This window comes from Saccharothrix stipae (genome assembly GCF_054781895.1).
The window spans coordinates 57,672-168,827 of record NZ_BAAGTN010000017.1 but is presented as its reverse complement, the minus strand read 5'-3'; the positions used below and the strand labels follow the sequence as shown (position 1 = coordinate 168,827).

119 protein-coding genes and 4 tRNA genes (1 of these 123 cut by a window edge) are annotated in these 111,156 nt (G+C 69.8%); 97 read left to right on the top strand and 26 right to left on the bottom strand.

The annotated features are described in order from the left end of the window. Positions 1-195 precede the first annotated feature (195 nt). The 15 genes from ACYVLT_RS28705 (at position 196) to ACYVLT_RS28635 (ending at position 17,077) form a co-directional block, all read left to right on the top strand. Positions 196-561, top strand: coding sequence for an NADH-quinone oxidoreductase subunit A (locus tag ACYVLT_RS28705; RefSeq protein ID WP_053715312.1), 366 nt, complete (start codon positions 196-198; stop codon positions 559-561). 14 nt (positions 562-575) lie between these two features. Further along, positions 576-1,124: a NuoB/complex I 20 kDa subunit family protein gene (locus ACYVLT_RS28700; protein WP_461123295.1), complete on the top strand. Its 549-nt coding sequence runs from the start codon at positions 576-578 to the stop codon at positions 1,122-1,124. A gap of 132 nt (positions 1,125-1,256) precedes the next feature. Next, the gene (locus ACYVLT_RS28695) at positions 1,257-1,955 is read left to right on the top strand and encodes an NADH-quinone oxidoreductase subunit C (protein ID WP_461124143.1); all 699 of its coding nucleotides are present in this window, start codon (positions 1,257-1,259) and stop codon (positions 1,953-1,955) included. Then, positions 1,952-3,355, top strand: coding sequence for an NADH-quinone oxidoreductase subunit D (locus tag ACYVLT_RS28690; RefSeq protein WP_461123294.1), 1,404 nt, complete (start codon positions 1,952-1,954; stop codon positions 3,353-3,355). The genes ACYVLT_RS28695 and ACYVLT_RS28690 overlap by 4 nt, the downstream gene beginning before the upstream one ends. Next, entirely contained in the window at positions 3,352-4,137 is a 786-nt protein-coding gene (gene nuoE / locus ACYVLT_RS28685) for an NADH-quinone oxidoreductase subunit NuoE (protein WP_461123293.1), read from the top strand. Before ACYVLT_RS28690 ends, nuoE begins: the two co-directional genes overlap by 4 nt. Before the next feature lie 15 nt (positions 4,138-4,152). Further along, the gene (gene nuoF / locus ACYVLT_RS28680) at positions 4,153-5,472 is read left to right on the top strand and encodes an NADH-quinone oxidoreductase subunit NuoF (protein WP_461123292.1); all 1,320 of its coding nucleotides are present in this window, start codon (positions 4,153-4,155) and stop codon (positions 5,470-5,472) included. After that, positions 5,469-7,964 (top strand): NADH-quinone oxidoreductase subunit G, encoded by a 2,496-nt coding sequence (locus tag ACYVLT_RS28675; protein ID WP_461123291.1) that lies wholly within the window; start codon positions 5,469-5,471, stop codon positions 7,962-7,964. The genes nuoF and ACYVLT_RS28675 overlap by 4 nt, the downstream gene beginning before the upstream one ends. Then, positions 7,961-9,292 carry an NADH-quinone oxidoreductase subunit NuoH gene (gene nuoH / locus ACYVLT_RS28670; protein WP_461123290.1) on the top strand — a complete coding sequence of 444 codons (1,332 nt, stop codon included), beginning with the start codon at positions 7,961-7,963 and terminating at the stop codon, positions 9,290-9,292. Before ACYVLT_RS28675 ends, nuoH begins: the two co-directional genes overlap by 4 nt. Then, positions 9,279-9,845 (top strand): NADH-quinone oxidoreductase subunit NuoI, encoded by a 567-nt coding sequence (gene nuoI / locus ACYVLT_RS28665; protein WP_461123289.1) that lies wholly within the window; start codon positions 9,279-9,281, stop codon positions 9,843-9,845. The genes nuoH and nuoI overlap by 14 nt, the downstream gene beginning before the upstream one ends. A gap of 5 nt (positions 9,846-9,850) precedes the next feature. Next, positions 9,851-10,684, top strand: a complete 834-nt coding sequence (locus ACYVLT_RS28660) for an NADH-quinone oxidoreductase subunit J (protein ID WP_461124142.1) — start codon at positions 9,851-9,853, stop codon at positions 10,682-10,684. Beyond that, positions 10,681-10,980 (top strand): NADH-quinone oxidoreductase subunit NuoK, encoded by a 300-nt coding sequence (gene nuoK / locus ACYVLT_RS28655; protein WP_015105349.1) that lies wholly within the window; start codon positions 10,681-10,683, stop codon positions 10,978-10,980. Before ACYVLT_RS28660 ends, nuoK begins: the two co-directional genes overlap by 4 nt. Positions 10,981-10,990: 10 nt before the next feature. Next, on the top strand, positions 10,991-12,925 hold the full coding sequence (gene nuoL / locus ACYVLT_RS28650; RefSeq protein WP_461123288.1) for an NADH-quinone oxidoreductase subunit L: 1,935 nt from the start codon (positions 10,991-10,993) through the stop codon (positions 12,923-12,925). Then, positions 12,922-14,484 carry an NADH-quinone oxidoreductase subunit M gene (locus ACYVLT_RS28645; RefSeq protein WP_360452769.1) on the top strand — a complete coding sequence of 521 codons (1,563 nt, stop codon included), beginning with the start codon at positions 12,922-12,924 and terminating at the stop codon, positions 14,482-14,484. Before nuoL ends, ACYVLT_RS28645 begins: the two co-directional genes overlap by 4 nt. A 1-nt stretch (position 14,485) precedes the next feature. Further along, positions 14,486-16,054: an NADH-quinone oxidoreductase subunit NuoN gene (gene nuoN, locus ACYVLT_RS28640; RefSeq protein ID WP_461123287.1), complete on the top strand. Its 1,569-nt coding sequence runs from the start codon at positions 14,486-14,488 to the stop codon at positions 16,052-16,054. 21 nt (positions 16,055-16,075) lie between these two features. Further along, a complete protein-coding gene (locus ACYVLT_RS28635; RefSeq protein ID WP_461123286.1) occupies positions 16,076-17,077 on the top strand; it encodes a polyprenyl synthetase family protein in 1,002 nt (333 codons plus the stop codon). 298 nt (positions 17,078-17,375) lie between these two features. Here ACYVLT_RS28635 and rarD read toward each other — a convergent pair whose 3' ends face one another. Further along, on the bottom strand, positions 17,376-18,239 hold the full coding sequence (rarD, locus tag ACYVLT_RS28630; protein ID WP_461123285.1) for an EamA family transporter RarD: 864 nt from the start codon (positions 18,237-18,239) through the stop codon (positions 17,376-17,378). Positions 18,240-18,497: 258 nt separating this feature from the next. Here rarD and ACYVLT_RS28625 point away from each other — a divergent pair, with 258 nt between their 5' ends. After that, the gene (locus ACYVLT_RS28625; protein WP_461123284.1) at positions 18,498-20,522 is read left to right on the top strand and encodes a sunset domain-containing protein; all 2,025 of its coding nucleotides are present in this window, start codon (positions 18,498-18,500) and stop codon (positions 20,520-20,522) included. A gap of 90 nt (positions 20,523-20,612) precedes the next feature. On the opposite strand, the gene ACYVLT_RS28620 is transcribed toward ACYVLT_RS28625, so the two are convergent. The 4 genes from ACYVLT_RS28620 to ACYVLT_RS28605 form a co-directional block, all read right to left on the bottom strand. Further along, positions 20,613-21,668: a 2-oxoacid:ferredoxin oxidoreductase subunit beta gene (locus ACYVLT_RS28620; RefSeq protein WP_461123283.1), complete on the bottom strand. Its 1,056-nt coding sequence runs from the start codon at positions 21,666-21,668 to the stop codon at positions 20,613-20,615. After that, positions 21,665-23,611, bottom strand: a complete 1,947-nt coding sequence (locus tag ACYVLT_RS28615) for a 2-oxoacid:acceptor oxidoreductase subunit alpha (RefSeq protein WP_461123282.1) — start codon at positions 23,609-23,611, stop codon at positions 21,665-21,667. Before ACYVLT_RS28615 ends, ACYVLT_RS28620 begins: the two co-directional genes overlap by 4 nt. Positions 23,612-23,831: 220 nt before the next feature. Beyond that, positions 23,832-24,593, bottom strand: a complete 762-nt coding sequence (locus ACYVLT_RS28610) for an enoyl-CoA hydratase (protein WP_461123281.1) — start codon at positions 24,591-24,593, stop codon at positions 23,832-23,834. Between the two features lie 10 nt (positions 24,594-24,603). Further along, positions 24,604-25,044: an Lrp/AsnC family transcriptional regulator gene (locus tag ACYVLT_RS28605; protein WP_360452783.1), complete on the bottom strand. Its 441-nt coding sequence runs from the start codon at positions 25,042-25,044 to the stop codon at positions 24,604-24,606. A gap of 75 nt (positions 25,045-25,119) precedes the next feature. Here ACYVLT_RS28605 and ddaH point away from each other — a divergent pair, with 75 nt between their 5' ends. Further along, entirely contained in the window at positions 25,120-25,998 is an 879-nt protein-coding gene (gene ddaH / locus ACYVLT_RS28600) for a dimethylargininase (protein ID WP_461123280.1), read from the top strand. An 18-nt stretch (positions 25,999-26,016) separates the two neighbouring features. Here ddaH and ACYVLT_RS28595 read toward each other — a convergent pair whose 3' ends face one another. After that, positions 26,017-26,586 (bottom strand): TIGR03086 family metal-binding protein, encoded by a 570-nt coding sequence (locus ACYVLT_RS28595; RefSeq protein ID WP_461123279.1) that lies wholly within the window; start codon positions 26,584-26,586, stop codon positions 26,017-26,019. Between the two features lie 63 nt (positions 26,587-26,649). Between ACYVLT_RS28595 and ACYVLT_RS28590 the strand changes: the two genes are divergently transcribed. Beyond that, the gene (locus ACYVLT_RS28590) at positions 26,650-27,444 is read left to right on the top strand and encodes a DUF6597 domain-containing transcriptional factor (protein WP_461123278.1); all 795 of its coding nucleotides are present in this window, start codon (positions 26,650-26,652) and stop codon (positions 27,442-27,444) included. A gap of 351 nt (positions 27,445-27,795) precedes the next feature. Here the strand turns inward: ACYVLT_RS28590 and ACYVLT_RS28585 are convergent, their stop codons facing one another. Next, positions 27,796-28,833: a LysR family transcriptional regulator gene (locus tag ACYVLT_RS28585; RefSeq protein ID WP_461123277.1), complete on the bottom strand. Its 1,038-nt coding sequence runs from the start codon at positions 28,831-28,833 to the stop codon at positions 27,796-27,798. Between the two features lie 239 nt (positions 28,834-29,072). Here ACYVLT_RS28585 and ACYVLT_RS28580 point away from each other — a divergent pair, with 239 nt between their 5' ends. The 4 genes from ACYVLT_RS28580 to htpX are packed head-to-tail and all read left to right on the top strand — an operon-like array spanning position 29,073 to position 31,459. Continuing rightward, entirely contained in the window at positions 29,073-29,492 is a 420-nt protein-coding gene (locus ACYVLT_RS28580; protein ID WP_360452793.1) for an NADH-quinone oxidoreductase subunit B, read from the top strand. Further along, the gene (locus ACYVLT_RS28575; RefSeq protein WP_461123276.1) at positions 29,489-30,085 is read left to right on the top strand and encodes an NADH-quinone oxidoreductase subunit C; all 597 of its coding nucleotides are present in this window, start codon (positions 29,489-29,491) and stop codon (positions 30,083-30,085) included. Before ACYVLT_RS28580 ends, ACYVLT_RS28575 begins: the two co-directional genes overlap by 4 nt. After that, positions 30,078-30,578 (top strand): 4Fe-4S binding protein, encoded by a 501-nt coding sequence (locus tag ACYVLT_RS28570; protein WP_461123275.1) that lies wholly within the window; start codon positions 30,078-30,080, stop codon positions 30,576-30,578. The genes ACYVLT_RS28575 and ACYVLT_RS28570 overlap by 8 nt, the downstream gene beginning before the upstream one ends. Before the next feature lie 20 nt (positions 30,579-30,598). Then, the gene (gene htpX, locus ACYVLT_RS28565; RefSeq protein ID WP_461123274.1) at positions 30,599-31,459 is read left to right on the top strand and encodes a zinc metalloprotease HtpX; all 861 of its coding nucleotides are present in this window, start codon (positions 30,599-30,601) and stop codon (positions 31,457-31,459) included. Here the strand turns inward: htpX and rfbA are convergent. Next, complete coding sequence (rfbA, locus tag ACYVLT_RS28560) at positions 31,456-32,328, bottom strand: glucose-1-phosphate thymidylyltransferase RfbA (protein ID WP_461123273.1); 873 nt, start codon at positions 32,326-32,328, stop codon at positions 31,456-31,458. The genes htpX and rfbA overlap by 4 nt on opposite strands. Then, on the bottom strand, positions 32,325-32,816 hold the full coding sequence (locus ACYVLT_RS28555) for a YajQ family cyclic di-GMP-binding protein (RefSeq protein WP_461123272.1): 492 nt from the start codon (positions 32,814-32,816) through the stop codon (positions 32,325-32,327). Before ACYVLT_RS28555 ends, rfbA begins: the two co-directional genes overlap by 4 nt. Positions 32,817-32,939: 123 nt before the next feature. Between ACYVLT_RS28555 and ACYVLT_RS28550 the strand changes: the two genes are divergently transcribed. Together ACYVLT_RS28550 and ACYVLT_RS28545 are read left to right on the top strand one after the other, a co-directional pair. Continuing rightward, positions 32,940-33,020: transfer RNA gene (locus ACYVLT_RS28550), tRNA-Tyr, on the top strand. Between the two features lie 942 nt (positions 33,021-33,962). Further along, the gene (locus ACYVLT_RS28545; protein ID WP_461123271.1) at positions 33,963-34,373 is read left to right on the top strand and encodes a nuclear transport factor 2 family protein; all 411 of its coding nucleotides are present in this window, start codon (positions 33,963-33,965) and stop codon (positions 34,371-34,373) included. Positions 34,374-34,770: 397 nt separating this feature from the next. Here ACYVLT_RS28545 and ACYVLT_RS28540 read toward each other — a convergent pair whose 3' ends face one another. Next, positions 34,771-35,013 (bottom strand): hypothetical protein, encoded by a 243-nt coding sequence (locus ACYVLT_RS28540; RefSeq protein WP_461123270.1) that lies wholly within the window; start codon positions 35,011-35,013, stop codon positions 34,771-34,773. Between the two features lie 269 nt (positions 35,014-35,282). On the opposite strand from ACYVLT_RS28540, the gene ACYVLT_RS28535 reads away from it, so the two are divergent. Continuing rightward, entirely contained in the window at positions 35,283-35,780 is a 498-nt protein-coding gene (locus ACYVLT_RS28535) for a hypothetical protein (RefSeq protein WP_461123269.1), read from the top strand. Here ACYVLT_RS28535 and ACYVLT_RS28530 read toward each other — a convergent pair. Then, a complete protein-coding gene (locus tag ACYVLT_RS28530; protein WP_461123268.1) occupies positions 35,777-36,568 on the bottom strand; it encodes a GNAT family N-acetyltransferase in 792 nt (263 codons plus the stop codon). The genes ACYVLT_RS28535 and ACYVLT_RS28530 overlap by 4 nt on opposite strands. A gap of 39 nt (positions 36,569-36,607) precedes the next feature. Here ACYVLT_RS28530 and ACYVLT_RS28525 point away from each other — a divergent pair, with 39 nt between their 5' ends. From ACYVLT_RS28525 to ACYVLT_RS28495, 7 genes are all read left to right on the top strand, one after another. Next, positions 36,608-37,375, top strand: a complete 768-nt coding sequence (locus ACYVLT_RS28525; protein WP_461123267.1) for a PhzF family phenazine biosynthesis protein — start codon at positions 36,608-36,610, stop codon at positions 37,373-37,375. Between the two features lie 175 nt (positions 37,376-37,550). Then, entirely contained in the window at positions 37,551-40,154 is a 2,604-nt protein-coding gene (locus ACYVLT_RS28520; RefSeq protein WP_461123266.1) for a putative bifunctional diguanylate cyclase/phosphodiesterase, read from the top strand. A 66-nt stretch (positions 40,155-40,220) separates the two neighbouring features. Next, positions 40,221-40,296, top strand: a tRNA-Thr gene (locus ACYVLT_RS28515). Between the two features lie 42 nt (positions 40,297-40,338). Beyond that, positions 40,339-40,411 (top strand) — tRNA-Met (locus ACYVLT_RS28510). Positions 40,412-40,485: 74 nt separating this feature from the next. Then, positions 40,486-40,650 (top strand): 50S ribosomal protein L33, encoded by a 165-nt coding sequence (gene rpmG / locus ACYVLT_RS28505; protein WP_015105301.1) that lies wholly within the window; start codon positions 40,486-40,488, stop codon positions 40,648-40,650. A gap of 86 nt (positions 40,651-40,736) precedes the next feature. Next, complete coding sequence (locus tag ACYVLT_RS28500; RefSeq protein ID WP_461123265.1) at positions 40,737-41,186, top strand: FAS1-like dehydratase domain-containing protein; 450 nt, start codon at positions 40,737-40,739, stop codon at positions 41,184-41,186. Next, the gene (locus tag ACYVLT_RS28495) at positions 41,183-41,605 is read left to right on the top strand and encodes a MaoC family dehydratase (RefSeq protein WP_461123264.1); all 423 of its coding nucleotides are present in this window, start codon (positions 41,183-41,185) and stop codon (positions 41,603-41,605) included. Before ACYVLT_RS28500 ends, ACYVLT_RS28495 begins: the two co-directional genes overlap by 4 nt. Positions 41,606-41,629: 24 nt before the next feature. Here ACYVLT_RS28495 and ACYVLT_RS28490 read toward each other — a convergent pair whose 3' ends face one another. The 3 genes from ACYVLT_RS28490 to ACYVLT_RS28480 all read right to left on the bottom strand — a co-directional run bounded on the left by ACYVLT_RS28490 (position 41,630) and on the right by ACYVLT_RS28480 (position 44,077). Further along, a complete protein-coding gene (locus ACYVLT_RS28490) occupies positions 41,630-42,019 on the bottom strand; it encodes a hypothetical protein (RefSeq protein ID WP_461123263.1) in 390 nt (129 codons plus the stop codon). A 97-nt stretch (positions 42,020-42,116) separates the two neighbouring features. After that, on the bottom strand, positions 42,117-42,689 hold the full coding sequence (locus ACYVLT_RS28485) for an MmpS family transport accessory protein (RefSeq protein WP_461123262.1): 573 nt from the start codon (positions 42,687-42,689) through the stop codon (positions 42,117-42,119). 146 nt (positions 42,690-42,835) lie between these two features. Further along, the gene (locus tag ACYVLT_RS28480) at positions 42,836-44,077 is read right to left on the bottom strand and encodes a pyridoxal phosphate-dependent aminotransferase (protein ID WP_461123261.1); all 1,242 of its coding nucleotides are present in this window, start codon (positions 44,075-44,077) and stop codon (positions 42,836-42,838) included. Positions 44,078-44,264: 187 nt separating this feature from the next. On the opposite strand from ACYVLT_RS28480, the gene ACYVLT_RS28475 reads away from it, so the two are divergent. From ACYVLT_RS28475 to rplA, 5 genes are all read left to right on the top strand, one after another. Beyond that, positions 44,265-44,337, top strand: a tRNA-Trp gene (locus tag ACYVLT_RS28475). 31 nt (positions 44,338-44,368) lie between these two features. Beyond that, positions 44,369-44,764, top strand: a complete 396-nt coding sequence (gene secE, locus ACYVLT_RS28470) for a preprotein translocase subunit SecE (RefSeq protein ID WP_461123260.1) — start codon at positions 44,369-44,371, stop codon at positions 44,762-44,764. A gap of 64 nt (positions 44,765-44,828) precedes the next feature. Beyond that, a complete protein-coding gene (gene nusG, locus ACYVLT_RS28465; protein ID WP_461123259.1) occupies positions 44,829-45,689 on the top strand; it encodes a transcription termination/antitermination protein NusG in 861 nt (286 codons plus the stop codon). Between the two features lie 103 nt (positions 45,690-45,792). Next, positions 45,793-46,227, top strand: coding sequence for a 50S ribosomal protein L11 (rplK, locus tag ACYVLT_RS28460; protein WP_053715259.1), 435 nt, complete (start codon positions 45,793-45,795; stop codon positions 46,225-46,227). A 76-nt stretch (positions 46,228-46,303) separates the two neighbouring features. Next, entirely contained in the window at positions 46,304-47,020 is a 717-nt protein-coding gene (gene rplA, locus ACYVLT_RS28455) for a 50S ribosomal protein L1 (RefSeq protein ID WP_461123258.1), read from the top strand. 80 nt (positions 47,021-47,100) lie between these two features. On the opposite strand, the gene ACYVLT_RS28450 is transcribed toward rplA, so the two are convergent. Continuing rightward, positions 47,101-47,841 carry a hypothetical protein gene (locus tag ACYVLT_RS28450; protein WP_461123257.1) on the bottom strand — a complete coding sequence of 247 codons (741 nt, stop codon included), beginning with the start codon at positions 47,839-47,841 and terminating at the stop codon, positions 47,101-47,103. Between the two features lie 255 nt (positions 47,842-48,096). Here ACYVLT_RS28450 and rplJ point away from each other — a divergent pair, with 255 nt between their 5' ends. The 16 genes from rplJ (at position 48,097) to ACYVLT_RS28370 (ending at position 69,497) form a co-directional block, all read left to right on the top strand. Then, positions 48,097-48,654 (top strand): 50S ribosomal protein L10, encoded by a 558-nt coding sequence (rplJ, locus tag ACYVLT_RS28445; protein ID WP_360452836.1) that lies wholly within the window; start codon positions 48,097-48,099, stop codon positions 48,652-48,654. Positions 48,655-48,733: 79 nt separating this feature from the next. After that, the gene (rplL, locus tag ACYVLT_RS28440) at positions 48,734-49,120 is read left to right on the top strand and encodes a 50S ribosomal protein L7/L12 (protein WP_033428556.1); all 387 of its coding nucleotides are present in this window, start codon (positions 48,734-48,736) and stop codon (positions 49,118-49,120) included. A gap of 302 nt (positions 49,121-49,422) precedes the next feature. After that, positions 49,423-50,526, top strand: a complete 1,104-nt coding sequence (locus ACYVLT_RS28435) for an ABC transporter ATP-binding protein (protein ID WP_461123256.1) — start codon at positions 49,423-49,425, stop codon at positions 50,524-50,526. 50 nt (positions 50,527-50,576) lie between these two features. After that, positions 50,577-51,308 (top strand): MlaE family ABC transporter permease, encoded by a 732-nt coding sequence (locus tag ACYVLT_RS28430; RefSeq protein WP_360452870.1) that lies wholly within the window; start codon positions 50,577-50,579, stop codon positions 51,306-51,308. Position 51,309: 1 nt separating this feature from the next. Next, positions 51,310-52,149: an MlaE family ABC transporter permease gene (locus ACYVLT_RS28425; protein WP_360452841.1), complete on the top strand. Its 840-nt coding sequence runs from the start codon at positions 51,310-51,312 to the stop codon at positions 52,147-52,149. Beyond that, positions 52,146-53,474 (top strand): MCE family protein, encoded by a 1,329-nt coding sequence (locus ACYVLT_RS28420; RefSeq protein WP_461123255.1) that lies wholly within the window; start codon positions 52,146-52,148, stop codon positions 53,472-53,474. Before ACYVLT_RS28425 ends, ACYVLT_RS28420 begins: the two co-directional genes overlap by 4 nt. Then, on the top strand, positions 53,471-54,499 hold the full coding sequence (locus tag ACYVLT_RS28415; protein WP_461123254.1) for an MCE family protein: 1,029 nt from the start codon (positions 53,471-53,473) through the stop codon (positions 54,497-54,499). Before ACYVLT_RS28420 ends, ACYVLT_RS28415 begins: the two co-directional genes overlap by 4 nt. Beyond that, positions 54,496-55,536 carry an MCE family protein gene (locus ACYVLT_RS28410; protein WP_461123253.1) on the top strand — a complete coding sequence of 347 codons (1,041 nt, stop codon included), beginning with the start codon at positions 54,496-54,498 and terminating at the stop codon, positions 55,534-55,536. The genes ACYVLT_RS28415 and ACYVLT_RS28410 overlap by 4 nt, the downstream gene beginning before the upstream one ends. A 1-nt stretch (position 55,537) precedes the next feature. Next, positions 55,538-56,707 carry an MCE family protein gene (locus ACYVLT_RS28405; RefSeq protein WP_461123252.1) on the top strand — a complete coding sequence of 390 codons (1,170 nt, stop codon included), beginning with the start codon at positions 55,538-55,540 and terminating at the stop codon, positions 56,705-56,707. Continuing rightward, entirely contained in the window at positions 56,704-57,861 is a 1,158-nt protein-coding gene (locus tag ACYVLT_RS28400) for an MCE family protein (protein WP_461123251.1), read from the top strand. The genes ACYVLT_RS28405 and ACYVLT_RS28400 overlap by 4 nt, the downstream gene beginning before the upstream one ends. Continuing rightward, positions 57,858-59,093, top strand: a complete 1,236-nt coding sequence (locus ACYVLT_RS28395; RefSeq protein ID WP_461123250.1) for an MCE family protein — start codon at positions 57,858-57,860, stop codon at positions 59,091-59,093. The genes ACYVLT_RS28400 and ACYVLT_RS28395 overlap by 4 nt, the downstream gene beginning before the upstream one ends. Positions 59,094-59,105: 12 nt before the next feature. Next, a complete protein-coding gene (locus ACYVLT_RS28390; RefSeq protein ID WP_461123249.1) occupies positions 59,106-59,603 on the top strand; it encodes a nuclear transport factor 2 family protein in 498 nt (165 codons plus the stop codon). 33 nt (positions 59,604-59,636) lie between these two features. After that, a complete protein-coding gene (locus ACYVLT_RS28385) occupies positions 59,637-60,710 on the top strand; it encodes a hypothetical protein (RefSeq protein WP_461123248.1) in 1,074 nt (357 codons plus the stop codon). Positions 60,711-61,179: 469 nt separating this feature from the next. After that, positions 61,180-64,662 carry a DNA-directed RNA polymerase subunit beta gene (rpoB, locus tag ACYVLT_RS28380; RefSeq protein ID WP_364338378.1) on the top strand — a complete coding sequence of 1,161 codons (3,483 nt, stop codon included), beginning with the start codon at positions 61,180-61,182 and terminating at the stop codon, positions 64,660-64,662. A gap of 97 nt (positions 64,663-64,759) precedes the next feature. Beyond that, complete coding sequence (locus ACYVLT_RS28375) at positions 64,760-68,656, top strand: DNA-directed RNA polymerase subunit beta' (RefSeq protein WP_461123247.1); 3,897 nt, start codon at positions 64,760-64,762, stop codon at positions 68,654-68,656. Positions 68,657-68,846: 190 nt separating this feature from the next. Beyond that, the gene (locus ACYVLT_RS28370) at positions 68,847-69,497 is read left to right on the top strand and encodes a DUF4352 domain-containing protein (protein WP_461123246.1); all 651 of its coding nucleotides are present in this window, start codon (positions 68,847-68,849) and stop codon (positions 69,495-69,497) included. 45 nt (positions 69,498-69,542) lie between these two features. Here ACYVLT_RS28370 and ACYVLT_RS28365 read toward each other — a convergent pair whose 3' ends face one another. The 4 genes from ACYVLT_RS28365 to ACYVLT_RS28350 all read right to left on the bottom strand — a co-directional run bounded on the left by ACYVLT_RS28365 (position 69,543) and on the right by ACYVLT_RS28350 (position 71,714). Beyond that, entirely contained in the window at positions 69,543-69,851 is a 309-nt protein-coding gene (locus tag ACYVLT_RS28365) for a hypothetical protein (RefSeq protein ID WP_461123245.1), read from the bottom strand. A 125-nt stretch (positions 69,852-69,976) separates the two neighbouring features. Continuing rightward, positions 69,977-70,417, bottom strand: coding sequence for a hypothetical protein (locus ACYVLT_RS28360; RefSeq protein ID WP_461123244.1), 441 nt, complete (start codon positions 70,415-70,417; stop codon positions 69,977-69,979). Positions 70,418-70,512: 95 nt separating this feature from the next. Next, entirely contained in the window at positions 70,513-70,806 is a 294-nt protein-coding gene (locus ACYVLT_RS28355) for a TFIIB-type zinc ribbon-containing protein (RefSeq protein WP_461123243.1), read from the bottom strand. Between the two features lie 38 nt (positions 70,807-70,844). Beyond that, positions 70,845-71,714 carry a phosphotransferase gene (locus ACYVLT_RS28350; protein WP_461123242.1) on the bottom strand — a complete coding sequence of 290 codons (870 nt, stop codon included), beginning with the start codon at positions 71,712-71,714 and terminating at the stop codon, positions 70,845-70,847. A gap of 500 nt (positions 71,715-72,214) precedes the next feature. On the opposite strand from ACYVLT_RS28350, the gene rpsL reads away from it, so the two are divergent. The 39 genes from rpsL to truA all read left to right on the top strand — a co-directional run bounded on the left by rpsL (position 72,215) and on the right by truA (position 96,986). After that, positions 72,215-72,589, top strand: a complete 375-nt coding sequence (gene rpsL, locus ACYVLT_RS28345; protein ID WP_030473471.1) for a 30S ribosomal protein S12 — start codon at positions 72,215-72,217, stop codon at positions 72,587-72,589. Continuing rightward, positions 72,589-73,059 (top strand): 30S ribosomal protein S7, encoded by a 471-nt coding sequence (gene rpsG / locus ACYVLT_RS28340; protein WP_053715239.1) that lies wholly within the window; start codon positions 72,589-72,591, stop codon positions 73,057-73,059. Before rpsL ends, rpsG begins: the two co-directional genes overlap by 1 nt. 109 nt (positions 73,060-73,168) lie before the next feature. Continuing rightward, the gene (fusA, locus tag ACYVLT_RS28335) at positions 73,169-75,271 is read left to right on the top strand and encodes an elongation factor G (protein WP_461123241.1); all 2,103 of its coding nucleotides are present in this window, start codon (positions 73,169-73,171) and stop codon (positions 75,269-75,271) included. Between the two features lie 139 nt (positions 75,272-75,410). Continuing rightward, a complete protein-coding gene (tuf, locus tag ACYVLT_RS28330) occupies positions 75,411-76,604 on the top strand; it encodes an elongation factor Tu (protein WP_461123240.1) in 1,194 nt (397 codons plus the stop codon). Positions 76,605-76,929: 325 nt separating this feature from the next. Continuing rightward, positions 76,930-77,235, top strand: a complete 306-nt coding sequence (gene rpsJ / locus ACYVLT_RS28325; protein ID WP_003938093.1) for a 30S ribosomal protein S10 — start codon at positions 76,930-76,932, stop codon at positions 77,233-77,235. A gap of 52 nt (positions 77,236-77,287) precedes the next feature. Next, on the top strand, positions 77,288-77,938 hold the full coding sequence (rplC, locus tag ACYVLT_RS28320; RefSeq protein ID WP_360464705.1) for a 50S ribosomal protein L3: 651 nt from the start codon (positions 77,288-77,290) through the stop codon (positions 77,936-77,938). A gap of 2 nt (positions 77,939-77,940) precedes the next feature. Then, positions 77,941-78,633: a 50S ribosomal protein L4 gene (rplD, locus tag ACYVLT_RS28315; protein ID WP_461123239.1), complete on the top strand. Its 693-nt coding sequence runs from the start codon at positions 77,941-77,943 to the stop codon at positions 78,631-78,633. Next, positions 78,630-78,929 (top strand): 50S ribosomal protein L23, encoded by a 300-nt coding sequence (gene rplW / locus ACYVLT_RS28310; RefSeq protein ID WP_360464711.1) that lies wholly within the window; start codon positions 78,630-78,632, stop codon positions 78,927-78,929. The genes rplD and rplW overlap by 4 nt, the downstream gene beginning before the upstream one ends. 22 nt (positions 78,930-78,951) lie before the next feature. Beyond that, entirely contained in the window at positions 78,952-79,788 is an 837-nt protein-coding gene (rplB, locus tag ACYVLT_RS28305) for a 50S ribosomal protein L2 (RefSeq protein ID WP_360464714.1), read from the top strand. A gap of 18 nt (positions 79,789-79,806) precedes the next feature. Continuing rightward, on the top strand, positions 79,807-80,088 hold the full coding sequence (gene rpsS, locus ACYVLT_RS28300) for a 30S ribosomal protein S19 (RefSeq protein WP_015105260.1): 282 nt from the start codon (positions 79,807-79,809) through the stop codon (positions 80,086-80,088). 35 nt (positions 80,089-80,123) lie between these two features. Then, entirely contained in the window at positions 80,124-80,540 is a 417-nt protein-coding gene (gene rplV / locus ACYVLT_RS28295; protein WP_053715232.1) for a 50S ribosomal protein L22, read from the top strand. After that, positions 80,540-81,364, top strand: coding sequence for a 30S ribosomal protein S3 (gene rpsC, locus ACYVLT_RS28290; RefSeq protein ID WP_077011037.1), 825 nt, complete (start codon positions 80,540-80,542; stop codon positions 81,362-81,364). Before rplV ends, rpsC begins: the two co-directional genes overlap by 1 nt. A gap of 3 nt (positions 81,365-81,367) precedes the next feature. Continuing rightward, complete coding sequence (gene rplP / locus ACYVLT_RS28285; protein ID WP_053715230.1) at positions 81,368-81,787, top strand: 50S ribosomal protein L16; 420 nt, start codon at positions 81,368-81,370, stop codon at positions 81,785-81,787. Continuing rightward, positions 81,787-82,035 (top strand): 50S ribosomal protein L29, encoded by a 249-nt coding sequence (rpmC, locus tag ACYVLT_RS28280; RefSeq protein WP_033428581.1) that lies wholly within the window; start codon positions 81,787-81,789, stop codon positions 82,033-82,035. Before rplP ends, rpmC begins: the two co-directional genes overlap by 1 nt. Beyond that, complete coding sequence (rpsQ, locus tag ACYVLT_RS28275) at positions 82,032-82,313, top strand: 30S ribosomal protein S17 (protein ID WP_123745276.1); 282 nt, start codon at positions 82,032-82,034, stop codon at positions 82,311-82,313. The genes rpmC and rpsQ overlap by 4 nt, the downstream gene beginning before the upstream one ends. Positions 82,314-82,396: 83 nt before the next feature. Then, positions 82,397-82,765, top strand: a complete 369-nt coding sequence (rplN, locus tag ACYVLT_RS28270; protein WP_033436721.1) for a 50S ribosomal protein L14 — start codon at positions 82,397-82,399, stop codon at positions 82,763-82,765. 2 nt (positions 82,766-82,767) lie between these two features. Further along, positions 82,768-83,082, top strand: coding sequence for a 50S ribosomal protein L24 (gene rplX / locus ACYVLT_RS28265; RefSeq protein ID WP_360789828.1), 315 nt, complete (start codon positions 82,768-82,770; stop codon positions 83,080-83,082). Continuing rightward, positions 83,082-83,645, top strand: coding sequence for a 50S ribosomal protein L5 (gene rplE, locus ACYVLT_RS28260; RefSeq protein ID WP_461123238.1), 564 nt, complete (start codon positions 83,082-83,084; stop codon positions 83,643-83,645). Before rplX ends, rplE begins: the two co-directional genes overlap by 1 nt. 43 nt (positions 83,646-83,688) lie before the next feature. Beyond that, complete coding sequence (locus ACYVLT_RS28255; RefSeq protein WP_053715226.1) at positions 83,689-83,874, top strand: type Z 30S ribosomal protein S14; 186 nt, start codon at positions 83,689-83,691, stop codon at positions 83,872-83,874. 126 nt (positions 83,875-84,000) lie between these two features. Further along, positions 84,001-84,399, top strand: coding sequence for a 30S ribosomal protein S8 (gene rpsH / locus ACYVLT_RS28250; RefSeq protein WP_033428586.1), 399 nt, complete (start codon positions 84,001-84,003; stop codon positions 84,397-84,399). Between the two features lie 17 nt (positions 84,400-84,416). Then, complete coding sequence (gene rplF / locus ACYVLT_RS28245) at positions 84,417-84,956, top strand: 50S ribosomal protein L6 (protein WP_461123237.1); 540 nt, start codon at positions 84,417-84,419, stop codon at positions 84,954-84,956. Between the two features lies 1 nt (position 84,957). Continuing rightward, positions 84,958-85,371: a 50S ribosomal protein L18 gene (gene rplR, locus ACYVLT_RS28240; RefSeq protein WP_461123236.1), complete on the top strand. Its 414-nt coding sequence runs from the start codon at positions 84,958-84,960 to the stop codon at positions 85,369-85,371. A 49-nt stretch (positions 85,372-85,420) separates the two neighbouring features. Continuing rightward, positions 85,421-86,026, top strand: a complete 606-nt coding sequence (rpsE, locus tag ACYVLT_RS28235; protein WP_015105247.1) for a 30S ribosomal protein S5 — start codon at positions 85,421-85,423, stop codon at positions 86,024-86,026. 2 nt (positions 86,027-86,028) lie between these two features. Beyond that, positions 86,029-86,214 carry a 50S ribosomal protein L30 gene (rpmD, locus tag ACYVLT_RS28230; protein ID WP_053715223.1) on the top strand — a complete coding sequence of 62 codons (186 nt, stop codon included), beginning with the start codon at positions 86,029-86,031 and terminating at the stop codon, positions 86,212-86,214. Continuing rightward, positions 86,211-86,654 carry a 50S ribosomal protein L15 gene (gene rplO / locus ACYVLT_RS28225; RefSeq protein WP_360464736.1) on the top strand — a complete coding sequence of 148 codons (444 nt, stop codon included), beginning with the start codon at positions 86,211-86,213 and terminating at the stop codon, positions 86,652-86,654. Before rpmD ends, rplO begins: the two co-directional genes overlap by 4 nt. Positions 86,655-86,911: 257 nt before the next feature. Further along, the gene (locus tag ACYVLT_RS28220; protein ID WP_461123235.1) at positions 86,912-87,502 is read left to right on the top strand and encodes a LysE family translocator; all 591 of its coding nucleotides are present in this window, start codon (positions 86,912-86,914) and stop codon (positions 87,500-87,502) included. A gap of 260 nt (positions 87,503-87,762) precedes the next feature. After that, positions 87,763-89,073, top strand: a complete 1,311-nt coding sequence (secY, locus tag ACYVLT_RS28215) for a preprotein translocase subunit SecY (RefSeq protein ID WP_360464741.1) — start codon at positions 87,763-87,765, stop codon at positions 89,071-89,073. Further along, a complete protein-coding gene (locus ACYVLT_RS28210) occupies positions 89,073-89,624 on the top strand; it encodes an adenylate kinase (protein WP_461123234.1) in 552 nt (183 codons plus the stop codon). Before secY ends, ACYVLT_RS28210 begins: the two co-directional genes overlap by 1 nt. A 50-nt stretch (positions 89,625-89,674) precedes the next feature. Continuing rightward, positions 89,675-90,448: a type I methionyl aminopeptidase gene (gene map, locus ACYVLT_RS28205; RefSeq protein ID WP_461123233.1), complete on the top strand. Its 774-nt coding sequence runs from the start codon at positions 89,675-89,677 to the stop codon at positions 90,446-90,448. Positions 90,449-91,146: 698 nt separating this feature from the next. Then, positions 91,147-91,653, top strand: coding sequence for a DUF1707 SHOCT-like domain-containing protein (locus ACYVLT_RS28200; protein WP_461123232.1), 507 nt, complete (start codon positions 91,147-91,149; stop codon positions 91,651-91,653). A gap of 34 nt (positions 91,654-91,687) precedes the next feature. Continuing rightward, complete coding sequence (locus tag ACYVLT_RS28195) at positions 91,688-92,077, top strand: DUF1707 SHOCT-like domain-containing protein (protein WP_461123231.1); 390 nt, start codon at positions 91,688-91,690, stop codon at positions 92,075-92,077. A gap of 160 nt (positions 92,078-92,237) precedes the next feature. Continuing rightward, positions 92,238-92,459, top strand: a complete 222-nt coding sequence (infA, locus tag ACYVLT_RS28190; RefSeq protein ID WP_005166804.1) for a translation initiation factor IF-1 — start codon at positions 92,238-92,240, stop codon at positions 92,457-92,459. Positions 92,460-92,512: 53 nt separating this feature from the next. Beyond that, positions 92,513-92,626 (top strand): 50S ribosomal protein L36, encoded by a 114-nt coding sequence (gene rpmJ, locus ACYVLT_RS28185; protein ID WP_010148647.1) that lies wholly within the window; start codon positions 92,513-92,515, stop codon positions 92,624-92,626. 219 nt (positions 92,627-92,845) lie between these two features. Beyond that, the gene (gene rpsM / locus ACYVLT_RS28180) at positions 92,846-93,226 is read left to right on the top strand and encodes a 30S ribosomal protein S13 (protein ID WP_230566497.1); all 381 of its coding nucleotides are present in this window, start codon (positions 92,846-92,848) and stop codon (positions 93,224-93,226) included. Positions 93,227-93,263: 37 nt separating this feature from the next. Beyond that, positions 93,264-93,671, top strand: a complete 408-nt coding sequence (gene rpsK / locus ACYVLT_RS28175; protein WP_033436732.1) for a 30S ribosomal protein S11 — start codon at positions 93,264-93,266, stop codon at positions 93,669-93,671. A 23-nt stretch (positions 93,672-93,694) separates the two neighbouring features. Further along, positions 93,695-94,300 (top strand): 30S ribosomal protein S4, encoded by a 606-nt coding sequence (gene rpsD, locus ACYVLT_RS28170; protein WP_053718426.1) that lies wholly within the window; start codon positions 93,695-93,697, stop codon positions 94,298-94,300. Positions 94,301-94,445: 145 nt separating this feature from the next. After that, the gene (locus ACYVLT_RS28165) at positions 94,446-95,498 is read left to right on the top strand and encodes a DNA-directed RNA polymerase subunit alpha (protein ID WP_123745287.1); all 1,053 of its coding nucleotides are present in this window, start codon (positions 94,446-94,448) and stop codon (positions 95,496-95,498) included. Positions 95,499-95,556: 58 nt separating this feature from the next. Next, positions 95,557-96,135, top strand: coding sequence for a 50S ribosomal protein L17 (gene rplQ, locus ACYVLT_RS28160; protein WP_461123230.1), 579 nt, complete (start codon positions 95,557-95,559; stop codon positions 96,133-96,135). A 59-nt stretch (positions 96,136-96,194) separates the two neighbouring features. Next, positions 96,195-96,986: a tRNA pseudouridine(38-40) synthase TruA gene (gene truA, locus ACYVLT_RS28155; protein WP_461123229.1), complete on the top strand. Its 792-nt coding sequence runs from the start codon at positions 96,195-96,197 to the stop codon at positions 96,984-96,986. Here the strand turns inward: truA and ACYVLT_RS28150 are convergent. Continuing rightward, entirely contained in the window at positions 96,952-97,899 is a 948-nt protein-coding gene (locus ACYVLT_RS28150) for a lysylphosphatidylglycerol synthase transmembrane domain-containing protein (RefSeq protein ID WP_461123228.1), read from the bottom strand. The two genes, truA and ACYVLT_RS28150, sit on opposite strands and share 35 nt — an antisense overlap. After that, positions 97,896-98,633: a PIG-L deacetylase family protein gene (locus ACYVLT_RS28145; protein WP_461123227.1), complete on the bottom strand. Its 738-nt coding sequence runs from the start codon at positions 98,631-98,633 to the stop codon at positions 97,896-97,898. Before ACYVLT_RS28145 ends, ACYVLT_RS28150 begins: the two co-directional genes overlap by 4 nt. A 49-nt stretch (positions 98,634-98,682) precedes the next feature. Here ACYVLT_RS28145 and ACYVLT_RS28140 point away from each other — a divergent pair, with 49 nt between their 5' ends. Continuing rightward, positions 98,683-99,750, top strand: coding sequence for a glycosyltransferase family 4 protein (locus tag ACYVLT_RS28140; protein WP_461123226.1), 1,068 nt, complete (start codon positions 98,683-98,685; stop codon positions 99,748-99,750). A gap of 192 nt (positions 99,751-99,942) precedes the next feature. Here the strand turns inward: ACYVLT_RS28140 and ACYVLT_RS28135 are convergent, their stop codons facing one another. The 3 genes from ACYVLT_RS28135 to eccE all read right to left on the bottom strand — a co-directional run bounded on the left by ACYVLT_RS28135 (position 99,943) and on the right by eccE (position 103,770). Next, positions 99,943-101,505 carry a S8 family peptidase gene (locus ACYVLT_RS28135; protein ID WP_461123225.1) on the bottom strand — a complete coding sequence of 521 codons (1,563 nt, stop codon included), beginning with the start codon at positions 101,503-101,505 and terminating at the stop codon, positions 99,943-99,945. 250 nt (positions 101,506-101,755) lie between these two features. After that, positions 101,756-102,460 carry a hypothetical protein gene (locus ACYVLT_RS28130; RefSeq protein ID WP_461124141.1) on the bottom strand — a complete coding sequence of 235 codons (705 nt, stop codon included), beginning with the start codon at positions 102,458-102,460 and terminating at the stop codon, positions 101,756-101,758. Between the two features lie 14 nt (positions 102,461-102,474). After that, positions 102,475-103,770 carry a type VII secretion protein EccE gene (eccE, locus tag ACYVLT_RS28125; RefSeq protein WP_461123224.1) on the bottom strand — a complete coding sequence of 432 codons (1,296 nt, stop codon included), beginning with the start codon at positions 103,768-103,770 and terminating at the stop codon, positions 102,475-102,477. Positions 103,771-103,941: 171 nt separating this feature from the next. Between eccE and eccB the strand changes: the two genes are divergently transcribed. From eccB to ACYVLT_RS28110, 3 genes are all read left to right on the top strand, one after another. Next, complete coding sequence (gene eccB, locus ACYVLT_RS28120; protein ID WP_461123223.1) at positions 103,942-105,582, top strand: type VII secretion protein EccB; 1,641 nt, start codon at positions 103,942-103,944, stop codon at positions 105,580-105,582. 70 nt (positions 105,583-105,652) lie between these two features. Then, complete coding sequence (locus tag ACYVLT_RS28115; protein ID WP_461123222.1) at positions 105,653-106,021, top strand: hypothetical protein; 369 nt, start codon at positions 105,653-105,655, stop codon at positions 106,019-106,021. Further along, complete coding sequence (locus ACYVLT_RS28110) at positions 106,021-107,097, top strand: WXG100 family type VII secretion target (RefSeq protein WP_461123221.1); 1,077 nt, start codon at positions 106,021-106,023, stop codon at positions 107,095-107,097. The genes ACYVLT_RS28115 and ACYVLT_RS28110 overlap by 1 nt, the downstream gene beginning before the upstream one ends. A 166-nt stretch (positions 107,098-107,263) precedes the next feature. Here the strand turns inward: ACYVLT_RS28110 and mycP are convergent, their stop codons facing one another. Both mycP and eccD read right to left on the bottom strand, forming a co-directional pair. Beyond that, on the bottom strand, positions 107,264-108,685 hold the full coding sequence (gene mycP / locus ACYVLT_RS28105; protein WP_461123220.1) for a type VII secretion-associated serine protease mycosin: 1,422 nt from the start codon (positions 108,683-108,685) through the stop codon (positions 107,264-107,266). A gap of 7 nt (positions 108,686-108,692) precedes the next feature. Beyond that, positions 108,693-110,087 carry a type VII secretion integral membrane protein EccD gene (gene eccD, locus ACYVLT_RS28100; protein WP_461123219.1) on the bottom strand — a complete coding sequence of 465 codons (1,395 nt, stop codon included), beginning with the start codon at positions 110,085-110,087 and terminating at the stop codon, positions 108,693-108,695. Between the two features lie 310 nt (positions 110,088-110,397). On the opposite strand from eccD, the gene eccCa reads away from it, so the two are divergent. Further along, on the top strand, positions 110,398-111,156 hold the start of the coding sequence (gene eccCa, locus ACYVLT_RS28095) for a type VII secretion protein EccCa (protein ID WP_461123218.1). The gene runs 3,246 nt beyond the window's last position; only the first 759 of its 4,005 coding nucleotides appear in the window; it begins with the start codon at positions 110,398-110,400; its stop codon lies beyond the right edge, outside the window.

The window sequence follows — 111,156 nt, the reverse complement described above, 5'->3', positions numbered from 1 at the left end:
GTGTGACGTTCTACACTGAGCCGCAGGTCTTGTGAATCAGTTCACAACCGGCTGAGATGCCTTGTGAAGTGTTTCACAAGCGACCTGCGGATTGTTAGGCACGCCTAACCTCCGGAGGCCGCAAGAACACCCTTTAGGGTGCGCAACGGTCGGCGGTGCACCACCACCGCGACAGCGAGGAAAGGACGACGGAGAGTGCTGGACCCTTACCTCCCCCTCGTATTGATGTTCGTCCTCGCCGGGGCCTTCGCGCTGTTCTCGGTGACGGCCGCGCCGTACATCGGTCCCCGCCGCTACAACCGCGCGAAGCTCGACGCCTACGAGTGCGGCATCGAGCCGTCGCCGCAGCCCGTGGTGGGCGGTGGCCGGATGCCGGTCGCCTACTACCTCACGGCGATGCTGTTCATCCTGTTCGACATCGAAATGGTGTTCCTCTACCCCTTCGCGGTCTCCGCGGACCGGCTCGGCCTGTTCGGCCTGGTGGAGATCGCCCTGTTCGTCGCGACGGTCGGCTTCGCGTACGCCTACGTGTGGCGTCGCGGCGGCCTCGACTGGAACTGAGGGGGAAGATCGAAGTGGGTCTCGAAGAGAAGCTCCCGAACGGCATCCTGCTCGCCAGCGTGGAGAAGCTGGTCAACTGGACCCGCAAGTCCTCGCTGTGGCCCGCCACCTTCGGCCTGGCCTGCTGCGCGATCGAGATGATGACCACCGGCGGCCCGCGCTACGACCTCGCGCGGTTCGGCATGGAGGTCTTCCGCGCCTCGCCGCGCCAGGCCGACCTGATGATCGTCGCGGGCCGGGTGACCAACAAGATGGCGCCGGTGCTGCGGCAGATCTACGACCAGATGCCCGAGCCGCGCTGGGTGCTGGCGATGGGCGTGTGCGCCTCCAGCGGCGGCATGTTCAACAACTACGCGGTCGTGCAGGGCGTGGACCACGTCGTGCCGGTCGACATGTACCTGCCGGGCTGTCCGCCGCGGCCGGAGATGCTGATCGACGCGATCCTCAAGATCCACGCGAAGATCATGGACGAGCCGCTCGGAGCGAACCGGGCCGCCCTGCTGGCCGAGCAGGGCCACCAGACGGACCTGATCCCGTCCTCCGAGCGCTTTGCGAAGAAGTGAGCGGCAATGCCAAATGAGACCAGCCCGAATGAGACCGGCCCGGGCGCAACCGGCTCGGGCGGGAACAAAGAGGTCGACAAGACCCCTGGCGCCGGCACTCCGGGCAACGACGAGGCGCTCAGCTCGGCGAGCATGAACGAGGCCCAGCACGAGGAGTACCTCGCGCGCGGCGGCATGGTCGCGGGCAAGGCGCGCGCGGGCATGTTCGGCATCTCCGGCTCCGGCGACACCTCCGGCTTCGGCGGCCTGCGGCTGCCCGCCCACGTCGCCGCGCCGTCCGAGCGGCCCTACGGCGGCTGGTTCGACGAGGTCGCCGACGAGCTGCTGGCCGCGATCCGGGAGCAGGGCCTGCCCGCCGACACGGTGCAGCAGATCACCGTCGACCGCGGCGAGATCACCTTCTACCTGCGCCGGGACAACCTGGTCGCGGTGGCGCGGATCCTGCGCGACGACCCGGCGCTGCGCTTCGAGCTGTGCAGCTCGGTGTCCGGTGTGGACTACGGCGTGGACGCGGCGCAGCGGCTGCACTCGGTCTACCACCTGACGTCGATGACCTACCGCCGGCGCATCCGGCTGGAGGTCGCGGTCGACGTGGACGACGCGCACATCCCCAGCGTGGTCTCGGTCTACCCGACAGCGGACTGGCAGGAGCGCGAGACCTGGGACATGTTCGGCATCGTCTACGACGGCCACCCGGGGCTCACCCGGATCCTCATGCCGGACGACTGGGACGGCCACCCGCAGCGCAAGGACTACCCGCTCGGCGGCATCCCGGTGGAGTACAAGGGCGCGGAGATCCCCCCGCCAGACCAGAGGCGGTCCTACTCATGACCGAGCGACTTTCCGACGTGACCACCGGCACCGCCACCGACGGCGCCGGCCGCGACAGCGACTCCCACGACGCGAACCGCACGACGTCGAACCCCGACGCGTACGCGGGTTCCCGCGAGACGACCGAGGGCACCGTCTACACGGTGACCGGCGGCGACTGGGACGAGGTGCTGGCCGAGGCCGCGGGTGACGAGCGCATCGTCATGAACCTGGGTCCGCAGCACCCCTCCACGCACGGCGTGCTGCGCCTGGTGCTGGAGCTGGAGGGCGAAACGGTCACCCAGGCCCGCAGCGTCATCGGCTACCTGCACACCGGCATCGAGAAGAACGTCGAGTACCGCAACTGGACCCAGGGCGTCACGTTCGTGACGCGCATGGACTACCTGGCCCCGCTGCACAACGAGGCCGCGTACTGCATGGCGGTCGAGAAGCTGCTCGGCGTGACCGTCCCGCAACGGGCGCAGACGATCCGCGTGCTGCTCATGGAGCTCAACCGGATCAGCTCGCACCTGGTGGCGCTGGCCACCGGCGGCATGGAGCTGGGCGCGCTGACCGGCATGACCGCGGGCTTCCGCGAGCGCGAGGAGGTCCTGCACCTGCTGGAGTTCCTGACCGGTCTGCGGATGAACCACGCGTTCATCCGGCCCGGCGGCCTGGCGCAGGACCTGCCCGAGGGCGCCGAGCAGAAGATCAAGGACTTCATCAAGGTGATGGACTCCCGGCTGCCCGACTACGAGAAGCTGCTGTCCGGCCAGCCGATCTGGCGCAACCGGCTCGCGGGCGTCGGCTACCTGCCGGTGGACGCGTGCCTCGCGCTGGGCATCACCGGCCCGATCCTGCGCTCCGCGGGCCTGCCGTGGGACCTGCGCAAGGTCGAGCCCTACTGCGGCTACGAGAACTACGAGTTCGACGTGCCCACGTCGAACGCCGCCGACTCCTACGCCCGCTACCTGCTGCGGCTGGAGGAGATGCACCAGTCGCTGCGGATCGTGCGGCAGGCCGTGGACAACCTGACGCCCGGCCCGGTCATGGTCGCCGACGCCAAGATCGCCTGGCCCGCGCAGCTGACCATCGGCGCGGACGGCATGGGCAACTCGTTGGAGCACGTGCGCAAGATCATGGGCCAGTCCATGGAGTCCCTGATCCACCACTTCAAGCTGGTCACCGAGGGCTTCGCGGTCCCGGCGGGCCAGGTGTACGTGCCGATCGAGTCCCCGCGCGGCGAGCTGGGCTACCACATCGTCTCCGACGGCGGCACCCGGCCGATGCGCGTGCACGTGCGCGAACCCAGCTTCGTGAACCTCCAGTCGATGCCCGCGATGTGCGAGGGCGGCATGGTCGCCGACGTCATCGCGTCGGTGGCCTCTATCGACCCGGTGATGGGTGGTTGTGACCGATGAGCACTTCCGAAGAGGTCTACGCGGCCTCGCCGCTGGACCCCGTCGAGACCCACCGGCTGGTGACCGAGAACGCGGTCGACACCAGCGTGTTCGACGAGTCGATCGCGGCGCGGGCGCGGGCGATCGTCGCCCGCTACCCGCAGGCGCGGTCGGCGCTGCTGCCGATGCTGCACCTGGTGCAGTCGGTCGAGGGCTACGTCAGCCAGGCCGGCATCACGTTCTGCGCCGACCAGCTCGACCTGACCAACGCCGAGGTCAGCGCGGTCGCGACGTTCTACACCATGTACAAGCGCCGGCCGTGCGGCGAGCACCTGGTCAGCGTCTGCACGAACACGCTGTGCGCGGCGCTCGGCGGTGACGCGATCTACGCCAGGCTCAAGGACCACCTCGACGTCGGCCACGAGGAGACCGCGGGGGAGCCGGGCACGCCGGGCTCGATCACGCTGGAGCACGCCGAGTGCCTGGCGGCCTGCGACCTCGGCCCGGTGCTCCAGGTCAACTACGAGTACTTCGACAACCAGACGCCGGACGGCGCGCTGGAGCTGGTGAAGTCGTTGCAGGCGGGGGACAGGCCGCACCCGACGCGCGGCGCGCCGCTGACCGACTTCCGCCAGGCCGAGCTCCAGCTGGCCGGGTTCTTCGAGGGCCGCGACGCGGACCTGGACGGCCCGTCGGCCGCGCCGGAGACCGTGCGCGGGGCCAAGATCGCCGCGGAACGCGGGTGGACCGCGCCGGCCATGCCGGACAACGCGGAGTTCCCGCCACTGCCGGAGAAGAAGTAGGGAAGGCGAGCGGACATGGTCGGCGTATCTAATGGTGCCTCCGCTGGGACAAGCACGTCGGCACCCCTGACTCCCGTCCTGACGAAGCGCTGGCTGTCGCCGCGCTCGTGGACGCTGAAGACCTACGAACAGCTGGAGGGGTACACGGCGCTGCGCAAGGCGCTCAAGGCGCACCCGGACCAGCTGATCCAGCAGTGCAAGGACTCCGGGCTGCGCGGTCGCGGCGGCGCGGGCTTCCCCACCGGCATGAAGTGGGGCTTCATCCCGCAGAACGACGGCAAGCCGCACTACCTCGTCATCAACGCCGACGAGGGCGAGCCGGGCACCTGCAAGGACATCCCGCTGATGATGGCGGACCCGCACTCGCTGATCGAGGGCATCGTCATCACCTCGTACGCGATCCGGGCGAACTTCGCCGCGATCTACGTGCGCGGCGAGGTGCTGCACGTGATCCGCCGGCTGCACGCGGCCGTGCGCGAGGCGTACGAGGCGGGCTACCTGGGCAAGGACATCCTCGGCTCGGGCTTCGACCTCGACGTGGTGGTGCACGCCGGCGCGGGCGCCTACATCTGCGGCGAGGAGACGGCGCTGCTGGACTCGCTGGAGGGCAAGCGCGGCCAGCCCCGGCTCAAGCCGCCGTTCCCGGCGACCGCGGGCCTGTACGCCTCGCCGACCGTGGTGAACAACGTCGAGACGATCGCCAGCGTGCCCTACATCGTCAACGGCGGCGCGGACTGGTTCCGCACCATGGGCCGCGAGCGCTCGCCGGGCCCGAAGATCTTCTCGCTGTCCGGCCACGTGGAGCGCCCCGGCCAGTACGAGGCGCCGATGGGCGTCACGCTGCGGGAGCTGCTCGACCTGGCGGGCGGCATGAAGGACGGCATCCCGCTGAAGTTCTGGACGCCGGGCGGCTCGTCCACCCCGCTGTTCACCGCCGACCACCTGGACGTGCCGCTGGACTTCGAGGGCGCGGCCGAGGCGGGCTCGATGCTGGGCACCACCGCGTTGCAGATCTTCAACGAGACGGTGTCCGTGCCGTGGGCGGTCATGAAGTGGACCGAGTTCTACAAGCACGAGTCCTGCGGCAAGTGCACGCCTTGCCGCGAGGGCACCTACTGGCTCGTGCAGATCCTCCAGCGGATGGTGGCGGGCAACGGCACGGCCGCCGACATCGACACGCTGCTGGACGTCTGTGACAACATCCTGGGTCGCTCGTTCTGCGCCCTCGGTGACGGCGCGGTCAGCCCGATCACCAGCGGCATCAAGTACTTCAAGCACGAGTTCCTGGCCTTGTGCGACCAGAACTCACAGGTCCTGGCTGGAGCTAGCGCATGACGATCGCGCCCGAACAGAAAGCCGAGCTCGTGGTCCCCGAGGGCCACGTGAAGCTCGTCATCGACGGCGTGGAGGTCGTCGCGCCCAAGGGCGAGCTGCTGATCCGCACCGCGGAACGGCTCGGCACCGTCATCCCGCGCTTCTGCGACCACCCGTTGCTGGAGCCCGCGGGCGCCTGCCGGCAGTGCCTGGTCGAGGTGGAGATGGGCGGCCGGCCGATGCCGAAGCCGCAGGCCTCCTGCACCATGACGGTCGCCGACGGCATGGTGGTCAAGACCCAGCTGACCTCGCCGGTGGCGGACAAGGCGCAGCAGGGCGTGATGGAGCTGCTGCTCATCAACCACCCGCTGGACTGCCCGATCTGCGACAAGGGCGGCGAGTGCCCGTTGCAGAACCAGGCGTTGGCGCACGGCCGCGCGGACTCCCGGTTCCACGAGCACAAGCGGACGTTCCCCAAGCCGATCCCGATCTCCACGCAGGTCCTGCTCGACCGCGAGCGGTGCGTGCTGTGCCAGCGCTGCACGCGGTTCTCCGCGCAGATCGCGGGCGACCCGTTCATCGAGTTGCTGGAGCGCGGCTCGCAGCAGCAGATCGGCGTGGCGCAGGAGAAGCCGTTCCAGTCCTACTTCTCCGGCAACACCATCCAGATCTGTCCGGTGGGCGCGCTGACCAGCGCCGCGTACCGGTTCCGCGCCCGGCCGTTCGACCTGGTGTCCACGCCCGGTGTGTGCGAGCACTGCTCGTCGGGCTGCTCGACGCGCACCGACTGGCGGCGCGGCAAGGTGCAGCGCCGGCTGGCGGGCGACGCGCCCGAGGTCAACGAGGAGTGGACCTGCGACAAGGGCCGCTTCGCCTTCGCCTACGCGGGTGCGAGCGACCGGATCCGCCGCCCGCTGGTGCGCGACAAGGCCAGCGGCGAGCTGCGCGAGTCGTCGTGGACCGAGGCGCTGCAGTACGCGGCCGAGGGCCTGGCGAAGGCGCGTGACGGCAAGGGCGTCGGCGTGCTGGCCGGCGGCAGGCTCACCGTCGAGGACGCCTACGCGTACTCGAAGTTCGCCCGGATCGCGCTGCGCACCAACGACGTCGACTTCCGGGCCCGCGCCCACTCCGCCGAGGAGCTGGAGTTCCTGACCGGCGCCATCGTCGGCACGAACCCGGACAACGGCGGCGTCACCTACGCCGGCATCGAGTCCGCGCCCGCCGCGCTGCTGGTCGCGTTCGAGCCGGAAGAGGAGTCGCCGATCGTGTTCCTGCGGCTGCGCAAGGCGGCCCGCACGAACCGGACGAAGGTCTACCACCTGGGCCAGTACACGACGCCCGCGGTGGAGAAGACGAACGGCGTGCTGCTCGCGTGCGTGCCCGGCGGCGAGCCGTCGGCGATCAACGCGCTGCCCGAGCACGCCGCCGACGTGGTCGAGGAGCTGGCCAAGCCGGGTGCGGTGATCCTGGTCGGCGAACGCGCCGCCGAGGTGCCCGGCCTGTTCTCCGCGGTCGCCGCGCTGGCCGAGCGGACCGGCGCGAAGGTCGCGTGGGTTCCGCGCCGCGCCGGCGAGCGCGGTGCGCTGGAGACCGGCCTGCTGCCGACGTTGCTGCCGGGCGGTCGCCTGGTCAGCGACGAGGCGGCGCGCGCCGAGGTCGAGCGGGCGTGGGGCCTGGCGGAGGGCGCGCTGCCCGCGCAGGCGGGCCGCGACACCACCGGCATCCTGACCGCCGCCGCGAGCGGTGCGCTGGACGCGCTGGTGGTCGGCGGTGTCGACCCGTTCGACCTGCCGGACCCGGCGCTGGCCGAGCGCGCGTTGGACTTCACCGGCTTCGTGGTGAGCCTGGAGCTTCGGCACAGCGCGGTCACCGCGCACGCCGACGTGGTGCTCCCGGTCGCGCCCGCGGTGGAGAAGGCGGGCAGCTACCTGAACTGGGAGGGCCGCCCGCGCCCCTTCGGCACCACGATCGAGGGCACCGGCGCGCTGCCGGACGGCCGGGTGCTCGACACCCTGGCCGTGGAGATGGACGCCGACCTGTTCACCCAGACCCCGGCCGCCGCGGCGGCCGACCTGGCCAGACTGGGCGTCGCGCCGGTCGGTGCCCGGGCGACCGCGCCCACGGTGCCGACGCCGCTGCTCACCCAGCCCAAGGCCGGGCAGGCCGTGCTGGCGACCTGGCGCAGGCTGCTGGACAACGGCTCGTTGCAGGACGACGAGCCGAACCTGGCGGGCACCGCGCGCCCGGTGGTGGCCAAGCTGTCCGCGGCCACCGCCGCGCACCTGGGTGTCGAGCTCGGTGGCGTGATCACCGTCTCCACCGACCGGGGCGAGGTGGTGCTGCCGGTCGAGGCGGCCGACCTGCCCGACGGCGTCGTGTGGCTGCCCGGCAACTCGGGCGCGGTCACCGTGCGGCGCAACCTCGTCGCCGGCCACGGCTCCCTGGTGGCCGTCGCTCCGCTCGTCGCGGGCTCCGCTGAGAAGAACACCTCGCCCGTCGGAGGCACGGCATGAGCACGGCTGAACTCCTCGCCGACGATCCGCTCTGGCTGATCATCGTGAAGGTCGTCGGGATCTTCGCGTTCCTCGTGGTCATGACGCTGTTCATGATCAACTGGGAGCGCAAGGTCGTGGCCCGGATGCAGCAGCGCCCCGGGCCCAACCGGGTCGGCCCGAACGGCTGGCTCCAGTCGCTCGCCGACGGCCTGAAGCTCGCGTTCAAGGAGGACATCCGGCCCGTCCTGGCGGACAAGTGGGTGTTCTTCCTGGCCCCGGTGATCTCCTGCATCCCCGCGTTCGTCGCCTTCTCGGTGATCCCGCTCGGCGGCGAGGTCTCGATCTTCGGCGAGACCACCGCGCTGCAGCTGGTCGACCTGCCGGTCGGCGTGCTGGTCGTGCTGGCCTGCTCCTCGCTGGGCGTCTACGGCATCGTGCTGTCGGGCTGGGCGTCCGGCTCGCCGTACCCGCTGCTGGGCGCGCTGCGCTCGGCCGCGCAGGTGATCTCCTACGAGATCGCGATGGGCCTGTCGATCGTCGCGGTGGTGATGCACTCGCACTCGCTGTCCACCGCGGACATCGTCGACTCGCAGAGCGGCGGCTGGTACTTCTACCTGCTGCCGGTCAGCTTCATCATCTACGTCATCTCGATGGTCGGCGAGACCAACCGCGCGCCGTTCGACCTCCCCGAGGCCGAGTCGGAGCTGGTCGGCGGTTTCCACACCGAGTACAGCTCGCTGAAGTTCGCGCTGTTCTTCCTCGCCGAGTACGTCAACATGGTGACCGTCTCGGCGCTGGCCACCACCCTGTTCCTGGGCGGCTGGCGGTTCCCGTTCGTCGGCGACGACCACCTGCTCAACAGCGGCTGGTTCGGCCTGCTCTGGTTCGTGGTCAAGACGCTGGCGTTCCTGTTCCTGTTCATCTGGCTGCGCGGCACGCTGCCCCGCCTGCGCTACGACCAGTTCATGCGGCTGGGCTGGAAGTTCCTGGTCCCGATCGCGCTGGTCTGGTTCGTCGCGGTGGCGTTCGCCCGCTACCTGCGCCAGGAGTGGGAGTCCGGCAGCGGTCTGGACACCAGCACCGCGCTGATCGTGATCGGCGCGTTCCTCGTGGCCGTCCTGCTGATCGCGTTCCTGCTGCCGGACAAGCGCGAGCCGCACGACCCCGACGCCGTGCCGGTCACCGGTGGCGGCTACCCGGTGCCACCGCTGGACCTCAAGGTGCCCAAGTCACCGCCGCGCAGGCAGGTGCGGGTCGCCGAGCTACCCGGCGCCGACAACCAGACGCAGGAACCGGCAGCGGTACCCGCAGCTTCACACAAGGAGGCCAGCGATGGGCGTGTTTGATCCCGTCAAGGGCTTCGGCGTCACCTTCGGCACGATGTTCAAGAAGGTCGTCACCGAGGAGTACCCCGAGGTCAAGAAGGTCACCGCGCCGCGGTTCCACGGCCGCCACCAGCTCAACCGGCACCCGGACGGGCTGGAGAAGTGCGTGGGCTGCGAGCTGTGCGCGTGGGCCTGCCCGGCGGACGCGATCTTCGTCGAGGGCGGTGACAACACCGAGGAGGAGCGCTACTCCCCGGGTGAGCGCTACGGCGCCGACTACCAGATCAACTACCTGCGGTGCATCGGCTGCGGCCTGTGCATCGAGGCGTGCCCGACCCGCTCGCTCACCATGACCAACGAGTACGAGCTGGCCGACGACAACCGCCAGAAGCTGATCTTCACCAAGGAAGACCTGCTCGCGCCCCTGCTGTCCGGCATGGAGCAGCCGCCGCACCCGATGCGGCTGGGCGAGAACGAGCAGGACTACTACGTGAACGGGCCGACGCTCGCGCGCAAGGCGGGCGTGCCGGAAGGCTCGCTGGTCGAGACGGGCCCCGAGGAGGCGTTGAAGTGAGCCTCATGCTCCTGGCCCAGCAGCCCGACGAGGTCCAGCGCGTGGTCGACACCGTCACCACCGGCGAGGCGGTCGCGTTCTGGATCCTCGGCCCGCTCGCCCTGGCCGGCGCGCTGGGCATGCTCTTCGCGCGCAACGCCGTGCACTCGGCGCTGTGGCTGGTGCTCACCATGCTCAGCCTCGGCGTGCTCTACATGGTGCAGCAGGCGCCGTTCCTCGGCTTCGTGCAGATCATCGTCTACACCGGCGCGATCATGATGCTGTTCCTGTTCGTGCTGATGCTGGTCGGCCGGGACAGCTCCGACTCGGTGGTCGAGGTGCTGCGGGGCCAACGGCTCGCCGCGGCGGTCATCGGCGTCGGCTTCGCCGGCATCGTGGTCGCCTCGGTCGCCCGCGCGCTGACCGACGTGGAGCCGGTCGGCCTGGCCGCGCAGAACACGCAGAACGGCGGCAACGTCGCCAACATCGGCGAGGCGCTGTTCACCGACTACCTGTTCCCGTTCGAGCTGACCTCGGCGCTGCTGATCACCGCGGCGGTCGGCGCCATGGTGCTCGCGTTCACCTCGCGCACCGGCAAGGACGCCAAGAAGACCCAGAAGCAGCTGGTCGAGGAGCGCTTCCGGGGCAACCGCCCCGGCTCGCTGCCCGGCCCCGGCGTGTTCGCCACCGCCAACTCGGTGGCCACGCCCGCCCTGCTGCCGGACGGCTCGGTCGCCGCCGAGTCCCTGTCCGAGCTGATCGAGACGACCGCCAAGGAAACTCTCGACGACGACGTCGCGGAGGTGTCCGGCACCGGGCACCAGGCCGACGCGCACGCGCTCAAGGGAGAGTCGTCGTGACCCCTACGTACTACCTGCTGCTGTCCGCGCTGCTGTTCAGCCTCGGCGCGGTCGGCGTTCTGGTGCGGCGCAACGCCATCGTGGTGTTCATGTGCGTGGAGCTGATGCTCAACGCGGTGAACCTCAGCCTGGTCACGTTCGCCCGGATCAACGGCGCGCTGGACGGCCAGGTGATGGCGTTCTTCGTGATGGTCGTCGCCGCGGCCGAGGTCGTGGTCGGTCTGACGATCATCATGGCGATCTTCAAGACGCGTCGCTCGGCCTCGGTCGACGATTCCAACCTGCTGAAGTACTGAGGGGTCACCGGTGACGGAACCTATTGCCGCCGGCGGGATCGGCGGTCTCGCGTGGTTGTTGCTCGCCCTGCCGGCGTTCGGCGCGCTCGTGCTGCTCGTGGGTGGCAAGCGCACCGACAAGTGGGGTCACCTGCTGGGCTGCGCCACCGTGATCGCCGCGTTCGCTTACGGGGTCGCGCTGTTCTTCGACACGCTGGCGCGCTCCCCGGAGCAGCGCAGCAGCGAGCTGCACCTGTTCGACTGGATCCCGGTCGGCGCGCTCGACGTGGAGTTCGGGCTGCGCCTGGACCCGCTGTCGCTGACGTTCGTGCTGCTGATCACCGGTGTCGGGTCGCTGATCCACATCTACTCGATCGGCTACATGGCGCACGAGGCCGGGCGGCGGAAGTTCTTCGCCTACCTGAACCTCTTCGTCGCCGCGATGCTGCTGCTGGTGCTCGGCAACGGCTTCGTGACCCTGTACTTCGGCTGGGAGGGCGTGGGTCTGGCGTCCTACCTGCTCATCGGCTGGTACCAGCACAAGCCGGAAGCGGCGTCGGCCGCGAAGAAGGCGTTCCTGATGAACCGGGTCGGCGACCTGGGTCTGGCGATCGCCATCTTCCTGATGTTCAAGACGCTGGGCACCACCCAGTTCACCGAGGTGTTCGCCCGCGTCGACGAGTTCTCGTCGGCCGAGGTGCTGGCCATCACGTTGCTGCTGCTGCTCGGCGCGTGCGGCAAGTCCGGCCAGTTCCCGCTCCAGGCGTGGTTGCCCGACGCGATGGCGGGCCCGACGCCGGTCTCCGCGCTGATCCACGCGGCGACCATGGTCACCGCGGGCGTGTACCTGATCGCCCGCTCGAACCCGATCTACAACCTCAGCGCCGACGGTCGCCTGGTCGTGATGATCATCGGTGGGCTGACGCTGCTGATCGGGTGCGTCATCGGCTGCGCCTACGACGACTTCAAGAAGGTGCTGGCCTACTCGACGGTCAGCCAGATCGGCTACATGATCCTGGCCGTCGGCCTCGGACCGGTCGGCTACGCGCTGGGCATCATGCACCTGCTCACGCACGGCTTCTTCAAGGCGGGCCTGTTCCTCGGCGCCGGTTCGGTCATGCACGGCATGAACGACGAGGGCGACATCCGGCGCATGGGCGGCCTGGCCAGGAAGATGCCGATCACCTTCGTCACCTGGACGTTGGGCTACCTGGCGCTGATCGGCTTCCCGTTCCTGTCCGGCTACTTCTCCAAGGACGCCATCATCGCGGCGGCGTTCAGCGAGCCGGGCTGGCGCGGCTGGGTGTTCGGCGGCGTGGCCGCGCTGGGCGCGGGCATCACCGCGTTCTACATGACCCGCCTGCTGTTCCTGGTGTTCCTGGGCAAGCCCCGCTACACCGAGCTGAAGTCGGCCGACGGCCGCGAGTACCACCCGCACGAGTCCGGCCTGTCGATGACGGTGCCGATGATCGTGCTGGCGGTCGGCTCGGTCGGCGCGGGCTGGTTCTTCGAGTCGAACCACAACCTGTCCGGCTGGCTCACGCCGTCGCTGGGCGAGTTGCAGGAGCAGCACGGCGTGCTCTCGCACAGCGTGGTGAACTTCCTGGTGCTCGGCCTGTCGGCGTTGGGCGTGCTGATCGCGTTCCTGCTGTTCGGCCGGCGGCCGCAGCCGGTGGAACGCCCGGTGCGGGTGTCGTTCCCGGTCCGCGCCGCGCGCGCCGACCTGTACGGCAACGCGCTGAACGAGGCGCTGTTTGCGCGGCCGGGCACCTGGCTCACCCGCGCGCTGGTGTTCGTGGACAACAAGGGCGTCGACGGCCTGGTGAACGGGTCGGCGGCGCTGCTGGGCGGTAGCTCGGGCCGGCTGCGCAGGTTGCAGACCGGGTTCGTGCGCTCGTACGCGCTCTCCATGCTCCTGGGTGCGGTCTTCGTCCTGGGCGCGCTGCTGATGGTGAGGTTCTCGTGAGCTGGACGCTGATCGCGCTGCTCCTGCTGCCGCTCGTCGGCAGCCTGGTGGTGGCGTTCCTGCGGGGCAACGACCGGTTGGCCAAGACGGTCGCGCTGGCGTTCTCGCTGGTGGAGCTGGGGCTCGCCGTACTGGCGTGGACGGCGTTCGACCCGGGCGGCGAGCGGTTGCAGCTCACCAGCTCGGCCGACTGGATCCCCGCCTTCGGCGTGCACCTGTCGTTCGGCGTGGACGGCATCGCGCTGGTGATGATCGCGCTGATCGCGTTCCTGGTGCCGGTCGTCATCGGCGGCTCGTGGGCCGACAAGCTGCCCGAGGGCCGCAGCGCGGGCGGGTTCTTCGCGCTGCTGCTGGCCATGCAGACCGGCATGGTCGGTGTCTTCGCGGCCACCGACGTGTTCGTCTTCTACGTGTTCTTCGAGGCCGTGCTGGTCCCGATGTACTTCCTGATCGGCCGCTTCGGCGGGCCGAACCGGCAGTACGCGGCGATGAAGTTCTTCCTGTACTCGCTGCTCGGCGGCCTGATCATGCTGGCCTCGGTGATCGGCCTGTACGTGGTCAGCGCGGACAAGCTCGGCTCGGGCACGTTCGACTGGGCGACGCTGGTCACGGTGACGCGGGAGCTGCCGCTGTCCACCCAGATCTGGCTGTTCCTCGGCTTCTTCGTGGCGTTCGCCATCAAGGCGCCGCTGGTGCCGCTGCACACCTGGCTGCCCGACGCCGGTGCGGAGGCGCCCGTCGGCGCCGGCGTGCTGCTGGTCGGCATCCTGGACAAGATCGGCACGTTCGGCTTCCTGCGCTACTGCCTGCCGCTGTTCCCGGCGGCCAGCAAGGAGCTCGCGCCGCTGGTGCTGATCCTGGCCGTGGTCGGCATCCTGTACGGCTCGCTGCTCGCCGTCGGCCAGTCCGACATGAAGCGGTTCGTGGCCTACACCTCGATCGCGCACTTCGGCTTCATCGCGCTGGGCATCTTCGCGTTCAGCTCGCAGGCCGGCACGGGCGCGGTGCTCTACATGGTCAACCACGGCATCTCGACCGGCATGTTGTTCCTGGTCGTCGGCATGGTGATGGCCCGGGGCGGTTCGCGCCTGATCGAGGACTACGGCGGCATGGCCAAGCTCACCCCGGTGCTGGGCGGGCTGTTCTTCGTGGCCGGCCTGTCGTCGCTGGCGCTGCCGGGCACCAACTCGTTCGTGAGCGAGTTCCTGGTGCTCGTCGGCTCCTACCCGAACGAGCCGGTCTACACGGTCCTGGCCGCCGTCGGCATGGTCCTGGCCGCGCTGTACGTCCTGTGGCTGTACCAGCGGGTGTTCCAGGGCCCGGTGCGCGGCACCGCGATGGTCAACCTGGTCGGCGGCCCCGGTGCGGCGGTCGACCCGGAGAAGGCCTCGGTGCCCGACCTGAACAAGCGCGAACTGGCCGTGCTCGCGCCGCTGGTGGCACTGATCCTGGTGCTCGGCTTCTACCCGAAGCCGGTGTTGGACGTGATCACCCCGTCCGTCGGGGCGACGCTCAGCGAGGTCGGTGTGGCCGACCCGGTCGCGCAGGAAGGCAAGTGACGTGACGACGTTCCTCTCGCAAGTGGAGCGGCTGCAAGCCCCGGAGATCGACTACGGGGCCGTCGCACCGTTGCTGATCGTCCTCGGCGCAGCCTGCCTCAGCGTGCTGTTCGAGGCGTTCCTGCCGAAGACCTCGCGGTGGGCGGCGCAGGTCGTGCTGACCGTCCTGACGCTGGTCGGCGCCGGTCTGGTGCTGCTGGCGTACGCGGTTGCCGACGAGACGCTGGAGCAGGGCAAGCTCACCCTGGCGGGCACCATCGCGGTGGACCAGCCGGTGATCTTCCTGTGGGCCACGCTGCTGCTGCTCGGCCTCGGCTCGGTGCTGCTCATCGCGGACCGGTCCGTCGAACCGGGCGGCGCGTTCGTGGCGGACGCCTCGATCCTGCCCGGCTCGGTCGGCGCCCGCGACCAGCTGCGCCTGCGGGAGATGCAGACCGAGGTCTTCCCGCTGACGCTGTTCGCGCTCGGCGGCATGATGACCTTCGTCGCGGCGAACGACCTGCTCACCATGTTCATCGCGCTGGAAGTGCTGTCGCTGCCGCTGTACCTGATGGCGGGTCTGGCCCGCCGTCGCCGCCTGCTGTCGCAGGAGGCCGCGGTGAAGTACTTCCTGCTCGGCGCGTTCGCGTCGGCGTTCTTCCTGTACGGCGTGGCCCTGCTGTACGGCTTCGCGGGCTCGGTGAAGCTGTCCGACATCGCCAGTGCCACCACCGCCACGGACCGCTCCGACACGCTGCTCTACGCGGGCTTCGGCCTGCTGATCGTGGGTCTGCTGTTCAAGGCCTCGGTCGGCCCGTTCCACGCGTGGACGCCCGACGTCTACCAGGGCTCGCCCACGCCCGTGACGGCGTTCATGGCGGCGTGCACGAAGGTCGCCGCGTTCGGCGGCATCCTGCGCGTGCTGTACGGCGCGTTCGAGCGGTCGAGCTGGGAGTGGTCCGGCGTGCTGTGGGGCGTGGCCATCGCGTCCATGGTGATCGGCGCGGTCCTCGGCCTCACCCAGACCGACGTGAAGCGGATGATCGCGTACTCGTCGGTGGCGCACGCGGGGTTCCTGCTGATCGGCGCGATCTCGCTGAACGACGCGGGCCTGTCCGGGACGATGTTCTACCTGATGGCCTACGGCTTCACCACGATCGCCGCGTTCGGCATCGTCAGCCTGGTGCGCAACGCCGACGGCGAGGCCACCCACCTGTCCCAGTGGGCCGGTCTGGCGAAGCGGTCGCCGTTGGCGGCGGCCGTGTTCACCTTCCTGCTGCTCGCCCTCGCCGGTCTGCCGCTGACCAGCGGTTTCGTCGGCAAGTTCGCGGTGTTCGCGGCGGCCATCGAGGCCGGCATGACGCCGCTGGTGGTCATCGCGCTGGTGGCGTCGGCGGTGGCGGCGTTCTTCTACCTGCGGGTGATCGTGCTGATGTACTTCAGCGAGCCCGCGGCCGACGGCCCGACGGTGAGCGTGCCCGGCGCGTTCACCACGATCGCGATCACCCTGGGTGCGGCGGTCACGCTCGTGCTCGGCGTTTACCCGCCCGATGTCCTCGATTGGGCGGGTGCCGGAACGTTCATCTTCTAGTGGTACGTAGGCTCTGTAGCCGTGACCAGTAGCGAGCGGGCGGGGACGGGGTTCCGGTTTGCGGACCCCGTGCTCGCGGAGGTGGTTCAGGACGGCCTGGCCGAGGTGGAGGAGCTGCTGCACAAGGTCGTGCAGAGCGAGTTCCACCCGGTGATGGAGACGTCCCTGCACCTGGTGAGCGCGGGCGGCAAGCGCATCCGCCCGCTGTTCACCATCCTGTCCGCCCAGTTCGGCGGCACGTGGGACCGGGAGAGCGTGATCAAGGCGGCGGCCGTCGTCGAGCTGACCCACCTCGCCACGCTCTACCACGACGACGTCATGGACGAGGCCACCATGCGCCGCGGCGCGGAGTCGGCCAACGCGAAGTGGGACAACAGCATCGCGATCCTGACCGGCGACTACCTGTTCGCGCACGCGTCCGCGCTGGTCGCCGACCTGGGCACGGGTGCGGCGCGGATCATCGCGGAGACGTTCTCCGAGCTGGTGACCGGTCAGATGCGGGAGACGATGGGCCCGCGGCCCGGTGAGGACCCGGTCGCGCACTACCTGACCACGATCGAGGAGAAGACCGGTTCGCTGATCGCCACCGCCGCCCGGTTCGGCGCGATGTTCTCCGACGTCAGCGCGGCGCAGGTGGAGGCGCTGCGGGCGTACGGCGACGTGATCGGTGCGGCGTTCCAGATCTCCGACGACGTCATCGACATCGCCTCGCCGTCGGAGGAGTCGGGCAAGACCCCGGGCACCGACCTGCGCGAGGGCGTGAAGACGCTGCCGATGCTCTACGCCCTGCAGGACGAGCCGGACTCACGCCTGGCCAAACTGCTGGCCGGCCCCATCACCGACGACGCCGAGGTGGCCGAGGCCCTGACCCTCCTGCGTGCCTCCTCCGGCCTCCAACGGGCCCGCCAAACCCTGGACGACTACGCCGCCCGTGCCCGCGCCACCCTGAGCGCCCTCCCGGCCGGCACCGCCCGCAACGCCCTCGAATCCGTCAGCGACTACGTCGTCACCCGCACCCACTAACCACGAGAGTCCAACCCTCAGCACGCGCGTGTCCTACGTTCAGCACGCGCGTGTCCTACGTTCAGCACGCGCGTGTCCTACGTTCAGCACGCGCGTGTCCTACGTTCAGCACGCGCGTGTCCTACGTTCAGCACGCGCGTGTCCTACGTTCAGAACGCGCGTGTCCTACGTTCAGGTACCCCGAGTTCAACACTCAGGACGGCCGGTCGTGTTCTGAGCGTTGAACTCGGGTGTTCTGAACGTAGGACACGCGCGACGCGAACGTAGGACACGCGGGACTTGAAGGTTCGACTCGCGGTTAGGGGAGGGTGGGGAGGGGGAGGCGGCGGCGGGTGCGGAGGGCGTCGACGGTGAAGACCAGCAGGGCCAGCCAGACCAGCGCGAAGCCGAACCAGCGGGACGCGGGCATCGGCTCGTGCATCACGAACACGCCCCACGCGAACTGGAGCACCGGCGCCAGGTACTGCAACATGCCCATGGTCACCAGCGGCACGAGCCGGGCGCCCGCCCCGAACAGGATCAACGGGATCGCGGTGACGAGCCCCGCCGAGACCAGCCACAACGCGTGCCCCCACCCACCGGAGTGGAACGTCCCGGCGGGCCCGAGCCAGAGCAGGTAGCCCACCGCCACCGGGGCGAGCACCAGGCTCTCCGCGGTCAGGCTGGCCGTCGCGTCCAGCGGCACCGTCTTCTTCAGCAACCCGTAGAACCCGAACGAGCAGGCCAGCGCCAACGAGATCCACGGCAACCTGCCGTAGTCCACGGCCAGCACCACGACCGCCGTCACCGCGATCGCGAGCGCCGCGTACTGCGGCAGGCGCAAACGTTCGCGCAGGACGAACACCCCGAGCAGCACGCTGACCAGCGGGTTGATGAAGTACCCGAGCGCGGCCTCCACGACGTGCCCGGTGTTCACCGCGTGGATGTAGACGCCCCAGTTGACCGCGATGAGCACGGACGCGGCGGTCACCATCAGCCAGCCGCGACCCGACAGCCTGCGGATACCCGCCCAGCGGCCGAGCGCGGCGGTGATCACCGCCATCACCACCAGCGACCACGCGATCCGGTGAGCCAGGATCTCCACCGATCCGGCGGGCTGCAGCAACGGCCAGTAAGCGGGCACGATGCCCCAGAGCAGGTAGGCGCCGACGCCGAAAGCCATCCCCCGGTTGGTGCGGTCAACATCCTTCGCAACACTGGAGGCGTTGGTCAACGGCGGCACACGGGCTACTGTACGCCAGCCGTTTTGGCTGGTCAGTTGCTCCGAGTGGCCTACTATCTAACCCTGGTCACAGGTCCGGCCGGCCCCACGCGCCGGACCCGGCGGTCAGGGTAGTTTTGCACCGCTTCCCCTACCGGGTGAAGGCTCGGAAGCGGAGCGTGTCGGGGTGTGTGACAAGCAGCAGTGGGAGGGTCTCCCGTGAGTTCGCTCTTCGGGCAGGTGTGGCTGTGGAGCCTGCTGTCCTTCGTGGCAGGCGTCGCGCTCACCTGGCTGGTCCTGGTGCGCCCGGCCAAGCGAGAGCTGGAGGACCTGGAGGAACGCCTCCTCACGTCGCCACGCCCCGCCGCCGCCACCTCCGCGGCCGGCTCGGTCGCACCGAGGTCCGAGCCCGGTGACGAGTTCGACAACTGGCACGTCGAGGCGTCCCGCTCGCTGGCGGACGACGTGCTGACGCCGGAGCCCGCGCGCTACGAGGTCGCCGCGCCCGAGCGCGCCCGCTTCGAGGGTGCGGCCGAACCCGTCCGCTACGACGTGTCGAACATGAAGCTCGACCAGCGCGACTCGCTGCTGGAGGAGTTGGACGACGAGCACCGGCCGTTGTCCGACTTCGAGGAGCAGCACGACTTCCCCGAGTTCGACGAGCCGCCGCGCAGCCTGTTCGAGCGGCTCGCGCCGGGCCAGGACAGCCGGGAGACGCTGGAGCCGAAGCCGCGGCCGCACCGGCCCGAGGACGAGCCTGAGCTGCCCGCCGAGGAGACGACGCTGATGCCGGCCGTGCCGGCCGCCGCGGTGGCCGAGGTCGCACCCCGGCAGGACGAGCCGACCGCGCCGCCGGAGGTCCAGGTCTTCCAGCCGCGCGAGGTGTGGCGCGAGGAGCCCGTCCGCGAGGTCTACGACGAGGACGTGGACACCGCCGGCCACGAGGAGGAGGACGAGCCGGAGCGCAGGCCCTCCCCGGCCGAGGAGACGGCGCTCATCCCGGCCACCGAGCTGGCGCGGGCCATCGCCGAGGTGGACGGCGAGCAGCGGCGGGCCGAGGAGCCCGAGCCGCAGGTGTGGCCCGAGCACGACCTGACCGGCCACTTCGCACCCGTGGACGTCGAGTCGGCCCGGGGCGAGCTGTCCGAGCCCACCGTCAGCGCCACGCCCAGTGACGAGGCGTTCCTGAACGAGCTGTCGCGCAACGAGGCCCGCCAGAAGGAGACCCGCCGGCACGAGGCGCGCCAGGACGACGCACGGCACGACGACGCACGGCACGACGAGGCAGGCCGCGACGAGGCGCGTCGAGAAGAAGCGCGCCGGGACGATGTGTTCCGCAACGAAGGGCCGCGGACCGACATCATCCGCGCCGTGGTCGACGCCGGGCCGGTGGAGCCGAGGTCCGAGGCAGCCGAGCCGTCCCGGTTGCCCGAGCCGTCGCGAGCGCCGGAGCCGGTCGCGGAGCCCGAGCCGGTCGCCGAGCGCGAGCCGGTCGTCGAGACCGAGGTCGTGGCCGAACCCGAGGTGACGGCGCCCGAGGTGACGGCGCCCGAGGTGACGGCGCCGGAGCACGTCGAGCCGCCGGCGTTCGAGCCCACGTTCGTCCCGGCCGACCCGTCCCTGCCCACCCGGTCCGCCGAGCCCCGGCCCGAACCCAAGGCCGCGGAGCCGAAGAAGGACGAGCCGGCCCGCCCGCGCAGCCTGTTCGAGCCGCTGCCGGACTCCGACGAGGAGCAGGAGCCGGAACCCGAGCAGACCCGCCCGGCGCCGTCGTCCGGCAACGACCAGCCGTTCGTGCCCACGCTCTCGCCCGAACTGCTCGCCGGCAACCCGCTGCCGATGAACCCGACCGGCCTGCCCCAGCGCCCCACCCGGCCCACGGGCGCCCAGCGCACGCCTCCCGCACCGCTCTCACCGCAGCCCATCAAGCCGCCGCCACCGCGCCCGGTCCGCCCCCGCCCGGTCGGGTTCAGCCCGAGCACCGGCGGCCGGCAGCCCGCGCCCGGCAGCACCCGCTTCCAGGGCCAGCAGGAGGGGTTCAACCCGCGTTCGCCGTTCGGCCCCGGTTCGGTGCTGCCGAAGTCCGACGGCCTGGCGCCCGCGCCGGAGTTCCAGGTCAAGGCGACCCTCACCGGTCGCCGCTACTTCACCGACGAGTCGGCGAACTTCCGCGAGACCCGCGCCGACGTCTGGTTCCGCACCACGGCCGACGCCGAGAAGGCAGGCTTCCGCCAGGCGCCGTGACCCGAGCTCTTCCCTGGGGAGGGAAGTGCGAGAACCCCCTGTTCCGGGAGGCGGAACAGGGGGTTCTCCATTTGCACGGGTGCCGGCGCCCTAGCCTGCGACGGTCCAGGTGTCCTTGCCGTGCAGCAGCGCGCGCAGGTCGGCGGGCTTGGCGGCCTTGGCGTGCTCCACCTGGGCCCGTGCCGCGTCGTCGTACGTGGTGCGGGCGACGTTGCGGAACACACCGGTCACCGTGTGCTGCAAGTCCTGCGTCGACAGCCGCGACAGCGCGAACGACAGGTTCAGGTCCGACGCGTCGTGCACCACGACGTCCTCCGGCGCGACGTCCGCCGACTTGGCCACGGCCAAGCCGAAGCCCTCGCGCACCACGGCGTACTCGCCGTTGCCGAAGGTGATGGGCTGCCCGTCGACCACGTTGATGATCCGGCGGGCGGCCTCGTCGGAGTCCTTGAGCACGTCGAACGCGCCGTCGTTGAAGATCGGGCAGTTCTGGTAGATCTCCACCAGCGCCGACCCGCGGTGCTCGGCGGCCTGCCGCAGCACCTCGGTCAGGCCCGCCCGGTCCGAGTCGACCGCGCGGCCGACGAACGTGGCCTCCGCGCCCAGCGCCAGCGACACCGGGTTGAACGGGTGGTCGAGCGACCCGAGCGGCGTGGACTTGGTGACCTTGCCCTCCTCGGAGGTGGGCGAGTACTGGCCCTTGGTCAGGCCGTAGATCCGGTTGTTGAACAGCAGGATCTTGAGGTTCACGTTGCGGCGCAGCGTGTGGATCAGGTGGTTGCCGCCGATGGACAGCGCGTCGCCGTCACCGGTGACGACCCACACCGACAGGTCCGGCCGGGCCACGGCCAGCCCGGTCGCGATGGCCGGCGCACGGCCGTGGATCGAGTGCATGCCGTAGGTGTTCATGTAGTACGGGAACCGCGACGAGCAGCCGATCCCCGAGACGAACACGATGTTCTCGCGCTTGAGGCCCAGCGTGGGCAGGAAGGACTGCACGGCGTTGAGCACGACGTAGTCGCCGCAGCCGGGGCACCAGCGGACCTCCTGGTCCGACTTGTAGTCCTTGGCCTTCTGCGGCTCGTCCGTCGTGGGCACGCCGACCAGGCCCCCCACGCCGGGCAGCCCCAGTTCCGTCGCCGTCATTCGGACACTCCCTTGATCACATCGGCGAGCACGTCCTGCAGCTCCTCGGCCTTGAACGGCAGGCCCTGCACCTTCGTGTAGCTGATGGCGTCGACCAGGTACCTGGCGCGCAGCAGCAGCGCCAGCTGACCCAGGTTCATCTCCGGCACGACGACCCGGTCGTACCGGGCGAGCACGTCGCCCAGGTTCTTGGGGAACGGGTTGAGGTGCCGCAGGTGCGCGTGCGCCACCGGCATCCCCAGCTTGCGCACCCGGCGCGCGGCCGCGCCGATCGGGCCGTAGGACGAGCCCCAGCCGACGACCAGCACGCGCGCCTCGCCGGACGGGTCGTCGACCTCGACGTCGGGCACCTCGATGCCGTCGATCTTGCGCTGGCGCAGCCGCACCATGTGGTCGTGGTTGACCGGGTCGTAGGAGATGTTGCCGGTGCCGTCGGCCTTCTCCAGACCGCCGATGCGGTGCTGCAAGCTGGCCGTGCCGGGCACCGCCCACGGCCGGGCCAGGGTCTCCGGGTCGCGCAGGTACGGCCAGAACGTGCCGTCGGCCGCGTTCGGCTCCGTGGCGAACTCCACCGTGAGGTCGGGCAGCTCGGACAGGTCCGGGATGAGCCACGGCTCGGAGCCGTTGGCGATCGCGCCGTCGGACAGCAGCAGCACCGGCGTGCGGTAGACCAGCGCGATGCGCGCGGCCTCCAGCGCGGCGTCGAAGCAGTCCGCGGGCGACTGCGGCGCGACGATCGCCACCGGCGACTCGCCGTTGCGGCCGAACATCGCCTGGAGCAGGTCGGCCTGCTCGGTCTTGGTCGGCAGACCGGTGGACGGGCCGCCGCGCTGCACGTCGATGACGATCAGCGGCAGCTCGGTCATCACGGCCAGGCCGATGGTCTCCGACTTCAGCGCCACGCCGGGGCCGGACGTCGACGTCACGCCCAGCGCGCCGCCGTAGGACGCGCCCAGCGCCGCGCCGATGCCCGCGATCTCGTCCTCGGCCTGCAGCGTGGTGATGCCGAAGTTCTTGTGCTTGGACAGCTCGTGCAGGATGTCCGACGCCGGGGTGATCGGGTACGTGCCCAGCACCACCGGCAGCCCGGACTGCTGACCGGCCGCGACGATGCCGTAGGCGAGCGCGGTGTTGCCGGTGATCTGGCGGTAGGTGCCCTGGTTGAGCTTGGCGGGCGCGACCTCGTAGGTGACCGCGAACGACTCGGTGGTCTCGCCGTAGTTCCAGCCGGCCCGGAACGCCAGCACGTTGGCCTCGGCGATGTCGGGCTTCTTGGCGAACTTCTCCCGCAGGAACCGCTCGGTGCCCTCCGTCGGCCGGTGGTACATCCAGGACAGCAGGCCGAGGGCGAACATGTTCTTCGCCCGTTCCGCGTCCTTCTTGCCCAGGCCGGTGTTCTCCAGGGCGCCGATGGTCAGCGTGGCCATCGCGACCTTGTGCACCTGGTAGGCCTCGGTGAGGGAGTCGTCCTCCAGGGGGTCGGCCGCGTAGCCGACCTTGACCAGGTTGCGCTTGGTGAACTCGTCGGTGTTGACGATGAGGATCCCGCCCTTGGGCAGGTCGTCGATGTTCGCCTTGAGCGCGGCCGGGTTCATCGCCACGAGCACGTCGGGGCGGTCGCCGGGGGTGAGGATGTCGTAGTCGGCGAAGTGCAGCTGGAAGCTGGACACGCCGGGCAGGGTGCCCTGGGGCGCCCGGATCTCGGCCGGGAAGTTCGGCTGGGTGGCGAGGTCGTTGCCGAACGCGGCGGCTTCCGAGGTGAACCGGTCACCCGTGAGCTGCATGCCGTCGCCGGAGTCGCCGGCGAACCGGATCACCACGCGGTCGAGCTTGCGGACCGTGCCGGAGCGCCCGGACCCGGACGTCCCGGGTGCCGACTTCCCGGGCTCGGTCTGCTCAGGCGAGCCACCTGGCGCGGCGCCGTTACCAACGTCGGTAGTCATGTCCTACGCCGATCCCTTTCCTCACAACCGCTGTGGGGCCTGCTGCCCCGTCCCCCTCCGCGAGGGTAGTCGTGCCCGAGTGCGGGCCGGTTTCTCCTGTACCACTCTGCGGGACACTTCGTCCCAGCAGGTGCGCGGGGGCCGAACTGGGCAGCACGCGAGTAATACCGGCCGGTAACTGTTACTTGAAGTTACAGGTAGTCCAGGGCGCCTGTCCAGGTCACTCCCGGCCGCTGATCCGGGCCTTCATGGCCGCCAACCTGGCCTGGAACGCCGGCGTGGCGATCGAGGCCACCTGGGGCGCCAGTTCGGTGTCCACGGCCTGGGCGTGGTCGGCCAGGTTGGCGGTCGTGCGCATGGACGCCTTGATCGTGCGGACCAGGTCGCGCGGCGCCTCGGCCGACGGGCGGGCGAACCCGACCGCGGCGCCGACCAGGTCGTCGTGCCCGCCGTCGACCCGTGCCCAGGCCAACCCGTGGGATACCGCCGCGTCGGCGCCCAAAACCTGGCCGAACAGGGTCATGGCGGTCGCCGTCTGCGGCCCGACGAGCCGTTGCAGCATCCACGTCATCCCGCCGCCGGGGTGGATGCCGAGCTGGAGGAACCGAGCGTCGAACCGCGCGTCGGCGTTGACCAGGCGCACGTCGCACGCCAGCGCCAGGTTGAGGCCGGCGCCGACGGCCGCACCGCCGACCGCGGCGATCGTCGGCAACGTGCAGCGCGCCACCGCGAGGAACCCGGCGTAGATGTGCCGCAGGCCCTCCTCGCGGGCCTCGCCCAGGGCCGTGAGGTCCGCGCCCGCGCAGAACGCCGGCGGTGCTCCCGTGATCACGACGGCGTGCACGTCGGCGTCGTCCTCGCAGCTCCGCACGGCGGCGACGAGCTGGTCGGAGAGGTCGAGCGTGAGCGCGTTGCGGCGCTCCGGGTCGTGCACGGTGATGACCGCCACGCGGTCGGAGCGGTGGAGGAGCACTTCGGCCATGCGCGCGACTCTAAGGGGCCGGTGGTCGGTCCAGGAGGCGGGACAGCACGACCGTGGAGACGGTGCGGTCGATGATCTCGACGGCGCGCAGGCGTTCCAGCGCGGTCTCCAGGTGGTGGATGTTCGCGGCACGCAGGTGCACGATCGCGTCCGCCGCGCCGGAGACGGTGTAGGCGGCCCGGACCTCGGCCATCGTCTCCAGCCGCTGCTGGATGTCGTGCGGTGCGACGTTGCCGCGGCAGTGCACCTCCACGAACGCCTCCGTGCCCCAGCCGAGCTGCTCCGGGTCGACCACCGCGGTGAAGCCGCGCAGCACGCCCGTGTCGAGCAACTTGTCCACCCGCCGCTTCACCGCGGGCGCGGACAGGCCCACCTCCTTGCCGATGTCGGCGTAGCTGGAGCGGGCGTTGGCCATCAGGCGCGAAATGATTCGCTGGTCGATCGTGTCCACACGCAACATTGTGCCCTAGAAGACGCAATATCGCGGCGTTGTTCGATGGTCGGACGGCCATCTACATTTCGATCCATGACCTCGGTTTCCTTCGCGGGCCCCGGCGACGAGCCGATCGTGCTGGACGTCACCACGCCCGCCGCGCAGGTGCGCGTGCCGACCACCCGTCGGTACCTCATGTGCCCGCCCGCGTACTTCACGGTGGAATACGCGATCAACCCGTGGATGGACCCCACGCAGCCGATCAGCACGTCGCTCGCCCTGGAGCAGTGGACGGCCCTGAAGGAGACCTACGAGCGCCTCGGCCACGCCGTCGAGGTCATCGACCCGCAACCCGGCCTGCCGGACATGGTGTTCTCGGCCAACTCCGGCACCGTGATCGACGGCCAGGTCCTCGGCGCCCGCTTCCGGGCGCCGCAGCGGGCGGCGGAGGCCGACCACTTCCGGCGCTGGTTCCTCGCCAACGGCTACCGGACCGTCGTGATGCCGGAGCGCACCAACGAGGCCGAGGGCGACTTCACCTGGACCGGCAGGTACCTCCTGGCCGGCACGGGCTTCCGGACCGACCCCCTGGCACACTCCGAGGCGCAGGAGGTCCTGGGCGTCCCGGTCGTCTCCCTGCAACTCACCGACCCGCGCTACTACCACCTCGACGTGGCCCTGTTCGTGCTGGCCGACGACCTGATCGCCTACTACCCGGACGCCTTCTCCCCGGGCAGCCGCCGAGTCCTCCGCCGCCTGTTCCCGGACGCCGTCATCGCCACCGCCGAGGACGCCGCGTGCCTGGGCCTGAACGCGGTCTCCGACGGCCGCCACGTGGTCCTGCCGGTGGAGGCGACGGCGCTGGCCGACCAGGTGGCCCGCCACGGCTTCGACCCGGTCTTCGTGGACATCTCGGAACTGCGCAAGTCCGGCGGCGGCCCCAAGTGCTGCACGATGGAACTCCGGGACTGAACACGCGGCCGGTCGGGGTTATGGAGTTCGGCCGGTGAGGGCGAGGACGCGGTCGAGCAACGGCGCGTCCGCGGGCACGTGCACCTCGGGGCCGTAGAGACCCATCTCACGGCCCAAGGGCGCGGTCTGGACGAGGTCGGCGTGGATGAACTCCAGCAGGTCGTCGTCCCACGACGGCGCCTGGCCGGTGGCCTGCGCCAGGTCCCACGCGTGCACGACCGTCTCCGCCAGCACCATCGCGCCGATCATCTCGGCCGGCAGCGGCTGCGGGCTGCCGACCGACGTCGTGCCGGTCCACGCCGACGGTTCGCCCCACGCCGCCGCACGCTCCCGCAGCACGGCGGCCAGGTCGGCGGCCCAGTCGCCGGCGGTCAGGTCGACGTCGGTCTCCACGGCGGCCGGGGGCGGCACGGGCGTCTTGCGCGCGGCGGCGTTCAGGGACGGGCCCCAGAACAGCAGGTGGTTGACGAGCCCGCGGACGTCGAACGCCGGGCACGGCGTCGGCGCGTCCACCTGGTCGGGCTTGATGTGCTCGACGACCTCCAACGCGGTCGCCACGGCCTGGTCGATCAACTGCTCACGAGACATGCCGCCCAACGTAGGAACACTCGTCCCGGGTGTATTGAACAAAGGCGACATACGCTCGCGGACGTGACGCGACAGGACCGGGACGAGCTGGCGTCGGCGTGGCGGCGCCACCAGCGGCACGAGTTCCACCCGCCGTCGCCGGACCTGGCCGCGCACGTGGCCCGGTACTGGGTCGTGGAGTGGCGGTACGACCGGCCCTACCGCCAGCTGATCGTGCCCTACCCGAACGTCCAGCTGAGCTTCACCGGCGGCGCCGCGGTGGTGAGCGGCGTGTCCAGCGGGCACGTGTTCAAGGAGCTCGACGGCGAGGGCCGGGTCTTCGGCGTCGCCTTCCGCCCCGGCGCGTTCCGGCCGTTCCTGCGCGCGCCGGTCCAGTCGATCACCGACCGGTCCGTGCCCGCCGCGGCCGTCTTCGCCCACCTGCCCGGCCACCTGCTCGCCCACCTGTCCGACCACGCCGACCTCGACCGCGTGGAGGACGCGCTCCGCCGCACCCTGCCCGACCCCGACCCGAAGGCGCACCAGGCCGCCGAGATCGTCGACCGGATCATCGAGGACCCCCTGCTGACCAGGGTCGACGTGCTAGCCCGTGAGGTCGGCGGCAGCGTGCGCGGGTTGCAGCGCCTGTTCGCCGAGCACGTCGGCGTCGGCCCGAAGTGGGTGATCCGCCGCTACCGGCTGCGCGAGGTCACCCAGCGCATGGAGGCCGGCGGCCGGATCGACTGGGCCGCGCTGGCCGCCGACCTCGGCTACGCCGACCAACCCCACTTCGTCCGCGACTTCACCGCCATGTTCGGCGAGACACCGACCCGGTACGCCGAGCGCTACCACGACGCCGTCCCCGCCGGGCGCGGCTGAGACCCGATCCGGAACCCGCTCCGGACCCGACCCGGAAATCCGATCCGAAACCTCGATGCGAGACCCTGATCGTCACCCATAGGGCTGATCGCTCTAGCGCACCGACCCCCGTCGGTGCTCCGATCGACGGCACTCGCTGTCGACCAAGGTAGGGAGCGCGCCATGAACGACCTCGACGCCCAGCGTCCGTCGCCCCAACCGCAACAGGAGCAGGAGGAGCCCGTGGAACGGCAGAAGCCCGAGGCCCAGAAGCCTCTCACCGGACTGGAGTGGCTGGTGCGCCAAGCCCAACGGCGTCGCGAGGAACGCCCCTCGGGTCCGGCGCGTTAACCCGCGACCTCCGCCGGCGCGCTAGTCCGACACCTCGCGCTGGAACGCCGCCCACAGCAGGTTCAACGGGTGGTCGGCCGGGAACTTCGCCCGCTCCTCCTTGCGGGCGAAGACCCCGACCAAGCGCTCCAACTGCGGCTTCCGGTCGTTGGTCAGCTCGACCACGCGCAGGCCGGAGCCCTCGCGCAGCTCGTTGTTCGCGGCCACCACGCCCAGGCCCGACGTGACGATCATGCAGCCCTCGACGAGCCCGGACCGCAGCAGCGACATGCCGTACTGGATCTCGTCGATCTCCGCCGCGATGTCCAACTCGTTGCGGTAGTCCGGGCCGAACCAGCCGCGCAGGAACTCCGCGATCAGCCCGTCACCGGGCACCACCAGCGGCAGCTTCGGCAACTCCCCGGTGCCGACGCTGCCACCCAGCCTGCTCTCCGGCAGGTTCGTCAGCAGCGCCAGCCCGCCGCGCCGCCACTCGATCACGTCGAAGTCCTCGAACCCGCTGTTGCGACCCGCGTGCGTGACCACGCTCCCGCACACGATGTCGACCTCCTTGGACTCCAGGCTCGTCCAGATGTCCTTGGTGCGGATGTGCACGACCTTCAGCTCCACGTCCCGCCGGCGGAAGTCGTCCGCCACGTGGTGCCACGCCTTGGCCAGGGCGTCGAGCATGAACCGCGTCGTGCCGACGGTGAGCGTGGTGCCGAGCTTGCGCCGGCACTCGTGAATCGAATCGAGCCACTCCGTCAACGTGGTCCTCGCCAATTCGACCAACGCCTCGCCGGTCGGTGTGATCAGCACGTCTCTGCCCCGGCCCTGCTTGACGACCAGCGGTTCGCCGCACAACGACTTGAAGTTGCGGTTGAGCGTGTCGATCTGCTTCTGCACGCTGGACTGCTCCCGGCCGAGCACCCGTGCCGCGCGCAGCGCCGATCGCGTCTCGTACACCGCGATCAGCGTTCTGAGCTGGTCCAACGTGGTGTCCATCAGCAGCGGTGAGGTGTGCAGGAGCCTGCTGAGCTGGTTGCCCGCGGGCAGCAGCAGTTGGGCCGAGGTCGACATGCAGGGCCTCTCGGGTCGGGGCGTGATGTTCTACCGATTAGTTGTACTGAACTTGACCACAGTTCGTGCTGAAATTATCCGAAGATCTTGATGCATTCCTCTGGACAGGTATACGCGATCCGTAAGAGACTTCTGCCGCAACCAGGTGCTTGTTCGCGTGGGAGCAATCAGGGGGTATTGGGGGGTTGGGGGCCCGCCGGGCAGCAGCCCGGCGGGCCCCCACGTATTAACCTCACCCGGTGACGGTTTCCACCTTGGACTGGGGCACGACGTACCGGATCACCGTGCTCGACCTCGGTCTGGCCTGCTGCGGCGTCGAGGTGATGGCCGCGCTGGAGGGCCACCGGCCCGAGCACCTCGAAGCCCTCGGCGTCGACCCGGTGCACTCGGCGGGCGAGGCCCACGTGCTCGTCGTCTCCGGCACGGTCACCGACGCCATGCTGCCCGCGGTGATCGCGACCTACGAGGAGATGCCGGAACCGCGTTACGTGCTGTCCGTCGGCGCGTGCAGCAACACCGGCGGCCCGTACTGGGACTCCTACAGCGTCACCAAGGGCATCGACCAGGCGCTGCCGGTGCACGTCGCGGTGCCCGGCTGCCCGCCACGCCCCGAGGCCCTGCTCGACGGCCTCGCCGCGCTGCACCGGTTGCTGTCGTGAGCGCCGCGTCCGAGGCCCTGGCCGCCCGGCTCGCCGACCTCGTCCCCGAGGTACTGGCCAAGACGGCGTTCGGCCAGACGACCGCGCACGTGCCGCTGCACGCGTGGCGCGAAGCCGCCCGGCAGGCCCGCGACGAGCTCGGCTGCACGCAGTTCGACTGGCTCGGCGTGGAGGACGCCGGACGTCCCGGCGCGGTCGGGCAGCGGCACGCCGTGCTGCTGCACGTGCTCGACCCGGGCACCAAGGACGGCGTGCTGCTGCGCACCGAACTCGGGCCCGGCGACGTGCTGCCGAGCGTCGCCGAGTGGTGGGCGGGCGCGGCGTGGCACGAGCGCGAGGCCGTGGAGATGTTCGGCATCGCCCTCGCCGGCGGCGAACCGGCCCACCTGCTGCTCCCGGACAGCTTCAGCGGCCACCCGCTGCGCAAGGACTTCGTGCTCGCCTCCCGCGTGGTGCGCCCGTGGCCCGGCAGGCTCGAACCGGGCGAGGACGGCACGTCCGCGCCCAGCCGCAGGCGGGCCGCGCCACCCGGCGTCCCCGACCCGTCGTGGGGACCGCGCTACGAGCGCTCTGAGGAGGACGACCGTGGCTGACCTGTCCCCGCGCACCCGAGGCGTCATCGCGCTGCTGGAGGCCAACTGCACGGTGTGCATGATCTGCGCCCGCGAGTGCCCCGACTGGTGCATCCACATCGACTCGCACACCGAGGTTGAGCAGCAACCGCCCGCGGGGTCGGGCCAGGGTCGCAGCTCGGCCCGCCCCCGTGCGCGCAACGTGCTCGACCGGTTCGCCATCGACTACGGCCAGTGCCTGTACTGCGGCATCTGCGTCGAGGCGTGCCCGTTCGACGCCCTGCACTGGGCGCCGGACTTCTCCTACCCCGGCACGGGCGGCCTCGACGGTCACGGCGCGGTTGCCGAACTCGTCCACGAACGCGACGTGCTGGCCACGTGGGTCACGCACGTGCCGCCGCCCCCGCCGCTGGACGCGGGCGCCGAACCCGCGCCGGAGACCACCGCCACACGCCCGGCACGACCCGGTACCGGAACCCCGCGCCGACCGGGCGCGTTGAGGGAGGGGACGTAGACCAGCCGGAGGCGAGCGACGTGCACAAGCACTACAACGCGTTGAAGACCGCGTTGCTGCTCGGCGCCATGAGCGGCCTGATCGTGGCGATCAGCTCGCTGTTCGGGCGCACCGCCCTGGTCGTCGGTCTGCTGCTGGCGCTCGCCGTGAACGCCTACGCGTACTTCAACTCGGACAAGCTCGCGCTGCGCGCCATGCGCGCCCGGCCGGTGTCCGAGGTGGAGCAGCCCGCGATGTACCGGATCGTCCGGGAGCTGGCCATGGCCGCGCGGCAGCCCATGCCGCGCCTCTACCTCAGCCCCACCGTCGCGCCGAACGCGTTCGCGACCGGCCGCAACCCCCGCAACGCCGCCGTCTGCTGCACCACCGGCATCCTCGACCTGCTCGACGAGCGCGAGCTGCGCGCGGTGCTGGGGCACGAGCTGTCGCACGTCTACAACCGCGACATCCTCATCTCGTGCGTGGCGGGCGCGCTGGCCGGCGCGGTCAGCACGCTGGCGAACCTGGCGATCTTCGCGAGCGTGTTCGGCGACGACGACGAGGACCGGCCCAACCCGTTCGCGCTGCTGCTCATCGCCGTGCTCGGCCCGGTCGCGGCGGTCATCGTGCGGATGGCCGTCAGCCGGTCGCGGGAGTACCAGGCCGACCAGTCCGGCGCGGAGCTGACCGGCGACCCGCTGGCGCTGGCCTCGGCGCTGCACAAGATCGACCTGGGCACGCGGGCCGCGCCGCTGGCGCCCGAGCCGGCCGTGGTCGCGCAGTCGCACCTGATGATCGCCAGCCCGTTCCGGGCGGGGGAGAACCTGGCCAGGCTGTTCTCCACCCACCCACCGATCGCCGACCGCGTGCGGCGGCTGGAGGAGCTGGCCCGCCGGTCCTAGCGGGCTTCGAGTGCGACGTTCATCACGTACTGGCCGTAGCCGGACTTCGCCAGCCGCTCGCCGAGCGCGTAGCACTGCTCGGCGTCGATGAAGCCCATCCGGAGCGCGATCTCCTCCAGGCACGCGATGCGCACGCCCTGCCGGTGCTCCAGCACCTGCACGAACTGGCCCGCCTCCAGCATGGAGTCGTGCGTGCCGGTGTCCAGCCACGCGAAACCACGACCGAGGTCGACCAGCTGGGCCCGACCCTCCCGCAGGTAGTTCAGGTTGACGTCGGTGATCTCCAGCTCGCCGCGCGAGGACGGCTTGAGCGACTTGGCGATGTCCACGACCCCGTTGTCGTAGAAGTACAGGCCGGTGATGGCCTTGTTCGACTTCGGCTGCGCGGGCTTCTCCTCGATCGAGACGAGCCTGCCGCTCGCGTCGACCTCGCCGACGCCGTACCGCTCCGGGTCCTTCACCGGGTAGCCGAACAGCACGCAGCCGTCCAGCGCGGCGACGTTGTGCTGGAGGAGCTTGGAGAAGCCCTGGCCGTAGAAGATGTTGTCGCCCAGCACCAGCGACACGTCGTCGTCGCCGATGAAGTCCGCGCCGATGACGAACGCCTCGGCGAGCCCGTTCGGGTGTGCCTGCTCGGCGTAGGAGATGTCCAGGCCGAACTGCGAGCCGTCACCGAGCAGCCGGCGGAACAGCGGCAGGTCGATCGGCGTGGAGATGAGCAGCACCTCGCGCACGCCCGCCAGCATCAGCACCGAGAGCGGGTAGTACACCATCGGCTTGTCGTACACCGGCAGCAGCTGCTTGGACACCGCCTGGGTGATGGGGTGCAGCCGCGTGCCGCTGCCACCCGCCAGGACGATGCCCTTCATCGGTAGTTGGTGAACTGGAGGGCGATGCCGAAGTCGGAGTTCTTGAGCAGGGCGATCACGTCCTGCAGGTGGTCCTTCTTCTTGCCGGTGATGCGCAGCTGGTCGCCCTGGATCTGCGCCTGGACGCCCTTGGGGCCCTCGTCGCGGACCTTCTTCGCGATCTCCTTGGCCTTGTCGCTCGCGATGCCCTGGACCACGTTGCCGGTCACCTTGAACACCTTGCCCGACAGGGCCGGGTCGCCGATCTCGAACGCCTTCATCGAGATGCCGCGCTTGACCAGCTTCTCCTGGAAGACGTCGATCGCGGCCCGGCAGCGCTCCTCGGTCTCGGACTCGAAGGTGATCGCCTCCTCGCCCGCCCACGCCACCGAAGTCCCCGTGCCGCGGAAGTCGAACCGCGTGCTCAGCTCCTTGGCGGCCTGGTTGAGCGCGTTGTCGACTTCCTGGCGGTCGACCTTGCTCACCACGTCGAACGACGGGTCTGCCACGTGCTCGGTACCTCCGCGTAGGTGGATCTGGAACCGCCCGGAAGCCTACCGGGGTTACCCGGTTGCGCAGGCCCCCACGGGCTTATGTATTGTCTCCACCGCACCCGGCACCACCGGGGGCGGGGCGGGTTGCCCGAGCGGCCAATGGGAGCGGACTGTAAATCCGTCGCGAAAGCTACAGAGGTTCGAATCCTCTACCCGCCACATCAGCGAGTAAGCCCCTGTGACCAGGTACGACAGGTCACAGGGGCTTTCTCGTGCCCCCCGGCCGGACGTTGAGGCCGTGCATGACCGCTCGACGGTCCGTGGTGCGTTCTCCGCGCGGGGACGTGAAGCAGGTCGAGGGTGTGCGTGACGCAGGTCATGACGGCGCCTGGCGAGCGTTGAGCCGATAGCGGGCAGGCCGTTCGGCGCACTCCGAACATGCGGGATGCTCGTAGAACGGTGACAGTGGTTCGGAACCGGGGTGGCTGCGGTGTGGGCATTCGTCGGGCATCGCGGTGTTCGAGTGCGTTCCGTTGGGGAAGAGTGCGGTGGGCTTGTGACCGGTTCGGGCGATAGCCGACCGGGGTTGGGGAGTGGTTGCCCGCACTGGGTGGGGAACCGGCAGTCGGCCGCTTGGTGTACGACGCTCTTCCGCTTCACCGTCGGCGACCCTCGGAGGGCGTTCGCAGCGGACGGCCCATTGCTTTTCTATTGAAGCATTCGGTGCGCTACCGAGCGTGATGCGTCGAATTCACATAGTGTTCGGCAGGCGTGTAGGTGGTCCACTCCAGTCGATATCGAGTCGGGTTGGCTGGGCCTCCGGTTTCCCGGAACGGTCGTCGGTCGCACGTTCCGTGCCGGGCGCACCGTGCGCGGGGCCAGCAGGCTTGTCGCAGGTCACCGACAGTGAGGGCGACGTGATGAGGGTTGCTCTCCTTGTCCATCGGCTGATTCCACGTCAGGTGGGTAGATGCAAACGACTTGCAGTTCGGGCTTACCGGACAACGGACTTGCTTCGAAGACCGATGGGCAATGAACGAACGATGGTCGGGTTCAGGTCAAGCACGATGGGAGAAGGAGTGGCGGCTCCGTCGACCTATGCTCGACAAACCAGGAGAGCTACCTGGGTTATATCGACCAGAAGATAAGGGGGGCCCTGACATGGCGGAAGATCAGTCCGCAGGTGAACTGCTGACTATTGCGCGCAAGCTCTTCGACGGCATGACAGGCCAAGACTGGGCGTCGGTGCGCTCGATTACAACCGACGACATAGTGTGGACGATGCCCGGCACCAGTCGGATTTCGGGAACGGTGGTGGGCAAGGAGGAGCTCATCGAGCGGGTCCGGCGAGTCGCCGCGGCCGGTGTGACCATGAAGAAAATCGAGCTCGTGCACATGCTCGTCGGCCGCGCCGGCGTGACGATGTTCATGCACAACAGCGCACAGGCCGACGACGGTCGCGAGCTTGAGGAATACCTCGCCAGCGTTTACGCCATCGAGAACGGCAAGGTCACCGGCATCGACACGTTCGTAACGGACCTGAAGGGCGTGAACGACTTCTTCATCAAGTGACGTCGACCGCGGTCACCGGCCAGTGCGCGGCTCCGCCTCGGGGAGGGGGCGAGCGATGCACCGGCACGACGGTCGCACGGCCGTCGAACGGTGGCGGTAGCCTGCGTGGCTGCCTTCGGCACGGGTGTGCTCGAAGCCGGGTGATTCCCGGACTCGGGTGACGCCGTCGCCAGTGGCGCACCAGGTGGGCCGTGTCGCCCGGCTCAGGCCGGGTGGTGCCTGCCGCGGTCAATTCGCCACGCACGACGAGGGCCCCTGCTCGCACCTGTGCGAGCAGGGGCCCTCGCGCGTCACGGAGTGGCCGGCACGTAAGCGAGGCCGACGCGCAAGCGCTTCCTCTCGCTTGCGTGCCGGCCTCGTAGTGCAGCATAACCCATATCGAACGTCTGTTCGAGGGTTACGCGATGGCGGCTCTCCCGGCTTCGGTCAGCTCGGCGTCCGCGCGCTCGTCCAGACCCACCGCCCGACGCGCCCGCAGCAGCCCGGCGTGCACGAGGTCGTGCGTGACCATCTGGTCGCAGCACGGCAACCCGTCCACGTAGAGGTCCGGCTCGCATCCCCCCGACAGCTGAGCCCGACCAGCGGCAACGGCGCGGAGCATGGCTTTGGCCCGGCCGGACAGCTCCTTCGCAACGTTCATGGCGACCCCCTCGCCCGTCCTTCCCGTACGTGCTTCCCTCGCCTTGTAGGAGGTCTGGACCTGTACGGCGAGTACCCCGCCCGGACAAGTTCACTCAGGTGGACGAGGCTTGCCCACTGTCCCCTCCGCCGCCGTTCGGACCACGCCGCCACGCCGACCGGTTGCCCTGTTCAGCCCAACCGAACTACCCCCGACCGGTCGGCGCTCCGATCGACCCGCTGCCGCCCGCTGGTCCGGAAGCGACCGGCGGGGCGCCGAGACTTGAACACATGAGCGAACTCCTCATTGCCGTCACCGCCCTCGCGACCGGCGTCGCACTCGGCCTGGTCGTCCGGTCCTCGGCACGGCGTCGTTCACCCGGCCGCGCCCGGCTCGCGGACGCCCGCGAGCTGCGCCACGCCGCCGACGACCTGGAGTACGGCCTCAACACCGTGCTCGACTTCGGCCCGCTGTCGCTGTCCGAGCTCGCCTCGGTCGACCTGCCCGCGAAACTCGACCGCGTCGCCTCGACCGGCGAGGTGCCCCGCGCGACCCTGGCCACGCTGAGGGCGCACACCGAGAGGATCGCCCTGCACCCCTACCCCGCGCAGAGCGACCTGCTCACCGCGGTCCGGGAGGACGAGGCCGCGGTCTGGCTGGCCCTGCGCGACGCGATCGGCAGCGGCGCCGCCCAGCAGCTGGCCGCCACGCAGGCCCGCCGGGTGCTGGACGAGATCCGCGCCGGCCTGCCGCACGAGGACGGGGCGAGGCAGCTCGCGCGGGTCTAGCGCGCCGGTCGCCGTTGCCAGGTCGTCCACAGCGGCCGGTAGCCGTGGGAGTACCAGAACGGCGTGGACAGCGGGTTGGGCAAGGCGTGGTGCAGCAGCGTCACGCCGACACCCGCCTCGTCCAGCAGCCCGTGCGCGTGGTCCGCCAGCGCCGCGCCGATGCCACCGCCACGCGCGTCCTCCCGCACGCCCAGCAGCCCGATGTACGCCACCGGCCGCACGGACGTCCGCCCGGCGATCCAGTCCGAGTGCCCGGGCGGGTCGTAGTAGAGGAAGCCGACGACCTCGCCCTCGCTCTCCGCCAACCACCCGCACGGCTCCGGGCGCTCCAGCAGCGCCGCGATGTGCTCGCGCAGCCGCTCGGCGCTGGACGGGCGGGCGTTGACCATGCCGAACCGGCCGTCGAACCGCACCGTCTCCAGGTTCAGCTCCACCGCGACGTCCAGGTCGTCCGCCGTCAACGGCCGGATCAGCGCCGTCGAGCCACCGTCGTACCCGTGCCCCGGCAGCCGGGCGGCGGTCACCAGCAGCGGCGCGAAACCGTGCCGCAGCAACGCGGCCGCGGTCTCCACGGCACGGCTGGGCACGGTCACCAACGCGGCCGTGTCGTGATCGCCCGCGCCGCTCGACGGCCAGTCGTGCAGCAACTCGTCCAGGTCCGCGCCGGGGTACCAGTGCAACGCGTGCGTGCGCAGTGCGCCCCACGTGGCGTTCAGCGCGTCCTCGGGCAGCTCGGAGAACGAGTACGGGTCGTCGACGGGCGCGATGTCGGGCAGCAACGGGTCCACACCTGTCAGCTAACCCGCCCGCGACGTAGATTGCCCGCCGTGGAGATCTACGTGGTCGACGCCTTCACCGATCGCGCGTTCGCGGGGAACCCGGCGGGTGTGGTGCTGCTGGACGGCCCGGTGGACGAGCGGTGGATGCAGTCGGTCGCCGCCGAGATGAAGCACGCGGAGACGGCGTTCGTGCGGGTCGACCACGACGGCCCGCTGCCGCTGCGCTGGTTCACGCCGGTCGCCGAGGTCGACCTGTGCGGCCACGCCACCCTGGCCACCGCGCACGTGCTGGGCGGCGGCCGCGCCTTCAGCACCCGCAGCGGCGTGCTCACGTGCACGGCCGACGGCGGCTGGGTCGAGATGGACTTCCCGGCCGACCCCGCCGCGCCGATCGAGATGACCACCCCGCTGCGCGCGGGCCTGCCGGGCGTGACGGTGCGTGCCGTCGCGCAGGCCGTGTCCGACGTCCTGGTGGAAGCCGCCGACGCCGACGAGGTCCGCGACCTCCGCCCGGACTTCGCCGCGCTCGCCGAGGTGCCCGGCCGCGGGGTGATCGTGACCGCGCCGGGCGACCGCGCCGACCTCGACGTGGTGAGCCGGTGCTTCTACCCGTCCTACGGAGTCCCGGAGGATTCCGTAACCGGTTCCGCGCACTGCACGCTGGCGTCCTGGTGGGCGCCGCGGCTGGGTCGCGCGAACCTGCTGGCCGAGCAGGCCTCGGCCCGCGGCGGGCTGGTCCGGGCCACCCTGGACCAAGATCGCGTGCGGCTCGCCGGGCAGGCCGTGACGGTGATCAGGGGGCGACTGATCGTGTGAGCCGATCTGTTACTTGTGGTGGCATTCCGCTACACGACCTGCCATTTCGTCCCCCGACCGGGGTACATTGGCAGCCTTGGAGGGGTCCTGGTCGGTGTTCGGGACCCCTCAGTCACGCCCGGAGCCGGTAGGCCGCGACCCGGTCCACGGCGACGAAGGCCGACGAGGAGGCTGGATGTCCGACCACGCGTCGGCCACGGCGTCGAGCACGCCGACCCGGTCCACGAACCGCGCGTTCAGCGTGTTCGCGGTCGCGCTCCTCATCGCGGGCGCCCTGTCCGCGTTCCTCGTCGGGAAGTGGCTGCCCGACACCGAGCCCGACGTCCGACTGCTGTGGACCGGACCGCTGCTCGTGATCGGGTTCCTGCTCGCCGAGCAGTTGGCCATCAACGTCGACGTGCGCAGCGGAGTGGCCTGGACCATCTCCTTCACCGAGATCCCGCTCGTGCTCGGCCTGTTGGTGGCGCCGTTCGAGATCGTGCTCGCCGCGCACGTGGTCGCGGGCGTCGGCACGCTGCTCGGCCGCCGGGTGCTCGACCGCGCCGTCTACAACGCGGGCCTGATGTTCATGGAGATCTCGGTGGCCTTCGCGGTCGCCGAGCTGGTCAAGCGGTTCCTGGGCGCGCAAGGCCCGTTCTGGGCGGGCGCGTTCATCGGCACCATCGCGGTACCGCTGCTGGCCAGCGTCCTCGGCCTGACCGCGCTGCGGATCATGGGCAAGGGCATGCGGGTCGCACCGAGCCTGCGCCTGGTCCTGCAAACCCTCGTGGTGGCCCTGCTGAACACCTCCGCGGGCCTGGCCGGCTACGAGATCGCCGACAAGGCGCCGTGGGGCGGCCTGCTGATCGGCCTGGTGTTCCTCGGCATCACCGCGATCTACCTGGCCTACTCCGGGCTGCTGCGCGAGCAGCGCGACCTGGAGGCCCTCAGCGAGGTCTCGCTGCGCGTGGCCCGCTCGGGCCGCCACGCCACCGGACCGCGCGGCGCCACACCGGAAGAAGAGGACGGGTGCGGCGAGGACGACGACTGGCAGCTCATCGCCGAACGCATCCGGGAGCAGCTCAACGCCAACCGCGTGGTGCTGCGGCTGCGCACCGACCCGCAGGCGCCGATGCGCACGCTGGTCGCGGGTGAGCCGCTGCCGCCGGGCATGCGCCGCGACGACCCGCGCGTGCTGCGCGAGGACGCCATGCTCCAACTGCCCGGCGCCCAGGTGCGGTACTTCCGCATCGTGGACGCGGGCGAGGAGGTCTCCGAGGCGCTGACCCGCCGTGACGCGCAGGAAGCGCTGGTGGTGCCGCTGCGCGGGGCGACCCAGCTGCTCGGCGCGGTCGAGGTGCACGACCGGCTCAGCCGGTGGCGCGGCTTCGGCAAGGCCGACATCCAGCTCCTGCGCACGCTGGCGAGCCACCTGTCCACCGCGGTGGACAACCGGCGGCTGCTGGCCAGGCTGCGCCACGACGCCTACCACGACCCGTTGACCGGCCTGCTCAACCGGCCCGGCTTCCGCGAGGCCGCCGACGAGCCGATGCGCGAGGCGAACACGGCCGTCGTGGTCCGGATCGACCTCGACGTGCTGTCCACCGTGTCCGACGCGCTCGGCCAGGCGTGGGGCAACCGGATGGTCGTCGCCGCCGGCCGCCGGCTGCGCGACGAGCTCGGCCCCGAGGTGCCGCTGGCCCGGCTGGAGGGCGGCGCGTTCGCCGCGCTGCTGCTGGACCGGCAGGCCGAGCAGATCCAGGAGATCGCCGAACGGCTGCGGGCCGCGCTGTCGGTGCCCTACCCCGTCGACCGGCTCACCGTCGAGGCGGGCGCGGTCGTCGGCTGGGCCACCACGGCGGACGCCGAGCTGGAGGAGTACGACCCGGACGCCCTGCTGCAACGCGCCGACGTGGCGGTCCGCGCGACCAGCGACAACGAGCCGCTGCGCCAGTACGCGCCGAGCATGGGCCAGATCTTCCTGCGCCGTTTCCAGCTGGTGACCCAGTTCCGGTCGGCGCTGGAGAACGGCCAGATCTCCGTGCACTACCAGCCGAAGGTCGCGCTGCCGAGCCGCCAGGTGGTGGGCGCGGAGGCGTTGGTGCGGTGGAAGCACCCCGAGTTCGGTCGGGTCGACCCGGACGAGTTCGTGCCCGCCGTCGAGGCCACCGGCCTGGTCGACGTGCTCACCGACTTCGTCATGGACACGGCGCTGGCGCGGGTGCGCCGCTGGATCGACCGCGGGCTGCGGATGTCGATCGCGGTGAACCTGTCCGTGCGGACGCTGGCCGACGAGGAGTTCCCGGACCGGGTGGCGGCGGCGTTGAAGCGCCACGAGGTGCCGCCGGAGCTGCTGACGTTCGAGCTGACCGAGTCCGGCGTGATGGCCGACCCGGAGCGCGCCCTGCCCGTGCTGCGTCGGCTGCACCAGATGGGCGTGGTGCTGGCCGTGGACGACTTCGGCACGGGCTACTCGTCGCTGGCGTACCTGCGGCAGCTGCCCGTGGACGAGGTGAAGATCGACAAGAGCTTCGTGCTCGGCATGGGCACCGACCTCGGTGACATGGCGGTGGTCCGCTCGATCGTGGAACTCGGCCACTCGCTGGGGCTCACGGTGGTCGCCGAGGGCGTCGAGGACGACGCGGCGCGCGACCAGCTCGTCGGCATGGGCTGCGACGTGGCGCAGGGCTACCTGATCTCCCGGCCGCTGTCCGAGGACCGCTTCGAGGCCTGGCTGCGCGCCCGGACGGTGCAGGTCAGGGGTGCCCGGGATGAGACGGTGCTCACCTTGGTCCACTGAGGGGCACCCCCGATTTCCGTCCGGCGGCACGGCTGTTGTAGAGTTCTCCTTGCTCCGCAAGAGCAAGCCCCTTTAGCTCAGTCGGCAGAGCGTCTCCATGGTAAGGAGAAGGTCTACGGTTCGATTCCGTAAAGGGGCTCCACAACTGGCCGCGGTGCACGAGCATCGCGGCCGTGTTGTGTAAAGCGGTGTAGCTCAGTTGGTAGAGCAAGCGGCTCATAATCGCTGTGTCGCCGGTTCAAGTCCGGCCACCGCTACTCGCTAGATCCCCGCCAGGCGGTAAGCCCGCACTGGGGAATCGGGGCACACGAGCTCTGGGAAGGCAAGGACCGTGGCTGCAACCGACGTACGCCCCAAGATCACCCTCGCGTGCGAGGAGTGCAAGCACCGGAACTACATCACCAGGAAGAACCGGCGCAACGACCCGGACCGCCTGGAGATCAAGAAGTTCTGCCCGAACTGCAAGACGCACCGCGCTCACAAGGAAACCCGCTGAGCCGGTCGTAAGACCACCTCGACGAGGCCCGTCCCGGAACCCGGGGCGGGCCTCGTCGCGTCGACCAGGCCACGTAACCTCCTCGGGTGCCTCTCGACCAGTCGTTCGTCGGACGTTCCTACCCGCCGTCGCCGCCCTACGAGGTCGGCCGCGAGAAGATCCGCGAGTTCGCCGAAGCGCTCGGCGAGACGAGCCCGTTGCACCGCGACGCCGAGGCCGCCCGCGCGGCCGGGTACCGCGACGTCATCGCGCCGCCCACGTTCGCGATCATCATGTCGCTGAAGGCGAACGACGTGCTGGTGCACGACCCGGACCTGGGCTTGGACTACACCCGCGTGGTGCACGGCGACCAGACGTTCGTCCACCACCGGCCGATCGTCGCCGGCGACCGCCTGCGCACCGCGCTGCACGTGGACGGCATCACGTCGCGGATGGGCAACGACATGCTGGCGATCCGGGCCGAGGTGAGCACCGAGGACGGCGAGCCGGTCACCACGGGCCGCTGCACGCTCGTGGTGCGGGGGGAGGACGCGTGATCCGCGCATCGGAGGTCTCCGTCGGCGACGAGCTGCCGCCGCTGTCGCTGCACGTCACCCGGGCCGACCTGGTCCGGTACGCGGGCGCGTCGGGCGACTTCAACGCGATCCACTGGAACGAGCGGTTCGCCCGCGAGGTCGGCCTGCCCGGCGTGATCGCGCACGGGATGCTCACCATGGGCCTGGCCTGCCGGATCGTCACCGACTGGGCGGGCGACCCGGGCGCCGTGGTGGAGTACGGCGTGCGGTTCGGTCGGCCCGTTCCGGTGCCCGACGACGACAAGGGCGCGTTGGTGGAGGTCACCGGGAAGGTGACCAAGCTCTTGGACGACGGCACGTTCAAGGTCAACGTGACGGCCTCGTTCGAGGGCAAGTCCGTGCTCGGCGGCGCGTCGGCCCGTGTCCGCCTGCGCCCCTAGCGACCACCCCGGCGACGGGAACCTTCAGAAGTCGCACAACGCGCTGGTGCGGGCGCCCGTGGCGGTGGCCGAACGCCGCTCGACCTCGGCCACCCGCACCTCGCACGCCACGTCGCCGCCGTCGGGCCCGACCGTGACGGTCAGCACGCCGTGCTCGGGCTCGTCGATGGCGATGAACTCCATCCGCCAGGGGAGCGAGGTCAGCTCCTCCTGGCGGATCTCGCCGCCGCGGAAGGTCGAGTAGGAGACGGTGGCCCGCGCCGCGGTGCCGCTGACCTCGTAGACGACCCGGGTCGGCGGCTCGGGCGCCGCGGTCACCAGCACGAGCGCGAGCGCGCCCACCACGAGTGCCGCCGAGGCCCCGATCACGAGCCACTTGCGGCCCGGTCGCTCAGGTGGGTCGGACTCCGTCATGCGTTGCACCCCTCGGATGAAGATCGGTTGGACTGAATAGTCCATCGGTGTATTTCTGGCGGTGGTTACACCGACCACCCGAAGGAGTTACACAGGGTTAGCCCGAGCAGCTCGCCACGGCGTTCGGGCCGGACGCGGTCGCGGTCTTGCGCTCCACCCCGTCCACGGTGACCCGGCACGTCACCGTGCCGCCGTCCGCGCCGGTCGTGACGTCCAGCGTCCCGCCGCGGAACGGTCCCTTGACGGTGAACTCCTTGGTCCACGGCAAGGTGGCGACCTCCTCCTCGACGGTGGTGGACGTGGCGTGGTCGACGGTCGCCCGCGGCACGTCGCCGGTCACCTCGTAGACCAGCACGGCGCCCTGCTCGGCCTGGACCCGCAGGTCGTCGAGGGCGTTCTCGGCGTCGGAGGAGGCACCGCCCAGCAGCGCCACCCACGCGACGCAGACCGCGAGGCCGAGCGCGGACAGCGCGATCCCGGCGACGGCGAGGCCCCTGTTGTCGGCCTGACCGCGGTTGACCCGGACCAGGCCGAGCAGCCCGAGGCCCAGCCCGACGACCACCAGCGGCCACGCCACCACGCCGACGACCGGGACGAAGCCGAACGCCAGACCCAGCAGCCCGAGCACGAAACCGGCGGTGCCCGGGGCGTTGCGCTTCGGGTCGGACATGACTCCTCCACTCCGTCGGGTGGTACACATCACAGTTACACCGTGTGATGCGAATGAGTCTCAATACGCCGAAAGGCACCCCATCAGGGGTGCCTTTCGCGACGGAGCGTCGAAACTGTGTGCTACTCGACGTGCTGCTGGACCTGCTACTCGACCTCGGCGAGCAGCTCGGCCATCCGCGTCACGCCGGTCTTCAGGTCGTCGTCACCCAGCGCGTACGACAGCCGCAGGTAGCCGGGCGTGCCGAAGGCCTCACCGGGCACCACGGCCACCTCGGCGTGCTCCAGGATCAGCGCCGCGAGCACCACCGTGTCGGTGATCGTCGTGCCGCGCAGCTGCTTGCCGACCAACGCCTTCACCGACGGGTACACGTAGAACGCGCCCTTCGGCGTCGGGCACTCCACGCCCGGGATCGCCGACAGCAGGTCGACGATCGTGCGCCGCCGCCGGTCGAACGCCTCGCGCATCTCGTGCGCCGCGTCCAGCGGCCCGGACACGGCCTCCAGCGCGGCCCGTTGCGACACGTTCGCCACGTTCGAGGTCAGGTGCGACTGGAGGTTCGCGGCGGCCTTCACCACGTCGGTCGGGCCGATCAGCCAGCCGACCCGCCAGCCCGTCATCGCGTAGGTCTTGGCCACGCCGTTGAGCACGATCGTGCGGTCCGCCATGGCGGGCACGGCCACCGGCAGCGACACCGACTCGGCGCCGTCGTAGACCAGGTGCTCGTAGATCTCGTCGGTGATCACCCACAGCCCGTGCTCCAGCGCCCACTCGCCGATCGCGGTGAGCTGCTCGCGGGTGTAGACCGAGCCGGTCGGGTTGGACGGCGAGCACAGCAGCAGCACCTTGGTCTTCGGGGTGCGCGCCGCCTCCAGCTGCGCCACCGTCACCAGGTAGTCGGTCGACTCGTCCGCGGTGACCTGCACCGGGACGCCGCCCGCCAGCGTGATGGCCTCGGGGTAGGTGGTCCAGTACGGCGCGGGGAGCAGCACCTCGTCGCCCGGGTCCACGACCGTGGCGAACGCCTGGTAGACGGCCTGCTTGCCGCCGTTGGTGATCAGCACCTGCGCGGCGGTGACCTCGTAGCCGGAGTCGCGCTTGGTCTTCGCGGCTACGGCTTCCCGCAGCTCGGGCAGGCCCGCGGCGGGCGTGTACCGGTGGTTCTTCGGGTCCGCGCACGCGGCCTGAGCAGCGGCCACGATGGCGTCGGGGGTCGGGAAGTCCGGCTCGCCCGCGCCGAAGCCGATCACCGGTCGGCCCGCGGCCTTGAGCGCCTTCGCCTTCGCGTCGACCGCGAGGGTCGCGGACTCGGCGATGCCGCCGATCCGCTTCGAGATCCGCGGGTGCTCGGAGGTAGTGGTCCCGGTGGTCGTCTCAGGCGTGCCCATGCCGCCAATCGTGGCAGATCGCACAAGCGGGTAAGCGCCCGGCACCCCCTCTGACCGGGCCAGTTGGAAGGACGGGCACCTGGTGCCGTATGCTTCCGGTCTTGGAACGTCCAGTCGCTGCCTCACGGGCCACGTGAGGAGGGTGCGGGACGTCTCCAGCCAGGGGGTTCTGGTTCAAGAACCCCAAAGGGGCGTAGCTCAACTGGCAGAGCAGCGGTCTCCAAAACCGCAGGTTGCAGGTTCAAGTCCTGTCGCCCCTGCGTCGAAGCGCGATGGTGAGCGGAGGACGGCATGAGCGAGGGCCGCGAGCAGGACCAGCCGGACGAGAGCGCGTCCCGGCCGGTTACCGCCGCCGCGCGGCGCGAGCGTCGTGGCTCCGCGCGACCGGCGGGCCGCAAGGACGCCGAGGCGAAGAAGTCGGCCGAGGCCGACTCCGACGTCGAGGAGACCACGAAGGGTCGTGCCACGCGTTCGCGGGCGGATTCGGAGAAGCGGGTCGGGTTCTTCGCCCGGATCGTCCGGTACGTCCGCGAGGTGGTCAGCGAGCTGCGGAAGGTCATCTGGCCGACCCGCAAGCAGATGATCACCTACACCGGAGTCGTGTTGGTCTTCGTGGCCTTCATGGTGGCGTTCGTGTTCGGCCTGGATTCGGCCTTCGCCTGGGGCATGTTCAGGGTGTTCGGCTGAGCCGGACACCTGCCGCCCCCGGTGGCGGCGGACATGTGATGCATGAGAGGAAGCGAGACCCACAGTGACCTCCGATAACGGCGGCGTTGACGCCAAGGAGCTGAACGACCTGACCGACGAGCAGGACTTCGACGGTGACGTCGAGGTCGTCGAGCAGGCGGAGGCGTCGGAGGACACCGAGGAGTCCGCCCCCGTCGAGCCCGGGTCCGACGGTGACGTCGAGTCCGTCGACGACGAGTCCGCCGACGACGTCGAGCCGGGCGGTGACGTCGAAGCCGACGGCGCCGTCGAGGCCGCCGCGGTGGACATCGACGCCGAGCCCGCCGACCCCGCCGAGGAGATGCGCGAAGCACTGCGGCGCGCGCCCGGCGACTGGTACGTCGTGCACTCGTACGCGGGCTATGAGAACAAGGTGAAGACCAACCTCGAGACGCGCATCCAGACCCTCGACATGGAGGACTACATCTTCCAGGTCGAGGTGCCGACCGAGGAAGTCACCGAGATCAAGAACGGCCAGCGCAAGCAGGTGCAGCGCAAGGTGCTGCCCGGCTACATCCTGGTCCGGATGGAGCTCAACGACGCGTCGTGGAGCGCGGTGCGCAACACGCCTGGCGTGACGGGTTTCGTCGGCGCGACGTCCAAGCCGTCGCCGCTGACCATCGACGAGGTGCTGAAGTTCCTGCTGCCGCAGGTCGAGCAGAAGCCCGCCGCCGGCAAGAAGAGCACCGCGACGCCCACGAAGTCGACCGTCGAGGTGGACTTCGAGGTCGGCGAGTCGGTCACCGTCATGGACGGCCCGTTCGCCACGCTGCCCGCGACGATCAGCGAGGTCAACGCCGACGGTCAGAAGCTGAAGGTGCTGGTGTCGATCTTCGGTCGCGAGACCCCGGTCGAGCTGTCGTTCAGCCAGGTCTCCAAGATCTAGCCAGGACAACACAATCTCCGGTTCCCCTCCGGTACGGACGGGCGCCGGCAGCCACGCTGCGGCTGGCAGGGCCGCGCGCGGACACCGCAATAAAGGAACCGAGATGCCTCCCAAGAAGAAGAAGCTCGCAGCGATCATCAAGCTGCAGATCAAGGCCGGGGCCGCGAACCCCGCGCCGCCCGTTGGTCCCGCGCTGGGTCAGCACGGCGTCAACATCATGGAGTTCTGCAAGCAGTACAACGCCGCGACCGAGTCGCAGCGCGGCACCGTGGTGCCGGTCGAGATCTCCGTGTACGAAGACCGCTCGTTCGACTTCAAGCTCAAGACCCCGCCGGCCGCGAAGCTGCTGCTCAAGGCCGCCGGTGTGGAGAAGGGCTCGGGCGAGCCGCACCGCCTCAAGGTCGCCAAGGTGACCATGGACCAGGTGCGGGAGATCGCGCAGTCCAAGATGGTCGACCTCAACGCCAACGACGTGGACCAGGCGGCGAAGATCATCGCCGGCACCGCCCGCTCCATGGGCATCACCGTCGAAGGCTGACCCTTCCTCTTTCGTAGTCGTGGGAGAGCCGCGCGCTGGCTCGTCACCACAACTGATCCACTTTAAGGACAGAAGCATGAAGCGCAGCAAGGCGTACAAGAACGCTGCTGAGCTGGTTGACCGGGAGCGGCTCTACTCGCCGCTGGAGGCAGCCAAGCTCGCCAAGGAAACGTCCAAGGTGAAGCTGGACGCGACCGTCGAGGTCGCCATCCGGCTCGGCGTCGACCCCCGCAAGGCCGACCAGATGGTCCGCGGCACCGTGAACCTGCCGCACGGTACGGGCAAGACCGCCCGCGTGATCGTCTTCGCCACCGGTGACAAGGCCGCCGAGGCCGAGGCCGCCGGTGCCGACGCGGTCGGCTCCGAGGACCTGATCGAGCGCATCCAGGGTGGCTGGCTCGACTTCGACGCCGCGATCGCCACGCCCGACCAGATGGCCAAGGTCGGTCGCATCGCCCGCATCCTCGGCCCGCGTGGCCTGATGCCGAACCCGAAGACCGGCACCGTGACGCCCGACGTCACCAAGGCCGTGAACGAGATCAAGGGCGGCAAGATCAACTTCCGGGTCGACAAGCAGGCCAACCTGCACCTCGTGATCGGCAAGGTGTCGTTCGACCCGGAGAAGCTGGTCGAGAACTACGCCGCCGCGCTGGACGAGATCCTGCGCGCCAAGCCGTCCGCGGCCAAGGGCCGGTACCTGAAGAAGGTCACCGTCTCGACCACGATGGGCCCCGGCATCCCGGTCGACCCGAACCGGACGCGCAACCTGCTGTCCGACGAGGCCACCGTCTGAGCACGGCTCGTCCGAACCACGCGAAGCGCCCCTCGGCACACCGCCGAGGGGCGCTTCGCGTCGTCACGGGCGGGTAGTGGTCACGGGCAGGTCGGCTCGGCCTGGTAGCCGGTGATCGCCCACGCCCCGCCGGGCTGCTTGGTCAGCACGAACTTGCCCAGCTTCGGGCCGTTGCGCACGACCAGCGCGCAGGAGCTGACCTCGACCGAGCCGGACGCGGGCGGGGTGATCATCGTGTCGGGGAAGCCGAGCTGCCGGTAGGTGCTCACGTCGGTCACCCGCCCCTTCAACGTCGCCACCGCGGCCGGGCAGTCGGACGCGCCGAAGGCCTCCGCGAACGCCTTGCGCGGCCCGTCGCCCTTGAAGTACAGGCACGCCTGGTTCCCGTCACCGGTGCCGACGTGCTTGTAGAACTGACCGATCGTGCCGGTGGTGCCGTAGGGGGTGGGCGGCGCGATGACGTTGTTCTCGACGCCGCCGCTGTCGACCGCGACGCCGCCGGGGTCGTCGCCGCCGAAGTACTGCTCGTAGAAGTACGAGGCGACCAACAGGACGACCACGAGGTAGACGAGGCGGCGGACGAGCTTGCTGCGCAGCAGCACCTTCCACAGCGGCGTGCGCGGTGGCGCCGCGGGAGGCGGTGGCGCGGCCGGCGGGATGCCGGGCGGTGGTGCGGCGCCCGGCGGCAGGGCGGGTGGCAGGCCGGTGCCCTGGCCCTGCTGGAAGCGCTGGAACTCCTGGAACCGCTGGAACTCCTGGAACTGCCGGAGCTGTTCCGGGTCGACGTCCGGCGGCGGGTTCCTCGGGGGCTCTTCGGTCACGCGTCACATCATGCCGATTTGGAACCCGTAGTACACAGCAGGTACTGTGGGCGACGGTTCACCAAAGACCGCTGGTCATCCCTGTCCCCGTGACGGGGAACGAAGGTCCCGCGAAGCGGGCGGCCCGCGCAGGAGAACGAGGAAGACACCAGGCGTGCTTGCACGCCCGTCACGCCCCGTGCTGCTGCGCAGGGGCGTTTTTGCTTTGCGCGGCCTCTCTCACCGGCGTGTCACCAGCCCAGAGAGGAGGCGATCATGGCGAAGCCCACCAAGGTTTCGGCCGTCGCCGAGCTCACGGACAAGTTCCGTGGAAGCTCGGCCGCTGTCGTGACCGAATACCGTGGCCTCTCCATGGCGCAGCTCACCACGCTGCGTCGCGCTCTCGGCGCGGGCACCACGTACACCGTTGCGAAGAACACGCTGGTCAAGCGTGCCGCCGAGGACGCGGGCGTGCAGGGCCTCGAAGCCCTGCTCGTCGGCCCGACCGCGATCGCCTTCGTCGAAGGCGAACCGGTCGACGCGGCCAAGGCCCTGCGTGACTTCGCGAAGGACAACAAGGCCCTGGTCATCAAGGGCGGCTACATGGACGGCCGCCCCCTCTCGGTCGACGAGGTCACCGCCATCGCGGACCTCGAAACCCGTGAGGTGCTGCTCGCCAAGCTGGCGGGCGCGATGAAGGGCAACCTGGCCAAGGCCGCGGGTCTGTTCCAGGCCCCCGCCTCCCAGGTCGCTCGCCTTGCTGCTGCCCTCCAGGAGAAGAAGGCCGCGGAGGCGCCTGCCGCCGCCGAGGCCGAGGCTCCCGCCGAAAGCTGATCACGCCCGAAAGCTGATCACACCCAGACACTCCGCGTCCCGGCCGCAGTTCGGGCGTTGAATAGAAAGGACCGCCATCATGGCGAAGCTCAGCACCGACGAGCTGCTCGACGCGTTCAAGGAGATGACCCTCCTGGAGCTGTCGGCCTTCGTGAAGCAGTTCGAGGAGACCTTCGAGGTCACCGCCGCCGCTCCGGTCGCCGTCGCCGCCGCGGGCCCGGCCGCCGCTGCCGCCCCCGCCGAGGAGGAGAAGGACGAGTTCACCGTCGTCCTCGAGGGCGCCGGCGACAAGAAGATCCAGGTCATCAAGGTCGTCCGCGAGGTCGTCTCGGGCCTGGGCCTGAAGGAGGCCAAGGAGCTGGTCGAGTCCGCTCCGAAGCCGCTGCTGGAGAACGTGGCGAAGGACGTCGCCGACGCCGCCAAGGAGAAGCTCGAGGCCGCGGGCGCCAAGATCTCGCTCAAGTGATCTTGTCGCACTGATCTGCTCCGGCAGGTCGCGCGCTACCGCGAAGGCGGGCACCCGCACCGGGTGCCCGCCTTCGTGCTGTCTCCGGCCGGTGATCTTGACCGCCTCGCCGCGCGTGTCCCACCATCGGTGGCCGTACGGTGCCGGCGGAGGGGTGGCGGGGATGAGCCTGCTCACACCGTTACCCATCCGAAACCGCGCTAACCCAACTGGTGAGTAACCACGACGGGGCGGCCTCGTTGCACCGGTATGACGCCGGCCTGCCCGGCGTCCGGCGTTGCAGCCGCTGACCAGGAGGTGCGATGGGCGTCGAGGTGGTCGTCGAGGGTCTGACCAAGTCCTTCGGCAAGCAGACCATCTGGCGGGACGTCACGCTCACCCTCCCGCCGGGCGAGGTCAGCGTGATGCTCGGACCGTCGGGCACGGGCAAGTCGGTGTTCCTGAAGTCCCTGGTCGGGCTGCTCAAACCGGAGCAGGGCCGGATCGTCATCAACGGCGTGGACCTGGTCCGCTGCTCCGAGCACAAGCTCTACGAGATCCGGAAGCTGTTCGGCGTGCTGTTCCAGGACGGCGCGCTGTTCGGCTCGATGAACCTGTTCGACAACGTCGCCTTCCCGCTGCGCGAGCACACCCGCAAGACCGAGGCCGAGGTCCGGCGGATCGTGCTGGAGAAGATGGAGATGGTCGGCCTCGTCGGCGCGGAGCGCAAGCTCCCCGGCGAGATCTCCGGCGGCATGCGCAAGCGCGCCGGGCTGGCCCGCGCCCTGGTGCTGGACCCCGAGATCATCCTGTGCGACGAGCCCGACTCCGGCCTGGACCCGGTCCGCACGGCCTACCTGAGCCAGCTGCTGATCGACCTGAACGCGCAGATCGACGCCACGATCCTGATCGTCACGCACAACATCACCGTGGCCCGCACGGTGCCGGACAACCTCGGCATGCTGTTCCGCCGCGAGCTGGTCATGTTCGGTCCCCGCGAAGTGCTGCTGACCAGCGACGAGCCGGTGGTCGAGCAGTTCCTCAACGGCCGCCGGATCGGGCCGATCGGCATGTCGGAGGAGAAGGACCAGGCGACGATGGCCGCCGAGCTGGCGCACCGCGACGCCGGCCACGCGGACGGCTCGCCGGACGAGGACATGCGCGGCGTGGTGCCGCAGCTGGAACCGACGCCGGGCCTGCCGCCGCGTGGCGCGGTGCGCCGGCGCAAGGACCGGGTGATGAGCATCCTGCACACGCTGCCGGTCGAGGCGCAGCAGGGCATCATCGCCAGCCTCACCCCCGACGAGCAGCGCCACTACCGGGTCATGGCGGGCGCGGCCGACCGGACGGGCCCGCTCGCGACCCGACCGGCGACACCCGGTCCCGTGACACCCAGCCCGTGGCCGCGGCAAGGGGGCGTGCTGTGAGCGCACCGGCGTCGTTCCCCGGCGTCGGCGCGCTGCGCGAGACCGGCCGGATGTTCGCGCTGGGCATCGACGTCGTGCGCAACACGTTCCGCCGCCCGTTCCAGCTGCGGGAGTTCATCCAGCAGTGCTGGTTCGTGGTGAGCGTGACGGTGCTGCCGACGGCGCTGGTGTCGATCCCGTTCGGCGCGGTCATCGCGTTGCAGATCGGCTCGTTGACCCGGCAGATCGGCGCGCAGTCGTTCACCGGAGCGGCGAGCGTGCTGGCGATCATCCAGCAGGCCAGTCCGATCGTGACGGCCCTGCTCATCGCGGGCGCGGGCGGCTCGGCGATCTGCGCGGACCTCGGCTCGCGCAAGATCCGCGAGGAGATCGACGCGATGGAGGTGCTCGGCGTCTCCCCGATCCAGCGCCTGGTCGTGCCGCGGGTGCTGGCCGCGATGCTGGTCAGCGTGCTGCTCAACGGCATGGTCAGCGTCGTCGGCGTGATGGGCGGCTACTTCTTCAACGTGATCCTCCAGGACGGCACGCCCGGCGCGTACCTGGCGAGCTTCAGCGCCCTGGCGCAGCTGCCGGACCTGTGGATCTCCGAGATCAAGGCGCTGATCTTCGGGTTCCTCGCGGGCATCGTGGCCGCCTACCGCGGCCTGAACCCGGCGGGCGGCCCGAAGGGCGTCGGCGATGCGGTCAACCAGGCCGTCGTCATCACGTTCCTGCTGCTGTTCTTCGTGAACTTCGTGCTCACCACGATCTACCTCCAGGTCGTCCCGGCGAAGGGGAGCTGAGATGGCCACGATCAACGACCGGTTCCGCAAGGCGGCGAACGCGCCGCTGACCGTGCTGGACACCTTCGGCGACCAGCTGTGGTTCTACCTCCGCGCGCTGGCCTGGACGCCCCGCACGCTGACCCGGTACATGCGCGAGACGCTGCGGCTGCTGGCCGAGGTGAGCTTCGGGTCGGGCGCGCTGGCCGTCATCGGCGGCACGATCGGCGTGATGGTCGGCCTGTCGGTGTTCACCGGCACGGTCGTCGGCCTCCAGGGCTTCACCGCGCTCAACCAGATCGGCACGTCGGCGTTCGCGGGCTTCGTGTCGGCGTACTTCAACACCCGCGAGATCGCGCCCCTGGTGGCCGGGCTGGCGCTGAGCGCCACCGTCGGCTCCGGCTTCACCGCGCAGCTGGGCGCGATGCGGATCTCCGAGGAGATCGACGCGCTGGAGGTCATGGGCATCCCCAGCCTGCCGTACCTCGTGACCACGCGGATCATCGCGGGCTTCATCGCGATCATCCCGCTGTACGTGATCGGCCTGCTCACCTCGTACCTGGCGGCCAGGTTCATCACGGTCGAGTTCTACGGGCAGTCGGCGGGCACCTACGACCACTACTTCAACCTGTTCCTACCACCGGTGGACGTGCTCTGGTCGTTCGGCAAGGTGCTCGTCTTCGCCGTGGTGATCATCCTGACGCACTGCTACTACGGCTACCGCGCCAGCGGCGGCCCGGCGGGCGTCGGCGTCGCGGTGGGGCGCGCGGTGCGCACGGCGATCGTCACGACGAGCTTGCTGGACTTCTTCCTCAGCATGGCCATCTGGGGTACGACCACGACGGTGAGGATCGCGGGATGATCAAGCGGCGACTCCTGGGCGTCGCGTTCATCGCGGTCATCGCCCTGTTCCTCTCGGTGACCGTGGCGATGTACAACGACGCGTTCACCGAGGTCGTGAAGGTGACGCTGAAGACCGACCGGGTCGGCAACCAGCTGCTCATCGACTCCGACGTCAAGGTCCGCGGCATGATCGTCGGCCAGGTGAAGGGCATCCGGACCTCGGGTGACGGCGCCGAGCTCGAACTGGCGCTCGACCCGGAGCAGGTCGAGCACATCCCCGCCAACGTCTCCGCGCGGCTGCTGCCGAAGACGCTGTTCGGCGAGCGGTACGTGAACCTGCTGCTGCCCGAGCAGCGCCAGGCCCCGCTGTCGGAGGGCGACGTCATCGAGCAGGACCGGTCCAGCACCTCCATCGAGCTGGAACGCGTGCTCAACGACCTGATGCCGGTGTTGCAGGCGGTGCAGCCGGAGAAGCTGGCCACCACGCTGACCGCGATGTCGCAGGCGTTGGAGAACCGGGGCAAGCCGCTCGGCGAAACGCTGGTGCAGCTGGACACCTACCTGGGCGAGTTCAACCCGCAGCTGCCCAAGCTCAAGGAGGGCATCAGCCGCCTCGCGGACGTCTCCGACGTCTACGCGGACTCGGCGCCCGACCTGGTGCAGGCGCTGTCCGACGCCACCGTCACCAGCCGCACGCTGGTCGAGCAGCGGGACAACCTGCTGGCCATGTACGGCACGCTGACCACCACGTCGCTGGACCTGCACGGCTTCCTCGCGGTGAACAAGAACAACCTCATCCAGCTCGCCGACGTGAGCCGGCCGACGTTGGAGCTGCTGGCGAAGTACGCGCCCGAGTACCCGTGCCTGCTCAAGGGCCTCACCGAGTTCAGGCCGATCATGGACGAGGTGTTCGGCAAGGGCACGGACGAGCCGGGCCTGCACGTCACGCTGGAGGTCACCGCCAACCGCGGCAAGTACGAGCCGGGCAAGGACGACCCGGAGTACGCCGACAAGCGCGGGCCGCGCTGCTACGACATCGTGCCCAGGCCGGACCCGTTCCCCCAGTACCCGCCGGAGGGCCCGGTGAAGGACGGCTCGACGTCACCGCCGCCCGCGCGCGTGGCCGCCGACGGCGTGCTGCCGCCCGACGCCGGGGTGATCAAGGACGGCACCACGTCACCGTCGGCGTTCGGCGGGGTGCCGTCGCTGGCGAACTCGCCGGAGGAGCAGGACTTCCTGGCCGCGCTGCTCGCGCCCCAGTTCGGCCTGCGCAAGAGCGAGATGCCGAGCTTCACCTCGCTGCTGCTCGGCCCCCTGTACCGGGGCGCGGAGGTGACGGCATGAGGTCCCTGGCCGCGCCGCTGATCAAGCTCGCCGTGTTCGCCGCGGTCACCATCCTGGCGACCACGCTGCTCGCGGTGACCATCTCGAACGTCAACTTCAACGGCGCCACCGGCTACACGGCGCGGTTCACCGACGTGACGGCGCTCAACGAGGGCGACGACATCCGCATCGCGGGTGTCCGGGTCGGCCAGGTCGAACAGATCCGCCTGGTGGACCGGCGGCTGGCCGAGGTGGAGTTCTCGCTGGAGGGCGAGCGCTCGCTGCCCGCGTCCGTCACCGCGACGATCAAGTACCGCAACCTCGTCGGCCAGCGGTACATCGCGCTGGAGCACGGCGTCGGCGACGCGTCCGCGCTCGAACCGGGCGGTGTGATCCCGCTGGAGCGCACGAAGCCGGCGCTCGACCTGACCGTGCTGTTCAACGGCTTCAAGCCGCTGTTCCAGGCGCTCGACCCGGACGACGTGAACCAGCTGTCCGGCGAGATCATCAAGGTGCTCCAGGGCGAGGGCGGCACGATCGACAGCCTGTTGCGCCACACCGCGTCGCTGACGTCCACGCTGGCCAGCCGCGACCGGGTGATCGGCGAGGTCATCACCAACCTCAACGCCGTGCTGGACACGGTCAACTCGCGCAGCGAGCAGGTGTCCACGCTGGTCACCACGCTCCAGGAGCTGACCACGGGCCTCGCGGGCGACCGGCAGCCGATCGGCGACGCGATCAGCGCCATGGGCGAGCTGACCACCACGACGGCCGACCTGCTCAACCGGTCCCGGCAGCCGTTGAAGGACGACATCGCCAACCTGGGCCTGGTGTCGCGGACGCTGGCGGACAACGAGGCGATCGTGGAGGGCGTCATCCAGCGCCTGCCGACCAAGATCGAGGCGATGTCGCGGACCGCGTCCTACGGGTCCTGGTTCAACTTCTTCCTGTGCGAGGGCACCGGGCAGATCGCCGTGCCACCGATCATCAACGACCCCATCCCGATCACCGCCCTGCCCGTCACGCAGCCGAGGTGCCGCCGATGAACGCCCCGAAGACCGCGGCCCCGAAGACTCCGGCACAGCGCAACCCGGTGACGGTCGGCGCGGTGAGCCTCACCGTGATCGCGCTGCTGCTGCTCTCCGCGTTCTACTCCGACGACCTGCCGATCATCGGCGGCGGCACCACGTACTCGGCCGAGTTCACCGAGGCCGCGGGCCTGATCCCGAGCAACGAGGTGCGGGTGGCCGGGGTGAAGGTCGGCAAGGTGACCAAGGTCGAGCTGGACGGCGACAAGGTGAAGGTGTCGTTCCGGATCAAGGACGCCTGGGTCGGCGACCGCACGACCGCGGTGATCCGGATCAAGACGCTGCTCGGGCAGAAGTTCCTGGCGCTGGACCCGCAGGGGTCGCAGCCGCTGGACCCGGGCGAGCCGATCCCGCGCGAACGCACCCTGTCGCCGTACGACGTGCAGGAGGCGTTCAACGGCCTGGCCTCCACGGTCGGCCAGATCGACACCAAGCAGCTCGCGGACAGCTTCCAGGTGCTGTCGGAGACGTTCCAGGGCTCGGCGGAGAGCGTGCGCGGCGCGTTGGACGGCCTGTCGGCGCTGTCGAAGACGATCTCGTCGCGCGACGACCAGCTGGCGCAGCTGCTGGCGAACACCAACCAGATCAGCAAGACCCTGGCCGACCGCAACGAGCAGTTCGAGAAGCTGCTCGCGGACGGCAACCTGCTGCTCGGCGAGCTGCGCAAGCGGCGGGACGCGATCAGCGCGCTGCTCAACGGCACGCGTGCGCTGTCCAAGGAGCTGTCGGGCCTGGTCGCCGACAACTCCGCGCAGCTGCGGCCCGCGCTGGAGCAGCTGGACCGGGTCACCACGATGTTGCAGCGCAACCAGGACGCGCTCGACCGCAGCCTGGCGCTGATGGGGCCGTTCTTCCGGGTGTTCGCCAACACCCTGGGCAACGGCCGCTGGTTCGACGTCTACATCTGCGGCCTGCTGCCGCCGTCGGTGAACCTCGGCGTGGTCGGCTTCAACGAAGAGGGCTGCCTCCCTCCCGGCGTGCAGAGGGGGAACTGACGTGGCGACCACGAAGGCAGGCCGCGACCTGGCCCGTGCCGTGGCGATCGCGTGCGTGCTCGCGCTCGTGGCCGCGGCCGCGATGTGGTGGGTGTTCGAGGGGGCCAACAGCCGCAGGCTGACCGCCGTGTTCGGCGCGGCCGTCGGCGTCTACCCGGGCTCGGACGTGCGGGTGCTCGGCGTGCGGGTCGGCACGATCGAGGAGGTCGAGCCGCAGGGCACGACGGTGAAAGTCGTGATGTCGGTCGACCGCACGCTGAAGGTGCCCGTGAACGCGCAGGCGGTCGTGGTCGCGCCCAGCGTGGTCAGCGACCGGTACGTGCAGCTCGCCCCCGTCTACGCGGGCGGCGCGGTGATGGACGACAACGCGACCATCCCGCGTGAGCGCACCGCCACCCCGGTCGAGCTGGACGAGCTGTACGCGAGCCTGGACAAGCTGACCACCGCGCTCGGCCCGAACGGGGCGAACAAGGACGGCGCCCTGTCGGAGCTGCTCGACTCGGCCGCGAACAACCTCCAGGGCAACGGGCAGGCGCTGGGCGACACCATCAAGCAGCTCGGTGACGCCACCCGCACGTTGTCCGGCTCGAAGGACGACCTGTTCGGCACCGTGGACAACCTGCAGAAGTTCACCGGGATGCTGGCCGCGAACGACAGCCAGGTGCGCGACTTCAACCGGCAGCTGGCCGAGGTCGCCGGGTTCCTCGCCGACGAGCGGGAGAACCTGGGCGGCGCGCTGAACGAGCTGGCCACCGCGCTCGGCCAGGTGCAGGGCTTCATCCAGGACAACCGGGCCGTGCTCAAGTCCAACGTGGACAAGCTCGCCGGCATCACCCAGGTCCTGGTGGACCAGCGCGCGTCGCTGGCCGAGGCGCTCGACGTCGGGCCGTTGGCCCTGAACAACCTCCAGAACGCCTACAACGCGGCCTCCGGCACGCTCGACGCCAGGGCCGACCTGAACGAGCTCAACCAGCCGCCGATCGTGCTGGTCTGCAAGCTGATCCAGGGTGTCGAGCCGGGCCGGGTGCCCGGCGTGCTCGCCGAGACCTGCCGGCAGCTGGAGCCGCTGCTCAGCGGCGCGGTGCCGTTGAAGACGCCCGCCGAAGTGGTGTCGGACCTGTCCCAGGGCAAGCTGCCGCTGCCCCTGCCGCTCGCGGGGGTGCCCCAGTGAGGCGATGGGCGGTGCTCGTGGCGGGCGCCCTCGTGCTGACGGGCTGCGGCTCGGGCGGCTTCGACGGCGTCTACAACATGCCGCTGCCCGGCGGCGCGGACGTCGGCGACCGGCCCTACGAGGTGCGGGTCCAGTTCAAGGACGTGCTGGACCTGGTGCCGCAGGCCGGCGTGAAGGTCGACGACGTGCCGGTCGGCCGGGTCGACCGGATCGACCTCGGCGCGGACGGCTGGACCGCCGAGGTGACCGTGCTGGTCAACGGGGACGTGCGGCTGCCGGGCAACGCGGTCGCCCGGCTGCGCCAGTCCGCGCTGCTCGGCGAGAAGTACGTGGAGCTGGCCAAGCCCGCCGAGGGGCGCGAAGAGGGCACCCTGGCCGACGGCTCGGTCATCCCGGTCGAGCGGACCAACCGCAACCCCGAGGTCGAAGAGGTCTTCGGCGCGCTGTCCATGCTGCTCAACGGCGGCGGCATCGCGCAGTTGCAGGACATCAGCCGGGAGCTGAACGCGGCCCTGGAGGGCAACGAGCCGCAGATCAGGTCGCTGCTGGACAACCTGAACACCCTGGTCGGCGACCTCGACGCGCACAAGGGCGAGATCACCCGCGCGTTGGACGGCCTCAACCGGCTCGGCGGCACGCTCAACGCCCAGCGCGACCAGATCACCGGCGTCCTCGACGGGCTGGAGCCCGGTCTGAAGGTGCTCAGCGAGCAGCGCACGCAGCTGGTCACCCTCTTGCAGTCGCTGGACACGCTGTCCGACGTCGCGGTGGACACCGTGAACAAGTCCAAGGACGACATCGTGGCCGACCTGAAGGCGCTGACGCCGACGTTGCAGAAGCTGGTCGAGGCGGGCACGAACCTGCCCAACGCCTTCGAGCTGCTGCTGACCTACCCGTTCCCGGACTCGGCACTGGACGCCATCAAGGGCGACTACACGAACATGTACGCCGACATCGACCTGAACCTCGGCACGATCGTGGACAACCTGGGCCGGTCGCGGCAGTCCCCGCTGCCGAGCCTGCCCGGGCTGCCCGGCGTCGACGGCACCGCGCCGTCGCTGCCGCTGCCCCTGCCGAACCTGCCGCTGCCCGGTGTCCCGGGCACGTCCGGGCTGGGCGACCTGCTCGGCGGACTCCTCGGAGGTGGGCGGTGATCTCCGGTCGGATCAAGCTGCAGATCGGTGCGTTCGTGCTGATCGCCCTGGTCGGCGTGAGCTACGTCGGCGCCCGGTACGTCGGGCTCGGCCGGCTGTTCGGCTCGACCGGGTACGTGGTGACGATGCAGCTCGCCGACTCCGGCGGGGTGTTCACCAACGGCGAGGTCACCTACCGGGGCGTCGCCGTCGGCCGGGTCGGGCAGATGCGGCTGACCGCGGACGGGCTGGAGGTCGACCTCGACATCGACCCGAACGCCCCGGCGATCCCCGCCGACCTGGAGGCCGTGGTCGCGAACCGGTCCGCCGTCGGCGAGCAGTACGTCGACCTGCGCCCGCGTGGCGAGGACGGGCCGTACCTGGAGGCCGGGTCGGTCATCCCGCGCTCGGCGACCAGGACGCCGCCGCGGGTGGACAACCTGCTGACCAACCTGGACGCGTTCGCCAAGTCGGTGCCCACGGACTCGCTGCGGACCGTGGTGGACGAGCTGGACCTGGCGTTCAACGGCACCGGGCCGGACCTCCAGGTGCTGCTGGACAACACGAAGGTGTTCACCCAGGCGGCGACCGACCACCTGCCGCAGACCAAGGCGTTGATCGACAGCGGGCTGGTCGTGCTGAACACGCAGGTCGCGCAGGGCGGCGCGATCAGGTCGTTCTCCACCGACCTGCGGGCGCTGGCCGAGCAGCTGAAGAACTCCGACACCGACATCCGGCGGCTCATCGCCGTGTCGCCGCAGGCCGCCGAGCAGGTGTCGGCGCTGCTGCGGGAGACCGGGCCCAACCTGGGCGTGGTGCTGGCCAACCTGCTGACCACGGGGAACATCCTGGTCACGCGGCTGGACGGGCTGGAGCAGATCGCCGTCACCTACCCGATCATCGTCGGTGGCGGGTTCACCGTGGCCAAGGGCGACGGCACGGGCGCGCACTTCGGGCTGGCCCTGAACGTGTTCGACCCGCCGCCGTGCACGGTCGGCTACGACGGCACCACGATCCGTCAGGGCACCGACACCACCCCGGCGACCTTCAACACGCAGGCCTACTGCGCGTTGGCGCCCGGAAGTGCCACCGGCGTGCGAGGTGCCCAGAACGCGCCTTACGGTGGCACCCCGGTCACGACGCCCACCGGCGACGCGACGTCGCAGCCGGGTCGGGAACCGACCTCCGGCGAGGCCGCCGCCGAGGCGCCGCTGCTGACCAGCCTGGGGCAGTTGCTCGGACTGCCGGGCTGAGGAGAGGGACGGATGGACGTTCGACGCTGGGCGCTGCCGGTCACCGCCGTGCTCGCGGTGCTGGCCTTCGGTTACGCGCTGTGGGCCGGCGTGTCGTGGTGGAGCGCGTCCTCCAACGACTCGGTGGAGTTCTCGCGGGAGCGGGAAGAGGTGCTCCGGGTCGGGCAGGTCGGGATCGCGAACTTCACCACCCTCGACTACAAGAAGGTGGACGAGGACGTCGACCGGTGGCTCGACTCGGCCACCGGTGAGCTGCGCTCGGAGATCGAGGACGGTCGGGACGAGCGCCGCAAGCAGATCGAGGACGCCAAGTCGGTGACCGTGAGCCGGGTGCTGGACGCGTCCGTGACCGAACTCGACTCGCGGGCCGGCAAGGCGCACCTGATCGCCGTCGTGGAGACCACGGTGACCCCCGAGGGCGGGCAGCCGGTGAGGAAGATCAACCGGTATCAGATGGACCTGACCCGCACCGATGCCGGTTGGAAGCTCAGCGCGCTCGGGCCGGTCTAGGCCCGCGGTGCGTGACCCGAGGAGATGACGTCAGTGCCACCGCCCCGTCGCCGCCCCGTCCCGACCACGCCGACCACCCGGCCGCGCGTCGCCGGCCTGCGCAAACGCCCCGAGCAGGGCACCACGCCCGGCACGCCCGAGGCCGCGCCGGTAGAGGACGCGCAGGTAGAGGACACGCGCCCTGAGGGTTCGAGCGCTGAAGGTTCGAGCGCTGCCGGTTCGGGCACCGCGGTCACCGAGGATCCGCGCACGTCCGAGCCGACCGCCGCCGGGTCGACCCCCGCCGAGTCGACCGCCAAGAGTGCCGGTGCCGAGCCGACCGACGTGCCTGCCGAGCCCACAGGGCCCGCCGACGCGCGGTCGACCGAGGTCACCGGCCTGATCGAGCCCCGCGAGGACGCCGAGGACGAGGACGAGACCCCCGAGCCCGCACCCCGGCCCCGGCCGACCGGTCGCCGCAAGCGCACCGGCGAGGCGGTCGCGCCCAGCGTGCTGACCGACCACGGCTCGAAGCACGCCAAGCCCGGCGCCGACCCTGACGCCGACGCTGACACCGACCACGCACGCGGGTCCGGCCGCACCGGCCTCGTGCTGCCGATCGCGCTGGTCGTGGTGGCCGGCCTGCTGGTCGCGCTCGGCGTGTGGTTCCAGAGCCGGGCCGACGACGTGCACTACAACCAGGCCCTGGTGGACAGCGCCGGCACGACCGAGGTCGCCGGGCAGACCCGCGAGGCGATCGAGAAGGCGTTCTCGTACAACTTCGCCGACGTCGCCGCCACCGAGAAGGCGGCCAACGAGCTGCTGGTCGGCAAGGCCCAGTGCCAGTACAACGCGATCTTCGACCCGGTGCGCAAGCTCGCGCCCGAGCAGAAGCTCGTGGTCACGGTGAAGGCCGTGTCCAGCGGCGTGACCACGCTCGACGGCGACCACGCCACCGTGCTGCTGTTCCTCGACCAGGTCACCACCCGCACGACCGACAACCAGAGCGGCGGCGGCATCGCCATGATGCGGGTGAGCGCGCGGAAGGTCGACGGTCGGTGGAAGGTCGACAACATGGAGATGTTCGGCCAGAGCGGCGACCAGTCGGCCGAAACCGCCAAGTGCTGACGGACCGGCGCCCGGACGGCCCTCCTGGGCGTCCACTCAGGACTCCAAGCCTGGTTTCAACCCCGAGCGCAAGGTGATCTGCACCACATTTTTGGCTGGTGACCGAACGAGGTCGCAACTCTCTCCCTTCGGGGTCGGAACACCCGCCAAAGGTTCACCCGGGCTCACGTCCATGTATTTTCGCAGGTCACAGCGGTAACTCCGCGTTATCGCGCCTTGCGCCAGTGGAGTGATCGCCGCGTGGCATCTTGACTGTGAGCGTCAGCGGGGTCACTCTGTCGGTGAGCACGAGAAAGGTCCTTCCAGGTGCCTCTCGACAGTTGCCGCGCGCGTGGCTAGACTGCTCCTTTGCGCTGCCCTCTTTCCGTTTGCCCTTCGCCGAGAGCTGGATTGCCGGGCATCGCCGCACCCTTGACAGCCGTGCTAGTTCCGCTGACTAGCCAGCTACCTGTCCCTGGAAGGACGCATCTTGGCGATCTCTCGCGCGACCAAGGCCACTGCTGCGACCAACTCCACGTCGGGGATTCCCGGAGCGCCGAAGCGAGTCTCTTTCGCGAAGATCCACGAACCGCTTCAGACGCCCAACCTGCTCGACCTGCAGATCCAGTCGTTCGAATGGCTCACCGGCGACGAGGCGTGGTTCCAGCGCCGCGTCGACGAAGGTGACGAGGCGCCGACGGGCGGCCTCGAGGAGGTCTTGAACGAGATCTCCCCGATCGAGGATTTCTCCGGCTCGATGTCGCTCTCCTTCTCCGACCCGCGCTTCGACGAGGTCAAGGCCTCGACCGAGGAGTGCAAGGACAAGGACATGACGTACGCCGCCCCGTTGTTCGTCACGGCGGAGTTCACCAACCACACCACTGGCGAGATCAAGAGCCAGACGGTGTTCATGGGTGACTTCCCGATGATGACCGACAAGGGCACGTTCATCATCAACGGCACCGAGCGGGTCGTGGTTTCCCAGCTCGTCCGCTCGCCGGGTGTCTACTACGACACCGCGATCGACAAGACGACCGACAAGGACGTCTTCAGCGTCAAGATCATCCCGTCCCGGGGTGCCTGGCTGGAGTTCGACGTCGACAAGCGCGACACCGTCGGTGTCCGCATCGACCGCAAGCGCCGCCAGCCGGTGACCGTGCTGCTGAAGGCGTTGGGTTGGACCACCGAGCAGATCCGTGAGCGCTTCTCGTTCAGCGAGACGCTGCTGACGACGCTGGAGAAGGACCACACCGCGGGTACCGACGAGGCGTTGCTCGACATCTACCGCAAGCTGCGTCCGGGCGAGCCGCCGACGAAGGAGTCCGCGCAGGCGCTGCTGGAGAACTTGTTCTTCAAGGACAAGCGCTACGACCTGGCGAAGGTCGGCCGCTACAAGATCAACAAGAAGCTGGGCCTGGCCTCCCCGATCTCCACGGGCGTGCTGACCGAGGACGACATCGTCACGACGATCGAGTACCTGGTCCGCCTGCACGCCGGTGAGACGACGATGAAGCCGGGCGAGACCGAGGTGCCCGTCGAGGTCGACGACATCGACCACTTCGGCAACCGCCGCCTGCGCACCGTCGGCGAGCTGATCCAGAACCAGATCCGGGTCGGCCTGTCCCGCATGGAGCGCGTCGTCCGCGAGCGGATGACGACCCAGGACGTCGAGGCCATCACGCCGCAGACCCTGATCAACATCCGCCCGGTGGTGGCGGCGATCAAGGAGTTCTTCGGCACCTCCCAGCTGTCGCAGTTCATGGACCAGACCAACCCGCTCGCGGGTCTGACCCACAAGCGCCGCCTGTCGGCGCTCGGCCCGGGTGGTCTGTCCCGTGAGCGCGCCGGCATGGAGGTCCGCGACGTCCACCCGTCGCACTACGGCCGCATGTGCCCGATCGAGACGCCGGAAGGCCCGAACATCGGCCTGATCGGCTCGCTGTCCTCCTACGGGCGGGTCAACCCGTTCGGCTTCATCGAGACGCCGTACCGCAAGGTCGTCGACGGCCGGGTCACCGACCAGATCGACTACCTGACGGCCGACGAAGAGGACCGCTACGTCAAGGCGCAGGCGAACGCCAAGATCGACGACGAGGGCAACTTCCTCGAAGAGAAGGTCCTGGTCCGCAAGAAGGGCGGCGAGGTCGAGCAGATCGACCCGTCCGACGTGGACTACATGGACGTCTCGCCGCGGCAGATGGTGTCGGCCGCGACCGCGATGATCCCGTTCCTGGAGCACGACGACGCGAACCGCGCCCTGATGGGCGCGAACATGCAGCGCCAGGCGGTGCCGCTGCTGCGCAGCGAGTCCCCGCTGGTCGGCACCGGCATGGAGTTGCGCGCCGCGGTCGACGCCGGTGACGTCGTGGTGGCCAAGAAGACCGGTGCGGTCGAGGAGATCTCCGCCGACTACGTCACGGTCATGGCCGACGACGGCTCGCGGCAGACCTACGGCCTGCACAAGTTCCGCCGGTCCAACCAGGGCACCTGCATCAACCAGAAGCCCATCGTGAACGAGGGCGACCGGGTGCAGGAGGGCCAGGTCCTGGCCGACGGTCCGTGCACCGAGAACGGCGAGATGGCGCTGGGCAAGAACCTGCTCGTCGCGATCATGCCGTGGGAGGGCCACAACTACGAGGACGCGATCATCCTGTCGCAGCGCCTCGTCCAGGACGACGTCCTGACCTCGATCCACATCGAGGAGCACGAGATCGACGCGCGGGACACCAAGCTGGGCGCCGAGGAGATCACCCGGGACATCCCGAACGTCTCCGAGGAGGTCCTGGCCGACCTCGACGAGCGCGGCATCATCCGCATCGGCGCCGAGGTCCAGCCGGGCGACATCCTGGTCGGCAAGGTCACGCCCAAGGGCGAGACCGAGCTGACCCCGGAGGAGCGCCTGCTCCGCGCGATCTTCGGCGAGAAGGCGCGCGAGGTGCGCGACACGTCGCTGAAGGTGCCGCACGGCGAGTACGGCAAGGTCATCGGCATCCGCGTGTTCAGCCGCGAGGACGACGACGAGCTGCCCCCCGGCGTGAACGAGCTGGTCCGCGTCTACGTGGCCCAGAAGCGCAAGATCCAGGACGGCGACAAGCTCGCCGGCCGCCACGGCAACAAGGGCGTCATCGGCAAGATCCTCCCGGTCGAGGACATGCCGTTCCTGGAGGACGGCACCCCGGTCGACATCGTGCTGAACACGCACGGCGTGCCGCGTCGTATGAACATCGGCCAGGTGCTGGAGACCCACCTCGGGTGGATCGCCAAGCAGGGCTGGAGCATCAACGGCGACCCGGACTGGGCGAAGAACCTGCCGGCGGAGCTGTACGACGTGGAGCCGGGCACGAAGACCGCGACCCCGGTCTTCGACGGCGCTCGCGAGGACGAGATCACCGGCCTGCTCGGCTCGACGATCCCGAACCGCGACGGCGAGCGCATGGTCAAGGAGAACGGCAAGGCGGTGCTCCTGGACGGGCGCAGCGGCGAGCCGTACCCCTTCCCGGTGTCGGTCGGCTACATGTACATCCTGAAGCTGCTGCACCTGGTGGACGACAAGATCCACGCCCGTTCCACCGGCCCGTACTCGATGATCACCCAGCAGCCCCTGGGTGGTAAGGCGCAGTTCGGTGGCCAGCGGTTCGGTGAGATGGAGTGCTGGGCGATGCAGGCGTACGGCGCCGCGTACACGCTCCAGGAACTGCTCACGATCAAGTCCGACGACGTGCTCGGCCGCGTGAAGGTCTACGAGGCCATCGTCAAGGGCGAGAACATCCCGGAGCCGGGTATCCCGGAGTCCTTCAAGGTGCTGCTCAAGGAGCTCCAGTCGCTGTGCCTCAACGTCGAGGTGCTGTCTTCGGACGGCGCCGCGATCGAGATGCGCGACGGCGACGACGAAGACCTCGAACGTGCGGCGGCCAACCTCGGCATCAACCTGTCGAGGTCCGAGTCGCCGTCCGTGGACGACGTCGTCAACTGATGCTCGCCGGTCACCGGGGGGTGCCTCCCGCACCCCCCGGTGACCCAGCCACCAGCACCCCAAGCAGCACCGAACCAAAAAGGGGAAGAGAGTAGACGTGCTCGACGTCAACTTCTTCGATGAGCTTCGCATCGGTCTCGCGACCGCGGACGACATCCGCCAGTGGTCCTTCGGCGAGGTCAAGAAGCCCGAGACCATCAACTACCGCACGCTCAAGCCGGAGAAGGACGGCTTGTTCTGCGAGAAGATCTTCGGTCCCACCCGGGACTGGGAGTGCTACTGCGGCAAGTACAAGCGCGTCCGCTTCAAGGGCATCATCTGCGAGCGCTGCGGCGTCGAGGTGACCCGCGCCAAGGTGCGCCGTGAGCGGATGGGCCACATCGAACTGGCCGCGCCCGTCACCCACATCTGGTACTTCAAGGGCGTCCCCAGCCGGTTGGGCTACCTGCTCGACCTGGCCCCCAAGGACCTCGAGAAGATCATCTACTTCGCGGCCTACGTCATCGTGGGCGTGAACACCGAGCTGCGCCACAACGACCTGCCGACGCTCGAGAACGAGATGCAGGTCGAGCGCAAGCGGGTCGAGAACCGGCGTGACGCCGACGTCGAGGCCCGTGCGCAGAAGCTGGAAGCCGACCTGGCCGAGCTGGAGGCGGAGGGCGCCAAGTCCGACGTCCGCCGCAAGGTCAAGGAGGGCGGCGAGCGCGAGATGCGCCAGCTCCGCGACCGGGCGCAGCGCGAGCTGGACCGGCTCGACGAGATCTGGTCCACCTTCACCAAGCTGGAGCGCGCCCAGCTGATCGCGGACGAGCTGCTCTACCGCGAGCTGTACGACCGCTACGGCGACTACTTCACCGGCGCCATGGGCGCCGAGGCCATCCAGCGGCTCCTGGGCGACTACGACGTGGACGCCGAGGCCGACGTGCTGCGCGAGACGATCCGCAGCGGCAAGGGCCAGAAGAAGCTGCGCGCCCTCAAGCGGCTCAAGGTCGTGGCCGCCTTCCAGGCGACCCGCAACAACCCGCAGGGCATGGTGCTGGACTGCGTCCCGGTCATCCCGCCGGACCTGCGCCCGATGGTGCAGCTCGACGGTGGCCGCTTCGCCACGTCCGACCTGAACGACCTGTACCGCCGGGTCATCAACCGCAACAACCGCCTCAAGCGGCTGATCGACCTCGGCGCGCCCGAGATCATCGTCAACAACGAGAAGCGGATGCTGCAGGAGGCCGTCGACGCGCTGTTCGACAACGGCCGCCGCGGCCGGCCGGTGACGGGCCCGGGCAACCGGCCGCTCAAGTCGCTGTCCGACCTGCTCAAGGGCAAGCAGGGCCGGTTCCGCCAGAACCTGCTCGGCAAGCGCGTCGACTACTCCGGCCGTTCGGTCATCGTGGTCGGCCCGCAGCTGAAGCTGCACCAGTGCGGCCTGCCCAAGCAGATGGCGCTGGAGCTGTTCAAGCCGTTCGTGATGAAGCGGCTGGTCGACCTCAACCACGCGCAGAACATCAAGTCCGCCAAGCGGATGGTGGAGCGCGCGCGCCCCGCCGTGTGGGACGTGCTGGAAGAGGTCATCACCGAGCACCCCGTGCTGCTGAACCGCGCGCCCACGCTGCACCGGCTGGGCATCCAGGCCTTCGAGCCGCAGCTGGTCGAGGGCAAGGCCATCCAGCTGCACCCGCTGGTCTGCGAGGCGTTCAACGCCGACTTCGACGGTGACCAGATGGCGGTCCACCTGCCGCTGTCCGCCGAGGCGCAGGCCGAGGCGCGCGTGCTGATGCTGTCGTCGAACAACATCCTCTCGCCCGCGTCGGGCAAGCCGCTGGCCATGCCGCGCCTGGACATGGTGACCGGCCTGTACCACCTGACCCGGCTCAAGGAGAACGACCTCGGCCAGGGCCAGGCGTACTCCTCGCCGGCCGAGGCGCTGATGGCGTTCGACCGCAAGGTCCTGGGCCTGCAGTCCATGGTCAAGATCCGGATCACGGACAAGAACCCGCCGAAGGGCGCCGAGCCGGAGGGCTGGGAGCCCGGTCAGCCGTGGCTGGCCGAGACCACCCTCGGTCGCGTGCTGTTCAACGAGGTCCTGCCGCAGGACTACCCGTTCATCAACGAGGTCATGCCCAAGAAGCGGCAGGCCACGATCATCAACGACCTCGCCGAGCGGTACCCGATGGTCACCGTCGCCCGGACGCTGGACAAGCTGAAGGACGCCGGTTTCTACTGGGCCACCCGGTCGGGTGTCACGGTCGCGATCTCCGACGTGCTCGTGCCGGAGGCCAAGCAGGGCATCCTGGACGAGTACGAGAAGCTCGCCGACGCGGTGGAGAAGCGCTACCAGCGCGGTCAGCTCTCCCACACCGAGCGCAACAACGAGCTGGTCAAGGTGTGGACCAAGGCGACCGAAGAGGTCGCCGAGGTCATGGAGGCCAACTTCCCCGAGGACAACTCGATCCGCATGATCGTGGCGTCCGGGGCGGCGGGCAACATGACCCAGGTCCGCTCCCTGGCGGGTATGCGCGGTCTGGTGACCAACCCGAAGGGCGAGTACATCCCGCGGCCGATCAAGAACTCGTTCCGCGAGGGCTTGTCGGTGCTGGAGTACTTCATCGCCACGCACGGCGCCCGCAAGGGTCTGGCCGACACCGCGCTGCGCACCGCCGACTCGGGTTACCTGACCCGTCGTCTGGTGGACGTCTCGCAGGACGTCATCATCCGCGAGGTCGACTGCGGCACCAGCCGCGGCGTGAACATGACCGTGGGCGAGCGGCAGGGCGACAAGGTCGTGCTGGCCGAGTTCGCGCAGACCTCGGTCTACGCCCGGACCAGCTCCGAGGACATCACGGACGCCGACGGCAACCTGGTCCTCAACCGCGGTGCCGACCTGGGCGACCCGGCGCTGGCCACGCTCATCGAGGCGGGCGTGACCCGCGTCAAGGTCCGCTCGGTGCTGACCTGCGAGTCCGCGGTCGGTGTGTGCGCGTCCTGCTACGGCCGTTCGATGGCGACCGGCCAGCTGGTCGACGTCGGCGAGGCCGTCGGCATCGTTGCCGCGCAGTCGATCGGTGAGCCCGGCACGCAGCTGACGATGCGCACCTTCCACCAGGGTGGTGTCGCCGGTGACGACATCACCACGGGTCTGCCCCGTGTGCAGGAGCTGTTCGAGGCTCGTGTGCCGAAGGGCAAGGCGCCCATCGCGGACGTCGACGGCCGGGTGCGCATCGAGGACGGCGACCGGTTCTGGAAGATCACCCTCATCCCGGACGACGGGTCCGAGGAGATCATCTTCGAGAAGCTGTCCAAGCGTCAGCGGCTCGCGAACACGGCCACCGGTCCGCTGCAGGACGGCGACCACGTGCACGTGGGCCAGCAGCTGCTGGAGGGCACGCCCGACCCGCACGAGGTGCTGCGCGTGATGGGTCCCCGCGAGGCCCAGCTGCACCTGGTGCAGGAGGTCCAGAAGGTCTACCGGGCCCAGGGTGTGGCGATCCACGACAAGCACATCGAGGTCATCGTCCGGCAGATGCTGCGCCGGGTGACGATCATCGACTCGGGTGCGACCGAGTTCCTGCCGGGCTCGCTGGTCGAGCGCGCGGAGTTCGAGTCGGGCAACCGGGCCGTGGTGGCCGAGGGCGGCGAGCCCGCCGCCGGTCGTCCGGTGCTGATGGGCATCACGAAGGCGTCGCTGGCCACGGACTCGTGGCTGTCGGCGGCCTCCTTCCAGGAGACCACGAGGGTCTTGACCGACGCCGCGATCAACGGCCGTTCGGACAAGCTCATCGGCCTGAAGGAGAACGTGATCATCGGCAAGCTGATCCCGGCCGGCACCGGCATCAACCGGTACCGGAACATCCAGGTGCAGCCGACCGAGGAAGCGCGTGCGGCGGCGTACGCCATCCCGAGCTACGACGACGGCTACTACACGCCGGACGTCTTCGGCACGGGCACGGGCGCCGCGGTCCCGCTGGACGACTACGACTTCGGCCGCGACTACCGCTGAAGCAGTTAGTCCGCTGAAAGGCCCCCGGAGCCTCCCGCTCCGGGGGCCTTTCGCATGAGGACGAGCATCCGGTGGACGTGTCCGGCGTCGATCACGGCCGCCTGGAGGCCGGCGAGAGCCAGCAGGTCATGTAGTCCGGCAGTACGCTGGCCGCCCACGTTCGACCGATATCCGATGTGAAGTGATCCTCATGTCTCAGCCAGAGGGTTCACCACCCACGTTCCACAGCCCAGGTGAGGCCAGAGCCCAGGCCAAGGCCGACAAGGCATATCGCAAAGCTCAACGGCCGTGGTACAAGAAGAAGCGGTACATCCTGGGATTGGCGCTCCTCGTTCTCGTGGTAATCATCATCGTGAGTATGAGCGGTGGCGGTGACGGGCCGAAAGTCGTGTCCCCGGGCAATCCGACCTCCGGCCCCCAGGAACCGGGTGCGCAACCTGCCTTCCCAGGGGCGACGGACCGGGACGTCGTGGCCCAAGCCGGTGAGACCGTGGACGCCGAGGGGCTGAAGGTAACGACGACGGGCCTGGTCAACGGCGATGACACCCTCGGTCCGACGTTGTGCACGACGGTGACCTACGACAACCAGTCCGGTGGCCCCACCACGTTCAACGGCGGTTTCGACTGGAAGTTGCAAAGCCCGAACGGCGCGATCCTCTCGAACACGCCCACCGGAAGCGCCAATCTGCTGCAGTCCGGTGAATTGGCCCCGGGTGGCAAGATGACCGCCGACGTGTGCTTCGACGCCAAACAGGGGAATTCCACCGGTCAGTACGTGGTGCTCCTCGATCCGACTTTCCGGTTCAGCTCCGATCGGATCGCTTGGGTGAACTCGCGCTGATCCCGATGATGACCGGCAATGCGACCGGTGGTTCCGCGAGGCGGGTCAGCCGGGGCGGCGGCGGGATTTGGTCAGGGTGCGGGCGCGGGCGACCAGGTCGTCCACCAGGTCCGTGTCGGAGATGGGGGGAGTGGCGTCGGAGCAGCACGGTGGCTTGGTGCGCTTCTCGGTCGACTTCGGGCGGACGCCGGCCAGTTCGTAGAGGGTTTCGTAGAGGTCGCGGCCGGGGTCGTCGTCGTGCGGGCCGACCAGCAGCACCCAAGCCGTGCGCGGGGAGGGGAAGGCGACGACCACGCGGTCGGTGCCGCGCAGGTGCTTGACGCAGAGCCTGGGCAGCGGTTCGGGGCCGGTCACGCGGTACCCGAGGGCCAGGCAGCCGCTGTGGGTCAGCTCGTCCAGGAACCTGTCGTAGGCGACCCTGGCGGCACCGCGCAGGCCGGCGGCCTGGACGGCCGCGACGGGCGTCTCGACGACTTCGATCAGCGAACTACTCGTCCTTCACCGCGGCGCATCTGCTCCAGGCTGGTGGCGAGGTCGTCCCGGTCGAGCAGCGCCGCGTCGCTCAACCGCCGGTGCACCTCGTCCAGCAAGGCGCGGCTCTTGCCCGCTCGCCTCAACTCCGACACGACGTGCAGCACCTCGTGCAGCCGCACCGCGTCCAACAACATCCGGGGCTCCTGGCTGTGGATGGCCAGCACGCCCTCGCGCGCCCACGCCTTGACCGTCTTCTCGGTCAGGTCCAGCAGCTCACCGGCCACCACCGGCCGCACCGGCGGCGCCGTGCGCAGGGCCTTGGCCACCACGCCGTGCAGCTTGCGCCGCCGCTCGTCGTCCTCCGACAAGCTCGACGCGACCTCTTCGATCTCCTCGATCTGGTCGAACAGGTCGCGGATCTGCGCTGCCTCGGTGGCGACGGACATGGCGGGCCTCCCCGGGTCACTACCGATTATCACCCTGTTTCTCGGTAGTGCAACAGTGGCCCCGCACCACCGGCGCGGGGCCACCACCACGAAGATCAGGACGAGAAGAACAACCCGCCCAGGCCGCGGTGCTTCCGGTGCCCGTAGTGGCCGCCGTAGCCGGGCGCGGCGCCCCACCCCGGCTGCTGCACCGGCTGCTGCACGTAGTGGACCTGCGCGGGCTGCGGCGCGACGGGCGGCGGCGGGGGAGCCATCTGCTGTTCGAGCCGGGTGATGGCCTCCAGCTCGCCGTAGTCGAGGAAGACCCCGCGGCAGCCATCACACTGCTCGATGTGCACGCCCATGCGGTCGAAGGTGCGCATGTTCGCATGACACTTGGGACACTGCATCGTGTGAGCCTCCTGCTCTTGACGCGATGAACCCGATATTAGCCGCGCCGAATGGGTTCGTGTGTCGACACGATCCGGGCACACGCCTCGATCAACGCTTCCTGAGCGTCGTTCAACTCCGCCCCGTCGCGCTCCGCAGCGGAAAGGGCACGCGCCGCCATCTGCACCACCAAAGCCCGCGCGGGCGCTTCCAACACCGACCACGGGTCGTCCCGCGGCACGCCCGCGCCGCCCGCGTCCAGGTACGACCCGAGCAGCCGTCCCCACGCGTCCGGGTCCAGCACACCCGCCGCGTGCAGCGCGGCCGGCCGGGCCAGGTCCCACGCCGGGTCGCCGACGCCCAGGTCGTCCACGTCGATCAGCCGGTACCCGTCCCGCCACACCAGCTGACCGAGGTGCCAGTCGCCGTGGATGAGCGTGGTCCCGGTGTCGCCGAACGCGGGCAACGTCGCGAACGCCTGCCGCACCAGCCGCGCGGCGGGCGTGTCGAGCACCAGGTCGTGCACCGCCCGTTCCATCCGCGGCCGCGCGCCGGCCAGGGGGACCGGTGGGGCGAAGTCCGCGGCGGTGAACCGATGCAGCGCCGCCAGCATCCGCCCGGCCGCCTCCATCGGGAGGTCCTCCGGCTCGGCCTGCGCGACCGGCGTGCCCATCGGCCAGGCCGTGACGACCCTCCCGAGCACCACCGCGGGCGCCGACCGGGGCGCCAGCACGAGCCCGCCCAACCGCGGGTCGGCGGCCAGCCGGAGCCGGGCGGTGAGCACCGGGAGGTCCGTGCCGCGTTCGTGCGCCTTGAGCACCACGTCCGCGACCCGCACCACCACGACGTCGCCGCGCACCGCGAGCACCTCGGGCGGGGCGTCGGCGGCCACCAGCGCCGCCATGCCCGCGATGAGATCGGAGTTCACCCGACCAGTGTGACCGGCGCCGCGACCGGCCGGTCGAACGGCGTGGAGACCCTCGTCACCACCCGTCCGGGTGAATCCACGGCCGTGCCGACCTGCGAAATCCGCTCATCCGTGCTCTGATGGGCCACGAGTCACGGTGCGATGGTCCGTCCGGGCCGTCCCCTCGGTGGGCCGACGTGCGGTGCCCTGTTCGCGTGATCCACTCCGGTGGTGGATCCGTTTTGACCCGTGGGAACCAGGCGGGGTATCTTTGGTACTCGTGCCCGACCCATGTCGGGCCGCTCCGCGTGCCTACGCGCCAGTGGTGCTGGAAAGCCGGCCGCGGTGACCTCCACGCGTAGGGGCATCCTGGGATGTTGCCTGCGGACCTGGGGACAGGCGTTGCACTTCCGGTTCCGCCGGAGGCGGCGACACGCCCGACCTCGGGTGCAGAGAGGGACCAAGTAAACAGGGCTCGTCGCCCACGCGGCGGGCACGTAAAGGGAAGAAGCAGCCGGCGTATGCCAACGATCCAGCAGCTGGTCCGCAAGGGCCGGCAGGACAAGGTCGCCAAGCAGAAGACCGCGGCGCTCAAGGGCAGCCCGCAGCGGCGCGGTGTGTGCACCCGCGTCTACACGACCACGCCCAAGAAGCCGAACTCGGCGCTGCGCAAGGTCGCCCGCGTGAAGCTGACGAGCGGTATCGAGGTCACGGCTTACATCCCCGGTGAGGGCCACAACCTGCAGGAGCACTCGATGGTGCTCGTGCGCGGCGGTCGTGTGAAGGACCTCCCCGGTGTCCGCTACAAGATCATTCGCGGTTCACTCGACACGCAGGGCGTGAAGAACCGCAAGCAGGCTCGCAGCCGGTACGGCGCGAAGAAGGAGAAGAGCTGATGCCCCGCAAGGGACCGGCCCCGAAGCGGCCGCTGATCTCCGACCCGGTCTACAGCTCTCCGCTGGTGACCCAGCTCATCAACAAGGTGCTGGTCGACGGCAAGCGCTCCGTGGCCGAGCGGATCGTGTACGGCGCCCTCGAAGGCGCCCGCGACAAGACCGGCACCGACCCGGTCGTCACGCTCAAGCGCGCGCTGGACAACGTCAAGCCCGCCCTGGAGGTGAAGTCCCGCCGCGTCGGTGGTGCCACCTACCAGGTGCCCGTCGAGGTGAAGCCGGGTCGCTCGACCACGCTCGCGCTGCGCTGGCTGATCACCTTCTCCCGGCAGCGCCGGGAGAAGACCATGATCGAGCGCCTGATGAACGAGCTGCTCGACGCGAGCAACGGCCTGGGCGCGAGCGTCAAGCGCCGCGAGGACACGCACAAGATGGCCGAGTCCAACAAGGCCTTCGCCCACTACCGCTGGTGACGTGACGCCAGGCGGGCAGCCCGGTACGGATTCCCCGGACCCGCCCGCCTGGCGCCTCCCAGCCCTAGTGAGCCTGCTACCAGCTAGCTCAAGACAGGGGAAGACACCCGTGGCACAGGACGTGCTCACCGACCTGGCCAAGGTCCGCAACATCGGGATCATGGCCCACATCGACGCGGGCAAGACCACGACGACCGAGCGGATCCTGTTCTACACCGGGATCAGCTACAAGATCGGCGAGGTCCACGACGGCGCCGCGGTGATGGACTGGATGGAGCAGGAGCAGGAGCGCGGCATCACGATCACGTCGGCCGCGACGACCTGCTTCTGGAAGAACCACCAGATCAACATCATCGACACGCCGGGCCACGTCGACTTCACCGTCGAGGTGGAGCGCAACCTCCGCGTCCTCGACGGTGCCGTTGCCGTGTTCGACGGCAAGGAAGGCGTCGAGCCCCAGTCCGAGCAGGTCTGGCGCCAGGCGACCAAGTACGACGTCCCCCGCATCTGCTTCGTCAACAAGATGGACAAGCTGGGCGCGGACTTCTACTTCACCGTCCGCACCATCCAGGAGCGCCTCGGCGCGAAGCCGCTGCCGATCCAGATCCCGATCGGGTCGGAGAGCGACTTCACCGGCGTGGTCGACCTGGTCGAGATGCGCGCGCTGACCTGGCACGGCGAGGTCCAGAAGGGCGAGGACTACACGGTCGAGGAGATCCCGGCCGACCTCGCCGACAAGGCCGCCGAGTACCGCGAGGCGCTCGTCGAGGCCGTCGCCGACACCGACGACGCCCTCATGGAGATGTACCTCGCGGGCGAGGAGTTCTCCGTCGAGCAGATCAAGACGGGCATCCGCGCGATCGTCAAGAACCGCTCCGCCTACCCGGTGCTGTGCGGCTCGGCGTTCAAGAACAAGGGCGTCCAGCCCATGCTCGACGCGGTGATCGACTACCTGCCTGCTCCGCTGGACCTCCCGCCGGTCGAGGGCACGCTGCAGGACGGCGAGACGCCGGCCTTCCGCGCGCCGAAGACCGACGAGCCGTTCGCCGCGCTCGCGTTCAAGATCGCCGCGCACCCCTTCTTCGGCAAGCTCACCTACATCCGGGTCTACTCGGGCAAGGTCGCCGCGGGCACCCAGGTCATCAACTCGACCAAGGACCGCAAGGAGCGCATCGGGAAGATCTTCCAGATGCACGCCAACAAGGAGAACCCGGTCGAAGAGGCCATCGCCGGTCACATCTACGCCGTGATCGGTCTCAAGGACACCACCACCGGTGAGACGCTCTGCGACCCGCAGGCGCCCATCGTGCTGGAGTCGATGACCTTCCCCGAGCCGGTCATCCAGGTGGCGATCGAGCCGAAGACGAAGGCCGACCAGGAGAAGCTGGGCACCGCGATCCAGAAGCTGGCCGAGGAGGACCCGACGTTCCGGGTCAACCTGGACCAGGAGACCGGCCAGACCATCATCGCCGGCATGGGCGAGCTCCACCTGGACATCCTGGTGGACCGCATGCGCCGCGAGTTCAAGGTCGAGGCCAACATCGGCAAGCCGCAGGTGGCGTACCGGGAGACGATCCGCCGCAAGGTGGAGAAGTACTCCTACACCCACAAGAAGCAGACCGGTGGCTCCGGCCAGTTCGCGAAGGTCCTCATCGACCTGGAGCCGCTGGAGAAGACCGAGGACGGCGTTCTCTACGAGTTCGTGAACGGTGTCACCGGTGGTCGCATCCCGCGGGAGTACATCCCGTCCGTGGACGCGGGCGCCCAGGACGCGATGCAGTACGGCGTGCTGGCGGGCTACCCGCTGGTGGGCGTCAAGCTGACGCTGGTCGACGGCGCCTACCACGAGGTCGACTCGTCGGAGATGGCGTTCAAGATCGCGGGCTCCATGGCGCTCAAGGAAGCCGCCCGGCAGGCCAGCCCGGCCATCCTGGAGCCGTTGATGGCCGTCGAGGTCACCACGCCCGAGGACTACATGGGCGACGTGATCGGCGACTTGAACTCCCGCCGTGGCCAGATCCAGGCCATGGAAGAACGCAGCGGCGCCCGCATCGTGAAGGCGCTGGTTCCGCTGTCGGAGATGTTCGGGTATGTCGGCGACCTGCGGTCCAGGACCCAGGGTCGCGCGAACTACTCGATGACCTTTGACTCCTACGCCGAGGTTCCCGCGAACGTCGCGAAGGAGATCATCGCGAAGGCGACGGGCGAGTAACCCCAACCGGAGCACCGCAGCACCACGCGGGCTCTCCGGGGGGATGCCCCGGGGTCCGCACAACCGACCCTGACGTGAAGTCCGGCGGGCGGGAACCCACCCGCCGGGCCGAGCAATAGAAGTCCAGGAGGACATTCCAGTGGCGAAGGCGAAGTTCGAGCGGACGAAGCCGCACGTCAACATCGGCACCATTGGTCACATCGACCACGGTAAGACGACGCTGACCGCTGCCATCTCCAAGGTCCTGCACGACAAGTACCCGGACCTCAACCCCTTCACGCCGTTCGACCAGATCGACAAGGCGCCGGAGGAGAAGCAGCGCGGCATCACGATCTCGATCGCGCACATCGAGTACCAGACCGACAAGCGCCACTACGCGCACGTCGACTGCCCCGGTCACGCCGACTACATCAAGAACATGATCACCGGTGCGGCGCAGATGGACGGCGCCATCCTGGTGGTCGCGGCGACCGACGGCCCGATGCCGCAGACCAAGGAGCACGTGCTCCTGGCCCGCCAGGTCGGTGTGCCCTACATCGTGGTCGCGCTGAACAAGGCCGACATGGTGGACGACGAGGAGATCCTGGAGCTCGTCGAGCTCGAGGTCCGCGAGCTGCTCTCCGAGTACGAGTTCCCCGGTGACGACCTGCCGGTCGTCCGCGTCTCCGCGCTGAAGGCGCTGGAGGGCGACGCCGAGTGGGGCGAGAAGCTCATCGGCCTCATGGACGCCGTGGACGAGAACATCCCGGAGCCCGAGCGCGAGGTCGACCGGCCGTTCCTGATGCCGGTCGAGGACGTGTTCACCATCACCGGTCGTGGCACCGTGGTGACCGGCCGCATCGAGCGCGGCATCGTCAAGGTCAACGAAGAGGTCGAGATCGTCGGCATCAAGGAGACCTCGAAGAAGACGACGGTCACCTCGATCGAGATGTTCAAGAAGTTCCTCGACGAGGGCCGCGCGGGCGACAACGCCGCGCTGCTGCTGCGTGGCGTGAAGCGCGAGGAGGTGGAGCGCGGCATGGTGATCATCAAGCCGGGTACCACCACCCCGCACACCGAGTTCGACGCGCAGGTCTACATCCTGTCGAAGGACGAGGGTGGCCGGCACACGCCGTTCTTCAACAACTACCGCCCGCAGTTCTACTTCCGCACCACCGACGTGACCGGCGTGGTGACCCTCCCCGAGGGCACCGAGATGGTCATGCCGGGCGACACCACGACCATGTCCGTGAAGCTGATCCAGCCGATCGCCATGGACGAGGGCCTGCGGTTCGCCATCCGCGAGGGTGGCCGCACCGTCGGCGCGGGCTCGGTCACCAAGATCCTCAAGTGACCTGGCTCTAAATCTCACCCCCCGATTTGGTCTGCGCACCCACGTGTGCGACCATTGACGGGTTGCTCGTCGGGGCGGCCGGTTCGAGTTCGGACTCGGCCGCCCCGCCACGAGCGGGGTTTGATCTGTAGGACAATCCCACAGGCTGTATCAGTGGGACCGGTCTATGCGTTGGGGCGCGACACGCCCGACCGCGTGGACCGGGCACCGTGACACCGCTCGGTGTCAATCCTGAATAGGGGGCGGAGCGCGCCGGAGGTCCCGTGACCTCGTGCAAGGTGCCCGCACCGCAGCGGTACTAGAAGCAGAGGAACGGCAAGCCATCATGGCGGGACAGAAGATCCGCATCCGGCTCAAGGCCTACGACCACGAGGCGATCGACGCGTCCGCGCGCAAGATCGTCGAGACCGTGACGCGCACCGGCGCTCGGGTCGTCGGGCCTGTGCCGCTGCCCACTGAGAAGAACGTTTACTGCGTCATCCGCTCGCCGCACAAGTACAAGGACTCGCGCGAGCACTTCGAGATGCGCACGCACAAGCGTCTGATCGACATCCTCGACCCGACGCCGAAGACGGTGGACGCGCTCATGCGCATCGACCTGCCGGCGAGCGTCGACGTCAACATCCAGTAAGCGTTGGACGCGGCAGTGTTGATCCCATTTGGGGCGGAGAGTAACGAGACCCATGTCTGACAGGCAGGTTAAGGGCCTCCTGGGCACCAAGCTCGGCATGACTCAGGTCTTCGACGAGAACAACCGGATCGTTCCGGTTACTGTCGTCAAGGCCGAGCCGAACGTGGTCACCCAGGTTCGGACCCAGGAAATCGACGGCTACTCGGCCGTGCAGCTGGCCTTCGGCGCGATCGACCCGCGCAAGGTCAACAAGCCCGTCGCGGGCCACTACGCCAAGGCGGGCGTCACGCCCCGCCGCCACCTGGCGGAGCTGCGCACCACGGACGCGTCCGAGTACACGGTCGGCCAGGAAATCACCGCCGAGGTCTTCGAGGCCGGCGTGGTGGTCGACGTGGTCGGCACCAGCAAGGGCAAGGGCACCGCGGGTGTCATGAAGCGCCACGGCTTCAAGGGCCTCGGCGCCAGCCACGGCACCCAGCGCAAGCACCGCTCGCCGGGTTCCATCGGCGGCTGCGCCACCCCCGGCCGCGTGTTCAAGGGCCTGCGCATGGCGGGTCGGATGGGCAACGTGCGGGTGACCACCCAGAACCTCAAGGTGCACCGCGTGGACGCCGAGTCCGGCCTGCTGCTCATCAAGGGCGCCGTGCCCGGCCCCAAGGGCGGCACCGTGTTCATCAAGACCGCTGCGAAGGGTGGTGCCTGATCATGACTTCCGTTGAGATCCGCACCCCGGAGGGCAAGGCCGACGGCTCCGTCGAGCTGCCGTCCGCGATCTTCGACGCACAGGCGAACGTGGCCCTGCTGCACCAGGTCGTCGTGGCCCAGCTGGCCGCGGCCCGCCAGGGCACGCACTCCACCAAGACCCGCGGCGAAGTCCGCGGTGGTGGCAAGAAGCCGTACCGGCAGAAGGGCACCGGCCGCGCCCGTCAGGGCTCGACCCGCGCGCCGCAGTTCGCCGGTGGTGGCGTCGTCCACGGCCCCCAGCCGCGCGACTACAGCCAGCGCACCCCCAAGAAGATGAAGGCCGCTGCCCTGCGTGGCGCCCTCTCCGACCGGGCGCGTGCCGGCCAGGTGCACGTGGTGACGGGCTTCGTCGAGGGCGACGTGCCGTCGACCAAGTCGGCCCGCAAGGTGCTGGGTTCGGTCACCGAGGCTCGCCGCGTGCTGGCCGTGCTGCTGCGCACCGACGAGGTCTCGTGGGTCAGCCTGCGCAACCTGCCGCAGGTGCACATCATCGCGCCGGACCAGCTGAACACCTACGACGTGCTGGTCAACGACGACGTGGTGTTCACCAAGGACGCGCTCGACGTGTTCCTGGCGAGCAAGTCCCAGCACGGGCAGGGTTCCGCCGAGGCCACCGCGTCGTCGTCCGAGACTGACGAGGAGGCCGCGAAGTGATCCCCGACCACCGGGACATCCTGCTCGCGCCGGTCATCTCCGAGAAGTCCTACGGGCTGCTCGAAGAGAACAAGTACACCTTCGTGGTGTCGCCCGGCGCGAACAAGACCCAGATCAAGATTGCCGTGGAGAAGGTCTTCGGCGTCAAGGTCGTCAGCGTCAACACGCTCAACCGCCAGGGCAAGCGCAAGCGCACCCGGACCGGTTATGGCAAGCGCAAGGACACCAAGCGCGCCATCGTGACGCTGTCCGCCGAGAGCAAGCCGATCGAGATCTTCGGCGGCCCGGCCGCCTGATGACGACGAGGACTGCGTAGAGATGGGCATTCGCAAGTACAAGCCGACGACCCCCGGTCGTCGCGGTGCGAGCGTCTCCGACTTCGCCGAGATCACTCGGACGACGCCGGAGAAGTCGCTGGTCCGCCCGCTGCACGGCCGTGGTGGCCGCAACGCCTCGGGCAAGATCACGACGCGGCACAAGGGTGGTGGCCACAAGCGGGCCTACCGCCTCATCGACTTCCGCCGCACCGACAAGGACGGCGTGCCGGCCAAGGTCGCGCACATCGAGTACGACCCCAACCGCACCGCGCGCATCGCGCTGCTGCACTACTTCGACGGCGAGAAGCGCTACATCATCGCCCCGGCGAAGCTGCAGCAGGGCGACGTCGTGGAGAACGGCCCCAAGGCCGACATCAAGCCGGGCAACAACCTGCCGCTGCGCAACATCCCCGTCGGCACGGTGGTCCACGCGATCGAGCTCCGCCCCGGCGGCGGCGCGAAGATCGCGCGCTCGGCCGGTGCGAGCGTGCAGCTCGTCGCCAAGGACGGCCCCTACGCCCAGCTGCGGATGCCCTCGGGCGAGATCCGCAACGTGGACGTCCGGTGCCGCGCCACGGTCGGCGAGGTCGGCAACGCCGAGCACCAGAACATCAACTGGGGCAAGGCCGGCCGGATGCGCTGGAAGGGCCGCAAGCCCACGGTGCGCGGTGTCGCCATGAACCCGGTCGACCACCCGCACGGTGGTGGTGAGGGCAAGACCTCCGGTGGTCGCCACCCGGTGAACCCGGCCGGCAAGCCCGAGGGTCGTACCCGCCGCCGCAACAAGCCAAGCGACAAGCTCATCGTCCGGCGTCGTCGCACCGGTAAGAAGCGCTGAGCAGGGAGGGAGTGAAGGATGCCTCGCAGCCTTAAGAAGGGCCCCTTCGTGGACGACCACCTGCTCAAGAAGGTGGACGTCCTCAACGAGTCGGGCAAGAAGACCGTGATCAAGACCTGGTCCCGCCGGTCGACGATCATCCCCGACATGTTGGGCCACACGATCGCGGTGCACGACGGCCGCAAGCACGTGCCGGTGTTCGTGACGGAGGCGATGGTCGGGCACAAGCTCGGCGAATTCGCCCCGACCCGCACGTTCAAGGGCCACATCAAGGACGACCGGAAGTCGCGCCGTCGCTAGGCGACGAACTAGAGGAAGAGCAAGGGGAAGCAGCGATGAACGCCCGTAACGAAGCCGAAGCGCCGGAGTTCCCGCGCGCCGTGGCTCGGGCTCGCTACGTCCGTGACACGCCAATGAAGGTGCGTCGCGTCGTCGAGCTCATCAGGGGTCGTAGCGCCAGCGAGGCCCTGGCCGTGCTCCAGTTCGCGCCGCAGGCGGCATCTGAGCCGGTCCGCAAGGTGCTGCAGAGCGCCGTGGCCAACGCCGAGAACAACCTGTCCCTCGACCCCGACACCCTGTGGGTGTCGAAGGTCTACGTGGACGAGGGTCCGACCCTCAAGCGGTTCCGCCCGCGCGCCCAGGGCCGCGCCTACCGGATCCGCAAGCGGACGAGCCACATCACCGTCGAGGTGGAGAGCCGTCCGAAGAAGACCAGCGCGAAGGCCGGCGCTGACAGGAAGGGGGCTCGGTAGTGGGCCAGAAAATCAACCCGCACGGCTTCCGACTTGGTATCACCACGGACTGGAAGTCCCGCTGGTACGCCGACAAGCAGTACGCGGAGTACGTGGCCGAGGATGTGAAGATCCGCAAGCTGCTCTCCAAGGGCATGGAGCGGGCCGGCATCTCCAAGGTGGAGATCGAGCGCACCCGCGACCGGGTTCGCGTCGACATCCACACCGCCCGGCCGGGCATCGTCATCGGCCGCCGCGGCGCCGAGGCCGACCGCATCCGCGGTGAGCTGGAGAAGCTCACCAAGAAGCAGGTGCAGCTCAACATCCTCGAGGTGAAGAGCCCGGAGTCGGACGCCCAGCTCGTCGCGCAGGGCGTGGCCGAGCAGCTGTCCAACCGCGTGGCGTTCCGCCGCGCGATGCGCAAGGCCATCCAGTCGGCCATGCGCTCGCCCCAGGTCAAGGGCATCCGCGTGCAGTGCGGCGGTCGTCTCGGCGGTGCCGAGATGTCCCGTTCCGAGCACTACCGCGATGGCCGCGTGCCGCTGCACACGCTGCGCGCCGACATCGACTACGGCTTCTTCGAGGCCCGCACCACGTTCGGCCGGATCGGCGTGAAGGTGTGGATCTACAAGGGCGACATCGTCGGTGGCATCAGCGCCAAGCGGGAGCGCGACGCCGCTCCGGCGGCCGACCGCGCGCCGCGCCGCGACCGCAACGAGCGCCCGAACCGGGCACGTCGTTCGGGCGCCAGCGGCACCACCGCGACGAGCACCGAGGCCGGTCGGGCCGCTGCGGGCGACCAGACCGCCGCGCCGACCGCGACCGAAGAGAAGACGGAGGGCTGAGTCGTGCTCATCCCGCGCAGGGTTAAGCACCGCAAGCAGCACCACCCCGGACGGTCCGGTGCTGCCAAGGGCGGCACGAGGGTCACCTTCGGCGAGTACGGCATCCAGGCTCTGGAGCCCGCCTACGTGACCAACCGGCAGATCGAGTCGGCTCGTATCGCGATCACCCGGCACATCCGCCGTGGTGGCAAGGTCTGGATCAACATCTTCCCGGACCGCCCGCTGACCAAGAAGCCCGCCGAGACCCGCATGGGTTCCGGCAAGGGCTCGCCGGAGTGGTGGGTGGCCAACATCAAGCCGGGTCGGGTGCTCTTCGAGATGAGCTTCCCGAACGAGGCCGTGGCCCGCGAGGCACTGCGCCGCGCGATCCACAAGCTCCCGATGAAGTGCCGCATCGTTACGCGTGAGGGTGGTGAGTTCTGATGGCAGCGGGTACCACCGCTTCCGAGCTGCGTGAGCTCACCGAGGAAGAGCTCGTGCTGCGCCTGAGGGAGGCGAAGGAGGAGCTGTTCAACCTCCGCTTCCAGATGGCCACCGGGCAGCTCGACAACAACCGCCGCCTGCGCACGGTCCGGCACGAGATCGCCCGGATCTACACCGTGATGCGGGAACGGGAGCTGGGCCTCTCGGCCTCTCCCGACGCGGTTTCCACTGGTGAGGGTGCGGCATGAGCGAGAACAACGAAGTGACCACCGAGGTTCGCAACGACCGCAAGGTCCGCGAGGGCTACGTCGTGTCCGACAAGATGGACAAGACGATCGTGGTGGCGGTCGAGGACCGCAAGAAGCACCGCCGGTACTCGAAGGTCATGCGCTCCACCACCAAGGTGAAGGCGCACGACGAGGAGAACACCGCCGGTGTCGGCGACCGCGTGCTGCTGATGGAGACGCGGCCGCTGTCGGCCACCAAGCGCTGGCGACTCGTCCAGGTGCTGGAGAAGGCCAAGTAAGCCCGAGCAGAACGGGCACAGCAAACGACCGAGCCCGTCAGGTCGGAAATCTGGCGGGCCAGGAATGGTCAAGGAGCAGGTAAGTGATCCAGCAGGAGTCGCGGCTGCGCGTCGCCGACAACACCGGTGCGAAGGAAATCCTCTGCATCCGTGTTCTCGGTGGCTCGGGCCGCCGCTACGCGGGCATCGGGGACATCATCGTCGCGACGGTGAAGCAGGCCATCCCGGGTGCCGGCGTCAAGAAGGGCGATGTCGTCAAGGCGGTCATCGTCCGCACCGTCAAGGAGAAGCGCCGTCCCGACGGCTCTTACATCCGGTTCGACGAGAACGCCGCGGTGCTCATCAAGAACGACAACGAGCCGCGGGGCACCCGCATCTTCGGCCCGGTCGGTCGAGAGCTCCGCGACAAGAAGTTCATGAAGATCATCTCGTTGGCGCCGGAGGTGCTCTGACCATGAAGGTGAAGAAGGGCGACACGGTCGTCGTCATCGCCGGCAAGGACAAGGGTGCTCGCGGCAAGGTCATCATGGCCTACCCCGCTGAGAACCGCGTGCTGGTCGAGGGCGTCAACCGCATCAAGAAGCACACCCGGATCTCGCAGACCGAGCGCGGCGCGCAGTCGGGCGGCATCGTCACGCAGGAGGCCCCCATCCACGTGTCCAACGTGATGGTGGTCGACTCCGACGGCAAGCCGACCCGCGTGGGCTACCGGACGAACGACGAGGGCAAGCGGGTCCGCATTTCCCGTCGTAACGGGAAGGACATCTGATGACCACCGTTGAGAAGACCGTTCCGCGGCTGAAGGTTCGCTACCGCGAGGAGATCGTCACCTCGCTGCGCGAGCAGTTCGAGTACGCCAACGTCATGCAGATCCCGGGCGTGGTCAAGGTCGTCGTCAACATGGGTGTCGGTGACGCCGCCCGTGACGGCAAGCTGATCGAGGGCGCGGTCAAGGACCTGTCGATCATCACGGGCCAGCGGCCCGAGGTCCGCAAGGCCCGCAAGTCCATCGCGCAGTTCAAGCTGCGCGAGGGCATGCCGATCGGCGCGCGCGTCACGCTGCGCGGCGACCGCATGTGGGAGTTCCTGGACCGCCTGCTGACGATCGCGCTGCCGCGTATCCGCGACTTCCGCGGCCTCTCGGGCAAGCAGTTCGACGGCAACGGGAACTACACGTTCGGTCTCAACGAGCAGTCGATGTTCCACGAGATCGACCCGGACGCGATCGACCGTCCCCGCGGCATGGACATCACGGTGGTCACGACCGCGACCAACGACGACGAGGGTCGGGCGCTGCTGAAGCTCCTGGGCTTCCCGTTCAAGGAGCAGTGACCCTGATGTCCGCAGCCGAGCGTTGCAACAAGGAGAACTGATCATGGCCAAGAAGGCGCTGATCAACAAGGCCGCGGCCAAGCCGAAGTTCAAGGTGCGGGGTTACACCCGCTGCCAGCGTTGCGGTCGCCCGCACTCGGTGTTCCGCAAGTTCGGCCTGTGCCGGATCTGCCTCCGCGAGATGGCGCACCGGGGCGAGCTGCCCGGTGTGAGCAAGTCCAGCTGGTAGTCCGGCTCGGCGGCAGGTTTCTCAAGACTCATCACTTCGCTGTAGGCCCGTCCACGACCAGCCGGCCGCAAGGCCGGCTCGGACCCTGGCTGGGGAACCGCAGCGAGAAAGGTTGACCAGGTCACCATGACGATGACCGACCCGATCGCAGACATGTTGACGCGTCTGCGGAACGCGAACTCGGCTTACCACGACAAGGTCGTGATGCCGCACTCGAAGTTGAAGGCCAACATCGCCGAGATCCTCAAGCGCGAGGGCTACATCGCGAGCTACCGCGATGAGCAGGGCGACGTGGCCAAGAACCTGGTTATCGAGCTGAAGTACGGCCCGAACCGGGAGCGCAGCATCGCCGGCCTCCGCCGCGTGTCGAAGCCGGGCCTGCGCGTGTACGCGAAGTCGACCAACCTGCCGAAGGTGCTGGGCGGTCTGGGCGTCGCGATCATTTCGACCTCTGGCGGTCTGATGACCGACCGCCAGGCCAACAAGTCGGGCGTGGGCGGAGAAGTCCTCGCCTACGTCTGGTGAGGAAGGGGGACTAGGCAATGTCGCGCATCGGAAAACTGCCGATCACCGTCCCCTCCGGGGTCGACGTGAACATCGACGGCCAGGCTGTGAGCGTCAAGGGCCCCAAGGGCACCCTGTCGCTCAACATCGCTGAGCCGATCATCATCGAGAAGGCCGACGACGGCACTCTCGAGGTGAAGCGCCCGAACGACGAGCGTCGCAGCCGGTCGCTGCACGGCCTGTCGCGCACCCTGGTGCAGAACATGGTCGTCGGCGTCACGCAGGGCTACGAGAAGAAGATGGAGATCCACGGCGTCGGTTACCGCGTGGCGCTGAAGGGTTCCGACCTGGAGTTCGCGCTGGGCTACAGCCACCCGGTGAAGGTCGAGGCCCCCGCGGGCATCACCTTCGCGGTGGAGACCCCGACCCGCTTCTCCGTGTCCGGCATCGACAAGCAGCTCGTGGGCGAGGTCGCCGCCAACATCCGCAAGCTCCGCAAGCCCGACCCGTACAAGGGCAAGGGCGTGCGGTACGCGGGCGAGAAGATCCGCCGCAAGGTCGGAAAGACGGGTAAGTGACATGAGCGAGACTGCAACGAAGTCCGTTTCTTCGGGGCGGAAGCCGGTGGGCAAGGACATCTCGACCACTCGCCGGATCGCCAAGACGCGCCGTCACTTCCGCCTCCGCAAGAAGGTCAGCGGCACGGCCGAGCGCCCGCGCCTGGTCGTGCACCGCTCGTCGAAGCACATCACCGTGCAGATCATCGACGACCTCGCCGGCCACACCATTGCGGCGGCGTCCTCCGTCGAGGCGGACGTCCGGTCGGTCGACGGCGACAAGAAGGCCCGTGCGGCGAAGGTCGGCCAGCTGGCCGCCGCCCGTGCCAAGGACGCCGGGATCACCAAGGTGGTCTTCGACCGCGGCGGCAACGCCTACCACGGTCGGATCGCCGCTCTGGCCGATGCCGCTCGTGAGGCGGGGCTGGAGTTCTGACAATGAGCCTTACTTTTGGGCAAGTGAACCGAATTGAGAGGGACGCCTGATGCCAGGACGCACGCGTCGCGAAGGCGGCGGGGGCGAGCGCGGAGAGCGTCGCGACCGTCGTGACGGCGGCCGCGGCGGCGCGGCCCAGGAGAAGACCCCGCACCTGGAGCGCGTGGTTGCGATCAACCGCGTCTCCAAGGTCGTGAAGGGTGGTCGTCGCTTCAGCTTCACCGCGCTGGTCGTGGTCGGCGACGGTGACGGCATGGTCGGTGTCGGCTACGGCAAGGCCAAGGAAGTCCCGGCGGCGATCGCCAAGGGTGTCGAGGAGGCGAAGAAGAACTTCTTCCGCGTCCCTCGCATCGCGGGCACGATCCCCCACCCGGTGCAGGGCGAGAAGGCGGCCGGTGTCGTGCTGCTGCGCCCGGCGTCGGCCGGTACCGGTGTCATCGCCGGTGGTGCGGTCCGCGCGGTGCTGGAGTGCGCCGGCGTCCACGACGTGCTGAGCAAGTCGCTGGGCTCCGACAACGCCATCAACATCGTGCACGCCACGGTGGCGGCCCTGAAGGGCCTGCAGCGTCCGGAGGAGGTGGCGGCCCGCCGCGGTCTGCCGCTCGAGGACGTGGCTCCCGCCGGCATGCTCCGTGCTCGTGCAGGGGCGGTGTGACCATGGCCGAGCTCAAGGTGACCCAGGTCAAGAGCAGCATCGGTACCAAGCGCAACCACCGTGAGTCCCTCCGGACCCTCGGTCTGCGCAAGATCCGCCAGTCGGTGGTCCGCGAGGACACGCCGCAGGTGCGCGGTTTGATCCACACCGTGCGCCACCTGGTGGTCGTCGAGGAGGTCCAGTCGTGACCATCAAGATCCATGACCTGCGTCCGGCCCCCGGCGCCAAGACCGCGAAGACCCGTGTCGGTCGCGGTGAGGGCTCCAAGGGCAAGACGGCCGGTCGCGGTACGAAGGGCACCGGCGCGCGGAAGAACGTTTCCCCGCGCTTCGAAGGTGGCCAGATGCCGCTGCACATGCGCCTGCCGAAGCTGAAGGGCTTCCGCAACCCGTTCCGCACCGAGTACCAGGTGGTGAACGTGTCCGACCTCGCCCGGGTGTTCCCGGAGGGTGGTCGGGTGGACGTGGACGCGCTCGTCCACGCGGGCCTGGTGCGCAAGAACGAGCTCGTGAAGGTCCTCGGCAACGGTGACCTGGACGGCGTCAAGCTCGACGTCGTGGCGAACAAGTTCTCCGGCAGCGCGGTCGAGAAGATCGCCGCCGCCGGTGGCACCACCACCGTGCTCTGACGCACGAAGCACTGCCGAACGGCCCCGGAGCCTCCCGCTCCGGGGCCGTTCGCGTCGGTGGGGTCGACCGCTGGGTTTTTGACTTTTGCCGGCCGCGCCTGGAGCTGTCCCGCCGGCGGTGGTGACGCGGTCGCCGTGCCGCTGACGACACGCGGTTCCGGGGCCGCCGATGACGCGGTCGCCGGGCTGTCGACGCTGCTGAGACGCGCGTTCGCGGAGGGCGTAAAAGCGGTGGCGGGCCGGGTTAGCGTGCCCGTATGTGGCTCGCGGTCTTCTTCGGCGCCTCGGTCCTGGTCGCGCTGACCCCTGGCGCCAACAACCTCCTGGGCATGCACCACGGGGTCCACCACGGTCCTTTGCGGGCCGCTACGGCGCTCCTGGGCCGCCTTGCGGCCTTCTCCCTGATGGTCGGCGCGGTCGTGGCGGGGCTCGGTCCCGTCCTGGCGGCGAGTCACACGGCCCTGACCGTGATCAAGTGGGCCGGTGTCGCGTACCTGGTCTACCTGGCCGTGCGCATCCTGACGACCGAGGACCGGGGCGGGAAACCGGTGGCCAGGGGCACCCCGCTGCGCAAGGAGTTCCTGGTCGCGATCACCAACCCCAAGGCGTTGCTGATCTTCACCGCGTTCGTGCCCCAGTTCGTCGACCCTGGTCGCGGCTCCATCCCGGGGCAGCTCGCGATCCTCGGCGCGGTCTACCTGGCGGCGGAAGCGCTGGCCGGGGTCGGGTACGTGGCGCTGGGCGCGGGCATCCGGAAGGCCGGGCTGACCAGGCGGGCCAAGGCCCGGTTGGACCGGGGCACGGCGGCCGTCCTGCTCGGCATGGCGGGCCTGCTCGCGACCAGCTGAACTTGATCCATTCGGGGGCTTGCGGGCCGCCGTAGTCGGTCGGGTACGAAGTGTGAGGGGCGACTGGCTACGGCGATCGGCCAAGCGGCTGTTAAAGTCGCGGGCTGAACCCGGATGCCCTCCGGGTCGGTCGCGGCTATCCGTCGCTTCCGCCACCGTCGGCGATGGGTCGACGGCATGTCCGCAAGACTGTGCCGGCAACACAGCCGGCACCGCAGGATGCCGACCCCAGTGGGGCGGCAACGCTGATGGAGGTTCGCGTGCTCGGCGCATTCCGCTCGGCTCTCGCGACGCCGGACCTACGCAAGAAGATCCTCTTCACACTGGGGATCGTCGTGGTGTACCGGTTGGGCGCCACCATGCCCGCGCCGGGCGTCTCCTTCAAGAACGTCAAACAGTGTGTCGAGTCGGTCGACCAGCAGGGGATCTACTCGCTGATCAACCTGTTCAGCGGCGGCGCGCTGCTGAACTTGTCGATCTTCGCGCTCGGCATCATGCCGTACATCACGGCGAGCATCATCGTCCAGCTGCTCACCGTGGTGATTCCGCGGTTCGAGCAGCTGAAGAAGGAAGGGCAGGCGGGTCAGGGCAAGCTGACCCAGTACACCCGCTACCTGACCATCGCGCTGGCGGTCCTGCAGTCCACGGGCATCATCGCCCTGGCCGTGCGCGACCAGCTGTTCCAGAACTGCGAAGTGCCGGTCATCCCCGACGAGAGCATCTTCAACCTGGTCGTCCTCGTGGTCGTGATGACCGCGGGCACCAGCGTGATCATGTGGCTCGGTGAGATCATCACCGAGAAGGGGATCGGCAACGGCATGTCGCTGCTGATCTTCACCGGCATCGCGGCGCGCATCCCGATCGAGGGCAAGATCATCCTCGACCGCGGTGGCCTGACGTTCTTCCTGGTCTGCGTCGCGGCCCTGCTGATCATCGCGAGCGTCATCTACGTGGAGCAGGCCCAGCGCCGCATCCCGGTCCAGTACGCCAAGCGCATGATCGGCCGCCGGATGTACGGCGGCACGTCGACGTACCTGCCGCTGAAGGTGAACCAGGCCGGTGTCATCCCGGTCATCTTCGCCTCGTCGCTGCTGTACCTGCCCGACCTCATCTCGCGCCTCACCACGTCCACCGACGGGTCGGCGCCGAACTGGTGGGAGAGCTTCGTCGCGACGCACCTGGTGAGCCAGTCCAGCCCGGTGCACATCGCGCTCTACTTCCTGCTGATCGTCTTCTTCACGTACTTCTACGTCGGCATCACGTTCAACCCGGACGAGCGTGCGGACGAGATGAAGAAGTTCGGTGGGTTCATCCCGGGCATCCGGCCGGGCCGTCCCACCGCCGAGTACCTCCGCTTCGTGTTGGGGCGGATCACGCTGCCTGGCTCGCTCTACCTGGGCATCGTCGCCATCCTGCCGAACCTGTTCCTCGACCTCACCGGTCAGGGCCAGAACCAGAACTTCCCGTTCGGCGGCACGGCGGTGCTGATCATGGTCGGTGTCGGGCTCGACACCGTGAAGCAGATCGAGAGCCAGCTCATGCAGCGCAACTACGAAGGGTTCCTCCGCTAGTGCGACTCGTTCTCGTCGGCCCGCCCGGTGCGGGCAAGGGCACCCAGGCCACAACGCTCAGCCGCGAGCTCGGCGTGCCGCACATCTCCACCGGGGACCTCTTCCGCGCCCACATCAGTCAGCAGACCGATCTGGGCAAGGAGGTCCAGGAGTACCTGGACTCGGGCGAGCTGGTGCCGGACGCGGTCACCAACGAGATGGTGCGCGTCCGGCTCTCGCAGCCGGACGCCGCCGCCGGCTTCCTGCTCGACGGCTTCCCGCGCAACACCGCTCAGGCGGGCGTGCTCGGCGAGATGCTGGCGGTCGACGGGCACAAGCTGGACGCGGTGCTGGAGTTCCGGATCGACGAGGACGTCGTGGTCGAGCGGTTGCTCGCCCGCGGTCGCACGGACGACAAGGAAGACGTGATCCGGCACCGCCAGCAGGTGTACCGCACGGAGACCGCGCCGCTGCTCGACTACTACGCCGACGTCGTCGTGACCATCGACGCCGTCGGTGAGGTCGACGAGATCAGCGAGCGCGCTCTGCGCGCCTTGCGCGACCTGAAGTGAGCGGTGGACTTGTCGATGCGCTGCGTCGGGTCGTCTCCGGTCGGGATCGCATGATCGAGGTCAAGAGCCGCGGCCAGCTGGAGGCCATGAGGGCCGCCGGCCTGGTCGTGGCGCGCACGTTGGCGCTGCTGGCCGCGCACACCAAGGCCGGGGTCAGCACCGCCGAGTTGGACGAGCTGGCGGAGCAGAACATCCTGGACGCGGGCGCGATCCCGTCGTTCAAGGGCTACCACGGGTTCCCGGCCTCGATCTGCGCGTCGGTGAACGACCAGGTGGTCCACGGCATCCCGAGCCGCACCCAGGTGCTCGCGGAGGGTGACCTGATCTCGATCGACTGCGGCGCCATCCTGGATGGCTGGCACGGCGACTCGGCGATCACCCTGCCGGTGGGTTCGGTGACGGACGCCGAGCTGAAGCTGTCCGAGGCCACGCGGGCGTCGATGCTCGCCGGCATCGAGGCGGCGGTGGCCGGTGGTCGGCTGAGCGACATCTCGTTCGCGATCGAGTCGGCCACGATCCTGGCCGGCGAGGAGCACGGCGTCGAGTACGGGATCGTGGAGGGCTACGGCGGCCACGGAATCGGCACGAAGATGCACATGGACCCGTTCCTGCCGAACCAGGGCAAGCCGGGCAAGGGGCCGCGGTTGAAGCCGGGCATGGCGATCGCGATCGAGCCCATGCTCACGCTCGGGACCGAGCGGACGGTCGAGTTGGACGACGGTTGGACCGTCATCACGACCGACGGCTCGCGTGCCGCGCACTGGGAGCACTCGGTGGCGATCACCGACGACGGCCCCTGGGTCCTCACCGCCCTCGACGACTGAGCTCTGAGTTTGGGTTCCGGACCCCGGAGCTCCGAGCCCTGGACCCCTGAGTTCTAAAGATCAAAAGCGTCCTCGCCGGACGGGCAGATCAGCAGGATGACGGGCCTCGCGGTCGACTCCTGTCCCAGCGTGTGCCGGGGTCCGTGTCATCCCGCCGACCTCCACAAGGGCAACCACACGTGTCAAGGGGGCCGTCCCAGCCCATCGTTCCTGTTGGGCCGCAGGTGCCCCCTTGACACGCGCGGTTGGGCAGAGCCAGGTCGGCGGGATGACACGGCCCCCTCCTTTGAGGGAGAACCCTGCCAGTGGACCACCGGTGGTGTGTGCGGCCGCCGATGCTTTTCCTCCCAAAGGGAGGGGTTCGTGTCATCCCGCCGACCTGGCGCAGCCCTACCGCGCGTGTCAAGGGGGCGTTGTCCGGTCTTGCCCGGTGTGGGTCCCTTGCCGCCCCCTTGACACGTGTGGTTGCCCTTGTGGAGGTCGGCGGGATGACACGAAGCCCGGACCAACGACGCGACAGGGACTTACCGCCCGAACCCCGTCATCCTGCTGATCTGCCCGTCCGGCGAGGACGCTTTTAATCTTTTGCCCTTGCCCTTGCCCTTGCCCTGCCCTTGCTCACCCCCACCGTTCGGCCGCCGCGAAGCGGGGGGTTAGCCCCATGTCCCCGGACAGGTTCGCCGCGTCACGATGTACGGGTGACCCAGCCTGTGCGGCCCGAGGACATCCGGGCCTCCGACGCCGAACGCGAACTGGTCCAGCAGTGGCTGCACCGCGCGCACGCCGACGGCAGCCTCGATCTCGCCGAGTTCGACGCCCGCGTCGTGCGCACCTGGGAGGCCAAGACCCGGGGCGAACTGGCCTCCCTCACCGCCGACCTGCCCAACGTGCCGTCCGCGCCGTCCACGCCCTTCGCACCTCCCACCTCCGCTGCCCCGCTCACCCCGAAACGGGCCAAGGCGAACGGCGGGCGCAAGGCGATGAAGGTGCTCACCACCATCTGGCTGAGCGTCAGCGCGCTGAACTTCGCCCTCTGGCTGCTCGTCAGCCTCCTCGCCGGCGAGGGTTTCGTGCACCCGTGGTTCCTCTGGGTCGCGGTGCCGCCGGGAACGGTGCTCGGCGTCATCTGGTGGTCCACCCGCCCGAGCGCCACCTACCCCACCACTCACCCCACCACCTACCCGACCTCCCACCCCGAACGGTAACGCTGTTACCATTACGGTGAAGGGAGGTGTCCACGTGAACGAGTCCTTCATCCGGGCAGCCGACAACGATCGGGCCGCGGTCGCCGAGGAGCTGTTCCGCGCGCACGCCGAGGGCAGGCTCACCCTGGCCGAGTACGACGAGCGCACCCGCGCCGTCTACGAGGCCCGTACGTACGCCGAGCTCAACGCCCTGACCGCCGACCTGCCGCACGACGTGCCCCCGCCCGCGAAGCGCCGGTCGAGCACCCTGGTCCGGGTCATGACCAGCGCGTGGTTCGCCGCGAGCTCGATCAACTTCCTCATCTGGGGCATCATCAGCCTGTCCACCGGCGAGGCGCTGTACCCGTGGTGGATCTGGGTCGCCGGCCCCTGGGGCCTGGTCCTCGTGGCGGGTCGCCTGGCCCGATTTGGGCCTCGGCGCTGACGCGCGTAGTATGGACAGGTGGCGCATACGTCGCGCCGGTTCCGTCATGCCCGGGGACATCGTCCCCGCAGCTGACAGGGTTCGCAAGGGCCTGAAGGAGTCGGGGTGCCGCGTGCCCGCACTCCAGAAGTAACACCCACCGTCACGAAACGCGGAGGACATGGGCAAGAAGGACGGGGCCATTGAGGTCGAGGGCCGCGTAGTCGAGCCGCTCCCCAACGCGATGTTCCGCGTCGAGTTGGAGAACGGTCACAAGGTCCTGGCACACATCAGCGGCAAGATGCGTCAGCACTACATCCGCATCCTCCCTGAGGACCGGGTTGTCGTGGAGCTCTCGCCCTACGACCTGTCCCGCGGGCGCATCGTCTACCGCTACAAGTGACCTCCGGCGCGCCCCAGCACGGGCGCACCGGCTGACGCAGGAGAAGCTCAGGCGTGAAGGTCCAGCCGAGCGTCAAGAAGATCTGCGACAAGTGCAAGGTGATCCGCCGCCACGGCCGGGTCATGGTGATCTGCGAGAACCTGCGCCACAAGCAGCGCCAGGGCTGACCAGCACCGACGAGCACGAGTCGAGTCTTCACCGACGCGACACGAGTAAGCCTCCTCGCACCTGCCGCACACCACGCACCACGTGCGGCACACCCCCGGACTCCAGGCCGGGGCCGGGACACCGGTCGCGAGAGCGACCGGAACTGACACAGCGAGTCAGTCCCGGGATCGGGCGAGGAGCAGACCTGGAGCGACACCACTGTTAGGAGCAAGCGCCGTATGGCACGACTCGCTGGCGTCGACCTCCCCCGCGAAAAGCGGTTGGAGATCGCGCTCACCTACATCTTCGGCATCGGTCGGACGCGCTCGAAGGAGCTGCTGACCGCCACCGAGATCTCCCCGGACATCCGGGTGAAGGACCTCGGTGACGACGACCTGGCGAAGCTGCGGGACTACATCGAGAACCACTTCAAGGTCGAGGGTGACCTCCGCCGCGAGGTTCAGGCCGACATCCGCCGGAAGATGGAAATCGGCTGCTACGAGGGGCTGCGGCACCGTCGCAACCTGCCCGTCCGCGGGCAGCGCACCAAGACGAACGCGCGCACTCGTAAGGGTCCGAAGAAGACCGTCGCCGGCAAGAAGAAGGCCGGAAAGAAGTAAGACCTCGCGTCTCTAGCAAGTAGGAGTTCACCCAGACATGCCACCCAAGTCCCGTACGGGCGCCGGGGTCAAGAAGGTCCGGCGCAAGGAAAAGAAGAACGTCTCGCACGGCCAGGCGCACATCAAGAGCACGTTCAACAACACCATCGTGTCCATCACGGACCCGATGGGCAACGTGATCAGCTGGGCGTCCGCCGGCCACGTCGGCTTCAAGGGCTCTCGCAAGTCCACGCCGTTCGCCGCGCAGATGGCCGCCGAGAACGCCGCCCGCAAGGCCGCCGAGCACGGCATGCGCAAGGTGGACGTGTTCGTGAAGGGTCCCGGCTCCGGCCGCGAGACCGCGATCCGTTCGCTGCAGGCCGCCGGTCTCGAGGTCGGCACCATCCAGGACGTGACCCCGCAGCCCCACAACGGCTGCCGCCCGCCCAAGCGGCGCCGGGTCTGAGGCACGGGGAGGAGTAAGACAACATGGCTCGCTATACCGGACCGGCCACTCGCATCTCGCGCCGTCTCAAGGTCGACCTCGTCGGCGGGGACCAGGCGTTCGAGCGTCGTCCTTACCCGCCCGGCCAGCACGGCCGCGGTCGGATCAAGGAGTCGGAGTACCTGCTCCAGCTCCAGGAGAAGCAGAAGGCCCGCTACACGTACGGCGTCCTGGAGAAGCAGTTCCGGCGCTACTACGAGGAAGCGGTTCGTCGCCCCGGCAAGACCGGCGAGAACCTGCTGCAGATCCTGGAGTCCCGGCTCGACAACGTGGTGTACCGCGCGGGTCTCGCGCGCACCCGTCGTCAGGCCCGCCAGCTGGTCAGCCACGGTCACTTCATCGTGAACGGCCAGAAGGTCAACATCCCGAGCTTCCGGGTGTCGAAGTTCGACATCATCGACGTGAAGCCGAAGTCGCTGCCCACGCTGCCCTTCGAGGCCGCGCGTGCTTCCTTCGGCGACCGGCCGATCCCGGCGTGGCTCCAGGTCGTGCAGTCCAACCTGCGCATCCTGGTCCACCAGCTGCCGGAGCGGGCGCAGATCGACACGCCCGTCACCGAACAGCTGATCGTCGAGCTCTACTCGAAGTGATCCTCCTGGAGGGGCGGCCCCCGGCCGCCCCTCCAGTCGGGTCCCGCGGCGGCGCGAAATGGTGTGCCGCATGCGTTTGCCGGTCTCCGCGACCGGCTTCCACGACGTCAAATAGCGGGCGTCGGGGTTAGAAGGGAAGAACCCAGTGCTGATTTCCCAGCGTCCCTCGCTCAGCGAGGAAGCGGTCAACGAGACCCGCTCCCGGTTCGTCATCGAGCCGCTGGAGCCGGGCTTCGGCTACACCCTCGGCAACTCGATTCGCCGCACCCTGCTGTCGTCCATCCCCGGCGCGGCCGTGACCAGCATCCGCATCGACGGTGTGCTGCACGAGTTCACGACCGTCCCCGGTGTGAAGGAAGACGTCACCGACATCATCCTCAACCTCAAGGAGCTGGTCGTCAGCTCCGAGGAGGACGAGCCGGTGACCATGTACCTGCGCAAGCAGGGGCCGGGCGCGGTGACCGCGGGCGACATCGTGCCTCCGGCCGGTGTCACCGTGCACAACCCCGACCTGCACATCGCCACCCTGAACGGCAAGGGCAAGCTGGAGATCGAGCTCGTGGTCGAGCGCGGTCGCGGCTACGTCCCCGCCGTGCAGAACAAGCAGGCCGGTGCCGAGATCGGCCGCATCCCGGTCGACTCGATCTACTCGCCCGTCATGAAGGTGACCTACAAGGTCGAGGCCACCCGTGTCGAGCAGCGGACCGACTTCGACAAGCTGATCCTCGACGTCGAGACCAAGCCGTCCATCACGCCGCGCGACGCCGTCGCGTCGGCCGGTAAGACGCTGGTCGAGCTGTTCGGCCTCGCTCGCGAGCTGAACGTCGACGCCGAGGGCATCGAGATCGGCCCCTCGCCCGCCGAGGCGGACACCATCGCGGCGTTCGCGATGCCGATCGAGGACCTGGACCTCACCGTCCGGTCCTACAACTGCCTCAAGCGCGAGGGCATCCACACCGTGGGCGAGCTGGTCTCGCGCAGCGAGGCGGACCTGCTGGACATCCGCAACTTCGGTGCGAAGTCGATCGACGAGGTCAAGATGAAGCTCGTCGGCCTCGGCTTGGCGCTGAAGGACAGCCCCCCTGGGTTCGACCCGTCGGCCGCCGCGTCCGACTACCCGGCCGAAGGCTGGGGCACGGACACCGCCGTGGACACCCACGACGACGGCCAGGACTACGCGGAGACCGAGCAGCTCTGAGGCCGCTTAGCGGCCGGGCCGGAGCAGAGGATCAGAAAGAAATCCGAGGAGCAATTCGATGCCCACCCCCACCAAGGGACCCCGTCTCGGGGGCTCGCCGGCCCACGAGCGGCTGATGCTGGCCAACCTGGCCACGTCCCTGTTCACCCACGGTCGGATCACGACCACCGAGGCGAAGGCGAAGCGGCTGCGGCCGTACGCCGAGAAGCTGATCAGCAAGGCGAAGGTCGGTGACCTGCACAACCGTCGCGAGATCCTCAAGGTCATCCGCGACAAGGACATCGTGCACAAGCTGTTCGCCGAGATCGGTCCGCAGTTCGCCGACCGCCCCGGTGGCTACACCCGCATCACCAAGACGCTGCCGCGCAAGGGCGACAACGCCCCCATGGCCGTGATCGAGCTGGTCGCGGAGTCCACCGTCACCTCCGAGGCGGAGCGCGCCCGCAAGACGAAGTTCGCCAAGGACCAGGCCCCCAAGGCCGTCGAGTCCGACGCGACCAAGTCCGAGGACGTGCAGGACCAGGACGCCGAGGCGCCCGAGTCCGCCACGAAGGACGCCGCCGAGGAGCCCGCCGAGGGCGCTTCGGACGAGGCCGCCGAGGCCCCGAAGGCCGAGGACAAGAAGGACGAGTCCTGACGGACGCGAACCTCACCGACGAGCCCGTCGTTCCCGCTGGGGACGACGGGCTCGTTCGTGTGCGCCTGGACCTGGCCTACGACGGCACGGAGTTCTCCGGGTGGGCGCGCCAGCCCGGCCGCCGCACGGTGTGCGGCGTGCTGGAGGACACCCTGTCGACGGTGCTGCGCGAGGACGTGCGGCTGACCGTGGCGGGCCGCACGGACGCGGGTGTGCACGCGTCGGGGCAGGTGGCGCACGTCGACCTGCCCGCGTCCGCCGACGTGGCGGGCCTGCCCAGGCGCCTGGCCCGCGCGCTGCCCGCGGACGTCCGGGTGTTCTCGGCGCGGGTGGTGCCCGCCGAGTTCGACGCGCGGTTCGCCGCGTTGCGCCGGCACTACGAGTACCGGGTCACCGACGCCGCCTCCGGCGCGCACCCGTTGCGGCGGCTGGACACGCTGGCCTGGCCGCGTCCGCTGGACCTGGACGCGCTGAACGCCGCGTCCCGGCTGCTGCTGGGCGAACGGGACTTCTGCGCGTTCTGCAAGCGCCGCGAGGGCGCGACCACGATCCGCGAGCTGCAACGCCTGGAGTGGGTGCGCGACGGTGACGTGCTGACCGCGCACGTGTCCGCGGACGCGTTCTGCCACTCGATGGTGCGCAGCCTGGTCGGTGCGCTGCTCGCGGTGGGCGAGGGTCGCAAGCCGGTGGCCTGGCCCGCCTCGCTGCTGTCGCTGGCCGCGCGGTCCAGCGAGGTGGCGGTGGCGCCGCCGCACGGGTTGGCGCTGGTCCGGGTCGACTACCCGGCCGACGACGAGCTCGCCGCGCGGGCCGCGGTCACCCGGAACGTGCGCGGCGCACCGACCAGCTGAGCCAGACCGCACCGCCCAGCGGTATCTCCACCAGGTAGGTGAAGAACGCGAACAGCAGCACACCCGCCACGGCCGGTGCGGCGGGCGTGCCGAGGCTGATCAGCAGCGCGATGGTGCCGTTCTCGGTGACCCCGACCCCGCCGGGGGTGATCACGGCCAGCGTGAGCAGCCTGCTCACCGCGAACGCCGCGACCGTCGACCCCAGCCCCAGGTGGACCCCGGCGGCGGCCAGGCACCACCACAGCAGCACGCCCTGGAGCAGCAGGTAGGCGAGCATCCCCGCGGTCATCTGCCGCCAGCTCGTCCTGATCACCTGCGCGGTCTGCCTGCGCAGCCGCAGCAGGAACCGGGTGGCGCGGCCGCCCAGCAGCCGGCCGAGCACCCGCATCCGCAGCACCAGGACCACCAGGGCCACCAGGACCAGCAGCCCGGCGACCGCCGTGACCGTCGCGGCCAGGACGCCGTTGCCGAGCACCACCGCGCCCTGCACGACCAGCGCCACCAGGGGCAGCGCGGCCCGGGACAGCGCGTTCCACAGGCCGCTGACGATCGTCGACGTGGTGATCGCGCGGGCGGAGTGGCCCCAGCTCGACGCCATCACCGCGGTCACCGCCACCCCGGCCGCGCCGCCGAACGGCAGCACGTTGCTGATCGCGCTGCCCGCCGCGTTCAGGCTGAACGCCTGGGTGTTGCGCAGGCCGGGCAGCGAACCGGTGAGCACGTAGGTGTAGGCCCAGAGCCCGGCCAGCCACAGCACCGTCAACCAGAGGGCGGTGCCGGGGCCGATCTCGCACAGCTGCGCGCCGACGGCCGTCCACGCCACCCCGCCCACGGCGGGCACCAGCGCGACCACCAGCCACGCCGCCAGGCCGAGTGACGCCAACGACGCGGTGACCCGCCACCACGACCTCACCTCGCGCACCACCGCGGGCGTTCGACGTACCACTCGGTGCCCAGGACCACCTGGAACAGCGGCGGCGGCAGCCGGAGCAGCGCGGCCAGCGTGCGGGTCGACTCGCCGCCGGTGGTCTGCGTGGCGTGCGCCGCCATGGCCGCCCGCTTGACGTGCGCGTACCGCCGGACGTCCACCGAGTGGGTGATCTCCGCGCGGGCGGTGTAGGCCTTCTCGAACGGGGCCAGGTCGAACCGGCGGGCGAGCCTGAGCAGCCGCAGGCCGCGCAGCAGCCAGGTGCGGTCGACCGTCGCCTCCCACACGCGGGGCGTGCCGGCGAGTTCGGCGGCCAGCGTGCCGACCCGGTGCACCTGGACGTGGTCGGGGTGCCCGTAGCCGCCGTGCGGGTCGTAGGTGGTCAGCAGGTCGGCGCGTTCCTCGTGCAGCAGTTCGGCCAGCCGCGCCGCGGCCTCGCCCACGTCGGCGCGGGCGAACCCGTGCCGACCGTCCAGGCCGGAGTCCGGGTAGCCCAGGAACTCCACCCGCGCGCAGCCGAGGACGCGTGCCGACGCGTGGGCCTCCCTGGTGCGGACGGCGCCGAGATCGGTGCCGTGCGCGCTCAGGCCCCGTTCACCGGCGGTGGCGACGACCAGCACCACGCGGTGTCCCTCCCGCGCGAGGCGCGCCATCGTGCCGCCGGTCAACAGGGCTTCGTCATCGGGGTGGGCGTGGAAGAAAACGCACGTTCGGCTCACGAGTGCAAGAGTGTCAGTTGATCCGTTCGGCGGCTTGACGGGAGCGCACTTGTCCACCATCCACGTCACCGACTGCTTCCTGCCCCGACTGGGCGGGATCGAGGTGCAGGTATCCGGGTTGGCGCGGGAGCAGGCGGGCGCCGGCGAGGACGTGCACGTGGTGACCGCGACCAGGCTCGCGTCGCCGGGTGACGGGTATTCGGTGCACCGGATCGCCGTGCGGCTGCCGTGGGACCTGCCGGTGCACCCGCGGGCGGGTGCGCACCTGGACCGGGTGCTCGGCTCCCTGTCGCCGTCGGTGGTGTACGTGCACGTGGGCGCGGTGTCGCCGTTCGCGTGGTCGGGGGTGCGGTCGGCGTTGCGGCTGGGGCTGCCGACGGTGGTCGTGGTGCACAGCATGTGGGACCCGGTGGTGCAGCGGTGCTACCGGGTGCTGGACCGGCTGGTGTCGTGGAGCACGGCGCGGGTGGCGGTGGCGGCGGTGAGCCGGGCGGCGGCGGACCGGGTGCGCGCGGTGGCGCCGGGGGTGCCGGTGGGGGTGGTGCCGAACGGGATCGTGCCGTCGGCGTGGCGGGGGATCCCGACGCAGCGGCCGGACGACGCGGTGCACGTGGTGTCGGTGGGCCGGCTGGCGGCGCGCAAGGAGCCGCTGGCGTTGCTGCGGGCGTTGCGGGCGGTGTCGGCGGACGTGCGGTTGCGGGCGACGGTGGCGGGTTCCGGGCCGGAGATGGCGGTCCTGCGGCGGTACGTGGAGCGGCACGGCATGGGGTGGGTCAGCCTGCCCGGCCGACTCGACCGGCGGGGCGTGGGTCACCTGCTGGCCGGTGCGGACGTGTTCGTGAACGCGGCGTCGCAGGAGGCGTTCGGGCTGGCGGCGCTGGAGGCGCGGACGGCGGGGGTGCCGGTGGTGGCGCGGCCGGGGACGGGCGTGGCGGACTTCGTGCGGGACGGGGTGGAGGGCGTGCTGACCCACGACCTGGCCGCGGGAATCGCCCGCCTCGCGACCGACCGGGAGGAACGGCTGAGGATCGCGACGCACAACCGGACCACCGAACCGACCGACTGCACGTGGCCGCGGGTGCTGGAGGCGTTGCAGTCGTGCGCGGCCCGGGTGTGAGCTCAAGGTCGGGGTGCGGGAAGACCGAGGTCCTCGTCGACCACGTACGTCTCCGCCTCGGGCTCGAACCGGTAGGCGGTCAGGTTCGCGCCGCAGCGCAGATGTAATTCCTGACCAGGTGAAACGCGAAGCGGCCCCGCGCCGGTGGAGTTGGCGTGGGGCCGCTGTCGGGCGACTGGATCAGGCGACCGCTTACAGGTCGAGGGTCCAGGTGTCGATGTAGCCGGTGTCCTGGTTGAACGCGTCACGCACGCGCAGCTGCCAGGTGCCGTTGGCGTTCTCCGCCGACAGGTTCACCGTGTACGTCGCGTCGACGTTGTCCGCGCTGTCCGAGCCGGACTGCACCTTGAGCTGCTTGACCGCACCGCTCGGCGTGATCAGGTCGATCACCAGGTCGCCCCGGTACGTGTGCTTGACGTGCACCTCGACCGTGGCCGACGAGCCGGCCTTGCCCGCGCAGTCGGTCACCGCGATCGGGCTGGAGGCGGTGCCCAGGTCCGGCACGGCCACGTCGGTCGCGTTGGTCTTGGGCGCGCAGTTGCCGGGCTGCGGGGTGGACGAGCCGACCAGGCGCAGCAGCTTGTTCGGCGAACCGGTGCCCGGGCTGCCGACCACGTTGTTCGTCGCGCCGTTGACCAGGGCGTCTCGCACCTGCTGCGGCGTGGCGGTGGGGTTGGCGGCCAGGTACACGGCCGCCGCGCCGACCACGTGCGGCGTGGCCATGGAGGTGCCGCTGATCGTGTTGGTGGCGGTGTCGTCGGTGTACCACGCCGACGTGATCGACGAGCCCGGCGCGAAGATGTCCAGGCAGGTGCCGATGTTGGAGAACGACGACCGGGCGTCGGTGTTGGTCGTGGAACCGACCGTGATGCCCTCCAGGGTGCGGGCCGGCGTCACGTTGCACGCGTTCGCGCCGTTGTCGTTGCCCGCCGCCAGGCCGTAGGTCACGCCCGACGCGATGGAGTTGCGCACGGCCTGGTCGACCGTGGCGTCCGCGCCGCCGCCGAGCGACATGTTCGCGACCGCCGGCTTCACCGCGTTCGCGGTCACCCAGTCGATGCCCGCGATGACGCCCGCGTACGTGCCGGAGCCCGCGCAGTTCAGCACCCGCACGCCGACCAGCTTGGCCTTCTTGGCCACGCCGTGCTTCGTGCCGGCGACGGTGCCCGCCACGTGCGTGCCGTGGCCGTTGCAGTCGCTGGCGTTGTTGTCGTTGTCGACGGTGTCGCGACCGGTCACCGCGCGACCGCCGAAGTCGGTGTGCGAGAACCGGATGCCCGTGTCGATGATGTAGGCGGTGACGCCCTCACCCTCGTTCGGGTAGGTGTAGGAGTTGTCCAGCGGCAGCGCGGCCTGGTCGATCCGGTCCAGGCCCCACGACGGGGTCGGCGCCTGCGTGCCGGAGATCTTCACCTCGCCGTCCTGCTGCACGTACGACACCGACGGGTCGGCGGCCAGCTTGCGGGCCTGCGCCTCGCTCATGGTGGCCGAGAAGCCGCGCACCGCGTGGGTGTAGGTGTGCTTGACGTTCGCCTGGTACTTGGCGCCCAGCGAGCCGACGCTGCTCGTGCTCATGTCCTTGAGCACGACGATGTAGCTGTCCTTGACCGCGTTGGGCGCGCCCAACCCGAGGATCTCGCCCTCCGCCGCGGCGGAGGTGAAGGTGGTCAGTGCGGCCGTGACCGCGAACGCCGTGCCCGTGGCCAGCCCGACACCGGCCAACCGTTTGGTCCAGGACGCGCGAACGTCTCCCATGGCAGGGGGTCTCCTCTTCGCAGGGTGGGTGTCCGGTCGGCGTCGCCCCCGAGCCCGGCGGACACGATGAGTTGTTCCTAGTTCGCCTCGCGGGTGAGGCGCAAGAATTTGCCGGCAAGAACCGACGAACGGCTCCTCCACAGTTTTATTCGTGCTGTGAACGAATTCGTGCGGAGAGTGACTGGACCCACACCGAAAAACGTGCCCCCGGACAACCGTCCGGGGGCACGTCGGCTTTGCCTGCGCGGGCTCAGTCGCCGCGCCGGACGGCGCCGAGGATCTGCTGCTCACCGGGCGTGGTGACCAGCCGCAACGGCCGCCACAGGTTCGTGCCGAGCGCGATCACCTGGTCGTCCTTGAGCGTGGTGAGCTGGTGGGCCATCTGCGGCGGCAACCGCCAGATCTGGCCGGCCAACTGCGCCTGCCCGACCGGCAGCCGTTGCAGCAGCACGAGGTCCGCGGAATTCGCGGTGGTCGCCGCCTGGGGGTGCAAATAGGGCAACACGTACATCGTGGTCTGCCACGGCGACCGCGGCGGGAACAACTCCTGCGGCACGTGGCCGCCGTCGTGCACGACCAGCAGCGGGCTGTCCTCCGACGGCCGGGGCAGCTCCACCGGGCTCAGCCGGCGCAGCTGCACCAGCGGCGAGGGACGGCCGTCCTGGCCCGCGCCCGCCGCGCGCACCACCGGCTGCCAGGCCGCCGGGCGACCCGTCGCGATGGTGATCCAGGCGCCCGTCGCCATCGCCCGCAACGCGATCTGGCGGGCCAGGTACAGCCCGCCGACCACGACCATGCGGGTCGGCGCGGACCGCAGCACCGAGATCGTCAGCGGTTCGCCCTGCAGGCCGGAGCCGAGCACCATGCCGCCGCGGTCGCCCGACGGGCTCACCACGTCCAGCATCTGCGGCGACACCAGGAACTCCGGCGCCACGCCCTTGCCCCGCGAGTCCATCAACCGGGAGTTGCTCACGCCACACCTCCCAGCGGCAGCGTCGCGGACAGCCCGGCGACCTGCAGGCCGTTCAACGGGGTCAGCGTGATGTCGAGCTTGTCGGCCAACGCCTTGAGCCGGTCGTCGGCGCGGTCCAGTTCGGACGGCGTCCGGGCGCTGACCCGCACCATGCCGCGCAACCCGACCTGGCCCTGCTCGCTGCTCGGCGAGATCGTCATCGACAACGTCGAGGACAGCGCCCGCACGCCGGTCAGCGCGTTCAGGTTGTTGCGCATGCCCTTGGCCGGCCAGCCGGTGATCGCGTAGCTGGCGTGGCCGACGCCACCCGCCGTCACACCGGACCACTTCTCCCGCAACGACACCGAGTTGTTCGACCCGGCCACCGAGGTCAGCTCGGCCGCCGAGATGCCCGCCCGGATCAGCTCGTCGGGGTCCAGCGGTCGGATCGAGACGCCGGTCGACTCCAGCGCGTTGCGCACGCGCGACAGCGCGCCGATCAACGCCCGGTGCGCGCCCACGACGCCGCCGCCGCGTTCCCGGATCGCCGCCGCGCACCGCCGCGGGTCCAGCCGCACCGCGATCCACGTGGTCCGGCGCGCCGCCGCGGGCAGCGGGCCGAGCACCTCCATGTAGGAGTTGAGCGCGGGCGAGTTCGCGGGCAGCGCCGCGCTGCCCGGGTAGCAGTGCCAGATCACCGAGATCGCGTCGAGCACCACGCCGCGGTCCTCCAGCGTCGGCGCGAGCGCGCCCAGCGGCAGCGACGGCGCGCTGCCCACCGCGGTGATCAGACCCGGCGCCGGGTCGACCAGCAGCACGGCGGTCCACGCGCCCTGGTGCCAGGCCATGCCCAGCGGACGGCGCTCGTGGTCGACGCCCCGTGCCACCACCAGGTCCGGCACCGCGAGGCGCAGCAACGCCACCCGCGGGTCGTCCGGGCCGATGACCGAGGACTCCTCCTCCGACGGGGGCTTCATCTCCACCGGGCCGGTGCGCTTGGCGGTGTGGCTGTGCGAGCGGAAGCTGTAGCGCACCACCAGGCCGATCCACTGGGTCAGCCAGCGGCCCCTGGACCTGGTGAACGCGAGGATCAGGGCGATCAGCACGACACCGCCCGCGACGTACATGGGCACGGGCTTGATGCCGGCACCGGTGGCGCCGACGGCCAGCAGGACCAGGCCGATGGCGACGCCGACCTCGAGCACGACCAGGTTGGCGACCGGCAGCGCGCCCAGGCTCGCGCCCGTGGTGCGGCGACGCGCCCGGAGCAGTGCCGCGCGCACGGCGCCGCCCGCCGCTTGCGCGCGCGCCATGGCGGGATTGGGCTGGCCCGGATGTGGGGTGGTCACGGACATCCGCTCTGGTTCTCTTTCCGTCGGCGTGCGCCGGGTGGACCGACCGGGTCTGACCAACCCGCACACGGACCACCCGCCGTCCGGCTATCGTGCAGACCGTACCGCGACTGGGAGAGCAGCGAGCCGAGAATGGCATCAACACCCACCACCAAGTCACAGGTCCAGGCCTACCGCTTCGTGCTGCGCAGGATGCAGTCCGCCCTGGTGCGCAGAGACGCGGTGATGCTGCACGACCCGATGCGCACGCACTCGCGCGCGACCGCGGTGGGTGTCCTGCTCGGCGTGATCGGGCTCATCGGGTTCCTGATCTTCGGCTTCTTCTCGCCGGACCCGCAGGTCGACGACCAGACGCAGATCGCCATCTCCAAGGAGACCGGTCAGGTCTACGTCGTGCACACGGTCGGCACGACCAAGACGTTGATCCCCATGACGAACCTCGCGTCCGCGCGGTTGCTGCTGCTCCAGCGGTCGACCCCGGACAAGGGGCAGGCGCAGGTGGCGGGTGGCGACGCGGCGGCGGGCCAGGTCAACGCGGGTCCGCAGGTCGCGGGCGGTGACCCGAAGCTGGTCAGCGAGAAGGCGTTGGCGAAGCTGCCCAAGGGCCGGCTGACCGGCATCCCCGACGGGCCGGACGTGCTGCCGAAGCCCGCGGACCGGATCGGTCCGGACTGGTCGGTGTGCGACACCCTGACGTTGGACGAGTCGCTGAACGACCCGTCGGCGCCGGGCAAGTTCACCACCACCGTCCTCGCGGGCTACAGCGGCGGCGGCGAGCTGCTCGACGGCAAGCGCGCCCTGCTGGTGCGCGCGGGCACCGACGACAAGCAGGCGTACCTGATCTACAAGGCGCCGCAGAACTCCAAGATCACCTCGACGTCGACGGTGCGCGCCAAGGTCGACCTCACCAACGCGAACGTGGTCACCGCGCTGAACCTGGGCCAGCAGAAGCCGCGCGCGGTCAGCTCGGGCCTGCTCAACGCGATCCCCGAGGCCAAGCCGCTGGTGGCGCCGGAGATCGCCGGCCGCGGCCAGGCGGTGGCGTACGTGCCGGGCGAGAACCTCCGGGTCGGCGACGTGATCGAGGTCTCCCGCACCGGCGCGGACTCCAAGTTCTACGTCGCGCTCAAGGAGGGTTTGCAGGAGGTCAGCAAGGCCGCCGGCGACCTCATCCGGGCCACCTACGCGCAGGGCGCCAAGCCGAAGCTGGTCGACATCGCGAAGACCAACGACGCGGAGAAGGTCAGCCAGCTCGACTTCTCCGACTACCCGTCCGAGGTGCCGGAGACGCAGGAGCCGAACCAGAACAACCGGGTGCTGTGCCTGGGCTGGCAGGCCCAGAACGTCAACTCGGACAACAAGTCGCAGCACACCAAGGTGACCATCGCGCCGTCGCTGCCGATCCCGTCGAACGTGGTGCCGGTCGAGATCAACCAGGTCGGCGCGACCGGCGAGGTCGTCAGCCAGTTCGTGATGGCGCCGGGCAAGTCGGCCGTGGTGCGCAGCGCGACGTCCACCCAGGACTTCGCCAGCGGCCCGATCCACCTGGTGACCGGTCGTGGGGTGAAGTACGGCATCCCCGACGTCGTCACCAGCGGCGCGCTCGGCCTGGGCGCGGACGGCTTCTCGCCGGGGCCCGAGTCGATCCTGCGGCTGCTGCCCAACGGGCCGCAGCTCAACCGCAACGACGCCTCCCGCAGCTGGGACTCCATCCCGGTGCCGAAGGGCAACGGCCTGCTGCCCGAGGAGAAGGCGAAGAAGCAGGGCGGTTGAGCACGAGCTTGAGCCCTTCGGCGGAACCGGCGTGGGCCGGTTCCCGTCATAGGGTGCGGGAGGTGTCCGGGTGAACGAGGTCACACGCAGGTCCGCGCCCGTGGCGACGGGCGGCGGGCAGGTCGCGGTCGACCCGCGCTGGCTGGAGCTGTACGCGAAGCGCGTCGAGGAAGCGGCCGAGGAGCTGACCCGCGCGCGGTCCGAGCTGCGGGCGGAGCCGGTGCGCGCCCAGAGCTTCGGCGAGCTGGGCCGCACGCTGCGCAACGCCGAGGCGTACGGCCGGGCCGCGGGGATGCTGAACCAGCAGCTGGACCGGGCGTGCGAGGTGCTCACGTCCGCGGCCAAGGGCTTGCAGGAAGTGGCCGAGCACTACGGCGCCCACGACGACGACGCGGTGGCGTTGATCAAGGCGGTCGACCGCCGGGCGGGGTTGGGCTGATGCGGGGCAAGGACGGCAGGCAGATCGCCGCCGAGGTGGGGCCGGAGCTGGACTACCTGTCGGGGATCAGCCGCAGGCTCGGTCTGCGCGACCTCGTGGCGGACTACTTCGCGCCGGTCGTGGGCGACTGGAACGACCTGCACGACGAGGCGGAGCGCTGGCGCAAGGCCGGGTTGGTCGCCGAGCACGTGACGCGTGACCTGACCAAGCCGCTGGGCAAGCTGGACTCGGCGTGGCAGGGCCGGGACGCGGACTCGTTCGTCGAGCACATGCAGAAGGTCGGTCTGGCCGGGCACGACATGTCCGACGCGATGCACGCGATGGGTGAGGCGCTCGACCAGACCGCCGAGGGCATCCGCGGCATCGTGGAGGACATGTCCCGGGTGTTCGCCGAGGCGGCCGACACGGTGTCCGGCGCGGCGGCGTTGCCGGTGGACGGCGACCGGCGCGTGGCGGAGGCGTTGGACGAGCTGCACGACCCGGCGAAGGAGCTGCACGAGTCGGTGCGGGACGTGCTGGAGGCGTTCCTGCGGCTGTGCGACGGCGTGTCCGGGTCGGACGATTTCGCCGACGTGAAGATGGAGCACCGCTACCCGGAGCAGAACTGGGCGTTCACCGCGCCCGAGAAGCCGACCGCGCCGACCACTCCGCCCGCCGAGACGAAACCGGCCGCAGCCGGCGGTGGCCCGGGCTCCGGTGCGGGTGCGCCGGGCGGTGGCGGTGGCGTGCCCGGCGGCGGTGGCGGCGGTGTGCCCGGCGGTGGTGTGCCCAGCGGTGGTGGAATGCCCGCTGGCGACCCCGCGGAACGGATGCAGCAGGGCGGGTCGACGGGCGTCTCCGAACCCCGTCCGGCGGAGTCCGGCCCACGTCCGGCCGCGGCCGCGGCAGCGGGTCCGTCCAGCCCGGCCGTCGGCGGCGCCGGGATGATGGGCGGCGGCATGATGGGCGGCATGGGCGCCGGCGGTCAGCAGGGCGGCGACAAGGAGCACAAGTCGAAGGTCCAGCTGGCCGGCTCGACCGAGCAGGTCTTCGGCAAGCCCAAGAAGTCCGCACCCCCGGTCCTGGGTGAAGACTGACGTCCCTGAGCGTAGAACTCACCGCTCCTGAACGTAGGACACGCTTGTTCTGAACGTAGGACACGCGCGTTCTGGACGTAGGACACGCGCGTTCTGAACGTTGGACACGCGCGAGGTCGCGACGGACGACCGACGCGACCTCGCCGCGACGCCGGAGGCGGCGCAATCAGATAGAGCGCTTAGGCTCGGTTACGCGCTTGCCGCGGTTGCGGTTGATCGTGTGCACGATGAACATCGTCAGCAGCAGCGCACCCACGCCGGCGCCCGTGCCGGACAGCGCCACGATCATCGGCGTGCTGCTGGGCGGGTTCAGCGGACCGAGGTTGGTGATCAGCTGCTCCGGTGCGGCCGGCTTCGCGCCGGGCCGTTCGGACGGCAGCTCGGCGGTCAGCGCGGCCACCGGGTTGACCATCCCGTAGCCGACCTTGTGGTCGCGGCCGCCCGGGTTGCCCGGGTGCTGCGCGGTGGCCTTGATCCGGTCCATCACCTGCCGCGCGGTCAGGTCCGGGAACCGCTCGCGCACCAGCGCGGCCACGCCCGCCACGTACGGCGCGGCGAAGCTGGTGCCCTGGATCGCGGTGAGCCGCCCGTTCGCGTCGCCGTTGGCGTCGGTCAGGCCCTGGCCCGCCGGGTCGAGGGTGACGATGTTCTCGCCGGGCGCGGCCACGCTGACCCACGGGCCCCACACCGAGAACGACGACACCTCGCCCTGCATGTTCATCGACGCCACGGACAGCACGTCGTCGGCGTACCACGGCGGCGACGCGACCACGTTGACCGTGCTCGGGTTCTGGTTGTCGTTCTGGCCCTGGCAGCCGCCCTCGGAGTCGATGTTGCCCGCGGCGGTCACGATGACGACGTCCTTGTCGTTCACCGCCCAGTTGATCGCCGCTTGCAGCTCGCGTTCCTGGTTGCTCGGCTCACGGGGTTGCTCGCACGAGGTCAGCGAGATGTTGATGACGTCGGCGCCCTGCTGCACGGCGGCCAGGATGGCCTGCGCCAGGGTGCCGACCTTGCCCGCGGACGGGCGGCTGTCGACCTTCGCCGGGTCCTCGTACTTGAAGTGCTTGCTGGTCTGCCGGAACGCCAGCACCTGCACGTCGGGCGCGGCGCCGACGAACCCGGTCGCCTCGTCCCGGCTGGCCGCCGCCACGCCCGCCACCTCGGTGCCGTGGCCGTCGCAGTCCTCGACGCCGCCCTTCTCGGTCTCGACGTAGTCGCCGCCCGCGGTGACCCGGCCGGTCAGCCGCGGGTGGTTCTTGTTCACGCCGGTGTCGATGATGGCGAGCTTCTGGTTCTTGCCGGTGGCGAAGCGGTGCGCTTCCTCCAGCCGCAGCTGCATCTGGCCCCACGGCTTGTTCGGGATGGGGCGGTTGCCCGTGCCCGAGGTGACGCACAGCGTCGCCTTCTGGTAGTTGACGTCCTCCACCGGCGCCACGGGCGGGCGCAGGAACGCCCGGTCCACCGGCGGCGGCTGCGAGTTCGGCCGGCCGCTCGGGTTCGTGGTCGACGGCTGGGCGTGCGCGCCGGGCGCGGTCACCAGGGCGACCGCCGCCGCGGTCAGCGCGGCGAACTTGCGGATGCGCATCACGGCCTCACGCGGGGATGAGCTGGCGCATGGCCACGTAGAGGTCCATCACCGCCAGCGCCAGCGGCAGCACCGCGGCGATGAGGATGGCCTCCAGGATGTCGACCGTGCGACGCAGCACCGGGGAGAACTTCTGGTTGGGGAAGATCACGCCGAGCACCAGCGCGCCCGCGCCGACCACCACCAGGGCGCCGAACACGTACAGCAGCCGGTCGGCGGGCGAGGACTCCAGCAGCCACCCCAGCAGCACGCCCGCGCCCGCGACCATGCCGCTGGCCAGCAGCGCCACCGCCTGCGCGCCGTTGGCGTAGGCCCGGCCGCGCAGCAGCAGCACCAGCGTGACCACGATCGCCAGCAGCGGGCCCCAGATGGAGCCGTCGCCCGCCGCGATCACGGCGAACACGGCGGCGATGCCGCCACAGCCGATGATCGTGCCGGTCAGGTACTCGTGCGCGTTGGCGGTGCGCCGCTCGATGACGGAGTACTCCGGGAAGCCGGTGTCCTCCTTGAGGTCCTCGGCACTGCCCGGCACGGTCGGCAGCGGCAGCTTCGCCAGCTGGATCGTCAACCGGGGCAGCGCGGACAGCATCGCCAGCGAGACGGCCGCGGTGGCCGCCGCGATGCCCTGCACCGGGTGGTCCACGAAGATGCCGACGAGGAACGCGGCGGCGCTCAGCGCGCCCGCCGTGGCGGCGGCGATGAACACCGTGATGCCGCGGCCGATCAGCATGATCGCGGCCGAGGCGAAGATCAGCACCAGCACGCTGGCCAGCAGCAGGCTGGGCCGGCCGACCGGTCCGGGCACGATGTAGAGGCCCGCGACGTAGGCCATCGGCAGGCCGCCCGCCGCGGCGATCAGCACGCCCGTGCCGGTGGCCGCGTAGGCCCGTGCCACGACCGCGCCCGCGGCCAGCGCCGCGATGGCGACCACGCCCGCGCAGATCGCCGGCGCGAGGTTGCCGCCGCCCGCGAGCGGACCGGCCATCAGCACCGCGATCGCGGCCGTGATGAGCGCGAGCGCGCCCGCGAGGTGGCCGTAGCGCCGCGCGGTGTCCTTGGTCCACGGGCGGAAGCTGTCCGGGTCGGACTCGGCGATCGCGTCGACCACGTCGTCGTACAGCGGTGGCGGCGGGTTCTCGTTGCGCTTGCGCAGCTGGAGGAGCTCGCCGTCGACCACGCCGAGCGAGGCCAGCGTGCGGCTGGGGTCGAGCGGACCCTCGCCCAGCTTGGCCAACGCCCAGCCGCCGTGCCGCACGCCACCGTCCGGAGTGGCCTCCTTGGCCATGTCCAGCAGCATCGGCAGCAGGTCGGCCACCGCGACGTCGGCGGGCAGCGCGACGTCGATACGCGTTCGCGGCGCAACCACCGTCACCCGGCTGAACACCGTCGTACCGGTCGCCACCAGCGCCCCCTAAAGTCCTGATCAGTGTGTGCTGTGGTTCCGCCCCGACCCTATTGGTCCGGTCGGGCGTGCTTCGGCCCGCCCCGGAGGAACGGACCCAGTATGGGGGCAGCGGGGCTCGTGGCAGGGCTGTTCCGCGCAACACGTTGGCCGCTGATTTCCCCGACCCCGCGTCGTGCGGGGTTGCGATGCGCCATAGTGTCGTTGCGACTGTGGCGGGCCCGCGCCCGGCCGGGGATCCGGGTGGTGCGGATCCCGGGCGCAGTCGGGGTGGTCGGTTACGGATCGATGCTGAAGAGGTGCCTGTCAGGTGAGCACGCTGCAGTTCAAGCGCACGGCACGCCTCGCCGCTCCCCGCCCACCGGGCGGTGAGGTCCACCTCGAACCACCGCCCGAGGTGCCGCGGGTCATCCCCGGCAACATCATGATGAAGGCGATGCCCGTCGTCATGATCGTGTCGTCCGTCGGCATGATGGTGCTGATGTTCAGCTACAGCGGGCGCAGCCCCGCTGCGATGATCATGCCCGGCATGATGCTGGTCTCGACCATCGGCATGATGGCCGGCGGCATGGGCAGCGGCAAGGGCCAGAAGAAGGCCGAGATGAACGAGGACCGCAAGGACTACCTGCGGTACCTCGGCCAGATGCGCGACCGCGCCCGCGAGGCGGCCAACGAGCAGCGCGCCGAGCGCGAGTGGGTGCACCCCGACCCGCAGATGCTGTGGTCCCTGGCGACCACCCGCCGCATGTGGGAGCGCAGGCAGAACGACCCGGACTTCTGCCACCTGCGCGCGGGCCGCGGCTCGCAGCGGCTGGCCACCCGGCTGGTGCCGCCGCAGACCGGGCCGGTCGAGGAGCTGGAGCCGATCGCGACGCTGGCGCTGCGCCGGTTCGTGCGCGCCCACTCGCTGGTGCCCGACCTGCCGATCTCCATCGCGCTGCGCGGCTTCGCCGCCGTCGGCCTGATCGGCGACATCGAGGAGAAGCGCGGCCTGGCCCGCGCCCTGCTGGCCCAGATGGTCACCTTCCACTCCCCGGACGACCTGCTGATCGCGGTCGTCACCACCGGC

Excerpts from the sequence above, each read along its gene's own strand:
- ACYVLT_RS28695 (WP_461124143.1), top strand. The coding sequence starts at position 1,257 with ATGAACGAGGCCCAGCACGAGGAGTACCTCGCGCGCGGCGGCATGGTC.
- ACYVLT_RS28690 (WP_461123294.1), top strand. The coding sequence starts at position 1,952 with ATGACCGAGCGACTTTCCGACGTGACCACCGGCACCGCCACCGACGGC.
- nuoE (WP_461123293.1), top strand. The coding sequence starts at position 3,352 with ATGAGCACTTCCGAAGAGGTCTACGCGGCCTCGCCGCTGGACCCCGTC.
- nuoF (WP_461123292.1), top strand. The coding sequence starts at position 4,153 with ATGGTCGGCGTATCTAATGGTGCCTCCGCTGGGACAAGCACGTCGGCA.
- ACYVLT_RS28675 (WP_461123291.1), top strand. The coding sequence starts at position 5,469 with ATGACGATCGCGCCCGAACAGAAAGCCGAGCTCGTGGTCCCCGAGGGC.
- nuoH (WP_461123290.1), top strand. The coding sequence starts at position 7,961 with ATGAGCACGGCTGAACTCCTCGCCGACGATCCGCTCTGGCTGATCATC.
- nuoI (WP_461123289.1), top strand. The coding sequence starts at position 9,279 with ATGGGCGTGTTTGATCCCGTCAAGGGCTTCGGCGTCACCTTCGGCACG.
- ACYVLT_RS28660 (WP_461124142.1), top strand. The coding sequence starts at position 9,851 with ATGCTCCTGGCCCAGCAGCCCGACGAGGTCCAGCGCGTGGTCGACACC.
- rarD (WP_461123285.1), bottom strand. The coding sequence starts at position 18,239 with ATGGCTTTCGGCGTCGGCGCCTACCTGCTCTGGGGCATCGTGCCCGCT.
- ACYVLT_RS28620 (WP_461123283.1), bottom strand. The coding sequence starts at position 21,668 with ATGACGGCGACGGAACTGGGGCTGCCCGGCGTGGGGGGCCTGGTCGGC.
- ACYVLT_RS28615 (WP_461123282.1), bottom strand. The coding sequence starts at position 23,611 with ATGACTACCGACGTTGGTAACGGCGCCGCGCCAGGTGGCTCGCCTGAG.
- ACYVLT_RS28610 (WP_461123281.1), bottom strand. The coding sequence starts at position 24,593 with ATGGCCGAAGTGCTCCTCCACCGCTCCGACCGCGTGGCGGTCATCACC.
- ddaH (WP_461123280.1), top strand. The coding sequence starts at position 25,120 with ATGACCTCGGTTTCCTTCGCGGGCCCCGGCGACGAGCCGATCGTGCTG.
- ACYVLT_RS28595 (WP_461123279.1), bottom strand. The coding sequence starts at position 26,586 with ATGTCTCGTGAGCAGTTGATCGACCAGGCCGTGGCGACCGCGTTGGAG.
- ACYVLT_RS28585 (WP_461123277.1), bottom strand. The coding sequence starts at position 28,833 with ATGTCGACCTCGGCCCAACTGCTGCTGCCCGCGGGCAACCAGCTCAGC.
- rfbA (WP_461123273.1), bottom strand. The coding sequence starts at position 32,328 with ATGAAGGGCATCGTCCTGGCGGGTGGCAGCGGCACGCGGCTGCACCCC.
- ACYVLT_RS28545 (WP_461123271.1), top strand. The coding sequence starts at position 33,963 with ATGGCGGAAGATCAGTCCGCAGGTGAACTGCTGACTATTGCGCGCAAG.
- ACYVLT_RS28540 (WP_461123270.1), bottom strand. The coding sequence starts at position 35,013 with ATGAACGTTGCGAAGGAGCTGTCCGGCCGGGCCAAAGCCATGCTCCGC.
- ACYVLT_RS28535 (WP_461123269.1), top strand. The coding sequence starts at position 35,283 with ATGAGCGAACTCCTCATTGCCGTCACCGCCCTCGCGACCGGCGTCGCA.
- ACYVLT_RS28520 (WP_461123266.1), top strand. The coding sequence starts at position 37,551 with ATGTCCGACCACGCGTCGGCCACGGCGTCGAGCACGCCGACCCGGTCC.
- ACYVLT_RS28490 (WP_461123263.1), bottom strand. The coding sequence starts at position 42,019 with ATGACGGAGTCCGACCCACCTGAGCGACCGGGCCGCAAGTGGCTCGTG.
- ACYVLT_RS28485 (WP_461123262.1), bottom strand. The coding sequence starts at position 42,689 with ATGTCCGACCCGAAGCGCAACGCCCCGGGCACCGCCGGTTTCGTGCTC.
- ACYVLT_RS28480 (WP_461123261.1), bottom strand. The coding sequence starts at position 44,077 with ATGGGCACGCCTGAGACGACCACCGGGACCACTACCTCCGAGCACCCG.
- secE (WP_461123260.1), top strand. The coding sequence starts at position 44,369 with ATGAGCGAGGGCCGCGAGCAGGACCAGCCGGACGAGAGCGCGTCCCGG.
- rplK (WP_053715259.1), top strand. The coding sequence starts at position 45,793 with ATGCCTCCCAAGAAGAAGAAGCTCGCAGCGATCATCAAGCTGCAGATC.
- rplA (WP_461123258.1), top strand. The coding sequence starts at position 46,304 with ATGAAGCGCAGCAAGGCGTACAAGAACGCTGCTGAGCTGGTTGACCGG.
- rplJ (WP_360452836.1), top strand. The coding sequence starts at position 48,097 with ATGGCGAAGCCCACCAAGGTTTCGGCCGTCGCCGAGCTCACGGACAAG.
- rplL (WP_033428556.1), top strand. The coding sequence starts at position 48,734 with ATGGCGAAGCTCAGCACCGACGAGCTGCTCGACGCGTTCAAGGAGATG.
- ACYVLT_RS28435 (WP_461123256.1), top strand. The coding sequence starts at position 49,423 with ATGGGCGTCGAGGTGGTCGTCGAGGGTCTGACCAAGTCCTTCGGCAAG.
- ACYVLT_RS28430 (WP_360452870.1), top strand. The coding sequence starts at position 50,577 with ATGTTCGCGCTGGGCATCGACGTCGTGCGCAACACGTTCCGCCGCCCG.
- ACYVLT_RS28425 (WP_360452841.1), top strand. The coding sequence starts at position 51,310 with ATGGCCACGATCAACGACCGGTTCCGCAAGGCGGCGAACGCGCCGCTG.
- ACYVLT_RS28420 (WP_461123255.1), top strand. The coding sequence starts at position 52,146 with ATGATCAAGCGGCGACTCCTGGGCGTCGCGTTCATCGCGGTCATCGCC.
- ACYVLT_RS28415 (WP_461123254.1), top strand. The coding sequence starts at position 53,471 with ATGAGGTCCCTGGCCGCGCCGCTGATCAAGCTCGCCGTGTTCGCCGCG.
- ACYVLT_RS28410 (WP_461123253.1), top strand. The coding sequence starts at position 54,496 with ATGAACGCCCCGAAGACCGCGGCCCCGAAGACTCCGGCACAGCGCAAC.
- ACYVLT_RS28390 (WP_461123249.1), top strand. The coding sequence starts at position 59,106 with ATGGACGTTCGACGCTGGGCGCTGCCGGTCACCGCCGTGCTCGCGGTG.
- ACYVLT_RS28370 (WP_461123246.1), top strand. The coding sequence starts at position 68,847 with ATGTCTCAGCCAGAGGGTTCACCACCCACGTTCCACAGCCCAGGTGAG.
- ACYVLT_RS28360 (WP_461123244.1), bottom strand. The coding sequence starts at position 70,417 with ATGTCCGTCGCCACCGAGGCAGCGCAGATCCGCGACCTGTTCGACCAG.
- ACYVLT_RS28355 (WP_461123243.1), bottom strand. The coding sequence starts at position 70,806 with ATGCAGTGTCCCAAGTGTCATGCGAACATGCGCACCTTCGACCGCATG.
- rpsL (WP_030473471.1), top strand. The coding sequence starts at position 72,215 with ATGCCAACGATCCAGCAGCTGGTCCGCAAGGGCCGGCAGGACAAGGTC.
- rpsG (WP_053715239.1), top strand. The coding sequence starts at position 72,589 with ATGCCCCGCAAGGGACCGGCCCCGAAGCGGCCGCTGATCTCCGACCCG.
- rpsJ (WP_003938093.1), top strand. The coding sequence starts at position 76,930 with ATGGCGGGACAGAAGATCCGCATCCGGCTCAAGGCCTACGACCACGAG.
- rplC (WP_360464705.1), top strand. The coding sequence starts at position 77,288 with ATGTCTGACAGGCAGGTTAAGGGCCTCCTGGGCACCAAGCTCGGCATG.
- rplD (WP_461123239.1), top strand. The coding sequence starts at position 77,941 with ATGACTTCCGTTGAGATCCGCACCCCGGAGGGCAAGGCCGACGGCTCC.
- rplB (WP_360464714.1), top strand. The coding sequence starts at position 78,952 with ATGGGCATTCGCAAGTACAAGCCGACGACCCCCGGTCGTCGCGGTGCG.
- rpsS (WP_015105260.1), top strand. The coding sequence starts at position 79,807 with ATGCCTCGCAGCCTTAAGAAGGGCCCCTTCGTGGACGACCACCTGCTC.
- rplV (WP_053715232.1), top strand. The coding sequence starts at position 80,124 with ATGAACGCCCGTAACGAAGCCGAAGCGCCGGAGTTCCCGCGCGCCGTG.
- rpmC (WP_033428581.1), top strand. The coding sequence starts at position 81,787 with ATGGCAGCGGGTACCACCGCTTCCGAGCTGCGTGAGCTCACCGAGGAA.
- rpsQ (WP_123745276.1), top strand. The coding sequence starts at position 82,032 with ATGAGCGAGAACAACGAAGTGACCACCGAGGTTCGCAACGACCGCAAG.
- rplX (WP_360789828.1), top strand. The coding sequence starts at position 82,768 with ATGAAGGTGAAGAAGGGCGACACGGTCGTCGTCATCGCCGGCAAGGAC.
- rplE (WP_461123238.1), top strand. The coding sequence starts at position 83,082 with ATGACCACCGTTGAGAAGACCGTTCCGCGGCTGAAGGTTCGCTACCGC.
- ACYVLT_RS28255 (WP_053715226.1), top strand. The coding sequence starts at position 83,689 with ATGGCCAAGAAGGCGCTGATCAACAAGGCCGCGGCCAAGCCGAAGTTC.
- rpsH (WP_033428586.1), top strand. The coding sequence starts at position 84,001 with ATGACGATGACCGACCCGATCGCAGACATGTTGACGCGTCTGCGGAAC.
- rplF (WP_461123237.1), top strand. The coding sequence starts at position 84,417 with ATGTCGCGCATCGGAAAACTGCCGATCACCGTCCCCTCCGGGGTCGAC.
- rplR (WP_461123236.1), top strand. The coding sequence starts at position 84,958 with ATGAGCGAGACTGCAACGAAGTCCGTTTCTTCGGGGCGGAAGCCGGTG.
- rpsE (WP_015105247.1), top strand. The coding sequence starts at position 85,421 with ATGCCAGGACGCACGCGTCGCGAAGGCGGCGGGGGCGAGCGCGGAGAG.
- rpmD (WP_053715223.1), top strand. The coding sequence starts at position 86,029 with ATGGCCGAGCTCAAGGTGACCCAGGTCAAGAGCAGCATCGGTACCAAG.
- ACYVLT_RS28220 (WP_461123235.1), top strand. The coding sequence starts at position 86,912 with ATGTGGCTCGCGGTCTTCTTCGGCGCCTCGGTCCTGGTCGCGCTGACC.
- map (WP_461123233.1), top strand. The coding sequence starts at position 89,675 with ATGATCGAGGTCAAGAGCCGCGGCCAGCTGGAGGCCATGAGGGCCGCC.
- infA (WP_005166804.1), top strand. The coding sequence starts at position 92,238 with ATGGGCAAGAAGGACGGGGCCATTGAGGTCGAGGGCCGCGTAGTCGAG.
- rpsM (WP_230566497.1), top strand. The coding sequence starts at position 92,846 with ATGGCACGACTCGCTGGCGTCGACCTCCCCCGCGAAAAGCGGTTGGAG.
- rpsK (WP_033436732.1), top strand. The coding sequence starts at position 93,264 with ATGCCACCCAAGTCCCGTACGGGCGCCGGGGTCAAGAAGGTCCGGCGC.
- rpsD (WP_053718426.1), top strand. The coding sequence starts at position 93,695 with ATGGCTCGCTATACCGGACCGGCCACTCGCATCTCGCGCCGTCTCAAG.
- rplQ (WP_461123230.1), top strand. The coding sequence starts at position 95,557 with ATGCCCACCCCCACCAAGGGACCCCGTCTCGGGGGCTCGCCGGCCCAC.
- ACYVLT_RS28135 (WP_461123225.1), bottom strand. The coding sequence starts at position 101,505 with ATGGGAGACGTTCGCGCGTCCTGGACCAAACGGTTGGCCGGTGTCGGG.
- ACYVLT_RS28130 (WP_461124141.1), bottom strand. The coding sequence starts at position 102,460 with ATGGACTCGCGGGGCAAGGGCGTGGCGCCGGAGTTCCTGGTGTCGCCG.
- eccE (WP_461123224.1), bottom strand. The coding sequence starts at position 103,770 with ATGGCGCGCGCGCAAGCGGCGGGCGGCGCCGTGCGCGCGGCACTGCTC.
- eccB (WP_461123223.1), top strand. The coding sequence starts at position 103,942 with ATGGCATCAACACCCACCACCAAGTCACAGGTCCAGGCCTACCGCTTC.
- ACYVLT_RS28110 (WP_461123221.1), top strand. The coding sequence starts at position 106,021 with ATGCGGGGCAAGGACGGCAGGCAGATCGCCGCCGAGGTGGGGCCGGAG.
- mycP (WP_461123220.1), bottom strand. The coding sequence starts at position 108,685 with ATGCGCATCCGCAAGTTCGCCGCGCTGACCGCGGCGGCGGTCGCCCTG.